The sequence below is a fragment of the Leifsonia sp. Soil_N53 genome, from assembly GCF_057655165.1.
This window is the reverse complement of record NZ_JBDGMM010000063.1, coordinates 52,104-163,106: the sequence shown is the minus strand read 5'-3', so window position 1 is coordinate 163,106 and position 111,003 is coordinate 52,104. Positions and strand designations below refer to the sequence as shown.

Here is a 111,003-nt window from a genome sequence, read left to right as displayed (position 1 = left end):
ACGTGCTGTTCAACCTGTCCCGTCAGCCCGACCGTTCCTTGCGGCTGCGCGATCTCAACAAGCACGTCCTGCTCACCCAGCCGAGCGTGAGCAGGCTGATCGACCGGCTGGTCGCCCGCGGCCTCGTGGCCAAGTGCCCCGAGCCGTCCGACGCGCGCGGAACGGTGATCAAGCTGACCGACACCGGATTCGAGATGTTCCGCCGCGTCGCCTTCGACCACATGCGCTCGATCGCGCAGCGGGTCGGCACGCGGCTCTCGCCCGAAGAGCTGGAGCAGCTGGCCGTCCTGTGCGACAAGCTGCGCGGCGAGGAGTGACACCGTCGCTCTCCTCCCCAGCTGTGTTCCTGAGGAAGTTCTCCACAACGCGGGCGCACCCTCGGGGACGCGACAGCGGGCACGCGTATCATGGCGCGCATGACGGCTGACGGACGCAGAAGGTGGAAGTGGGCGCCCGCGCTGCTCGGATTCGTGGCACTGAGCGGCATCGCCGGACTCCTCGCCGCCGCCGCCGTCACGCCGGCCGTCGCCCTCACCGGATCGGCCGCGGACTCGACCATCAACGTCTTCGACGGCCTCCCCGAGTACATCAAGGTGGAGCCGCTCGCGCAGGCCTCCACGATGTACGCGACCGCCGGCGGCAAGCCGGTGCCGATCGCCACGTTCTACTCCCAGAACCGCGTGGAGGTGGGCTGGGACGCCATCTCCCAGAACCTCAAGGACGCCGCGATCGCGACGGAGGACCCGCGGTTCTACGAGCACGGCGGCGTGGACGTCACCGGCACCATCCGCGGAGCAGTGCTGACCGCGCTGCACAAATCGGTTCAGGGCGGATCGTCGATCACGCAGCAGTACGTCAAGAACATCCTGGTGCAGCGCTGCGAGAGCAAGCAGCCCGACCCCACGGCGGCGGAAGCCGTCCAGAAGAAGCAGTACAAGGTCTATCAGGCGTGCTACGACGACGCGACCGCCGTCGACCCGGTGCGCAAGCTCAAGGAGATGCGCTACGCGATCGGGCTCGAGAAGGAGTACTCGAAGAACGACATCCTGCAGAGCTACCTGAACATCGCCCTGTTCGGCGGCCGCGTCTACGGCGTCCAGTCGGCCGCCGAGTACTACTTCGGGGTGTCGGCGAAGGACATCTCGCTGCCGCAGGCGGCGACGCTGATCGCCATCCTGAACAACCCGGACAACCTCCGCATCGACCAGCCGGACAACAAGGTCAACGGCGCGGCCGACGGATACGCCCAGACCCTCGCCCGGCGCAACTACGTGCTCGACCGCATGCTGGTGAACGGCAAGATCACCCCGGAGGAGCACGACGCGGCGAAGGCCACGAAGATCGAGCCCAAGATCAGCCAGATGCAGAACGGCTGCATGACCGCCCAGCAGTACAACGCGGCGTTCTTCTGCGACTACGTCGAGCGCACCATCGAGCAGGACGCGATCTTCGGCAAGACCTCCGACGACCGCGCCAGCTTCCTGACCCGCGGCGGCCTCCAGATCTACACGACGCTGAACCTCGACCTCCAGTCGCAGGCGCAGCAGGCGGTGTCCGCCTACATCCCGCCGACCAGTCCCAACCTCGACCTCGGCTCGTCCAACGTCTCGGTGGAGGTCGGCACCGGCCGCGTCGTCACGATGGTGCAGAACCGGCCGTACGACAACACCGCGGCGCCGGCGCCAGGGACCACGGCGGTGAACTACAACGCCGACTACGACTACGGCGGCTCCGAGGGCTTCCAGACCGGTTCGTCGTACAAGGCGTTCGACCTGCTGGAGTGGCTGCAGGAGGGCCACTCGCTGTACGAGACGGTCAACGGCTCCCAGCACGTCTTCCCGCAGACCGCGTTCCACGAGAGCGACCCGTGCAACGACATCGGCGGCGCCCCGTGGAACGTCGCCAACGACGAAGGCGAGTCGGTGACCGCCACGACGGTGATGAACGCGACCGCCGCGTCCATCAACTCGATCTTCGCGATGATGGCGACCAAGCTCGACCTCTGCGGGATCAAGGAGCGCGCCCAGGACCTCCTGGTGCACGGCGCGGACGAGGAATCCAACCCGTTCCGGGCGAACCCCTCCTCCGTGCTCGGCACCAACTACATCGCGCCGATCACGATGGCCACCGCGTACGCCGGCATCGCGAACAACGGCAAGGCGTGCAGCCCCGTCGCGATCGACAAGATCGTCACCTCCGACGGCGCAGAGCACGCCGTGCCCAAGACTCAGTGCTCGACCACGCCGATCGACCCAGGGGTCGCGGCCGCGGCGATCTACGCACTCCAGGGCGTGCTCCGTGGAGGCGGCACGGCGGCGTCCGCCAACCCGAACGACGGCGTGCCGATCTTCGGCAAGACCGGAACGACGGACAACTCGGTCGAGAACTGGCTGGTGACCTCCACGAGCAAGATCGCGCAGGCGACCTGGGTGGGCAACATCTCGGGTGGCGTGGCGCTCCGCAGCCAGAGGTTCCAGGGGGTCGGCGGCGGCGACGTCAAGTTCTCGATCGTGAAGCGCATCCAGACGGCGCTCGACGCGGCGTACGGCGGCTCGGCGTTCCCGGCCCCGCCCGCCAAGTACGTGGGCGTGCCGGCCGCTCCGAAGCCGAAGCCGGCGGCGCCGACGCAGCCGGCGCCTCCCGGTCCGCCCGCGCCGAACCCGGGACAGGGTCCCGGCGGCGGTGGTGGCAAGGGCAAGAACGGCTGATCAGGCCGGCCGGCGGGCCGCCGAGCGCTCGGCGACCTGCTTGACCCCCTGGAGCATGGCGACCCAGTTGTCCCTGGAGTGCTGCGCGGCCTCCACGGTCGGGTTGTTGTCCTGATCGAGCGTGACGTGGGTGCCTGCCGGCGTCGCGTCCAGCTCGAAGTGCAGCGCGTGGTAGTTGTCCGGCACGTCCGGCAGGCCGCTGAGCGGGCTGAAGTGCGTGAGCACGATCCGCCACGGCTCCTCGCGGTCGTCCAGCTCGATCACCCGGCCGTGATCCTCGAACGTCTTGCCCTGCCACTCGCCGCGCCAGACGATGCGCGAGCCGAGCCGCCAGTCGGAGACGACCTCCGCGCCGAACAGGATCTCGGGGTGCGACCCGCTCGAGGTCAGCAGGTTCCAGACCTCACGTCGGGGCGCGCTGATGTCCACCTCTGCTCTCGCGACGTAGTTCCCCATGGCACGCCACCCCCGCTCCCGTCGCCGCGTCCGGGCGACGTTGTCGCCCATCACACACCCCACTGCGCCGGGAGCACAACCCCGCGGATCAGGACTGTTCGAAGACCAGCGCCTCCCACGGCTCGAGCGTGCCGGAGACTCCGCGGCCGGCCGAGTCGGCCGGATTGCCGAGCACCAGGGCCGCACCGTCCCAGCCGCCGAGCTCGTCGGGGTCGTACTGCGCCGGCTCGCCCGTCAGGTTCACGAGCACGAGCAGACGTCTCCCGTCGAGCTCGCGCACGTACGCGAACACCTGCGGATGGTCGGCCAGCACGAGCGTGAAGCCGCCGTCGGCGACTACGTCCGAGCGGTGCCGGAGGTCGATCAGCCGACGGTAGTGGGCGAACACCGAGTCCGCCGCACCCGTCTCGGCGGCCGCGTTCACGAGCACGTGGTCGGGGTTGGCCTCGATCCACGGCGTGCCCGTCGTGAAGCCCGCGGCGTGGGCCGCCGACCACTGCATCGGCGTTCGCGCGTTGTCCCGGCTCGTGCGGCGCAGCGCGGCCATGACCGTGCCGGCGTCCTGGCCCTGGATGTCGACGGCCTCCGCGTAGTGGTTGAGCGTCTCGATGTCGCGGAAGTCGTCGATGGACTCGAAGGGCACGTTCGCCATCCCGAGCTCCTCGCCCTGGTAGACGTAGGGCGTCCCGCGCATCAGGTGCAGCACGGTTCCGAGCGCCTTCGCCGAGGCGACCCGGTGCTCCGGCCGGTCGTCGCCGAACCGGCTGACCACGCGGGGCTGGTCGTGGTTGTTCCAGTAGAGGCTGTTCCAGCCGATCTCGGCGAGACCCTCCTGCCACTTGGCGAGGTTGCGCTTGAGGTCGAGCACGCTCGCTGGGCGATCGTCCCACTTGCCGCCCGGCCCGTGGTCGAGGTCGACGTGCTCGAACTGGAACACCATGTCGACCTCCTCGCGCGCGGGGTCGGTGAACAGTCGCGCCTGCTCGACGGAGACGCCGGGCATCTCGCCCACAGTGAGGATACGGTCGGCGCGGCCGGCGAAGACGCGCTCGTGCATCTCGTGCAGGAACTCGTGGATGCGCGGCCCCTGGCCGAAGAACGGGTAGCCGTCCCCGTACAGCCGGCCGGGCGGCACCTCGCCGTCGGGCAGTGCCGTCACCTTGGAGATGAAGTTGATGACATCCATGCGGAAGCCGTCGACCCCGCGGTCGAGCCACCAGTTCATCATGTCGTAGACGGCCTCGCGCACCTCCGGGTTCTCCCAGTTGAGGTCCGGCTGCTTGCGCGAGAAGAGGTGGAGGTAGTACTCGCCGGTGGCGGGATCGAGCTGCCAGGCAGGACCCGAGAAGAACGACCCCCAATTGTTCGGCTCGGCGCCGTGCGCGCCTGCCTCCACGCCGTCGCGCGGCGGCCGCCACCAGTACCAGTCGCGCTTCGGGCTGTCGAGCGACGCCGCGGACTCGATGAACCACGGGTGCTCGTCCGAGGTGTGGTTGACCACCAGGTCCATCACCAGCTTGATGCCGCGCGCATGGAGGCCGGCCAGCAGCTCGTCGAAGTCCTCGAAGGTGCCGAACAGCGGGTCGATCGCACGGTAGTCGCTGATGTCGTAGCCGTTGTCATCGTGCGGTGACGCGTAAATGGGCGACAGCCACACCACGTCGACTCCGAGCTCGTGCAGGTAGTCCAGGTGCTGGATGATGCCGCGGAGGTCGCCGATGCCGTCGCCGTCGCTGTCCGCGAAGCTGCGCGGGTAGATCTGATAGACGACTGCCGACTTCCACCATGTCTCGCTCACGGGGCCACCTTACCCGCGGCTGCGGACGGCCTCCGGCCGCTTCAGCCGGGTCGGCCGTCGAGCAGCACGCGGACGCCCCGCCGCGCGGACTCCCGCGCCGCCAGGCACACGCGCAGCGCGTCGATCGCCGCGGCCACCGGCGAGCGCGCCGGCTCCGCGCCGTTCTCGACGCACTCCAGGAAGTAGCGGGCCTGGGCCGCGAACGGGTCGCCTGCGAGCTCGGCCATCGCGTCCGTGGCGCGGTCGCCGACGACCTCCAGCGTCGTGCGGAACGGCGTGCCCGCGGGGAGGTCGGCGGCGGCGAGCAGCTGGGCCACACCGCCCGAGGCGTACTCGACCGTGATCGCGGCCGGGGCCCCGAAGCCGTCGCCCGGTGCGCGGACCGCCGTGACGGCGACCGGCTCGCCGAGATACGCGTTCGCCTGGTCGACGTCGTGGATGGCGAAGTCGACGATCATCCCGCCGGAGCGGCTCTCGTCCGCCAGCCACTCCGCCCAGCTCGGCTCGGCCGACAGCCGCGACCCGAGCACGGCCCTCGGCCGTCCGACCGCACCGGCCGCGACCCGCGCGGCGAGTGCCGCGTACCCCGGGAAGAAGCGCACGACGTGAGCCACCATCAGGACTGCCGCCGACCGGCCCGCGGCCTCCGCCACCCGCTCGGCGTCGGCGAGTGTGAGCGCGATGGGCTTCTCGAGCAGCACGTTCCTGCCCGCGGCGAGCGCCGCCACCGCGAGGTCGGCGTGGCTGGGGGTGGGGGTGCAGATCGAGACGAGGTCCGCTCCCGGGTCGGCGAGCGCCTCCGCGAGCGAGGTCGCCCAGCGCGCATCGGGCGCGGCCGCCAGGTCGGGGCGCCGGCGGGGCGAGACGACCCAGCGGACCGGGACGCCGCACGCCGCCCACGCCTCCGCATGCGCCTCGCCCATCCGGCCGGCGCCGACCACGATCGCGCCGTGCCGGCGTGCGGACTCCACGTTCATCGCACCGCGCGGTCGACCTGCGCCGGGTCGAAGAGGGCGTCGAGCACGAGCCGGGCGGCGCCGCGGATGCCGGCCTCCTGCTTCGCCACGCTGACCGCGATGTCGAGCTGATCGGTGATCATCGGCAGGCAATCGGAGTAGATCGCCGAGCGCACCCCGGCGACGAAGGCCTCCGCCTCACCGAGGATGCCGCCGAGCACCAGCCGCTGCGGGTTGAAGAAGTTCATGATCGTGGCGAGCACCCCACCGGTGCGGAGGCCGGCCTCCCGCAGCATGAGCGTCGCCAGCGGATGCGCGTCGCTGGCGAGCGCGAGGACGTCGCGGGTGTCGGCGACGTCGACGCCGTCCCGGCGCAGGGCCTGAACGATCGCGGCGCCCCCGGCGACGGCGTCGAGGCAGCCGACGCGGCCGCAGGAGCAGAGCACCTCCGGCGCCCCCGGTACCGTGACGTGGCTGATGTCGCCCGCCATGCCGTGGTGGCCGCGGTAGACACCGCCGAAGGCGACGATCCCGCAGCCGATGCTCGATCCGGCTTTGACGAACACCAGCTGGCCGTCGGCGGAGAGCGCGCCGGGGGTCTGAGCGGTGGCGTCGAACTCGCCGAGCGCCATGAGGTTGGCGTCGTTGTCGACGGCGACGGTCAAGCCGGTGCGGGAGGCCAGCGCGGCAGCGACGTCCAGCCCGTTCCAGCCGGGCATCCTCGACGGCGAGACCATCCGGCCGGTGCTGGAGTCCACGGGTCCCGGCATGCCGATCCCGATGCCGCGCAGCTCCTGCGCAGGCGCCGCGTGCTGCGCGCGCAGGTCCTCGGCGCTCGCGGCGACCCAGGCGAGCACGCGGTCCGGTCCCGAGCCGATGTCCATGGCCTCGTTGCGGGAGGCCAGCAGTCGCCCGGACAGGTCGAACAGACCGAAGGTGGCGTGGTGCGAGCCGAGGTCGGCGGCGACGACCACGCCGGAGCTCGGGTCGACCTCCAGAGCGCGCGGGCGTCGGCCGCCGTGCGAGACGCCCTCTCCCGCCTCGCGGAGGAAGCCGGCGGCGAGCAGCGCGTCGACCCTCTGGGTGACCGTGGAGGGCGACAGCCCGGTGTGGCGTGCGATGTCGGCGCGCGAGCCGGCGCGTCCCGAGCGGACGAGATGGAGGATCCCGCCCGGAGTGGACGGCGTGTTCCCGGGTGCCGCGGTGTGCGTGCCGCTCATCTTCAGCGCATCCCCCTCGTTCGCACGCATCCGTCGCGTGCACGTCTTCGTTGAGAATACTGTAACGACTTTCTTCGATTTCGAATCAACCAAATTCGAAATTGCAAGAACATGAGTTACTTAGTACGCTCGTCGCATCCCGACCGATGACGATACGAGGAACCCGATGGAAACACCGAACTCTCGCCCGATGGTGAGCCTGCGCGGCGTCGACAAGCACTTCGGCGACCTGCACGTCCTCCGCTCGATCGACCTCGACGTCGCACCGAGCGAGGTGGTCGTGGTGGTCGGGCCGTCCGGCTCCGGCAAGTCCACGCTCTGCCGCTCGATCAACCGCCTGGAGACCATCGACGGCGGCGAGATCCGCGTCGACGGCGAACTGCTCCCCCAGGAGGGCGCCGACCTGGCCCGCCTGCGCGCGGAGGTCGGCATGGTGTTCCAGTCGTTCAATCTGTTCGCGCACCGCACCGTCCTCGACAACGTCGCGCTCGCGCCGGTCAAGGTGCGCAAGGTGAAGAAGGCGGAGGCCGAGCGCCAGGCCCTCGAACTGCTCGACCGGGTCGGCATCGCCGACAAGGCCGGCAGCCACCCGGCGCAGCTCTCCGGCGGTCAGCAGCAGCGCGCCGCGATCGCCCGCGCCCTCGCCATGCAGCCCAAGGTGATGCTGTTCGACGAGCCCACCAGCGCGCTCGACCCCGAGATGGTCGGCGAGGTGCTCGACGTGATGACCTCCCTGGCCCGTGAGGGGATGACGATGATCGTCGTCACGCACGAGATGGGCTTCGCCCGCCGCGCCGCCGACCGCGTCGTCTTCATGGACCACGGGCAGATCGTCGAGCAGGCGACGCCCGCCGAATTCTTCGACTCGCCCCGCACCGAGCGGGCCAAGTCGTTCCTGGCCTCCGTGCTCTCGCACTGACGCCGTCGCACCACGCTCCACAGCACCACGAACCGTCCGAACTCAGAAAGGGATGCAATGACCCGCAGCACGACCCGCACGACCCGCCGCCGGGCCGCCTTCGCCGGCGCCCTGCTCGCGGCTGTGACGCTCGCCGTCACCGCCTGCTCCTCCGGCACCACGGCCCTCCCCGGCGACGGAGCCGGCTCCACGGCCAAGACCGACCCGGTCTTCTCCGGCGCCCCCGTCGCCAAGGCCGACCTGATCATCCCCGGCTCCACGATGGAGAAGATCAAGAAGCGCGGCAAGCTCATCGTCGCCGAAGCGCTCGACGCCCCGCTGCTCTCGCAGCAGGACCCGACCGACCCGAGCTCGGTCACCGGCTTCGACGCCGACCTGGCCAAGCTGCTCGCGATCTACATCCTCGGCAAGCCGAACGTGGAGATCGTCCCGCCGGCGTCGGAGACCCGGGAGGCGATGCTGCAGAACGGCACCGTCGACGTCGTCTTCAACACGTACACGATCACCGAGCAGCGCGCGACGCAGGTCGACTTCGCCGGCCCGTACTTCGAGTCGGGGCTGTCCGTCGCCGTCAAGAGCGACAACAAGGACATCAAGAGCGAGAAGGACCTCGACGGCAAGAACGTGATCGTCGGCGCGAACACGCCGGCCGTCACCGAGGTGCCGAAGGTCGCGCCGAAGGCGACCGTCACCGCGTTCGCCACCGACCCGGCCGCCGTCCAGGCGCTCATCCAGGGCCGCGGCGACGCCTACGTGCAGGACTACACCCTGCTCGCCAGCGACGCCGCCAGCGAGAAGCAGATCAAGGTGGTCGGCCAGCCGTTCACCAAGGAGCCCTACGGCATCGGCCTCCCGCACGGCGACAGCGATTTCAAGTCGTTCGTCAACAACTGGCTGAAGACCATCCAGAAGGGCGGTCAGTGGGGCCAGGCGTGGAAGACCACGCTCGGCACCGTGACCGACTCGGCCATCCCGACCCCGCCGGAGATCGGCTCGGTCCCGGGCTCCTGAGCCCGACCCTCGAGTTCCCGGGCCCTGAGTCCGGGAGCCCCCGGGCGGAGCCGGTCCTCCGGCTCCGCCCGCCCCCTCCGACTTCCTCACGAGTGAGCGAGCGATGAACCCCCTGATCGACAACCTCGGGCCGCTGCTGCAGGCCCTCGGCACGACGCTGATGATGGCGATCATCGCCGGCGTCGGCTCGATCGTGCTCGGCGTGCTGATCACGATCGCGCGCGTGAGCCCGATCCCGGTGCTGCGCGCCGCGGCGTTCCTCTACGTGCAGTTCTTCATCAACGTGCCGCTGCTGGCGCTGCTGCTGCTCGCCGTGTTCGCCCTCCCGGACGCCGGCCTGCTGCTGCCGCTGACGCCGACCGCGATCATCGTCCTCACCGTCTACGAGGCCGCCTACGTCGCGGAAGCCGTGCGCTCGGGCGTGAACACCGTGCCGGTCGGGCAGGTGGAGGCCTCCCGTGCCCTGGGCTTCACCCTCGGCCAGTCGCTGCGGCTCGTCGTCGTGCCGCAGGCGCTGCGCGCGGTGGTGCAGCCCATCGGCAACGTGATGATCGCGCTTGCGATGAACACCGCCCTGGCCGCCGCCGTGGGCGTCGTGGAGCTGACCGCCGAGGTGAACAAGATCAACCTCGTCGCGGCGCAGCCCATCCTGATCTTCTCCAGCGCGGGCATCCTCTACATGGCCATCGCGCTGGCGATCGGCCTGGCCGCCGGCTGGGTGGAGCGGAAGGTGGCGATCACGCGATGACCGCACAACTCATCCCCGACCGTCCGGCGCCGCGCTCGTCGTCGCGCTCGTCGCGCGGCAAGCGTCCCCGCCGCGCATATGCCGCCGCGTTCATGTACGACGTCCCCGGCCCGCGCGGGCGCCGCAACATCCTGATCGGCACCGTCCTCAGCTGCCTCGCGATCGCCGGGCTGCTCGGCTATGGGCTGTGGCAGTTCGCGTCGCACGGGCAGCTCGCGCCCGAGCGCTGGGCGCCGTTCACCGAGTGGCCGATCTGGAACTACCTGCTGGTCGGACTCCTCGGGACCCTGGAAGCCGCGGCGATCGTCGCCGTCCTCGGTGGCCTCCTCGGGGTGCTCCTGGCCCTCGGGCGGATCAGCCGCCTGCGCTCGGTGCGCTGGCTGTGCGGGCTCTACATCGAGATCGCGCGCACGGTCCCGGTGCTGCTGGTCATCTACCTCATGCTCTTCGGCCTCCCGCAGCTCGGCATCAACCTGCCGGTGCTGTGGAAGCTGGTCGTGCCGCTGACGATCGCCAATTCGGCCGTGTTCGCGGAGATCGTGCGCGCCGGCATCCTGAGCCTCCCCCGCGGTCAGCGCGAGGCGGCGCTCAGCCTCGGGATGCGGCCGGGCCAGGCGATGCGGTTCGTGGTGCTCCCGCAGGCCGCGCGGAACGTGGCGCCGTCGCTGGTCACCCAGTTCGTCAGCCTCCTGAAGGACACCTCGCTCGGCTACATCGTGGCGTTCACCGAGCTGCTCTACCGCGGGCAGGTGCTCGCCTCCTACCTGCACCTGCTCATCCCCACCTACGTCGCCGTGACGGTCATCTACCTGGTCGTCAACGGCAGCCTCTCGGCGTTCGCCTCCCGCCTGCAGCGCGGACCCAGGCGACGCCCCTCCGCGCAGCCCGCGCTGCCGGCCCTGCCGGCGGCCCAGCACCAGGAAGAGACCCATGTCTAGCACCGCCTCCGCCGTCCCCGGGCTCGCCGAGCTCGCCGCCGTCCGACGCTCCGGGCTGATCGAGAGCCGGCACTTCGGCAGCCTCGTCGCGCTGGATTCGGACGGCGGCATCCTGCTCGAACTGGGCGACCCGGAGGCGGTGGTGCTGCCGCGCAGCACGGTCAAGCCGCTGCAGGCGCTGGCCTGCCTCACCGCGGCCGCCTCCCTCTCCGGACCGTCGCTGGCCATCGCGGCAGGCAGCCACACCGGGGAGGACGAGCACGTGCGTGTCGTGCGCGGCATCCTGGCTGCGGCCGGGGTCGACGAGTCGGCGCTGGGCTGCCCGGTCGACCGGCCGGAGGACGAAGGCACCTTCGAGCGGATGATCCGCGCCGGCGAGCCGCGCGCCCGCATCCGGATGAACTGCTCCGGCAAGCACGCCGCGATGCTGCTCGCCGCCGCCGCGAACGGCTGGCCGACGGACGGCTACCTCGACCCGTCGCACCCGGTCCAGCAGCACGTGCGCGACACCATGGCCGCGCTGACGGGCGTCGCCGTCGAGCACGACGCTGTCGACGGCTGCGGGGCGCCGCTGTTCGGGACGACCGTGCACGGCGTCGCCCGCGCGTTCGGCCGCCTCGTCACCGCAGCGCCTGGGACCCCGGAGCGCGCGGTCGCCGACGCGATGCGCGCGCACCCCTTCTACGTCGGCGGCAGCGGGCACCAGAACTCGACCCTGATGGAGACCGTCCCCGGCGCGCTGGCCAAGGGCGGCGCGGAGGGCGTGATCGGCGTCGCCGCGGCCGACGGGACCGCGGTCGCGATGAAGATCGTCGACGGCAGCCCGCGCGCCACGACGCTGATCGCCCTCCGGGTACTGGAGGCGCTCGGCACGGACATCTCGGGCGCGGGCGCGCTCGTGGACCTCCCGGTGCTCGGCGGCGGCGTGCCGGTCGGGCGCATCGAGGTCGGCGCCGACCTGGCTGCCGCGCTGGAGCGCGTCGCGTGAGCGGTGCCGGGGCGGTGGAGGGTGCTGGGGTGGTGGTGGAGACCGGGGTGGCCGTGGAGATCTGCCTGGAGGACCTCGCCGGCGTGCGCGTCGCGGAGTCCGCGGAGGCCGATCGCATCGAGCTGTGCAGCGCGCTGGGCGACGGCGGGCTGACCCCGTCGATCGGCACGGTGTCGGCCGCTCTGCGGATCGCGGAACGGCTGGGCGTCAACGTGCTGGTGCGCCAGCGCGCCGGTGACTTCGTGTTCGACGCGGACGAGCTCGCCGCGATGGTGGCGGACATCCACGCGGTGCGGGCGCTGCCCAATCCGCACGGTGTCCCCCTCGGCTTCGTGGTCGGCGCACTGCTGCCGGACGGCTCCGTGGACGTCGACGCCACCCGGCAGCTCGTGGACGCGTGCGGCGATGCGCCGGTCACCTTCCACAAGGCGTTCGACCAGGTCCCCGACCGCGCCGCCGCGCTCGAGACACTGGTGGACCTCGGCGTCGCGCGGGTGCTCACGTCGGGCGGGGCGTCCTCCACGCTGGAGGGTGCCGCCGAGCTCGCGGCACTCGTCACGCAGGCCGGCGACCGGATCGCGGTGCTGGCCGGGGGCGGGGTGCGCCCGTCGAACGTGGCCGAGCTGGTGCGCCGGACGGGCGTGCGCGAAGTCCACCTGCGGGCTGCGACCAAGGTTGCCAGCGGGTCGCTCGCGACGAGCGCCTACGACTCCGGCGAGCGGGTCGTGACGTCGGGGCCCGTGGTGGCTGCCGTCGTCGCGGCGGTGCGGGAGGTGGCGGCATGAGCGGCGGGACGGTGGCGCTGTCAGACGCCGCCGGCCCGGACTCCGGCTCGCGCATGGCCACCGACTTCACCGACTTCACCGACTCCTCCGTCGTCCTCGCCGTCGACCTCGGCGGCACCGCCATGAAGGGCGCGGTCGTCGCGGAAGGTGGCGCCGTGATCGCGGAGCTGACGCGTCCCACCCCCGGCAGCGACATCCTCGACGCGCTCGTGACCCTGTTCCACGACCTCCGCGGCATCGCCGGGACGGCCGGGAGCGAGGTCGTCGGCGCGGGCGTCGCCACTCCGGGGATGCTGGACGAGCAGCGCGGAATCGTGCACTACGCCTCCAACCTGGACTGGCGCGAGGTCCCGCTGCTCGACATCCTGCAACGCGAGCTGCGGCTCCCTGTCGCGGTCGGCCACGACGTCCGCGCGGCCGGCCTGGCGGAGCGCACCTATGGCGCGGCGCGGGGCTCGGACGACTTCGTGCTGGTCCCGATCGGCACCGGCGTCGCCGCGGCCCTCGTCACCGCGGGAGGGACGATCACCGGCGCGACAGGCGCAGCCGGCGAATTCGGGCACATCCCGGTGATCCCCGGCGGCGAGCCGTGCACCTGCGGCCAGCGCGGCTGCCTCGAGGTCTACATGTCCGGGGCCGGCGTCGCGCGCCGCTACCGGGAGGCCGGCGGCGACCCCCTGAGCACCCGCCGCATCGTGGCGCGCCTCGGCAGCGACCCGCTCGCCGACCGCATCTGGGGGGAGGCGGTGGACGTGCTCGCGCAGGGCCTGACCATCCTCACTCTGCTGCTCGACCCGAAGGTGGTCGTGCTGGGCGGCGGCGTCTCGCACGCGGGCGACGCGCTGTTCGACCCGCTGGAACGCGCCGTGACGGCGGGACTCGCGTGGCGGGAGCGGCCCGCGATCGTCCGCAGCGGGCTCGGCGGGGACGCGGGGCGCGCGGGGGCGGGACTGCTGGCGTTCGGGGCGGCGCGGTAGGCGGGGTACCGAGAGCTTCGCCCGTCGTCGCGCTCCAGTTCGCGTCGTCAGTGCCAGGATGTCAGCGTGACCCACCTCCGCACCGGCCTCGCGGCTCTCGTGACCACTGCGGCCGCCGCGGGCGCCTGCGCCACCGTGTGGCTGGTCGCGAGCCTCCTCGCCGGAGCGGGTTCCGGGGCGGGCGGGTCGGCTGCTGTACTCGCGACCGTCGTGGCGCTGAGCCTCGGACGTCGCGAGTTCGCCGGCCGCGCCGAGTTCGCCCGCTCGGCGCTGCTGATCCCCGTGATCGGGGTCGCCGCGGCCGGGGTCGGCTGGCTCCTCGTCGCCGCTCCCGCGATCGGCGCCGCGGTGTTCGTCGCGGGGATGAGCGTGCCGCTGTGGCTGCGCCGGTTCGGCCCTCGCGCTGCTCGGTTGGGCGCACTGGGGGCGCTCCCGCTCATGGCGATGCTCGTCGTCCCGATCGCACCGGCGGCGGATGTGCCGGCGTGGGTGTCCACGTTGCTGGCGCTGCTCAGCGGGGTGGTCGCGGTGCTGTGGGTGGGGCTGGCGCGGGAGGTGCTCGTGCTGATGGGGGCGGCGGGCGCGGCCGAAGCGGCGATCCCGCGACCCCCGTCGCCGGACAGCCTTCCGCCCGGCGATCCCACCACCTCCCCCGCAGAGGCGCCCGGCCAGCGCACCTCCCCCGCAGGTCCGCCCGCCCCGCCTCCCTCGTCCGCCGGCCCGACTCCCCCGGCCACCCCGCACCGACGCCTCCCCGCGAGCACCCGGATGGCGATCCAGCTCGCCGTCGCCCTCGCGGCCGCGTTCGTCGTCGGCTGGCTGCTGTTCCCGGCGCACGCGATGTGGGTCGTCCTCACCGCCTACATCGTGAACGCCGGCAACCGCGGCCGCGGCGACGTCCTCCACAAGAGCGCGCTCCGCGTCGTCGGAGCGCTCGGCGGCTCGCTCGCGGCCGTCGCGCTGGCGCTCGCGGTTCCGAGCGCGAGCGGATTCGCCGCGGTCGTGGTCATCTTCGTCGCGCTGTTCGTCGGGACCTGGCTGCGCACCTACAGCTACGCGTACTGGGCGCTCACCGTCACCCTCGTCCTCACCCTTCTTCAGGAGCTGCTCGGCGTCTCCCCGCTGCTCGGACCCGCCGGGCTCGCCGGGGAGGCCGGCCTGCTCGCCGAACGGATGGGCGCCATCGTCGTCGGCGCGCTGCTCGGAGTGGCATCGGCGTGGTTCATCCTCCCCGTCCGGTCGACCGACGTGCTCCGCAGACGCCTGTCCGAACTGCTCGTCGCGCTGAGCGCAGCCCTCGCCCCGGACGCCGAAGACCGCGCGACCCGAGTCGCCGCCTTCCACACCGCGCTCGCGCGAGTGGAGCAGCTGGCGCCCGCCCACCGGGCCCGCAGCCTGCTCGGCGGCCGCGGCCGGGTGCAGCCGATCAACTGCATCGAGGCGGCGATCGCGCTCGGCCCCGCGTTAGACGCGCGGCTCGGGTCGGCCCGTCGGCCCCGCGACCCGGAAGCGCGGACGAATCTCCGCGACGCGATCGGGCAGGCGAGGCGCAGCCTGGGCGCGCCGGCGGATCTCGAGCGCATCCGGTCGTCGCTGGTCGCGGTCGCGTGCGCGCTGGCGGCGTGAGGTCGGCGCTGCCAGCCGGTCCGGGGCTTCGGCCCGCCGCTCCCGATGCGACGCCCTGCTCCTCCACAGCCACCCCACTCCCTCCGCTCTCCACAGACCTCCAGACCCAGGACGCCGCGACCGCCCCCGTTCGGTAGCCTGGGGGGATGCTCACGCCGCCGATCACCGCGAAGAAGCCGACCGAGCGAAGCCACCACGGGGACGTCGTCGTCGACGACTACGAGTGGCTGCGCGACAAGGAGGATCCCGCGGTCATCGCCCACCTCCACGAGGAGAACGCGTACACCAACGCGCGCACCGAGAAGCTCGCCGTCCTGCGCGAGCAGATCTTCGACGAGATCAAGTCGCGCACCCGCGAGACCGACCTGAGCGTCCCGACCCGCGAGGGCGACTGGTGGTACTACACGCGCACCGTCGAGGGAAAGCAGTACGGCATCCACTGCCGCGCCCCCATCGCCGGCCCCGACGACTGGGAGCCGCCGGCGCTCGACGAGGAGGCGCAGCAGCGCGGCCTCCCGGGAGAGCAGATCCTGCTCGACGACAACGCGGAGGCCGAGGGGCACGACTTCTATGCGCTCGGCAGCTTCGATGTCAGCGCCGACGGCACCCGCCTGCTCTACGGCGTCGACACGGAGGGCGACGAGCGGTACACGATCCGGGTGCGGTCGCTGGCCGACAGCGGCACGGGTGCCGACAAGACCACCTTCCCCGACGAAATCGCCGGCACCGCCGCCGGCGCGCTCTTCGACCCGAGCGGCGAGTACCTTTTCTACACCACCGTGGACGACGCCTGGCGGCCGGACACCGTCTGGCGGCACCGGGTCGGCCAGGGCCCGGACGGGGAGACCGACGCGCAGGTCTTCCACGAACCGGACGAACGGTACTGGATCGGTGTCGGCCTCACCCGCAGCCGCCGGTTCCTGGTCATCGAGGCGGGCTCCAACATCACCAGCGAGAGCTGGCTGCTGGACGCGGGCGACCCGACGGGTGAGTTCCGCGTCGTGTGGCCGCGCACGGAGGGCGTCGAGTACGACATCGAGCACGTCGTCGCGGGAGGCCGCGACCGCCTCCTCATCGTCCACAACGACGGCGCCGTCAACTTCGAACTCGTGAGCGTCGCGGCCGACGACCCGCAGGGCCCGCGGCGGACCCTGCTCCCCCACGACCCGGCCGTGCGCATCGAAGGGGTGGACGCGTTCCGCGACTTCGTGGCGCTCGAGTACCGCCGCGAGGGGATGACGCGGCTCGCGGTCGCGTGCCTCCCGGACCCGACCGAGGGCAGTACGGCCGGCGACGTCGACGACATCCTCCACGAACTGCACTTCGACGAGGAGCTTTTCACCGTCGGCGCGGGCGGCAACCCGGAGTGGACGCAGCCCTTCCTGCGGCTCGGCTACGGCAGCTTCGTCACGCCGTCCAGCGTGTACGACTACGACGTGCGCACCCGCCAGCTCACGCTGCGCAAGCAGCAGCCGGTGCTCGGCGAGTTCGAGCCGGAGCTGTTCGAGCAGCGCCGGGAGTGGGCCACCGCGCCCGACGGCACACGCGTCCCGATCTCGCTCGTCTACCGCCGCGACCTGGTCACGCCGGGCGAGCCGGCGCCGCTCGTGCTCTACGGGTACGGCTCGTACGAGGCCAGCATGGACCCGTCGTTCGGCATCCCGCGGCTCAGCCTCCTCGACCGCGGCGTCGTGTTCGCGATCGCGCACGTGCGCGGCGGCGGCGAGCTCGGGAGGCTGTGGTACGAGCACGGGAAGAAGCTGCACAAGAAGAACACCTTCACCGACTTCGTGGCGGCGGCGAAGCACCTCGTCGACCAGGGCTGGACGACGCCGCCCCAGCTCGCGGCCCAGGGCGGGAGCGCCGGCGGCCTCCTGATGGGCGCCGTCGCCAACCTCGCGCCGCGGCTGTTCGCGGGCGTGCTCGCCGAGGTGCCGTTCGTGGACCCGCTGACCACCATCCTCGACCCCTCGCTGCCGTTGACGGTGATCGAGTGGGACGAGTGGGGCGACCCGCTCCACGACGAGGACGTGTACTACTACATGAAGTCGTACGCGCCCGTGGAGAACATCCATCACACCGCGTACCCGCGCATCCTCGCCGTCACCAGCCTGAACGACACCCGTGTGCTGTACGTCGAGCCGGCGAAGTGGGTGGCGAAGCTCCGGGAGGTCGGCGCCGACGCGCTGCTCAAGACCGAGATGGCGGCGGGCCACGGCGGGGTCTCGGGGCGGTACGCGGCGTGGCGCGAGCGAGCGTTCTCGCTCGCGTGGCTGCTCGATGTGGTGGGGGCGCACCCGAGCGGGGAGTGACGGGGCGGCCGCAACGGAGGAGATCCGGGCCGGCGCGCCGATCCGGGGCCCGTACCGGAGGGACTGGCGCCCCGGCGCGCCCGCGGATCCTCCGTTGGTGACGGTGTGCGCGGGTGGTACGAGCGGAGGAGGTTTGGGCCGTCAGGGGTCGGGAGTCCTCCGTTAGCTGCGGTTCGAGCGTGAGGAGGGCGGGAGTCCTCCGCTCGCGGCGGTGCGCGGGTGGCGGGGTCAGCCGAGGTCGTCGGGGTCTTTGCCGGTGCGTTCGCCAGACTCGAGGGTTGCGATCGCGGCGAGGTCTTCGGGGTCGAGGTCGAAGCCGAAGACGTCGAGGTTGGCGCGGATGCGGTCCGGGGTGGAGGACTTGGGGATGACGACGTTGCCGAGCTGGAGCTGCCAGCGGATGACGACCTGCGCCGGTGTCACGCCGTGTTTCGCGGCGAGGCCGGCGAGCAGCCGGTCATCGAGCACGCGGCCTCGGGCGAGCGGCGACCACGCCTCGGTCACGATGCCGTGCGCCGAGTCGTAAGCGCGCACCTCGCGCTGGGGCAGCCACGGGTGCAGCTCGACCTGGTTCACCGCGGGGACCGTCTCCGTCTCGGCGGCGAGCCGGTCGAGGTGGTGGGTGTGGAAGTTGGCGACGCCGATCGACCGGGTCCTGCCCTCCGCCTGCAGTCGCTCCAGCGCCCGCCACGTCTCCACGTACTTGTCGTGCTTCGGGGCCGGCCAGTGGATGAGGAACAGGTCGACCGTGTCGAAGCCGAGGCGCTCCAGGCTGGCGTCGAACGAGCGCAGCGTCGAGTCGTTGCCGTTGTCGGTCCACCACACCTTGGTGGTCACGAACACCTCGTCGCGCGGTAGCCCGCTGCGCCGCACGGCCTCGCCCACGCCACGCTCGTTCTCGTAGAAGGCGGCGGTGTCGATGTGACGGTAGCCCGCGTCCAGAGCGGTCAGCACGGCATCGACGGTCTCGGCTTCCGGGATCTTGTAGACGCCGAACCCGAGCTGCGGGATGCGGTTGCCGTCGTTGAGGGAGACCAAGGGGATGTTCGCCATGGGTTCATTCTCCCCTGCGTCCGGCGCAGAAGCGGGGGCGACGAAACGACACGGGCTGTGCTCCGCCTTCCCGCTGCGTGGATGTTTCCTGGCAATGGCGGAGGGCGGGGTTGCGTTCCGTCGCCGACCGCGGGACCGTGGGCGGCTCCTGGAGGAACAACGAAAGGAGAGCATGTGCTCACCCTGACCGAGAACGCCAGCACGATCGTCAAGACCCTCACCGACCAGGCGCCACAGGACGACGCCGGGCTGCGGATCAGCAGCAGCAACCCGCAGAACACCGCGTTCGCCGCCGCTGTCACCGACGCTCCGGAGCCCGCCGACCAGGTGGTCGAGTCCGACGGGGCGCGACTCTTCCTGGAGCCGGGCGCCGCAGTCGCCCTCGATGACAAGGTGCTCGACGCCCAGGTCGACGACCAGGGCGCGGTGAGCTTCGCGATCGGCGCCCTCGCCTAGCGAGAGTCGCCCGACGACCCGAGGCCGGCGCCCGCAGCGTCCGCCTCCCCGGCCCCGGTGCCCCGTGCACCGGGGCCGAGTCGTGTGTGGGAACGGCCGCGGCCTGCACCGCCACAGGGCTTTGTCACCGGGTCAGGTCACGGGCGGGCGCTGCGGGTCACCCGCGTCGAGGAGGAACTCGACGGCGGTCGTCCACAGCGGGACGACCTTCGTGGGCGGGATCTCCTCCTCACCCGGGAAGAGGACGGCGAAATGGACCTCCGGCTCGCCCTTGACCGGGTCCGCTGTGGCGACGATCCCGAAGTAGCCGTCGCCCTCCATCACTCGCCACCGCGTGGCGGAGTCCGGCTCCGGCACGATCTGCACGCTGTGGCCGCCGTAGTCGTAGGTCGGTCCGGGCGGGAGCGCGGCGCGGGAGTCGATCGTCATACTGACGTTCTACGACCCGCGCCCGCTCCCCTCAACTCGTTCACATTTCGAACGAATCGGAGTAAGCGTCGCGAACGCCTAGGCGGTCGGGACCTCCTCGGCCGACTCGTCGGCGCCCGACTGCCCCTCAGGCCCGCTCTCCTCCTCGATCGCGGCGCCGCGGAACTGGGTCATGTACAGCTCGTAGTACGCGCCCTTCCTCGCCAGGAGCGTCGCGTGATCGCCCTGCTCGACGATGCGGCCGTGCTCCATCACCAGGATGGTGTGCGCGTCGCGGATCGTGGAGAGCCGGTGCGCGATCACGAAGGACGTGCGGTCGCTCCGCAGCGCGGCCATCGCGTGCTGCACCAGCAGCTCGGTGCGGGTGTCCACCGACGAGGTGGCCTCGTCCAGGATGAGCAGCGACGGGTTGGCTATGAAGGCGCGCGCGATCGTCAGCAGCTGGCGCTCGCCGGCGGAGACGTTGCTGCCGTCCGCCTCGATCTTCGTGTCGTAGCCGTCGGGGAGCTGGCGGACGAACCGGTCGACCATCGTCGCCTTCGCGGCCTCCACGACCTCCTCGTCCGTCGCGTCGAGCCGGCCGTAGCGGATGTTCTCGCGGATCGTGCCGGAGAACAGCCAGGCGTCCTGCAGCACCATTCCGACCTGACCGCGCAGCTCGGCACGGGACAGGTCCGTCGTGTCGATCCCGTCGAGGCGGATGGTGCCGCCGTTCAGCTCGTAGAACCGCATGATGAGGTTGACCAGCGTGGTCTTGCCCGCGCCCGTCGGACCGACGATCGCGACCGTGTGACCGGGCGCGACCGAGAGCGAGAGGTCGCGGATCAGCTCGGTCTCGGGGTCGTACGAGAAGTCCACGCCGTCGAGCTCGACGCGGCCGTCGGCCCGCTCGGGCAGGTGCTGCGTCTCGACGTCTGCCGACTGCTCCTGCGCGTCGAGGAACTCGAACGTGCGCTCCGCCGAGGCCACGCCGGACTGCAGCATGTTGGCCATGCCCGCGATCTGGCCGATCGGCTGGGAGAACTCGCGCGAGTACTGGATGAACGCGGTCGCGTCGCCGATGGTCATCTGACCCGAGGCCACACGGAGGCCGCCGACGACCGCGATGAGCACGTACGACAGGTAGGAGACGAAGTTCATCGCCGGCATGATCATGCCGGACACGAACTGGGCGCCCACCGTCGACTTCCAGAGCTTCTCGTTGCGCTGGTCGAACTCCTCGAGCATGACGGCGTCGCGTCCGAAGGCGCGCACCAGGTCGAGCCCCGAGTAGGACTCCTCGATGTGCCCGTTGAGGGCGCCCGTCGAGTTCCACTGCTGCTTGAACAGCTTCTGCGAGCGGGTGCCGATCACGCCCGCGATCACGCCGGAGAGCGGGATCGAGATGAGCGCGATGAGGGCGAGCTGCCACGAGACGATGAACATCATGATGCCGATGCCGATGACCGTCAGCACCGACTGGATGAGCTGCGAGAACGCCTGCTGCAGCGCCGTCTGGATGTTGTCGACGTCGTTGGTCACCCGCGACATCAGGTCGCCGCGCTGCCGGGTGTCGAAGTAGCTGAGCGGGAGCCGGTTCAGCTTCTTCTCGACGTCGGCGCGCAGCCGGTACACGACCCGCATCACGAGCGCGTTCAGGATGTAGCCCTGCCACCACTGCAGCAGGGAGGCGGCGATGTACATCGCCAGCACGATCGTGAGGAGGCGGCCGAGCTCGACGAAGTCGATTCCGTGCCCCGGGACCAGGCCGTTCGGGGTGATCGTTCCGACGGCGCCCTTGAAGATGACGTCGGTGGCGTTGCCGAGGATCTTCGGCGCGATCACGATGAGCGCGACCGAGACGACCACCAGCAGGGTCACGAACGTCATCGCGACCCATTCGGGCTTCAGCAGCCCGAGCAGTCGTTTGAACGACGGCCAGAAGTGCTCGGCCTTCTTGGCGGGCGCGCCGCCGAACATGTCGCCGTCGGCCTCCGACGGCTCGTAGTCGTATTCGAGCTCGAGCTCGTCGATCGCCGTCTGGACGCCGGCCTCGGTGAGGACCCCTTCCTTCTGGTCGGCAGCGGCCGCGCCGCTCGACGCGGCGGTACGGTTCTTCTTCTGGCGCGCCATCTCAGGCCACCTCCAGGCTGAGCTGGGACTCGACGATCTCGCGATACGTCTCGCTCGTCTCCAGCAACTCGTCGTGGGTTCCGCGTCCGACGACTCTGCCGTCGTCGAGCACGATGATCTGATCGGCTTCGCGGATCGTCGAGACGCGCTGCGCGACGACGATCATGGTGGCGTTGCCGGTGGACTGCGCCAGGGCGCTCCTCAGCCGGGCGTCCGTCGCGACGTCGAGCGCGGAGAACGAGTCGTCGAACAGCAGGACCCGGGGCTCCGCCACCAGCGCGCGGGCGATGCACAACCGCTGGCGCTGGCCGCCGGAGACGTTGGTGCCGCCCTGGGCGATGCGCTCCTGGAGGCCGTGCTCCTTGGCGCGGACGAAGTCCTCCGCCTGCGCGACCCGCAGAGCCTCCCACAGCTCGTCGTCCGTGGCGTCCGGACGGCCGAAGCGCAGGTTGCTCGCGACCGTCCCGGAGAAGAGGTAGGGCTTCTGCGGCACGAGCCCGAGCACGCCGGAGAGCTGCTCGCGGTTGAGGGAGTCGACGCGGACGCCACCCACGCTCACATGCCCGCTCTGGGGCGTGAACAGGTCGGCGATGACCGAGACCAGCGTGGACTTGCCGGAGCCCGTCGAGCCGACGATCGCGGTGACCCGACCGGGCTCGGCGGTGAAGCTGACGTCGTTCAGGACCGGCTTCTCCGCCCCGGGGTAGCCGAAGGTCACGCCCGCGACCTCCACCCGGCCGTCGCGGGGGACGCTCCCGGTCCCCGCGCCGGCGCCCGTCGAGGGCACCGCGCTGAGGACCTCGTCGATGCGCTCCGCGCAGACCATCGCGCGCGGGATCATCATGGCCATGAAGACGCCCATCATGACCGCGACCAGGATCTGGAGGAGGTACTGGAGGAACGCCGTGAGCGCGCCGATCTGGATGTCGCCCGCGTCGACGCGGTGACCGCCGAACCAGAGCACGGCGACCGTCGCGGCGTTCAGGATGAGCATGATCACCGGGAACATCAGCACGAACACGTTGCCGACCTTGACCGAGATGCGGGTGAGGGCCGCGTTCGCGTCGTCGTAGCGCGCTGTCTCGAACTTCTCTCGCACGAACGCCCGGATGACGCGGATGCCGACGATCTGCTCGCGGATGACGCCGTTGACGCCGTCGATGCGGTCCTGCATCTCGCGGAACATCGGGAGCAGCACCCAGACCAGGATGCCCACCACCACGAACAGCACGGCGACCGAGACCCAGATGAGCCAGGAGAGCCCGGCGTCGACCTGCACGGCGAGGATGATGCCGGCGATGCACATGATCGGTGTGGACACCATGAAGTTGAGCGTCAGCAGCACGAGCATCTGCACCTGCTGGACGTCGTTGGTGTTGCGCGTGATGAGGGTCGGCATGCCCCAGCGCGCCAGGTCGAGCGCCGGGAGCGCGTCCACCTTGCGGTAGAAGGAGCGGCGCACGTCGCGCCCGAGCGACATCGACGCGCGCGCGCCGAAGTAGGTCGCCGTGATGGCGGCGGCGACCTGCACGAAGCAGACGACGAGCATCATGCCGCCGGTCGACCAGATGAAGCCCGTGTCGCCGGTGACCACGCCCTTGTCGATGATGTCGGCGTTGAGCGTGGGCAGATAGAGGGCGGCGATGGTCGCGATGAGCTGCAGGACGACCACGGCCGCGACCGCACCCCAGTAGGGGCGGATGAACCGCAGCGCCAATCGAAGAAGAGTCACAGTGATTCCTGGTTCTGATCTGGTGGAGTTTATGCCGGGGCGCGCGCCGCCGCCGACCCCCGCCGGCACGGCACTGTGCGATGACCCCCGTACAGTGCTTACGCTAGCGCGGACCGGCGACATCCGCCTCCCTGAGGAGACGCCGTCACCCGCCGGGTATGACGCTATCCGGCGCTGCGGTCAGCATCTGACCGCATTCGAGATCTGTGGAGATCAGGCCGGCGAGTAGAGGAGGTGGAGGACACCGTTGGCGTACGCGTCGGAGTGCCGCAGCCGGAGCTTCGCCTCCGGAGTGCCCTCCGGGAACAGCCGCGCGCCCGAGCCGCGGACGACCGGATACACGAACAGGTGGAGGGCGTCGATCAGCCCGTCCGCGAGCAGCGCACGTACGAGCGAGCCGCTGCCGCTGATGTAGAGGCCGCCGCTGATGCCCGCCTTGACCTCGCGCACCCGGTCGGCGTCGTAGCCGCCGAGCGACCGCGAGTTGGCCCAGGTCGCCTCTGCACTCGCGTCGTCGAGCGTCGAGCTGACGACGAGCTTCGGTGAGTCGTTGAAGAACGAGGCGCCGGGATCGTCCTCGATGGTGCGCGCCGACCAGGCCGGGGCGAACATCTCGAACGTGCGCCGGCCGAGCAGGATGGCCTCCGACGCGTTCGTGATGCGGGCGAGGTCCTCGCCCATCTCGGGATCGAAGCCGTACTCGAACGTCCAGCTCGGGTCTTCGAAGACTCCGTCGAGGGAGACGAACTCGTGCACTGCGATGCTGCCCATGCGGCCAGCATAGGGGTCGGGCTCAGGCCGTCGCCAGCAAGCGGTCGAGGCAGTCGGTCCAGCCCGTGACATGCTCCGCGGCCACGGTCAGGCGTCCTTCCGCAACTGCAGCAGGAGCTCGGGAGCCCTGGCGTCGAGGATGCTGCCGCCGATCCGCACGCCGACGGCCACGAGCACGCCGCCCAGCGCGACGCCCACGGCGAGCGCCGCCCAGCCCCAGATCGCCTCTCCCGTCACCAGGCCGACGACGAACAGGACGATCTCGGGCAGGCAGAGCACCGCGATCACGCCCCAGGCCAGGAACGTCGGGCCGAGCAGGGAGATGTTGGCGCCGGGCCGCGAGCGGAACGGGTTGTCGCCCGGCTCCGGCACCGGGAACACCAGGCGGGCAGACGTCACCGCGCACACCGCGGACCCGGTCAGCAGGATCCCGAGCGAGAGGCCGAGCAGTCCGGGGAGGTTGTGCCAGGCGTCGCCCACGGCAGCGCCGAAGATCGCGATGAGCACGACCGCCGGCACCGCGAACGTGAGCAGCGCCGCCGACCGGCCCCAGCGGTCCGCACGTCCCGGCACGGCCTTCGCCACGTGCAGCGCGAACGCCGTCGAGTCGTACGAGACGTCGGCGATCATCCCGATGCCGAGCGAGAACGCCACGACGGGAGCCCCGATCACGGCCAGCGCCGTCGAGTGGTTGAGGGTCGAGTAGAACCAGAACAGCACCGGCATGAGCGGGACGACCAGGAGCTGCCGCAAGTACCGCGGATCGCGGAACCAGTAGGTCAGGCAGCGCGCCGCGATGGCCCCGGAGGCCGTGCCGGGCAGGATGCCGAACCAGCCCAGCTTCCCCTGCGCCCGCACCCGGGACGATGCCCGCGCCGGCGTGACCAGCGAGCGGGCGAGCCCCCAGCGCCAGACCAGCCACAGGACCACGAACGTCGCCACGGCGATCAGGAGTCGCGCCAGCGCGCCGAGCGGATCGCCCAGCGCCAGCTGCGACGGCACCGCCCAGACCGCGCCGAGCGGCGACCAGGACAGCCCGTCCGCCACCGCCGGCAGCGCGTCGGACGACGTGCGGAGGCCCCGCGTGATGCCGATGACGATCGGCCCGGCGAGGATGAGCGGGATGAGGATGAGCAGCCCGCTGGCCTCGCGGAAGCGCCGGCCGCCGGACAGCCCGCTCGACACCGACGTGATGGCGCGCGACACGACGACGCAGGTCGCGGCGCCGAGCGCGCCGGTCAGGAGGGCGACCACGGCGACGCCCGGGAGGCGGATCCAGCTCAGGGAGGTGGCCAGCGAGGCCAGCGTGGTCGCCGCGCCCGCGACCCCGACGACCGCGCTCAGCAGCATCCCGAGCATGAGCGGACGCAGCGGGATCGGGTAGATCGCGAGGCGCGCCGGGTCGAGGGTCTGCTCGATCCCGGAGAGCAGCAGCGGGAAGACCGCCCAGCCCAGGACGGCGGCCGACCCGCCGATGACCACCACCGTGCGCGTCACCTCGGTCGGCGCGAAGCCGAGCAGCACGAGGCCGCCGAGGACGATCACGACCGCGATGAGCGCGTACACGCCGCCGAAGATGACGGCGACGAGCTGCGACGTGCTGCGGCGGAACGAGTTGCGGAGGACGAGCAGGCGCAGCCTTACGAGTGTCGCAACCACTCCGGCCCCTCCCCCACGCGACGGCCGCCGACCAGCGCGACGAAGCGGTCCTCCAGCGTGGAGCCCGCGCGCACCTCGTCGACGGTGCCCGCGGCGACCACGTGGCCGTCGGTGATCACGGCGACGTGGTCGCACATCCGCTCCACCAGGTCCATGACGTGCGACGAGACGATGACCGTGCCGCCGCTGCGGACGTAGCCGTGCAGGATGTCGCGGATGTTGGCGGCGGACACCGGGTCGACGGACTCGAACGGCTCGTCCAGCACGAGCACGCGCGGGGCGTGCACCATCGCCGCGGCGAGCGCGATCTTCTTCGTCATGCCGGCGGAGTAGTCCACCACGAGCGTCCCGCCCGCCGACGCCAGGTCGAGCAGGCTCAGGAGGTCGTGGGTGCGCTCGATCGCGGTCGGGCGGTCCATGCCGCTCAGGAGTCCGGCGTACTCGACCAGCTGCTCGCCGGTGAGCCGGTCGAACAGCCGGACGCCGTCGGAGAGCAACCCGACCAGCGCCTTGCCCGCCAGCGGGTCGCGCCACATGTCGACGCCGTGGATGAGCACCTGTCCGGCGTCGGGCCGCAGCAGGCCGGTGACCATGTTGAGCGTCGTGGTCTTGCCTGCGCCGTTCGGCCCGACGAGCCCGTAGAAGCTGCCCGAGGGCACGTCGAGGTCGATCCCGTCGACCGCCGCCTTCGCCCCGAACCGCTTGTGCAGACCTCGGATCGCCACCGCGACCGCATCGTCCTGCGTCATCGAACCTCCCCTGGGCCGCGTGCCCCACGCCCCGCGCCCCACCTCACCCTACGCGTCGCGCCGTCCCGCTCGCACGGCCCCCGTGGAGGGCGCGGACGCGGCCTCGGCGCGCTCAGACGCGCTCGAACACGGCGGCGAGGCCCTGACCTCCGCCGATGCACATGGTCTCCACCGCGAGTGTGCCGTCGAGGGCGGGGAGCTCGTGGGCGAGCGTCGCGAGCATCCGGAGGCCGGTGGCGCCGATCGGATGCCCGATCGAGATGCCGCTGCCGCGCGGGTTGAGTCGCGGGTCAGCGGCGTCGATGCCCCAGTCGGCGAGGCAGGCGAGCACCTGCACGGCGAACGCCTCGTTGAGCTCGATCACGTCGATGTCGTCCCAGGCGACGCCGGCCCGCTCCAGCGCACGGTTGGCCGCGGGGACGGGCGCGACGCCGAACACCGCCGGGTCGTTGCCGGCGACGGCCCACGACCGCAACCGCAGCACGGCGGTGAGGCCGAGTGCGGCCGCGCGCTCCGGCGTCGTGACGATGGCAGCGGCGGCAGCGTCGTTCTGGCCGCTGGAGTTGCCCGCCGTGACGGTCGCCCCGGAGTCGCCGCGACCGAGGATCGGGCGCAGGCCGGCCAGCGCCTCCAGCGTGGTGTCCGCTCGCGGATGCTCGTCCCGGTCCACGACGACGTCGACCTTGCGCCCGGGAACGGTGACGGGGACGAGCTCGGCGTCGAACGCGCCGGACTGCTGCGCGGCGACCGCGCGCTGGTGCGAGCGGAGGGCGAGTTCATCCTGCGCTTCACGCGCGATGCCGTACTCACGGCGTAGCGTCTCCGCCGAACCGACGTTGCCCTCCGGAGTCGGGAAGTTCCTGCCGCCGACCGTCTCGCGGCCGCGCGCGAGCGCGTCGTGCAGCATCAGGCCGCCGGGCGGAAGGCCGCGGCGGCCCTGCTCGGTATAGAGAGGAGCGTTCGACATCGACTCGGCGCCCAGCGCGATCAGCACGTCGCTCGCGCCGGTCTGCACCTCCATCGCCGCATTGATCACCGCCTGGAGGCCGGAGCCGCAGCGTCGGTCGAGCTGATAGCCCGTCGTGGTGACCGGGAAGCCGGCGTTCAGCGCGGCGACGCGGCCGAACGCCGGAGCCTCCATCGTCGGATAGCCCTGCGAGCCGATCACGCCCTCCACCGCGGCCGGGTCGAGACCCGTGCGGTCGAGCAGCGCGCGCAGCACGGTCTCGGCGAGCGACAGCGCGGACACCGGAGCGAGCGCACCGCCCATCCGGCCGACGGGCGTGCGGAGCGGGGAGCAGACGACGACCTCGCGCAGCTCAGGCATGCGCGGTCTCCGTTCCCGCGGTCACCGAGGCCGGGATGGCCAGCGCCGCACCCGTGGCGGCGACCACCTCGTCGACGGTGACGCCGGGAGCCACCTCGCGCAGCACGAACCCGGCGCCGGTGACGTCGATGACCGCGAGATCGGTGATGATCCGGTCGACGCAGCCGCGGCCGGTCAGCGGGAGGGTGCACTGCTCGACGAGCTTGGCCGAGCCGTCCTTGGCGACGTGCTCCATGACGACGATGACCCGTTCGGCGCCGTTGACGAGATCCATCGCACCGCCCATGCCCTTGACCATCTTGCCGGGCACCGCCCAGTTCGCGATGTCGCCGCCGGCCGAGACCTGCATCGCCCCGAGCACGGCGGTGGCGATCCGGCCGCCCCGGATCATCCCGAAGCTCGCGGCCGAGTCGAAGTAGCTGGCGCCAGGGAGGACGGTGACCGTCTCCTTGCCCGCGTTGATGAGCTTCGGGTCCTGCTCGCCCTCCCACGGGTAGGGGCCGACGCCCAATATGCCGTTCTCGGAATGCAGGACGACGTGCACGTCCTGCGGCAGGTGGTTCGGGATCAGCGTGGGGAGGCCGATGCCCAGGTTGACGTAGGAGCCGTCCTCCAGCTCCAGGGCGGCGCGGGCCGCCATCTCGTCGCGCGTGCGCGGCATGTCAGTTCCCTTCCGGGGCGGTGGGTCGGGGGCGGACGGTGACCTTCTCGATCGGCAGGTCCGACGACTGCTCGGCCGTCAGCGCGATCACGCGGTCCACATAGATCCCCGGCAGGTGGATGTCGTCCGGCCCGAGCACGCCGGGCTCCACGAGCTCGTCCACCTCGGCGATGGTGATCCGGCCGGCCATGCCCGCCAGCGGGTTGAAGTTGCGGGTCGACTTCTCGAAGCGCAGGTTGCCGTGCCGGTCGCCGACCGCGGCGCGCACCAGCCCGAAGTCCGTGCGGATCGCGGTCTCCAGCACGTACTCCCGGCTGCGGCCGAAGACGTCGAACGGCCGCAGCTCCTTCGGCGCGCTCGCCTCGGCCACCGAGCCGTCGGCGGCGTACCGGATCGGCATCCCGCCGTCGGACACCGCGGTGCCTGCGCCGGTCGCCGTGTAGAACGCCGGGATGCCGACGCCCCCGGCGCGCAGCCGCTCGGCCAGCGTGCCCTGCGGGGTCAGCTCGACCTCCACCTCGCCGCCGAGGTACTGGCGGGCGAACTCCTTGTTCTCGCCGATGTAGCTGGCGATCACCCGGCGGATGCGGCCGGCGGCCAGCAGCTCGCCCAGGCCCCAGCCGTCGACGCCGCAGTTGTTCGACACGACCTCCAGTCCGCCGACGCCCCGGGCGAGCAGGGCCCGGATGGTCACGATCGGAACCCCCGAGAGTCCGAAACCGCCGACGGCGAGCGAGGCGCCTTCCGGGATGTCCGCGACCGCGGCAGCGGCCGATGTGAACGTCTTATCCATTCGTCTCCTCCATGAAGACCTCTCTCATGATCGCGAGCGCGCCGTTGGCGGCGGGGAGGCCCGCGTACAGCGCGGTGTGCTGGATGACCTCCGCGATCTGGGTGCGGGTCAGGCCGTTGCGCAGCGCGGCGCGCACGTGCATGCGCAGTTCGTTCTCGTGGCCGCCGGTGACCAGGCTGGCGAGGGTCGCGATCGAGCGCTCCGGCCGGGTCAGCTGCGGCCGCGCCCAGACCTCGCCCCAGGCATAGCGGGTGATGAAGTCCTGGAAGTCTGCGGTCTCCGGGGTGATGGCGGCCGTGGCGCGGTCGACGTGCGCGTCGCCCAGCACCGCCCGGCGCACGGCCATGCCGCGCTCGAAGGCCGAACCCTGGTCGGCGCCTCCCCCCGCGAGCAGCGCCGAGAGCAGGGCCGCGGTCTCGGCCGGATCCTCCAGCGGGACGAGGTGGCCGGCGTGCGCCAGCTCCACGAACCGTGCGTCGGGGAGGGCGGCAGCGTCCGTCGCCATCAGCGCCGACGTGGTCACCTGGTCGTGCGCACCGGCCACGAGCAGTGATGGCACCTGCACGCCGGCGAGCGCGTCGCGGCGGTCGAATCCGGCGAGCGCCTCGCAGGACAGCGCATAGGACTCGTCATCGACGTCGAGCAGAGTGCGGAGGGCGTGGCCGCCGGGGCCGTCGGGATGCGCGTCGAGGTAACCCGGCGCAAACCAGCGCTGGGCACTCCCGGCCACCACCGAGGCGGTCCCCGACGCGCGGACCTGGGCAGCGCGGTCCGCCCAGCCGTCCGGTGTGCCGATGCGTGCGCCCGAGCAGAACAGGGCGAGGCTGCGGACCCGCTCCGGAGCCGCGATGGCCCCCTCCAGCGCGACCGCTCCGCCGAGCGAATCGCCCGCGAGGTCGAACGCCCCGCCCCCGACCTCGTCCACAAGCGCCAGCACCGCGGCGGCCAGCTCGGTCACCGTGAACGGCTCGCGCGTGGCCGGCGACGCGCCGTGGCCGGGGAGGTCGACGCGCAGGATCCGCGGCGCGTCCGGTGAGGCGGACAGCCGCGCGACCACGCCGTCCCACAGCTCGGTCGTCGTGCCGAGGGAGGGCAGCAGCACCAGGAGGCGCGGGGCGGCGGCCGACGGAGAGGCCGCGGTCATCGAGCCGCGCAGTCGCGGGATGGTCATGAGTCCGCCTCTCGGTCGGGTTCGGCATAGGCCTGATAGCGCGCGACCGCGGCGTCCACGACCGTGCCGGCGGAGGCCAGGGCAGCGGCGTCGGCATCCACGGCGAAGGCCCCGCCCTCCTCGACCACGACGAAGTCGGACACCGCGTGCGCCAGCACCTCGCCGCTCTCGACCGCGATGCGCAGCAGTCCTCGCCAGGCCTGCCATTCCGCGTGCCACTCGCCCGCCGGCCGCGCGTCCGAGCTGAGCGCGGCGGTGTGCACCGTGGTGAGTAGGCCGGGAGCACGGAGGCCGCCGGCGGCGAGCAGGACGGCGTCGACCGGGTTCTGCTTGTGCGGCATCGCGGACGAGCCTCCCCCGGTCGCGGGGACGAGGACACCGTCGCGGGCCGCGAGCCCGAGGTCGCGGCCGATCCGGCCGACCACCGCAGCCACGCGCGCCGCCGCGTCCGCGATCGCCAGCACCGGTCCGCGATCGGTGTGCCAGGAGCGCCCCGGATCGTCGAGCCCGAGCCGGCCGGCGACACCGGCGCGCAGGGCCTGGGGGGCGTCAGCGCGGGCGGCGAGACGCGCGAACGCTGCTCCGGTCCCCACGGCGCCGCCGAGCTGGACCGGGAAGTCGAGGCGGTCGATGACCTCCAGGGCCGACACCACCGCATCGAGCCACGACGCGAGAGCCGCCCCGAGCGTCGTCGGCTCCGCCCGTTGGGTCAGGGTGCGGGCGAGCAGGGGCGTCGCGCGCGACCGGAGGGCGCGGTCCGCCAGCTCGGCGGCCGCGGCAGACAGGGCGTCGCGCGCACGCGCGAGCGAATCCCGGGACACCAGCACCAGCGCCGAGTCCACGATGTCCTGACTGGTCGCGCCCCGGTGCACGCGGCCCGCCCGGTCGCCCGCCTGCTCGCGCAACTGCTCGACGAGCGCGATGACGGGCACCCCGGCCTCGCGTGCGCCCGCGACCAGCCGGGCACGGTCGATCGTCGCGGCGTCGAAGGCGAGCGGCTCGTACCGGGGCAGTGCCGCCGTGCCGTCCAGCTCGTCCCAGGCGGCGGCCAGCGCCTCCTCGACCGCGATCATGGCGGCGAGCACCCGATCGTCGCCGGCCGGAGCATCCGGTGCACCGGCGGGTTCGAGGAGACCCCAGTCGAAGGGTTCAGCCACGCCCGTCCCCCATGAAGTCGAGGAAGACGGTCTCGCCCTCGCCCTGGAGGCGGATGTCGAACCGGTAGCTGTCCTCGCCGTCCGGCACCGCCAGCAGCGTGGCGCGCCGGCCCTCCGGCACCGTGGCGAGGAACGGGTCGCCGTCCTCCAGGTAGGCGCGCGTGAAGAGGTGGTGCAGCAGACCGCGCGCGAACACGGTCACCAGGAGGTAGGGGGCGCGGCCCGGCGCGGTCGCCCCGGGCCGGACCGTCGTGAACGAGTAGTGGCCGGCCCTGTCGACCGCAGCGCGCCCGAACCCGGTTACCGTGTGACCGTCGCGCTGGAGGCTGCCCTGCCGGGCGATCGGAGCCCCGTCGGCGTCGGCGCCCCAGACCTCTAGGATCGCGTCAGGGACCGGCTGGCCGTCGCCGTCGAACACGGTGCCGTGCAGGCGGATCGCGCCGGCCCGCCACGGCGGGGCGACCTCCGGGCCGCCCTCGTACGGCAGCGCGTAGCCGAAGAACGGGCCGACCGTCTGCGACGGGGTCTGCGGGAACGGGTTCGTCAGCTCAGGCATGGTCGCCCTCCTCCGGCTCCATCCAGGTGGCCTTGGCGCCGGTCAGCACGATGTCCCACCGGTAGCCGAGCGCCCACTCCGGCTCGCTCACGTCGTGATCGTACGCGGCGATCAGCCGCTGGCGCGCGGCCGGATCGGCGATCGACTGGTAGATCGGGTCGAGCGCGAACAGCGGGTCGCTCGGGAAGTACATCTGCGTGATGAGCCGCTGCGTGAACTGCGACCCGAACAGCGAGAAGTGGATGTGCGCCGGCCGCCAGGCGTTCCGGTGATTCCGCCACGGGTACGGGCCCGGCTTGATGGTCACGAAGCGGTACGACCCGTCGTCGCCGGTGATCGCGCGCCCCACGCCGGTGAAGTTGGGGTCCAGCGGTGCGGGATGCTGATCCCGCTTGTGCACGTAACGGCCCGACGAGTTCGCCTGCCAGACCTCGATGAGCTGGTTGCGCACTGGCCTGCCGTCGCCGTCGAGCACGCGGCCGGTCACGATGATGCGCTCGCCGAGCGGCTCGCCGCTGTGCTGGATCGTCAGGTCGCTCTCCTCCGCCGCGACGTCGGAGTGGCCGAACGCGGGCGAGACGAGCTCGATCTCCTCCGGGTCGGCGCGCACCAGCTCGTGGGTGGGATGCCGCAGCAGCGAGCTGCGATAGGGGCCGAAGTCGCGCAGCGGGTGCGCGGGCAGCGGCCCGGCGGCCGCGGCTGCTGCGTGCGCGGCCGTGATCTCGGCGCTGATCTGGTTCTGCGTCGGCTCGGCGCCGACATCGGGCCGGTCGTGATCGGTGCTCATGTCGTACCTCAGAAGGGAAGGCCCGCGTACTGCTCGGCGAGGGCCGCCTGAGCGTGACGCGATCCGGTGGTGTACTCCAGCTGACCGAGCTGGCTGCGGTAGCGGAAGGCGCGGGCCGCCTCGTCGGGGACCTCGCGGTGGACGTGCAGCATCTCCGTCATCCACTGCGAGAACTGCTGCACCTTCCACTGGCGGGCGAGCGCGGCGTCGCTGTAGCGCGACAGGAGGGAGTCGTCGCCGCGGTAGTGCGCCGCGAGCGAGCGACCGAGCAGCGCCACGTCCGCGATAGCCGAGTTGAGACCCTTCGCACCCGTGGGCGGGACGATGTGCCCGGCGTCGCCGACGAGGAAGAGGCGCCCGTGCTCCAGGGTGGAGGCCACGAAACTGCGCATCGGGGTGATCGACTTCTCGGTGATGGCACCCTGCCGGAGCGTCCAGCCGGGCACGCCGAGCCGGGTCTGCAGTGCGTCCCAGATCCGGTGGTCCGACCAGTCGTCGACCGACTCGCCCGGGTCGACCTGCAGGTAGAGCCGGGAGACCTCCCGCGAGCGCATCGAGTGCATCGCGAATCCTTCGGGGTGCAGCGCGTAGATGAGGTCGTCGGTGGAGGGCGCGACGTCGGCGAGGATCCCGAGCCAGGCGTACGGGTAGCTGCGCTCGAGCGCCTGGACGCCGGGGATGGCCGGGCGGCAGACCCCGTGGTAGCCGTCGGCGCCGACGACGATGTCGCAGTCGATGCGCTCCTGGCCGCTGCCGTGTGTGAGGTAGGGCGCGCCGGTGGCCACGTCGTGCGGCGCGACGCCCTCCACCTCGAACCGGACGTCGGAGCCGGCACGGTCGTGCTCGGCGAGCAGGTGCCGCACGAGCGCCTGCTGGCCGTAGACGGTGACGGTGCGGCCGACGAGGTCGGTGAAGTCGAGGTGGTGGCGCTCGCCTTCGTATTGCAGGTAGATGCCGTGGTGCGTCAGCCCGCGGGCCGCGAGGTCGGCGTCGAGGCCGAGGTCGCGGAGGACGTCGACGGAGCCCTGCTCCAGGACGCCGGCGCGCACCCGGCCGAGCACGTACTCCCGGCTCTTCTGTTCGAGGATGACGAAGTCGACCCCCGCTCGTCGGAGGATGTGGCCGAGCAGGAGTCCTGCGGGCCCGGCCCCGATGATGGCGACCTGGGTTCGCATGTTCCGCCTTTCGCGTCAGTGGGAAGGTCGTCCCATCCTGGGCGAATCGCGGCGGCGGCCGAGCGCCATTTCCACTGAATGGAAAGGAATCGTCGGCCGATCGTGGTCGGCGGCTACTCGACGTCCGAACCGAGCGCCGCCGAGATGCCCCGCGCCGCCATCCGCACCCCGAACGCGAACTGCGGCTCGGCCGCGCGCTCGGCGTGCGCGATGATCGAGACCGCTGCCACGACCTCTCCCGTCGCGTCACGCACCGGCGCGGCGACGGAGAAGGCGCCCTCGGTGAGCTCCTCGATCGGCTGCGAGACGCCGGTCGCGCGGATGCCGGCCAGCCGCGCGCGCAGCTCCTTCTCCTCCGTCAGCGTGTTGGGCTGGAACTTGCGCGGGTGCCCGGCGAGCACCTCCGCCAGCGTGCCCTCCGGGGCGTAGGCGAGAAGGACGAGGCCGACGCCGGTGGCGTGCAGCGGGAGCCGCGACCCGACGTCGCTGATGACGCGCACAGCGCCGGGACTGGACAGCCGCTCCAGGTAGACCGCGCCGAGGCCGTCGCGCACCGCGAGGTGGACGTGCTCGCCGGTCGCCTCCAGGAGGTCGTCGAGGTAGGGGCGTGCAGCGCGCCGGAGCCTGCGCGCGGTCGGCTGCCGGACCCCCAGCCGCCAGAGCTTGATGCCGACCCGGTAGCGGCCGTCCTCCCCGCGGACCAGGCCGCCCCACGCCACCCACTCGGCGAGGAGCCGGTGCGTGGTCGACACCGGGAGGCCCGCGCGCCGGGCGATCTCGCTCAGGGTCAGCTCGTCGCCGCGCTCGAAGGCGTCCGCGATCGCGAAGACGCGCTCCGCGACGCTGCGGTCGTCGTGGGTTCCACCGGCCATGCGGTCAGCATAGGACGGCGCTCAGGCGCCGGCGGCGCGGCGGTACACGTTGACGACCACGCCGGAGGCGGTCGAGCGCGACTCCGCGAGCGCGAACCGGGTGTACGGGAATCCGTCGCCGAACAGCTTCTTGCCGACGCCGAGGACGAGCGGATGCACCAGCAGCCGGTACTCGTCGATCTGGTCGTGCTCGGCGAGCGTCCGGATCAGTTCCGTGCTCCCCCATACCCGGATCTCCCCGCCCGGCTCGCCGCGCAGCTTCTCGACCGCACCGGGCACATCCGGGCCGAGCAGGTAGGAGTTCTTCCAGCCGACGTCCGTCAGCGAGCGCGAGGCCACGTACTTGGGGATGCGGTTGTACCGCCGGGTCAATTCGCCCTGGAACCCCTCGGCGTCCTCGGGCCAGACACCCCACGAGCTCGCGAAGAGCTCGTACGTGCGCCGCCCCAGCAGCAGCGCCTCGGTCTTCTTCTCCCACTCGGCGACGGTGCCGTCGTCGTCGTAGTCGAACTGCCAGCCGCCGTGCTGGAAACCTCCCTCCGTGTCCTCCTCCGGGCCGCCCGGCCCCTGGACGACGCCGTCGAGTGTGACGAACGACTGCACCACGATCGAAGACATGCCGGATCCTCCTGTCGATTCGAGGTCTCCCCTCCCGTGTACACCCCGGGGACGGCGGAGGCAACAGGTGCGCCACCAACCGATCGGTGCCAGGGTGCAGCCGTTCGGTCGATCCGGCCGGAGCGGCCTCCGGCGAGGCTGGGGACATGACAGAGACCACCACCTCCACCTCCACCGCCGCCGTGCTCGACACGGCCCGCCGCGCGGCCCTCCGCCCGGTGCTCGTCCTCCTCGGCTGCTTCCTCGCGCTCAGCACGGCCCTGCTGGGCTTCCTCACCGTGCTCGCCGTCCTCGGCATCGGGGTCGACATCGCCATCTGGATCCGCGGCTCATTCGTGCTCGCCAGCGCCCTGGTGCTGCTCCTGCTGGGCGTCGCCGCCTCCCGCGGCTCCCGCGGCGCGCTGCTGCGGCTGCGGATCATCTCGCCGATCGTGCTGGCCGCGATCGTCGTGATCGTGTCGATCCCCGGCTTCCTCCCGGACTGGGTGCGACTGGAGCAGGCCGTTTGCGGCGCGCTCGTGCTGCCGGTCGTCATCATCGTCAACCTGCCGCGGACGCGGGCGCTGTTCCCCGCCAAAGCCGTGAGCGCGTAGGGTCTGAACGTGATCGATCCGCGCTGGAAAACCGTGCTCACGGTCACGCCGTACATCGTGCTGGCGGTGCTGGTCGCCTTCACCCTCGGCGTGGAGTGGGGGGACTGGGCGGAGCTCGCACCGACGCTCACCCTCTCCGCAGTGACGGCCGCGTGGATCCTGACGCTGCACCGCCTGCCGGCCCGGCTCCGCGAGCGCCCGCTCGTCGTCACCGTGTTCATGACCGGGCTCATCGCGCTCAACCTGGTGCTCGTCCTCCAGCACAGCTGGTTCGGGTTCCTGACGATCGCGACCTTCACCTTCGCCTACACGATCGTGCCGTGGCCGTGGGAGCTGCTCGCGGTCGGCGCCACCGCGCTGGTCGCGGGGATCGCGCAGAGCTCGTCGCTGCGGTTCGACGCCGCCGGGATCGTCGGGACCCTCGGCATCCTGCTGCTCAACGTCGTCGCCATGTGCGGCCTGTCCTGGTCGCTCCGGCTCGCCGAGCGGCAGGTGATGATCTCCGCGACGGAGGTCGAGCGGTCGCGGCTCGCGCGCGAGATCCACGACACGCTCGCCCAGGGGTTCGCCGGGATCGTCACCCAGCTCCAGGCCGCCGAGCAGGCGCCGGACGAGGCCGGCCGCACCCGGCACACCGGCGCCGCCCTCGCGCTGGCCCGGGACGGCCTCGCCGAAGCGCGGCGCTCGGTGCGCGCCCTCCGGCCGGTGGCGCTCGACGCGATGCGGCTGCCGGAGGCGATCGCGCAGCTCGCGCGCAGCTGGTCCGAGCGCACCGGCATCCAGGCCGATGTCACGACGAGCGGCGACGCGAGCGCGCTGTCCACCGACGTGGAGGTCGCGCTGCTGCGGACAGCCCAGGAGGCCCTCGCCAACGTCGAACGCCACGCGGGCGCCCACCGGGTGACGCTGACGCTGCGGACCGACGCCACCGGCACGCGCCTGGAGGTGCGCGACGACGGCCGCGGCTTCGACCCGGCCGCGCGCTCCGGCCAGCCCGGCCGCGCGGGGGACGGCGGCTACGGCCTCGTCGCCATGCGCGAGCGCATCGAGTCGGTGGCGGGCGGCCTGGTCGTCGAGTCGCGGCCCGGGCACGGCACCGCGATCCGCGCGGAGGTGCGCGCGTGAGCGGCGCGGACGCCGGTCGGTTGCGGTTGCTCGTCGTCGACGACCATCCCGTCGTCCGGGACGGGATCGTCGGGATGGTGGCCTCCGACCCGGACATGGAGGTCGTCGGCGAGGCCTCCGACGGCGCCGAGGCCGTGCGGCTCGCCCGGGCACTCGCCCCGGACGTCGTGCTGATGGACCTCCGCATGCCCGGCATGGACGGCGTGGCCGCGATCCGCGAACTGACCCGGCTCGGCCTCCCGGCCCGCGTGGTGGTGCTCACCACCTTCGACGGCGACTCGGACGTGCTGCCCGCGATCGAGGCCGGCGCCACCGGCTACCTGCTGAAGGACGCGCCGAGGGAGGACCTGCTGCGGGCGATCCGCGCCGCGGCCGTCGGGGACGCGGTGCTCGCTCCTTCCGTCGCCTCACGGCTGGTCGGCCGGGTGCGGACGCCCGAGGCGAACCTGCTGTCGCCGCGTGAGCTGGAGGTTCTCGCGCTCGTCGCCGACGGGGCGACCAACCGGGTCGCCGGGGAGCGCCTCCACCTGAGCGAGGGGACGGTGAAGACCCACCTGCTCAGCATCTACGCCAAACTCGGGGTCGGCGACCGCGCGGCGGCGGTGGCGGAGGGCTTCCGGCGCGGCCTGCTCGACCTGTAGCGGGTTCCGCCTCGGGGGTCGACGCGGACACACTCCGAGGAGGGGGTACTGCCGCCGCGCCGGAACGGGTAGGACAGAAGGCATGGAGATCGTGCTTGCCGTCCTCGAGCGCGGCGACATCGCGTACGAGATCGAGTTCGAGCGCACGAGCGAGCCACCGTTCGAGCTGCGCGTGCCCTCGCACATCGGGGGCGCGGCGGTGGTCGACGTGTTCGACCTGGTCGACGCCAGCGAGTGGCCGGTGCTGCTGCGCTATGCGTTCTCCGAGTGCGTCCCGGCCGTCATGGGCTCCCCCGACGACCTGAACGCGGACGACCCGGGCGAACTCGACTTCTGACGGAGTCCGGTTCGAGCCGGAGCCGGCGGACCGGTCAGAACAGGAAGAGCTGCCCCATCACGAGCACCAGGATGAGGAAGACGACGACCACGCCGCCGATGATGGCGAGCGTCCGCCCCGACATCTTCGCGATCCCGAACCCGACGATGAACGGCAGCGCGAGGCAGCCGAGCGCGATGATCCACCAGAACGCCTGGAAACCGGCCTGCGACGCGGACGCGAGCCGCTCCCCGAACAGCTTCTGCGTCGCCGGATGCGTGGCGAACGCGACGCTCGCCGACAGCGGGTACGCGATGAGGACCGCCGTGATCAACCCGGCGAACGCACCCCACATCCCGCGGTGGGCACCGAGGTGCAGCGTCTCCTCCTGATGCGGTGCCTGCCTGCTCTTCGTGCTCATGGCGCACATGATAGCCAGCGGGATGCGGCGCGGGGCAGCCCCGTCCTGCGCCGCACCAGAACGGGGTCTACTGTACGTTCCATTCTGTCGTTACCCTGGAGAGGTCACCGGTGCCCGCACGCAAGCAGGGGGCGTCTCGAACGCACCGGGGTCTTACCCGAAACGCCGTGTGGGAGTGGGGGAATCCACTCCCACGCGGCGAGGGCCGGCGCCCTACATCTCGAGAACCACAGTCCGCCCCGCCACCCGCTGATCCGCAGCCCGGTGCGCCGCCCATACCGCGTCGAACGGGATCACCTCCGGCTCGAACGCCGTGAGCCGTCCCTCCGCGACGTCCGCCAGCAGCCCCGTCAGCATCCGCCGGTACTCCACCCGCTTGCGCAGCACCCAGAACGGCACCGAGCAGACGACCTCGCGCGGATGGCCGAACCGGTGGAGCACGGCCGTGGTCGACCCGCGGATCGCGTCGTCGCGTTCGTGGCCGGCGCGGCCCGCGAAGGCGGTGCGGACGATGACGCCGGTCGGGGCGACGGCCTCGCGGACGAGCGGCGAGCCGGTGTGGTCGATCGCGGCCGCCGCGCCGCCTCCGGTCAGCTTCCGGACCTCGGCGGGCCAGCCGGGGTCGCGGTAGTCGACCAGGGTGAGGCCGGCCGCCGAGGCGTCCAGGCCAGGGGGCGGCGTCGTCCCCGTCCCGAGGACTATGCGTCCGTCGCGCAGGGCGAGCTGGGCCGCGAGCGATCCGACCGCGCCGGTGATGCCCTGGATGAGGACGCTCGCCGCCGGGCCGGCATAGCGGAGCGCGAGCGCCGCGGTCACGCCGTTCAGCGGAAGGACCGCGGCGGCCGCCGAGGGCAGCGTGTCCGGGAGCGCGACCAGGTACGTCGGCGACACGACGAGCCGGGTCGTGTGCGCGCCCATCCGCGGGAGCACCCCGGCGACGCGGGCGCCGGTGCGGAGGCCGAGCGCGACGGACACCGCCGACTCGGTCTCCAGCACGCCGACGAAGTCGTAGCCGGGGACGAAACCCGGGACCGGCTGGAGGACGTAGCCTCCCCGCCGGGCCAGCACGTCCGTCGAGCCGAGCGCCGCGTGCGTGACGCGCACCAGCACGTCGTTCCCGCGCGGCGGCCGCAGCACCTCCCGCGCGACGCCGATGGCGGACGGGTCGCCGAAGCGGACCACGCGTGCGGACGTGCGATCCACCGGGCCACTCATCGCCGTCAGCCGGCGCGCCGCTGCAGCAGGCCGGAGCGCTCCGGGTGCTTGTCGAACCATTCGGCCACGTACCAGCACATGGGCACGATGCTCAGCTCGGAGCTGCGCTCGATGTCGTCGACCGCGTAGGCGACCAGGTCGGCCGCATACCCCTTGCCGCGCTGCGGGGGGACCGTGAACGCCCTCGTCAGCGAGATCGACGAGCCGAGGACGCTGTAGTCGAGGACGCCGACGAGCTCGCCGTCGATCCGCATCGCGTAACGGTTCGCGTCGGTCTCGTTGCTGAACTCCGTGGCCATGCGCCCATCGTACGTCCGTCGCGCCTTCCCGTCAGGAGAGGTATCGTGAACGACGTGGGGTCCCGAACCCGCACCTTTCGGGCTCCCGCGCGCACTCCGCGATGCAGCCACAGCAGGCCAGCCGCGTGCGACGACCGTCGCCCGCGTCGCGCACCCGAACCTGGAGCCGCACCCGTGACGATCGAGACCCCGTCGCCCGCCCTCTCCCCTGCCCACGAGGCCCTGCTCGAACAGGTGCCGATCGGCGAGCACTCCGTGATCGAGGCGGAGACCGTCGCCTACGAGCACGAGGGACTCCCGCTGGAGGGCTACCTCGCCAGGGACGTCCAGGCCGACGAACGGCGCCCGGCCGTGCTGATCCTGCACGACTGGCACGGCGTCGGCGACAACGTGCGGATGCGCGCGCAGATGCTCGCCCGCCGGGGGTACGTCGCGTTCGCCGCGGACCTGTACGGGGCGGAGGTGCGGCCCAGCGGGGACGAGGCGTCCGCGGTGGCCGGGCAGTACTACCGCGACCTCCCGCTGCTGCGCTCGCGCGTCGCCGCCGGGTTCAGCTGGCTGCAGCAGCACGCCGCGGTCGACCCGGCCCGGCTCGCGGTCATCGGCTACTGCTTCGGCGGGACGGCGGCCCTGGAGTTCGCGCGCACGGGAGCGCCGGCGCGCGGGGTCGTGTCGTTCCACGGCGGCCTGATCGCCCACGACCCGTCGGACGCGGCGGCGATCGCGGCCTCCCTGCTCGTGCTGACCGGCGGCTCGGACCCTGTCGTCCCCGACACGGCGATCGCGGCGTTCGAGGACGAGCTGCGCGCTGCGCCGCACGTCGACTGGCAGCTCACCACGTACTCGGGAGCGCCGCACGCGTTCACCATCCCCGGCACCGACCGTTACCGTCCGCTGGCCGACGCGCGCAGCTGGCGGGCGATGGCCTGCTTCCTGGACGAGGTGTTCGCGTGAGCTGCTGATTGGCGGTCTGCGAGGCGGTCATGTAAGCTCTAACAGGCCCGCGCGGAGATCGCGAAACGGGTCATGCGCCACTAGCTCAACGGATAGAGCATCTGACTACGGATCAGAAGGTTGGGGGTTCGAATCCCTCGTGGCGCACACTGGTTGAGACAGTATGAAGAAGCCCCGGTCGAGTGCCGGGGCTTTTTCTTTGGGTGCGCACCCCCACCTCCAGAAGCGGGTCGGCGGGCCGCCGGCCGTTGTCGCCAGGCGCGGCCCGCCGCACTTAGGGAGAGCTTGCCACGTCGCGGCTATGACGTGCGCGCCGCAACGCGCTCTCTGCTCAAACGAGCAGGAAGCTTGCCCGGTGCCCTCACGCCACGTCGTAGGTCAGGTGGGTCGCCGTCGTGGTGACCACGACCTCCCGCTGCACAAGCTGCGTGGTCCGGGCGCCGGTGAACAGGGGCGTGCCCGCGCCGAGGATGATCGGCGACAGGTGCAGCACGAGCGTGTCGACCAGGCCCGCGGCGAGCGCCGAGCCGACCAGGGCGCCTCCGCCCATCAGGATCGCGTCGAGGTCGGCGCCGCGCTCCGCGGAGGCCGCTTCGGCGAGCGAGCGGGCCGTGGCGACCGCGTCCTCCATGCCGGTCGTCGCGAAGGTCCACTCGAGGCCGGTGAGCCGCACCGACGGCGGGACCGTGCTCGTCACGACGACGAACGACGGCTTGCCGACCTCCGTCGCTCCGTAGCCGAGCTCGTCGCTCCAGCCGTCCGGTGCGTCGATCACATCGAACAGGTTGCGGCCCATCACGACGGCGCCCGAACGCGCCGTCGCCGCGGCGAGGATGCGCTGGTCGTCGGGATCGTCCGAGAACACCCAGCGGTGCAGCGGCTCTCCCCCGGTACCGAGCCCGTTGCCGGGGCCGGCGTCCGGGCCGGTCACGAAGCCGTCCAGCGACATCGTGATGTCGGCGATGACCCTGGTCATGGCACTCAGCCCCGCTCCAGCAGCTCGTCGAGCTTCTCGTAGCCCTCGCGCATCCCGTACTCCATTCCGGAGGCGACCATGGCCTCCAGCGCCTCCTTCGACGGGAAGACCGAGTGGCCGGCCAGCCGCGAGCGCCCGCCGGGGAGGGACTCGAAGCGGAGGACGTCGAGACTGACCTCGTTCGGCGCGCCGAGGTACTCGAACGTCTGGATGATCAGTTCGTTCTCGACGACGGTGTGGATGACGCCGCGGAAGGCGTAGACGGTGCCGTCGGCGTCCTTCTGCTCGAACGCGTAGCCGCCTCCGGTGCGGAAGTCCCACTGCGTGATCGCGTTGTCGAGGCCGCGGGGTCCGATCCACTGCGCGTACTGCTCGGGGTCGGCGTGGGCGCGGAAGACCGCCTCCACCGGGGCCTCGAACTCCCGTGTGATGTCGGCGTACGAGGTGCCGGGTACGGCATCGATGACAACCGGGTTGGTCATGATTCCTTCTCCTTGATCCGTGTGCTCTGTTCTGGTGAGGATGCGCTCGGCGCCGCGAGCAGGGCGTCGAGCCTGCGGTACTGCTGCTCCGCCTCCAGGCGGTACCGGTCGATCCACGACGTCAGGCGCTCCAGCGCGACGGCGTCGAGGTGGACCGGGCGGCGCTGTGCTTCACGCGTGCGCCACACCAGCCCGGCCGACTCGAGCACGCTGATGTGCTTGGAGACGGCCTGCAGGGTGATGTCGAACGGTTCGGCCAGCTCGTTCACCGTCGCCGGTCCCCGGCTGAGCCGCGCGACCATCGCGCGCCGCACCGGGTCGGACAGGGCCGCGAAGGCCCTGTCGAGCTCGCCATCCGTCATTGTCAACCTAACTCTTTATCAATCAATCGGTTGACTAAAGGATAAAACGGATGGGGTGGGGCGTCAACCCTGTGTCTCGCGCGGGTCAGGAGGGCAGCGACGCGCTCTCGATGCCGGGCACGGCGCCGGTGTAATCGCGCAGCCGCTCCAGCCCCGCGGTCGTCGCGGACGTGTGGCCTCCGACGACCACGACCCGGCCTCCCGAAGCGGCGGCGGCGAGGAGGCCGGCTTCGGCGTCCTCGAACACGACGCAGCGCTCGATCGGCACGCCCAGGCGCTCGGCGGCGAGCAGGTAGCCCTGCGGATCGGGCTTGCCGCGCGAGACGTCCTCGGCGGCGACCAGCACGGCCGGCACGGGGACGCCCGCGGCGCGCAGCCGCACGACCGCGAGCTCGCGCGGGGCGCTCGTGACGATCGCAACGGGGATGCCGGGCTCGGCGAGCGCCGTCAGCAGCGCGGCCGCTCCCGGCACCTCCACGATGCCGTCGGTGCGCGTGACCTCCTCGGCCACGAGCCCGGCGACCAACTCGGCGCGCTTCGCGGCGGGGACCTCCGGGAGGAAGTGCGCGACCGTGTCGACGGCCTGCCTGCCGTGCGCGTACGCGAGGATCGCTGCGGGCTCCAGCCCGTGCCGTTCGCCGAACTCGCTCCAGACCGCCTCGACGACGGCGTGCGAGTCGACGAGCGTGCCGTCCATGTCGAAGAGGAATCCCGAAGCGCTGATCTCCATCGGACCAGCCTAGGCGGCGCACGCGACGGGAGCCCGTGTGCCCTGAGCGGTCAGCGCCCGGTCGACCGCGCGTCCTGTGCGGCGCGCAGGTCCGCGAGCCCACGCTCGGTCTCGCGGGTGACGCGGCCTCCGCGCGCGGCGACCGCCGCGGGGAGCCAGTCGCTCAGCACGAAGCGGCGCCGGCGCGGCGCGCTCGGCTGGCCGCCGTTGGTCCGGACCGGGCGGGCCACCCAGCCGTGTTCGATTCCCTGTGCCCATGTTCCGTTTGCCATGACATCAACGTTACGAGCGAAAATATTCGGCCACCATATGGCTTCGGGTCTATCTTCGTAAAGATACGGCCAGTACACTGGGTGACATGTTGAAGCGCGTGGCCGTGCCCGTCATCGACGAGTTCGCGATGTTCGAGTTCGGCGTCATCTGCGAGGTGTTCGGCCTCGACCGCAGCTACGCGGGCATCGAGCCGTTCGACTTCCGGGTCTGCTCCGCCACCCCCGGCGAGCCCATCCGCAACGAGACCGGCGTGCAGCTCATCGCGCCGTACGGGCTCGAGGCCATGGAGGACGCCGACCTCATCGCCGTGCCCGCCGCCACCATCCGCGACGAGTACCCGCCGGAGCTGATCGACGGCCTCCGCCGCGCCCACGCCCGCGGCGCCATCCTGCTCAGCGTCTGCTCCGGCGCCTTCGTGCTCGGCGCCGCCGGCCTGCTCGACGGCCGCGAGTGCACGACGCACTGGCGGTACGCCGACGCGCTGCAGCGCCGCTTCCCGCTCGCGAAGGTGGACCCGGACGTGCTGTTCATCGACGACGGCACGGTCATCACGAGCGCGGGGACCTCCGCCGGCATCGACGCCTGCCTCCACCTGGTGCGGCGCGAGCTCGGCAGCGCGGTCGCCAACACGATCGCGCGCAACATGGTCGTGCCCCCGCAGCGCGACGGCGGCCAGCGTCAGTACATCGAGAAGCCGGTCTCCGACTGCGAGGACGACACGTTCAGCGAGCTGCTGGACCACCTCACCACCACTCTCGACGAGAACCACACCGTCTCCGGCCTCGCCGCCCGCACCCACATGTCGACCAGGAGCTTCTCGCGGCGCTTCGTCGCCGAGACCGGGGTGCCGCCGATGCAGTGGCTCACGACGCAGCGTGTCCTCCACGCGCGGCTGCTGCTGGAGACCACCGAGCTGCCCGTCGAGGAGGTCGCCCGCCGCAGCGGGTTCGCGAGCGCGACGCTGCTGCGGCACCACTTCGACGCGGAGGTCGGTGTGCCGCCGACGCGTTACCGGGCGGCGTTCGCGTCGAACTGACCGGCCGGCGGCCGGAGTGGCCCACGCCGACAGCGATCTCCGCGGGAACAATCCGCCCGCCCGCCGGTTGACTCGAAGGACAGTCACACCGACGCGACGGAAGGACCTCCGCACATGGCCACCCAGATCCAGTACGACCGACTCGGCGGTCCCGACGTGCTCGAGGTGGTGACGGTCCCCGATCCCGTGGCGCCCGAGGACGGCGTGGTCGTGGCGGTGCGCGCCGCCGGGGTGAACCCGATCGACGGCAAGCTGCGCAGCGGCGATCGCCCCACACCGCCGATCACCGCGCCGCGCGTGCCGGGCACCGATGCGGCAGGGGTCGTGCTCTCGGTCGGGTCGGGTGTGGGCGACTGGGCGCCGGGTGACGAGGTCATCGTCCGCGGCGCGCACGGCGCGTACACGACGCACCTGGTCGCGCCGGCCTCGCGACTGGTGCGCAAGCCGGCCGGCGTGAGCTGGGAGCAGGCAGCTGCGATCGGCGTCCCCGTAGGCACCGCGCACCAGGTGCTGGTCTCGATGGGCGTCGGTCCCGGCACCACGCTGCTCGTCCACGGCGGCTCCGGCAGCGTTGGACGCGCGGCGATCCAGCTCGCCCGGCGGATGGGCGCCACTGTCGTGGCGACGGCGTCGCCGGAGAACCATGCGCGCCTGCGCGAGCTGGGCGCGGTCCCCGTCGCGTACGGCCCCGGGCTACTCGACCGGCTGCGGGCCGCAGCGCCGGACGGCTACGACCTCATCCTCGACGCGATCGGCTCGGACGAGGCGCTGGAGGCCTCCTTCGCGCTGGTCGACGACCGCTCCCGGATCGGCACCATCGTGGTCGGCCCGCGCGCGGCCGAGCTGGGCATCCGGGCGTGGGGCGGCGGCAATCCGGTGCCGCTCACCGAGGAGGAACTCCGGCTGCGCGACGACGCCTACGCACTCGCGCTCGACCTCATCGGAGCGGGCGAGTTCGAGCTGGATATCGCACGGACCTTCCCCCTGGTCGAGGCGGCCGACGCGGCGCGGCTGGTGGAGGCGGGGCATCCGGGCGGGAAGGTGATCCTGCTGCCGTAGGCCTCAGTGGTGCAGCAGGCCTCAGTGGTGCAGCAGGCGGCGGTGGACGGCGTGCGCGACGGGGAGGTCGTCGCCGCGGTAGTGCTTGAGCAGCCTCCAGTTGCGCAGAGCGAGCTGCGTGAACACCAGCACCGTCACGGCGCCGCACACGACGATCCCCCACGCCCGCGGGTTCTCCCCCTGGGTGGGGATGAGCACGGCGAGCACGACGGTGGCGATCATGGCGAGGACGGCGAACACCGCTCCCACCCCGACGCGACGCCACGCCCGGGCGCGCTCCACCTGGTCGCCCATGGAGCGCAAGCTACTCCGCGCGACGGGCGTGCGCCAGGTCGGACACGCGGCTCCGACCGAGTTCGAAGCCGACCTCGCGCGCGCTGTCACTCACTCGTCGTCGACGTGCCACCGAAGCGCTCCTGCCACTCGGGGTAGGTGTGATCGCGTCCCAGCGGGCATTCGCAGCGGATGAGGATCGGCTGGCCGGTCACCACACTGGTGGCGTGCTCGACGTGCGGCACGGCCTGATCGGTGTCGACGACGGTCTGAGTCTTGGTGTTCATGGATGCGAGTATCGGACCTCCGTTGCAGCGTCCCGCGGCCGTATGCGCGTGAACATGCTGGATTTCACCTGCGCATTCGCGCCGGCGCGACCTCCCTTTCACGTGAACCGGGCAGGGCTGCCCGGCCGTCGGTGGTGGCTGCCAGGATGTCGGCATGGCCGTCACCTTCTTCCAGCCGGACGGGCTCGTCCGCAGCCCCGCCTTCAGCCATGTCGCCGTCGTCCCGCCCGGGTCCGCCACCGTCTATCTCGGCGGCCAGAACGGCGTCGACGAGACCGGCGCGATCGTGTCGCCCGAGGTCGGCGCGCAGGCTGCGCGCGCCCTCGACAACGCGCGGGTCGCCCTCGCCGCGGCGGGAGCCGGGCTCGACGACGTCGTGCAGTGGTTCGTCCTCATCGACGTGGGAGCCGACGTCGGCGCCGCCTACGGCGCGATCGCGGGGCAGCTCGCCCGAGACGGTGCACCCCCGCTGGTGACGGCGTCGCTCGTCGCCGGACTGGGAGTGCCAGGGGCGCTGATCGAGATCGGCGCGATCGCGGCGCTTCCGGGTTAGGGAAGTAGACCGCGTTACGACGCGGAAAGCCCCCGCCCACGTTGTCGGGGCGGGGGCCGGCACGGCTCGGAGGCGCGGCTCCGTCAGTGCTTGAAGGCGTCCTTCACCTTCTCGCCGGCGTTCTTGAGGTCCGCCTTGGCCTGATCCCCCTTGCCTTCGGCTTCGAGGCGCTCGTTGCCCGTGGCCTTTCCGGTCGCCTCTTTGGCCTTGCCGCCCGCGTTCTCCGCGGCGTTCTCGATCTTGTCGTCGAGTCCCATCGTGTTCCCCTTTCGCTCGGGTCGCCGCCGACGTTCCCACGCAGTCGGGGACGGGTCCAGGGTGCACAGCCGACCCGGTTTTTCAATCCCCTCACTCCTCCACAGGAAGCTCCCGGCCACGGTTTCTCCACGGGAATGTCCACCCCCTTCCAGCGCGGTGCGCCGCGCGAAAGAATCCATGGTGTGAACCACGACGTACCGACCAGCACCTACCGCCTCCAGATAACCCCCGACTTCACGCTGCGCGACGCCGCACAGGTTCTCGATCACGTGCACCGCCTCGGCGCGGGCGCCGTCTACCTGTCGCCGCTGCTCCAGTCGGCCGCCGGCTCCGCGCACGGGTACGACGTGGTCGACCCGACCCGGGTGGACGAGGCGCGGGGCGGCCCGGAGGCTTTGCGCGAGTTCGCGGAGGCGGCCCACCTGCGCGGCCTCCAGGTCATCGTCGACATCGTGCCGAACCACCTCGGCGTCGCCGTGCCGCGGGAGAACCCGTGGTGGTGGGATGTCCTCCGCCTGGGCCAGGACTCCGCGTACGCGGACCACTTCGACATCGACTGGGCGTTCGGCGGCGGCCGGCTGCGCATACCCGTCCTCGGCGACGAGCCGGGCGAGGAGGATGCGCTGCGCGTCGTGGACGGCGAGCTCGTGTATTACGAGCACCGCTTCCCGATCGCGCCCGGCACGGAATTCGCGTCGCCGCGCGATGTGCACGGCCGACAGCACTACGAGCTGATCTCGTGGCGCCGGGCCGACGCCGAGCTGAACTACCGCCGGTTCTTCGCGGTGAACACGCTGGCCGGGGTGCGCGTGGAGGATCCGCGGGTCTTCGAGGACACGCACGCCGAGATCGGCCGCTGGCTGCGCGACGGCATCGTGGACGGGCTCCGCGTGGACCATCCGGACGGTCTGCGCGATCCCGGCGACTACCTGCGCCGACTGGCGGAGCTGACGGACGGGCGGCCGATCTGGGTGGAGAAGATCCTGGAGGGCGACGAGCGCATCCCGAGCTGGCCGATCGCGGGCACGACGGGGTATGACGCGCTCGGGATCGTCGACCGGGTGTTCGTCGATCCCGCGGGCGAGGAACCGCTGACGGCTCTGGCGGAGGAGCACGACGCCCGCGAGGAGAGCCGGGACTGGCCGGGGCTGGTGCACCGCCGCAAGCGTGCCGCGGCGGACGGGATCCTGCGCTCGGAGGTGCTGCGGGTGGTGCGCGAACTCGGCGAGGACGCTGCGGGCGAAGCCGCGGACACCCTGGCCGATGCCGTTGCCGAGCTGGCGGCGAGCTTCCCGGTCTACCGCAGCTACCTCCCGTTCGGCGCCGACCACCTGCGGGCGGCGCTCGACGCCGCGTCCGAGGCACGGCCGGACCTCGCGGACGCGCTCCGGACACTCGGCACGGCGTTCGCGCCCGGCCCAGACGGAGCCCTCTCCCCCGCTTCCGCTCGCTTCCAGCAGACCAGCGGCGCGATCATGGCCAAGGGTGTGGAGGACAACGCGTTCTACCGGTTCAGCCGGCTGACATCGTTGACCGAGGTCGGTGGCGACCCGGCCGAGTTCGCGCTCCCGGCGGAAGGCTTCCACCGCCTGCAGCAGCGGAGGGCGGACGACCTCCCGCTCTCGCTGACGACACTCGGCACCCACGACACCAAGCGCAGCGAAGACACCCGGGCGCGGATCGCAGTGCTGGCCGAGCTGCCCGAGCGTTGGGCGCGGTTCCTCGCGGCCGTGCGGCAGCGCGTGTCGACCGGCGACGGGTCGCTCGAGAACCTGCTCTGGCAGTCGATCGTCGGCGCGTGGCCGGCCTCCAGGGACCGACTCCACGCGTACGCGCTCAAGGCCGCGCGGGAGGCCGGCGCGAGCACCAGCTGGACGGATCCGGACCCGGCGTTCGAGGGCGCGCTCGGCGAACTGGTGGACGCGGCGTTCGACGATCGGCGGGTGGCCGCGGAGGTGGCCGCGATCTCTGCGATCGTGGACGCCCCCGGCGCGAGCAACGGGCTGGGCGCGAAGCTCGTCCAGCTCACGATGCCGGGCGTCCCCGACGTCTACCAGGGCTCGGAGCGCTGGGACCGGTCGCTCGTCGACCCCGACAACCGGCGTCCGGTCGAGTTCGACGCCGCGGCCGGGCTGCTCGCTCACCTCGACGAGGGCTGGCTGCCGCCGCTCGACTCGTCGGGGGCGGCGAAAGTGCTCGTGACCTCCCGGGCGCTGCGGCTGCGCCGCGACCGACCCGAGCTCTTCGCGGAGTACCGCCCGGTGACGGCGTCGGGGCCGCACGAACGGCACCTCCTGGCGTTCGACCGCGGCGGGGCGATCACCCTCGCCACCCGGTTGCCGTACGGGCTGGCCGAGGCGGGCGGCTGGGGCGAGACGAACGTGGAAGTCGGGCCCGAAACCTACCGGGACGAGCTGACCGGGCGCGAGGTGAGCGGCACGGCTCGGCTCGCGGAGGTCCTCGATCGGTTCCCCGTCGCACTGCTGGCGGTGGTCCGATGACCGCGGAGGGCACCTCTCCCGCGCGCACCTTCCCGGTCTGGGCGCCGGATGCGAACACCGTGGAGGTGGAGGTCGCCGGACACGGGCGGCATCCGGCGCGCAGGGCCGCCGACGGGTGGTGGCGGCTGCCGACGCCGTTCGAGGGCGGCCGGTCGGGCGACTCGGCCGGCCCAGCCCACGGCCCGCTCGACTACGGATTCGTCGTCGACGGCGCCGGCCCTTATCCCGACCCGCGCTCGCAGCGCCAGCCGGACGGCGTCCACGGGCTGAGCCGCGAGTGGGATCCGGGCGCGTTCGCCTGGACCGACCACGACTGGCGGCCCCGCCCACTGACCGGCCGCGTCAGCTACGAGCTCCACGTCGGCACCTTCACCCCGGAGGGGACACTCGACGCGGCGGCCGCGCGGCTCGATCACCTCGTCGGGCTCGGCGTCGACGCGGTCGAACTGCTGCCGGTCAACGCCTTCAACGGGCCGCACGGCTGGGGCTACGACGGTGTGCTCTGGTTCGCCGTGCACGAGCCGTACGGCGGGCCCGACGCGTACCAGCGATTCGTGGAAGCCTGCCACCGCCGCGGCATCGCCGTCATCCAGGATGTCGTCTACAACCACCTCGGGCCGAGCGGCAACTACCTCCCGGTGTTCGGCCCATACCTGAGCGAGGGTCGCAACACCTGGGGTTCCTCCGTCAATCTGGACGGTCCGAAGTCCGGCGAGGTGCGCCGGCTCATCCTCGACAACGCGGCGTTCTGGCTGCGCGACATGCACGTCGACGGCCTGCGGCTGGATGCGGTGCACGCGCTCCAGGACAGCAGCGCCGAGCACATCCTCGAAGCGCTCGCACGGGAGGCCGCCACCGTCGGCGAGACGACCGGACGGCAGGCGACGCTGATCGCCGAGAGCGACCTCAACGACCCGAAGCTGATCCGCGAACGGCGCCGGCACGGCTACGGCCTCGACGCGCAGTGGGACGACGACGTGCATCACGCCGTCCACGTCAACCTCACCGGGGAGACGAGCGGCTACTACGCGGACTTCGCCGGGCCCGGTTCGCTGGTCAAGGTCTTCGAGCGCGGCTTCTTCCATGACGGCACCTGGTCGAGCTTCCGCGAACGGCGGCACGGCAGACCGCTCGATGCCGGGATGCCGTTCACCCGCCTCGTCGCCTTCAGCCAGAACCACGACCAGATCGGCAACCGCGCGATCGGCGACCGCCTGACCGCCACCCTCGACGAAGGGCGGCTCGCGGCCGCGGCGGCGCTGGTCCTGCTGGGTCCGTTCACGCCCATGCTGTTCATGGGCGAGGAGTGGGGGGCGAGCACGCCGTGGCCGTTCTTCAGCTCCCACCCGGAGCCCGAACTGGCGGAGGCGACCCGCACCGGGCGCATCGCCGAGTTCTCGCGGATGGGCTGGGACCCGGCCGTGGTCCCCGACCCGCAGGACCCGGCCACGTTCGCGAGCGCGAAGCTGGACTGGTCCGAGCTGGCCGACCCGGACCACGCGCGACTGCTCGCCTGGTATCGGCGGCTCATCGAGCTGCGCCGCGCGGTGCCGGCGGACGCACGTGCCACGCATGTCCGGTACTCGGACGGCGTGTTCGCCTTCACCCGCGGGCGCCTCCGGGTGGAGGTCGCGCTGGACGGCCCGCTACCGGATGACGACGCCGAAGGCGGGGTGCTCGCCGCCTTCGGGGACACGGTGCGCGTGACCCCGGCGTCCCGCGCGGCCGACGCGGAAGGGGGTGACTGACCGATCCGCTGCTGCTCAGCGCGTCCCGACGCCTCCGGCGATGCCGCTGATCAGGCGGCGTTGGAGGACCAGGTACAGGATGATGATCGGCAGCGCGATGAGCACGCCGGCCGCGGAGAGCAGCGAATAGTTCGTCATGTGCTGGCCCTGGAAGAACGCCAGGCCGAGCGGCGCGGTCCTGAGCTGATCCTGCGTGATCATCACCAGCGGGATGAGGAACTCGTTCCACGTCCACATGCCCACCAGGACCGCCATCGTCGCGATCGACGGCCAGGACGCCGGGACGAGCACCCGCCAGAGCAGGCGGCGGTCCGTCGCGCCGTCGAGCCGGGCGGCCTCGATGATCTCGCCGGGGAACGCGCGGAAGTGGTTGCGCATCCAGAACGCGGCGAAGCCCAGCGACTGCGCCGTCTGCGGCAGGATCAGCGCCCAGTACGTGTCGGTGAGTCCTGCCGTGCGCAGGTTGAAGTAGAGCGGGATGATGAACGCCTCCTCGGGGAGCATCAGCCCCACGAGCAGGACGAAGAACAGGACGCCCGAGCCCGGGAACGTCATCCGTGCGAACGCGAAGCCGGCGAGCGTCGCCAGCACGAACGTGAGGACGACGACGGCGACGGCGACCAGGACGCTGGAGGCCATGTAGGACGAGAAGTGGCCCTCCGTCCAGGCATCGGTGTAGTTCTGCAGCCGGACGGTCCGGGGCAGCTGGAATCCGCCGGTGTTGTCGGCCGCGGGGATGACCGACGAGAACAGCACGCCGACCAGCGGCAGCAGAGCGAACAGCGCGAAGACGCTCAGGATGATGTAGTCGACGGTCTTCTCGACCCTGCCGATTCTCATGCGGTCTCCTTCGGCTGCAGGCGGGTGATCAGCCACGAGATCACCATGATGAGGACGGTCAGGGCGATCGCGACAGCGGCCGCCGATCCCACCTGGCCGGTGTTGAAGGCGCGGTTGAACGCCTCGAAGGCGGGGACGGTGGTGCTGGTGCCCGGGCCGCCCTGTGTGGTGATGTAGACGATGTCGAACGACTTGAGGGTCGCCGTCACCGTCAGCGTCAGCGCGATCGCGAGTTGGCCGCGCAGCGCGGGGAGCGTCACGCCGAAGAACTCGCGCAACGGCCCGGCGCCGTCGATCCGGGCGGCCTCGAACACGGACGGCTCGATGTTCTGCACGCCGCCGAGGAAGAGCACCAGGCACAGGCCGGTGTTCACCCAGGTCCCGATGAAGCCGATCGCGACCAGCGCGAAGGTGTAGTCGCCGAGCCACGCCCGGGACAGGTCCCCGAGCCCGATCATCCCGAGCGCCTGGTTCAGGAGGCCGTGCGGTGCGTAGATCGACACCCAGATGGTGCCGACCACCACCGAGGCGATCACCTGCGGGAGGAACAGCACCGTGCGGAAGAAACCCACGCCGCGGAGCCGGTTGGCGTGCGAGAGCACGATCGTCAGGCCGAGGCCGAGGATCACCGGGATGGCCGCATAGAAGAGGAGCAGCACGGACACGTGCAGGAACGCGTCCCGCAGGTGGACGTCGGTGAAGACGGCCGCGTAGTTCTTCAGCCCGGCCCAGGTCGACGCCCCGATGCCGTTCCAGTCGTAGAACGAGTACTGGAAGGTCTGCAGGAGCGGGACCACGATGAACGCGGCCAGCACCAGCACGGACGGCGCGACGTACAGGTAGGCGGCCGGCTGCCACCGGCGCCGCGCGCGGGTGCGCGGGGCGTCGGTGGCAGTCGCGATAAGGGTCTGGGCCATCACTTGTTTCCGGAGACGAAGCCCGAGTAGTCGGCCTGCAGCGTCTGGGAGAACTGCTGCGGGGTGGTCTTCTGGGCGGTGAGGTCCTGCATGGCCGCGGTCAGCGTCGTGTAGAACGTCGGCGTCGAGTAGTCGAGGTAGGGCACGATGCTCTTGCCGGCGGTCAGCGAGGCGTACTGGTCGTAGACGCTGGCGTTCAGCGTCCCGGCCTGGGACGTGTGGCCGGCCGGCAGCACGGTCGGCAGGCTGTTCGCGTCGATCATCGTCTGGGCGCTGTCGCGGCCGGAGATGAAGTCGATGTAGGCCGCCGCCGCGTTCGGGTGGGCGGACTTGGACGTCATCGCCCAGGCCAGGCCCTCGCCGCCCTGCGTCACCGGCGCGGAGGCGCCGGCGGGCGTGAGCGCGACCATGCCGGCGTTCGACTGGCCGAGGGCCGAGCCGATCGTGGACATGTCCCACGTGCCGTCGATGATGAACGCGGCCTTGCCCTTGCCGAAGTCGGCGACCGCGGCGTCCTGGGAGACACCGTTCGCGTCGGCCGGCAGGTAGCCCTTCTGCGCCCAGCTCTGGATGGTCGCGGCGGCGTCGACGTTCGCCGTGTCCGTCCACGCGCCGGCCTTGCCCGCGACGAGGTCCTGGACCGCCTTGGCCCCGGCCGTCGCGGCCTGGACCACGCCGTAGAGCTGGATGCCGCGCACCTTCTCGAGGTCGCCGTACGCCATCGGCTCGACACCGGCGGCCTTCGCCTTCGCGAGGTCGGCGGTCAGGTCGTCGAGGGTCTTGGGCGCCTCCACCCCGAGGCTGCTCAGGATCTTCTTGTTGTAGTAGACCCCGACGAACTCGCCGGTGTTCGAGACCCCGTAGAGGTTGCCGGTCTGCCAGTGCTTGCCGTCGGAGCTGAAGGTGTTGAGCGCGAGCAGGTTGGAGGGGAAGTAGTGGGCCCAGCCGTACAGCGACGAGTAGTCGTCGAGCGGGGCGAGCATCCCTCCGGAGACGAACGCGCCCATGTCGGGGTAACCCTGGTTGGCCTGCACGACGTCCGGCGGGTTGTTGCCGGACAGGGCGAGCTTCAGTGTCGTCTTCAGGTCGGAGAACGACTGGCTGTTGCGCTTGATCGTGACGTTCGGGTACTTCTTCTCGAACTCCGCGTTGAGCTTCTTCTGCGCCGTGTCGATGTCGCCGGTGTTGTTCTGATCCCAGACGGTCAGCGTGTACTTCCCGGACTCCACGGTCTTGGAGGCCGTGACCTTCGACGTGTCGGAGCCGGTCCCCGACGTCCCCGGCGCGCAGCCTGCCAGGAGCAGCGCTGTCGCCGCGGTGAGCGCGCCGACCGCTAGGGCGGTGAACTGCTTCTTCATGGATTACCTTTCTGTTGCCGTGGTCTGCTGGAGCGGCGCTCGCCGGCTCCAAGCGTGGAGGAAGCCCCAGTCGGAGTCCGCGGCGTGTCGTTCGACGAAGCCGATGAGCTCTCCAGGAGTCGGTGCGCTCGCGCCCCCGCCCAGCCCGGTCACCGAGTAGGCGGCCGTCGCTGTCGCGAAGCGGAGTCGTTCGGCGAGGGTCCATTCCTCGCCGAAGGACGTCATGAGGGCGGCGGTGAACACGTCACCGGCGCCGGTCGGGTCGACGGCCGCGACGCGGATGCCGCGCACCTCGGCCTCTTCGCCGTTGGCCGAGTCGACGGCGACCACGCCGTCCGCTCCGCGCGTGACGACGGCGAGCCCGACGTGCTCGGCCAGGGCGCGGGCGGCGGCGACGGGATCGCCGGTGCGGGTGTACGCCATCGCCTCGTCGTGGTTCGGGACGAAGACGTCGACGTTGCCGAGCTGGGCGAGCAGCCCGCTGGACCATTCGCCGCTCGCGTCCCAGCCGACCCCGCCGACGAGCACCGTCCCGGCCTCGCGCAGCTCGCGGCCCCACGCGCTGGCCGCGTCGGCCACGTCGACGTGTGCGGCGGCGACATCGTCGCGCCGCTGCGGGACCGCGACCGGGTGCTCCTCCACGTAGGTGAGGAAGCCGCGGTCGTGCGGGCCGGAGATCGCCACGCTGATCGGGGTCTGGTAGCCCGCGACCGTCGCCAGTTCCTCGACGTCGAGGTTCGGCTCTGCGCGGAGGAGCGCGTGGATGTGCGACCCGATGACGTCGTCGCCCATCGTGGCCACCAGCCGGGAGTCCGCGCCGAGCCGCGCCGCCGCCATCGCCCGGATGGCCGCGCCGCCGGCGGCGATGCCGAACCGGTCGGCGTAGGTCTCCTGTCCGAGGACCGGCACGTCGGCGCCCGTGAAGACCAGGTCGCAGAACACGTCCCCGGTGAAGAGCAGGGCCCCGGGTCGGGACAGACGGTGATGCAAGAGTTCACTCCTTCGCACTTCTCCGGACGGATGCGGGACACCGTAACACCCTTGCGCAGGTTTGACCAAGTTTGCGCATGTTTGCGTATTTCGCGCATGTTTCGGCTATCGTGATGAGCATGATCGTGAGTGAACGGCGCCAGCGCATCCTGAACGAGCTGCGGGCCAGCGGGACCGCCAGCGTCCCCGAACTGGCCGAGACGCTCGGTGTCAGCGCCTCCACGATCCGCAGGGACCTCGAGATCCTCGACCGCAACGGCGAGCTCACGCGCAGCTACGGCGGCGCCGTCCTGCTCCGCTCGGGCATGACGGTCCAGGAGGGCGCAGAGTCGCCCGAGACCCCTTATGACGACAGTGCCGACATCGACCTCAAGGTGCGCGTGGCGAAGGCCGCGCTCGAGTTCGTGGAGGACGGCAGCGTCGTCCTCCTCGACATCGGCACGACGACGCCGTTCCTGGCGCGGATGCTGCGCGGCAGGGACATCACGGTCGTCACCTCGAACCTCGCCGTCTTCGACGAGCTCCGCAACGACAGCGCCGTGCGGGTCGTGCTGCTCGGCGGCGTCCTCCGCCGCAACATGCGCACCCTGGTCGGATCGCTCACCGTGTCGTCGCTGCAGCAGATCAGCGCCGACGTGATGTTCCTCTCCTGCACCGGCGTCCGGGCGGGCGGAGCGATCGTCGACGACATGGCGGTGGAGACCCCCCTCAAGCAAGCGATGATCGCGGCGAGCGACAAGGTCGTCCTGCTCGCCAGCGAAGCCAAGTTCCCCGGGACGGGTGCGCTCCGTGTGTGCGCGCTCTCCGACGTCGACGTGCTCGTCACGACCGACGGCGCCCCGGCCGAAGCCATCGAATTGTGCCGCGCGAGCGGCGGAGAGGTCGTGATCGCATGAAATTGAGCATCCTCGGCGGCGGTGGATTCCGTACGCCCTACGTCTGGCAGGCCATGCTCCGGGACACGGGCAGCCCCCGCGTCGATGAGGTGTGCCTCTACGACGTGGATGCCGACAAGCTCGCGACGATGGCGGCCCTGCTGACGCAGCTGGCCGCCGGCACGCCCGGTGCGCCGCGACTGACCACCACGACCTCGCTCGACGAGGCCATCGCCGGCAGCGACTTCGTCTTCTCCGCCATCCGCGTCGGCGGGCTGGAGGGCCGGCGCTGCGACGAGCACGTCGCGCTCGACCTCGGCGTGCTCGGCCAGGAGACCACCGGTCCGGGCGGGATCGCCTACGCGCTCCGCACGGTCCCCGTGATGGTCGGCGTCGCCGAGACGATCAAGCGGCTCGCGCCGAACGCCTTCGTGATGAACTTCACAAACCCCGCGGGCATCATCACCGAGGCCATGCAGGGCGTCCTGGGCGACCGCGTGGTCGGCATCTGCGACACGCCCTCCGGGCTGGGCCGGCGGGTGGCGGCGGCGCTCGGCGTCGACCAGAGCCGCATCCACATGGACTACGTCGGGCTCAACCACCTCGGCTGGATGCGCGGGGTGTACTACGACGGCCGCGACATCCTGCCCGAGTTCCTCGCCGACGACCGGCTGCTCGGAGAGCTCGAGGAGGGTCAGGTCTTCGGCACCGAGTGGATCCGCGAACTCGGCGTGATCCCCAACGAGTACCTCTACTACTACTACTACAACCGCGACGCGGTCCGGGCGATGATCGAGGCGGGCACGACCCGCGGCGACTTCCTCGCCCGCACGCAGTCCGAGTTCTGGGAGCTCTCCCGCGACGCCGGCGACAAGGCCGGGCTGTGGCGGCGCACCGTCGAGCGGCGGAGCGCCTCCTACATGGCGGAGGCGACCGGCGGCACGCAGGACGAGCCGGCGCACCACCACGAGGCGTCCTTCGACCCGGCCGACCAGGGCTACGCGGGCGTCGCGCTCGGCGTGATGAACGCGATCACGCGCAACGAGCAGGCGACCATGATCCTCAACGTGCGCAACCGCGGCACGATCGCCGGCCTTCCGGACGACGCGGTCATCGAGGTGCCGACGCTCGTCGACGCCAACGGGGCCCACCCGCTCTCGGTCCCGGCCCCCAGCCTGCACCAGCTCGGTCTGATGTCGCAGGTGAAAGAGGTCGAGCGTCACGCGATCGCCGCCGCCCTCACCGGGTCGGAGACGGAGGCGCTCCTCGCCTTCGCGCTGCACCCGCTGGTCGAGAGCGTCCCGACCGCGCGCGAGCTGCTCCGCGGCTACACCGCGGCGCACCCGCAGCTGGCCGAGCTCTTCGGCGGCGCGCCGGTCGGCGCAGGTCTCGCTCCGGCGGGACGCTGATGCGGGTCGTCGTCCTGCCGACCCCCGCCGAGGTCGGCGAGTCGGCGGCGGCGGAGCTCGCCGCGGTCGTGGCCGAGCGCCCGGACGCGGTGCTCGGCCTCGCCACCGGGGACTCGCCGCTCGGCGCCTACACGGCGCTGGCCCGGCGGGTGGAGCGCGGCGAGCTGGACCTGTCGCGGGCGAGCGGCTTCGCGCTCGACGAGTACGTCGGTCTCGACCCGGCCGATCCGCGGAGCTACCGCACGGTCATCGACCGCACGGTCACCGCACCGCTGCGGATGCGCCCGGCCGCCGTGCGCGTCCCCGACGGCGCAGCCGCCGACCTCGCAGCGGCCGCCGAGCAGTACGAGCGGGCCATCGAGGAGTCGGGCGTCGACATCCAGGTGCTCGGCATCGGCGCGAACGGGCACATCGGGTTCAACGAGCCCGGCTCGGCGTTCGCGACGCACACCCGCGTCGTCGAGCTCAGCGAGCGCACCAGGCGGGACAACGCCCGGTTCTTCCCCGCTCTCGCCGACGTGCCGACGCACGCCGTGACTCAGGGGCTCGGCACGATCATGCGGGCGCGCCGCATCGTGCTCGTCGCGCTCGGGGAGCGGAAGGCGGAGGCCGTCCGGGCCGCGGTCGAAGGGCCGCTCTCGGTGGAGTGCCCGGCGTCGGTCCTGCAGACGCATCCGGACACCGTGCTCGTCCTGGACGAGGCCGCGGCAGCGCGGCTCGACCGGGCCGGCCTGCAGAGCCGCGACCTCGCGTCGGCAGCGCAGGCGTAAGCGCGTGAGCGGGTTAGCGGTCGGCACGGCCCGTGTCAACCGCTTCCCGCCTCCGGTCGTGCGCAGGTAGCCTTTCGGTCTGACGATCATCGGAGGCACCGTGTCCCAGCTCTGCCCCCTTCCGCGCACCCTGCGCGCCCGAGCCCTCTGGGCGGCCCGGTGAGCGGCGACGGCTCCCTCCCGTATCCGCTCGGCCTCACGCTCGTCGAGGGCGGCGCCAACGCGGCCGTCTACAGCGAGAACGCGACCAGCGTCAGCGTCTCGATCTTCGACGCACGCGGCCGCGAGCGGCGCACCGAGCTCCCGAACCGCACCGGTCACGTGTTCCACGGCTTCGTCGCCGGCCTCGTCCCCGGAACGCGCTACGGGCTCCGGGTCGCCGGCCCGTGGGACCCGGCGAACGGGCTGCGCTTCTCGCCCGCGAAGGTGCTGCTGCCGACGCGCGCCCGCGCCGTCACCGGCTCCTGGGACAACTCGCAGGCCGTCTTCGGCCACCAGCTCGGCCGGCCCAAGCGGCGCAGCGATACGAACGGCGCGCGGCACGTCGCGCTCGGCGTCGTCATCGACCGCCAGGAGTTCGACTGGGGCGATCACGAGCGCCCGTCGACCCCGCTCAGCGAGACCATCATCTACGAGACCCACGTCAAGGGATTCACCCGGCTGATGGAGTGGGTGCCCGAGGAGTTCCGCGGCACCTACGCCGGACTCGCCCACCCCGCGGCCGTCGAGTACCTGAAGAACCTCGGCGTCACCGCGGTCGAGCTGATGCCGGTGCACCAGTTCGTGCAGGACCCGCACCTGCAGGAGAAGGGCCTCCGCAACTACTGGGGCTACAACTCCATCGGCTTCTTCGCGCCGCACAACGAGTACGCCGCGACCGGCGACACCGGGCACCAGGTCGACGAGTTCAAGGGCATGGTCAAGGCGCTGCACGCGGCCGGGCTGGAGGTCATCCTCGACGTCGTCTACAACCACACCGCCGAGGGCAACGACCTCGGGCCGACGTACAGCTTCAAGGGCATCGACAACCCCTCCTACTACCGGCTGGTGGAGGGCGACCGGGCGCACTACTTCGACACCACCGGCACCGGGAACAGCGTCAACGTGAGCCACCCCGCCGGCCTCCGGCTCATCATGGACTCGCTGCGCTACTGGGTGGAGGACTACCACATCGACGGATTCCGGTTCGACCTCGCCACCACGCTCACCCGGCAGGGCGGCGACGCCAGCCTGCACAGCGCCTTCCTCACGCTCATCCAGCAGGACCCGGTCCTCGCGCGGGTCAAGATGATCGCCGAGCCGTGGGACACCGCCGGGTACCAGCTCGGCGGGTTCCCTGCCGACTGGTCGGAATGGAATGGGAAGTTCCGCGACGACGTCCGCGACTTCTGGCGCGGCACCTCCGGCGTGCTCGGGACGCTGTCACAGCGCGTGCTGGGCAGCCCGGACATCTACGAGGACTCCCGCCGGGCGCCGCTCTCGAGCGTCAACTTCGTCACCGCGCACGACGGCTTCACGCTCGCCGACCTCACGAGCTACGACGAGAAGCACAACGAGGCGAACGGCGAGGACAACCGCGACGGGGAATCCGACAACCGCTCGCGCAACTACGGAGTGGAGGGGCCGACCGACGACCCCGCCATCAACGCCGTGCGCGTCCGGCAGCGCAAGAACCTCCTCGCGACGGTGCTGCTGTCGGCCGGCGTGCCGATGATCCTCGGCGGCGACGAGATCGGCCGCACCCAGCACGGCAACAACAACGCGTACTGCCAGGACAACGAGCTCTCCTGGTTCGACTGGGCGAACGCGGACTGGGAGCTGCATGAGTTCACGGCAGCGCTCATCCGCCTGCGCCGCGCCGAGCCCGCCCTCCGGCCCGAGTGGTACCGGCAGGCCCCCGAGGTCGGCGGGTCCGACACGGTGCGCATCGTGCGGGCGGACGGCGAGCCGTTCGCCGATGACGACTGGTCCGATCCGGAGGCGCGCACGATCGCGTTCGTGCTCATGCACGAGGGCTCGGACTCGTTCCTCCTGCTGCTCAACGCGGCCGAGAACGGGGTGGACTTCGTGCTGCCGCAGCCGCCGGGCGCGCACTGGGAGCTGGAGCTCTCCAGCGATCCGGAGCTCGCCCTCCACGACGGCGAGAGCGTGATCCTCGGCGAGACCTCGTTCGCCCTGCTGCGATCGGCCGCCGGACGATGAGCGACACCCCGATCCCGGCCCTGCTCGGCCGCTACCGCCCGCAGACGCTGATCGGCCGCGGCGGGGAGGCGAGCGTCTTCCGCGCGACCGACGAGATCCTCGGCCGCGAGGTCGCCATCAAGCTCTACCGCTCCGCGACAGAGGAGCAGATGGCGCAGTACCGCACCGAGCAGACCGCGCTCGCCCGGCTGAGCCACCACGGCATCGTCTCGCTGATCGACGCGGGCATCGACTACTCGGCCCCGAAGGATCCGCGCCCCTTCCTGGTCATGGAACTGGTGGCCGGCAGCGACCTGGCCGCGACTCTGAGCGAACGCGCGCTCAGCACCGAGGAGATCGCCGAGGTGGCGTACGACCTGGCCGAGGCGCTGGAGTACGTGCACGCGAACGGCGTCGTGCACCGCGACATCAAGCCGTCGAACATCATGCTGGTGACCTACGGCACCACGACCTTCCGGGCCCGCGCGCGCCTGACCGACTTCGGCATCGCCGGGGGCGTCCTGGCGGCGCCGACGACGGAGGAGGACGGCACGGCCACGACGGGCACGGCGGCCTACCTGAGCCCGGAGCAGGCGTCCCACACGGCGGCGACGCCGGCGAGCGACGTGTACTCGCTCGGGCTGGTGCTGCTGGAGTGCTTCACGCGCACGGTGACGTACCCGGGCGACGCGGTGGAGTCCGCGCTGGCGCGGCTCCGGGCGGACCCGCCGGTGCCCGACGACCTCCCCGACGCGTGGACGCCGCTGCTGCGCGCGATGACGGCCCGCGAACCGGAGGCGCGGCCGACGGCGGCGGAGCTGGCGCAGGCGTTCCGGGAGGCGATCATCGCGGCGACGCCGGTGCCCGCCGGGCGCTGAGCTCGGAGCCTCAGCGCGCCGCCAGCACCTCCGCGATGCGGCCCGGCACCGTCTCGTCCTGCAGCGAGGTGGTGTCGCCGAGCGGCCTCCCGTCGAAGAGGTCGACCAGCAGGCGGCGCATGATCTTGCCCGAGCGCGTCTTCGGGAGGTCGTCCACCACCACGACGTGACGCGGTTTGGCGATCGCTCCGATCGCGCGCGCCACCTGGTCGCGCAGGCCGGACGGATCGGGCGCCTCGCCGGCCGCGATGACGAACGCCGCCACCGCCTGGCCGGTCGTCGCATCGCCGACGCCGACCACGGCGGCCTCCGCGACCGACGGATGCGCGACCAGCGCCGACTCGATCTCGATGGTCGAGAGGCGGTGGCCGGAGACGTTGATCACGTCGTCGAGCCTCCCGAGCAGCCACAGGTAGCCGTCGTCGTCCACGGCCGCGCCGTCGCCGGCGAGGAAGTAGCCGCGGTCGGCGAACGCCCGCCAGTACGAGTCGCGGTAGCGCTCCGGGTCGCCCCACACGGTGCGCGACATCGCCGGCCAGGTGCCGTCGATGACGATGGAGCCGCCGGAGCCGCGCGGCACGTCCTCCCCGTGCTCGTCGACGACCCGTACGCTGACGCCCGGGACCGCGACGGTCGCCGAACCGGGCTTCAGCGCGGTGACGCCGGGGAGCGGGGCGACGATGGCCGCGCCGGACTCCGACTGCCACCAGGTGTCGACCACGGGCGCGCGGCCGGCGCCGAGCTGCTCGCGGAACCACACCCAGACCTCCGGGTTGATGGCCTCCCCCACGGTGCCCAGCAGGCGGATGCTGGAGAGGTCCCAGTCGCCCGCCGCGCTCAGCCCCTGCGGGAACCAGCTCATGAACGTGCGGATCAGCGTCGGCGCCGTATAGTACGTCGTCACGCCGCAGCGCTCGATGATCTCGAAGTGCCTGGCGGTGGTCGGGGTGTTCGGCGTCCCCTCGTAGATGACGGAGGTCGCGCCGTTGGAGAGCGGCCCGTACAGCACATAGGTGTGCGCCGTCACCCAGGCGAGGTCGGCGGTGCACCAGTAGACGTCGGAGTCCTTCGCGTCGAACAGCGCCCAGTGGCTCCACGACGCCTGCGTGAGATAGCCGCCGGTGGTGTGGACGACGCCCTTCGGCCGCCCGGTGGTGCCCGACGTGTAGATGATGAAGAGCGGGGTCTCCGCGTCGAAGAACTCGGGCTCGTGCTCGGCGGGGGCGGTCTCGACGGCCTCGTGCCACCAGACGTCGCGGCCGGGGGTCCACGGGATGTCCGGGGTGAGGTCCCCGGTGCGGCGCACGACGAGCACGTGCTCGATCGCGTTGACGCCCGCGACGGCGGCGTCGGCCTGCGCCTTCACCGGCACGGCGGCGCCGCGGCGGAACTGCCCGTCGGAGGTCACCAGGAGTTTCGCGCCGGTGTCCTCCACCCGGAACCGCAGCGCCTCGGCGGAGAAGCCGCCGAACACGAGCGAGTGGATGGCGCCGACGCGGGCGATCGCGAGGGTGACGACGACGGTCTCCACGAGCACCGGGAGGTAGACCACGACCCGGTCGCCCCTCCCGACGCCGAGGGCGGTGAGGGCGTTGGCGGCGTGGGCGACGCGGCGCTGCAGCTCGGCGTACGTGACGGTCTCCCGGTCGCCCGGCTCGCCTTCGAAGTGCAGGGCGACGCGGTCGCCGCGCCCGGCGGCGACGTGCCGGTCGACGCAGTTGACTGCGGCGTTCAGCCGGCCGCCGGCGAACCACTCGGCGCGCGGGACGCTGAGCTCCCCGTCCGGGCCGGCGGTGGCGGGCTCCCAGGTGTGCGCGGTGTGCCAGGGCTCTGCCCAGTCGAGGCGCGCGGCCTGCTTCTCCCAGAAGGCGACCGGATCGGCGGCGGCCTCCGCGAACACGTCGGCGCCGACGTTCGCCTGCGCCGCGAACTCGGCGCTCGGCTCGTACAGGCGGGACTCGCGGCCCAGGTTCTCGATCGCGCTGCTCACCCTCCGACGCTAGCGGCGCGCGCCCCCGACGCCCGCCTCCCCCCGTAACCCCCCGTAACCCCTCGGCGAGTAGAAGGGGTGGGTGGGAGCATAGGGGCATGGAACCGGTTGCGGCGTTGAACGAGATCGCCTTCTGGCTCGAGCGCGAGCTCGCCCCGTCGTTCAAGGTCCAGGCGTTCCGGAAGGCGGCCGCGATCATCGCGCCGCTCGGGACGGACGAGGTCGCGGCGCGGGTCGCCGACGGCCGGCTCAAGCGCACGAAGGGGATCGGCGACCGCACCTTCCAGGTGATCTCGCAGGCGGTCGACGGGGAGGTCCCCGCCTACCTCGCCGACCTGCGCGAACGCAACGCCGAGCCGCTGGACTCCGGCGGCGCGGAGCTGCGCGCCCAGCTGCGCGGCGACCTCCACAGCCACACCGAGTGGTCGGACGGCACGGTGCCCATCGAGGTGATGGCCGCGGCGGCGGCCACGCTGGGCCGCGAATACCAGGCGATCACCGACCACTCCCCCACGCTCACGGTCGCGAGCGGCCTCAGCGCCGAGCGGCTGACGGAGCAGCTCGACGTCATCGCCGGGCTCGACACCGGCAGCGTGACCCTGCTGACCGGCATCGAGGTCGACATCCTCGAGGACGGCACGCTCGACCAGACGCCCGCCCTGCTCGATCGGCTGGACGTCGTGGTCGCGAGCGTGCACTCCAAGCTGCGCGCGGACAGCCGCACGATGACCGCGCGGATGCTCGGCGGCATCCGCGCCCCGCACACGAACGTGCTGGGCCACTGCACGGGACGGCTCGTGCAGGGCTCGCGCGGCACCCGGCCGCCGAGCGAGTTCGACGCCGACGCGGTGTTCGCGGCGTGCGCCGAGAACGGCGTCGCGGTCGAGATCAACTCGCGCCCGGAGCGGCAGGACCCGCCGGACGAGCTCATCCAGCGCGCCCTCGACGCGGGCTGCCTGTTCTCGATCGACACCGACGCGCACGCGCCGGGGCAGCTCGACTTCCTCGCCTACGGCGCGGCGCGGGCGGCGGCCAATGGCGTGCCGGCGGAGCGCATCGTGACGACGTGGCCGCTGCCCCGCCTGCGGGAGTGGCTGGCGAAGTAGCCGGGCCCGCGAGGCCCGTGCAGGCCCACGGCTGAGATCGGTGTACAAAACACGATTTCGCCACGTATTCCGTGGTGAAATCGCCCGTATGGCTATGTGATCCGTCGTCTCCGATTCGGAATTCGTCGCGATGTGCGTTTACTATGGCACGTCCCCGACTGCAGCGAAGGAGCTCGCGTGTCCACCAACCCCGCACCCACCGCACTGCGACGGTCCCTCGGCCTCTGGGCGATCGTCGGGCTCGGCCTCGGCTACATGACCCCGATGACCGTGTTCGACACCTTCGGGATCGTGACCGGGGAGACCAACGGCGTGGTCCCGGCCGCGTACCTCTTCGCGCTCGTGGCGATGGTGTTCACCGCGGTGAGCTACGGCCGGATGACGCGGGTCTTCCCGTCGGCGGGCTCCGCCTACACCTACGCGTCGGAGACCATCCACCCGAACGTCGGCTTCCTCGTCGGCTGGTCGTCGCTGCTCGACTACCTGCTGCTGCCGCTGGTCAACGCGCTCATCGTGCGGCTCTACCTGGAGTCGTTCTTCCCGCAGGTGCCCGGCTGGATCTGGGTGGTCGGCTACGTGGCGGTGATCACGGCGATGAACCTGTTCAGCATGTCGTCCACCTCCAAGGTCAACGGCGTCCTGGTGGCGTTCCAGATCGTGCTGATCGCGGTGTTCGTGGCGCTGACCTGGGCGTCGCTGAACACCGGCTCCGGCAACGGGACGGCCTTCAGCCTCGCGCCGCTGTTCCACGAGGGCGTCCACCTCGGCGCGGTGATCGGCGGCGCGACCGTCGTCTGCTTCTCGTTCATCGGCTTCGACGCGATCACGATGTACACCGAGGAGGCCAAGGACGCCCGCACGGTGCCGAAGGCGATCGTGCTCGCGCTGATGATCGGCGGCGCGATCTTCTTCGTGGCCGCCTGGTTCGCGCAGTCGCGCTTCCCGACCCTGGCCGGCTTCCACTTCACCGACGACACCCTTCCGGAGATCGCGCTCAAGACCGGCGGCCTGCTCTTCCAGATCCTCTTCATCTCGGCGGCGGTCGCGGCGGCGGTGGCCTCCAGCCTCGCCTCGCACGCGAGCGTCTCGCGCATGATCTACGTGATGGCGCGGAACGGCGACGGACGCCTCTCGCGCACGCTCTCGTTCATCCACCCGAGGTTCCGCACGCCGGCCGTGGCCGTGCTGCTGGTCGGCGCGGTGTCGCTGCTCGCTGCGGCCTTCACGCTGGAGTTCGTGTCGTCGATGATCAACTTCGGCGCGCTCATCGCGTTCACCGTGGTGAACGCGACGGTCATCATCCACTTCGCGATCCGCAAGCGGCAGGTGCACGGCGCGAAGCAGATCGTGCGCAACATCGGGCTGCCGGCCATCGGGATGCTGCTGACGGGCGTGCTGTGGGCGAACCTCCACTTCGACGCGCTCACCTACGGCCTGATCTGGCTGGCGATCGGCATCGTGACCCTGCTGGTGCTCACCCGCGCCTTCCGCACGCGCCTCGGCGTGAAGCTGGACGAGGACGGGAACGCCGCGATCATCACCCGCGAGGGCGCACCCTCCGAGGCTGCGCGCTAACCCATGGCCGAGGGGCACGTAATGGGGGTGGGGGTTAGTCGCCCCAGGCGGAGGCGGGGGCCTGCACGATCTGGACCGGGGCCGTGCTCCAGTGCGAGCCGTAGCCGTAGTGGCTGCTCGCCCACGGGGAGGCCCAGATCGCGGCGGCCGTCACGTCGGCGCTCGTGCCCGCGGTGAGTCCGGCGGTCACGCCGGGATAGCCGCGCTGGAGGTTCTCGGCGCAGTACTTGGCCGCGGTCACGAGGTCGGGGTAGCTGCCGAAGCCCGCACCGCCTCCCGAGCCGTAGCCGTTGTTGAGCGGGTTGTTGCGGTTCCACCAGTCCGGCGGGCCGTTCTCCTGGCGCATCCAGCGCAGCATGAAGTCCACGTTGGGTTTGGTCGTCGGCCAGCCGCCGAACATCAGCACGAGCTGCGCCCAGGACTCGTTCGTCCCGATGCGGGCGAGGCTCTCGATGCTGTCCGTCGCGCCGAGGGAGTCGCGGTTGACGACCGGCGCGCCGATCGTGGCGTCCACCAGGAGGTGCTGGGCAGGCGCGGGCGCGGGGGCACCGGGCGCAAGTGTCGTGGCCTCCGGGCCGATCACCGTCGCGGCGAGCGCGGCGTCCGTCGGCACGATCGAGAAGCCGCAGACCAGCGCGATGACCGCGAGCGAGACGCCGAGGCGGTGATGGAGCGGGAGCCGGAGCGGACGGCGCAGCGCCCGCCTGCGCGCGGGCGCCGCGACGGCTGCGGCACCCGGGCCGGACGCAGTGCGCGATGCCGTCGGCGCACCCCTTCGCCTCGCCGCGGGTGCGGCGGCGCGACGGCCCGCCGAGCGGCGGCCGCGGGAGCGAGAGGGGTCTGCGGGCTGCATACCCGATCGAGGGTACCAGCGGCTCGCTCGAAGGGAACCCGGAGGATCCGCTAGTCGGCGGGGATGGACGCGCTCACGCGCCCCTCCGCCGCCGGCGTCCCCGGGGCACCCGGACGGCGCACGCTCAGCACCACGACGCACGCCACGATCCCCGCGAACAGCGCCAGACTGACCGGCCCGGCGCCCAGGCCGAGGCCGCCGCGGGCGTGCGAGACGGCGAGCCAGTCCGAGATCGAGGCCCCGAACGGGCGGGTCAGAACATATGAGGTCCAGAAGGCTGCGGTCGCGCCGAAGCCCCACCAGCGGTACGCGACGCCCGGGACGGCGAACAGCACGCCGAACAGGATCCCGGACACCAGATAGCCGAGCCCGAAGGTCGTGGCGGTCAGGTCCCCGGCCGCGGTGCCCAGCGCGAACGTCGCCAGCACGGCGCACCAGTAGAAGAACTCCCGGGCGTGCGTGTCGATGCGGTGCACGGACAGCGTCCGCTGCGTGCGGTGCCAGACGACGAACACCGCGGCCAGGACGACCGCGAACACCGCCGTCGACGCCAGGTACGGGACGCCGATGACGATGTGGAGGACATCGGCGGCCATCGTGCCGAACACCGCGACCATCAGCACCGCCAGCCAGTAGACCCACGGGATGTACCGGCGCACCGCGAACTGCAGCGCGAGGGCGGCGGCGAAGACCACGAACACGGCGATCACGGCGACGACGGGGTCGAAATTCTTGACCAGGAAGTCGGAGGTCGTCTCGCCCATCGCGGTGGTGAGCAGCTTGGTCACCCAGAACAGCGCGGTGACGGCCGGGACCTTGTTGCGCAGCATCCCGTCAGCATCGCGCAGCGGACCCCAGAATCCTCTGAGAGGCCGATTCTGGGCGGCATCTGGGGAGGAGGCGCGCAGGCTTGCTGGTCGAGGAGGACGCCATGACCGCCACGACACCACCGCTCGTGCGGACGGGGCCGCGCTAAGTTGAACGACATGGAAGCCGCCCGGCCGCGTGTGCTGCTCGTCGAGGACGACGCGCGGCTCGGCTCGCTCATCGAGCAGGTGCTCTCGGAGGTGTACGACGTGACGCGGGTGGTCGACGGGGAGACCGGTCTGTCGGTCGGCCTCGGCGAGCGCTTCGACGCGATGGTGGTCGACCGCCGGCTGCCCGGCATCGACGGGGTGACCCTGGTCGGGAAGCTGCGGGACGGCCGCGTCGTCGCGCCGATCATCATGCTCACCGCGCTGGGCGCCCTCCGCGACCGGGTGGACGGCCTGGACGCCGGGGCGAACGACTACCTCGTCAAACCGTTCGAGTTCGACGAGCTGCTGGCGCGGCTGCGGGCGCTCACCCGCACCTTCACCGGCGAGGGACGTGAGCTGCCGGTCGGCGAGTGGCGGTTCTACCCGGAGAGCCGCAGCATCTACTCGCCCTACGAGGGCCGCATCCAGCTCACCGAACGGGAGTCCGACCTGCTGCGGCTGCTGGCGGAGAGCCCGTTGCGCACCTTCTCGCGCGCGCACATCCTGGAGGCCGTGTTCGAGGCGGACGAGCAGCCCGGCACCGTGGACACCTACGTTCACTACCTGCGGCGCAAGACCGACCCCGAGATCATCGCGACCGTTCGCGGCGAGGGCTACCGGCTGGGGCAGCTGTGAGGAAGGCGGCCCCGAAGGCGGCGACGCGGCGCGACGACGTGGACTACCGGGAGGTTCGGCGCGCCTCCCGGACGGTCGGCCTCCAGCTCACCATCGCCTCCGGTGCGCTAGTCGTCGCCGCGATCGGCGTCGCCTTCTTCTTCGTGCTCGACCAGCTCCAGCCGTCTGAGCTGCAGGAGGCCCCGCGCCCGGGCGAGCACAAGATCTACATCGACACGGTCGACGCGATGCTCGCCTTCATCATCGTGGGCGTGCTGGCGGTCGCGGTGGCCGGCGTGCTCGCCGTGGTCGTCACGCGGCGGGCGGTGCGGCCGCTCGGGGAGGCGCTGCGCCGGCAGCGGGACTTCGTGGCGGACGCCAGCCACGAGCTCCGCACACCGCTGGCGGTGCTCGACGCGCGCCTGCAGGTGCTCCAGCGCGGCCTGCCGGACGGCGACCCCTCGGCCGCGACGGTGGCCGAGCTGCGCGACGACACCCGGACGCTGATCGAGGTGGTCAACGACCTGCTGCTCGCCGCCGACCCGGAACGGGAGCGCTCCGCCGCGTCGGACGGCCCGGTGCCGCTGGTCGACCCGGTGCGCCGCGCGGTCGACTCGCTGCAGGTGCTCGCCGGGGAGGCGGACGTGCGGGTGCTGCTGGAGGTGCGGGACGCGGTGGCGTGCGACGTCCCCGCCACGACGCTGCAGCGCTGCGCGACAGCGCTGCTGGACAACGCGGTCGCGCACTCCCCCGCCGGCGGCGTTGTGACGGCGACGATCCGGCGGGACGGGCGTTCGGCGTACCTGACGGTCGCGGATCAGGGGCCCGGCATCCAGGGGATCGATCCCGCCCGGATCTTCGACCGGTTCGCGCGCGCGGCGCCCGTCGCCGCCGCGACCGACGCCCGCTCCCGGTCGGGATTCGGGATCGGGCTCGCGCTGGTCCGCGAGGTCGCGGTGCGGCACGGCGGCGAGGTGCGCGTGGCCTCCACCGGCCCGGACGGCACCGCCCTCGAGCTGCGGCTGCCAGCCGCCGCGTAGCTGCGCGTAGCTCCGGAGATTCGCGGCTCCACTCGCGGAATGTCCGCCAGTCACGGACTCCCGGGCGGTGTGTCGCGCCGAACCTCCGGAGTCGCCGGCGCACGACGCAGCTCGGCAAGGAGGACGCGGTCGTCGCCGTGCGTCCACCACGCGTGCCGCGCGACGACGAGGCCGGCCGGGGCGACAGCCTCGGCCACGAGCTTCGGCGTGCGGAAGCGCTCGTGGTGGGTGGGGTAGGGCGGCGGCTCGGCGCCGTGCGGGCCCGCGCCGGCGTGCCCGGCCACCGCCGCGCCCGGCCGGCCACCGTGCTGGGACAGGTCGACGTCGCCGAAGGTCGCGGTGACGACCCGGCCTCCCGGTCGGAGCACGCGCGCCCACTCCATGACCGCGGCGTCCGCGTCCGGGAACAGGTGCAGCCCCGTCGCGCACGTGACCAGGTCGAACGTGTCGTCCCCGAAGGGGAGCACGGTGGCGTCGCCCTCGGTCAGCGTGGCGTCCGGGAGTTCGGCGCGGGCAACCTTCAGCATCCCGCCGGAGAGGTCGATGCCGGTCAGCCGCAGTGCGGGGTCGCGAGCGCGGAGGGCCCTCAGCACGAGGCCGGTCCCGGTTGCGACGTCGAGCACGTCTCCCACGGCGTCGAGGTCGGCGAAGTCCGCGACCGCCGCAGCCAGCTCGCGGTGCATCGCGCTCCGGTCGTACTCCGCCGCCCGGCCGTCGAAGCGTGCACGGACTGCGGCGAGGAGGTCGTCCGTCATGGCCGGAGCCTACGCCCCTCTACACTTGCTCCATGACAGCCCCCGCCCTGCTCGCCTTCGCGGGCCTCTGCGCGATCCTGGCGGTGACGCCCGGCCCCGACACCTTCCTCGTGCTCCGCTACAGCCTGGCTCGCCAGGGCGCCGGCCTCGCGGCGTCGGCGGGCTCCGCGGTGGGTTCGATGCTGTGGGCGCTCGCCGTCGCGTTCGGGCTGGCCGCGCTGCTGGAGCAGTCCGCCGAGGTCTACCGCGTCGTCAAGATCGCCGGCGGCCTCTACCTCATCTACCTCGGCGTCGCCGCGCTGATCGCCAGCCGCCGCCGGGCCGCGCACGGCCCCGACGTGCAGGTGCGGACGACGACGCTGCGCTCCGGCTTCCTCGCCGGGATGCTGTCGACGGTGATGAACCCGAAAGTCGGTCTGTTCTTCCTCGCCATCGCGCCGCAGTTCGTGCCGCACGACGGCTCCGCGATCGGCAACACGCTGCTGCTGGGCGCGATCGACGCCGCCGTCGCGGCCGCCTACCTCACGGGGGTGACCCTGCTGGCGTCGCGCGCCATGGCCTGGCTCAAGCGGCCGACGGTGGCCAAGATGCTGGAGCGCATCTCGGCCGCGATCCTCGCCGCTCTCGGCATCGGGACCATCGCGCTGAGCGCCACGGAGTGAACGTCCGGCTGTCCTGACGAGCTGACATCATCCACAAGGTGTACGGTTGTTCTGACATTTAGCGATACCTGTGGAGGACACGGATGCAAGCCGAGTACCCGTTGCCCGTGGACCTGTTCGACAGCCTCGACAAGGCCAGCCCGGTGCCGCTCTACTACCAGCTCGCCACGGCGCTGGAGGCGGCGATCCGCTCCGAGACGGTGCCCCCGGGCTCGCGCCTCGAGAACGAGATCTCGCTCGGCAACCGGCTCGGGCTGTCCCGCCCGACCATCCGGCGCGCGCTGCAGGAGCTCGTCGACAAGGGCCTCCTCGTCCGCCGCCGCGGCATCGGGACGCAGGTGGTCCACGGCCGTGTGACCCGCAACGTGGAGCTGACCAGCCTCTACGAGGACCTCGGGCAGGCGGGCCAGACCCCGACGACCCGGGTCATCTCGTACGAGATCGGCATCGCGGACGAGACCGCGGCGAAGGAGCTGGGCGTCCCGGTCGGCGACCCGGTGCTGCAGCTCACCCGGCTGCGGTCGGCGGACGGCGTGCCGCTCGCGATCCTCGAGAACACGCTCCCGGAGGACTTCACCGACATCACCCGGGAGGACCTGGAGACCCGCGGCCTCTACCAGCTCTTGAAGGCGCGCGGGGTGTCCATCCGCGTCGCCAACCAGCGGATCGGCGCGCGCGCCGCGACCGCCAACGAGGCGGACCTGTTGGAGATCCGCCGAGGGTCGGCGCTGCTCACGATGTCGCGCACCGCGTTCGACAACTCCGGCCGGGCGGTGGAGTTCGGCCAGCACGTCTACCGGCCCGACCTCTACTCCTTCGAGCTCACGCTCGTCGACCGCTGACACGGCCGACGAGCGTGGCTCGGGCCCTCAGGCGTAGAACGCGGGGCGGGCGGGCGACTCGACCGGGATGGGGCCGGACTCGTCGAGCGCCCGGACCCCGGCCTCGCAGGCGAGCGCCACGAGATAGCCGTCCCACGCGCTGGGTCCGGCGACCAGGGAGCCGTCGCGCACCGCGTTCACCCAGGCCTGCACCTGGGCGTCGTACGCCCGCGCGAACCGGGTCGTGAACGTGGTGTGCTCGGCGATCGAGAACTGTGCGTCCGACCAGCGCTGCAGCCCGGACGGCTCGCCGATGCGGGCGATCCCGGTCTGGAACACGGCCTCCGTGCCGACCTGGTAGCCGAAACGCGCGCTGACGTTCATCTCCACGTCCACCAGCACCCCGTTCGCCAGTTCGATGAGGACCAGGATCGGTTCCCGGAGCCGCTCGGGCGCGAGGGCGTTGCGCCGGGCGTGCTTGACCTCGACGCTGCGGACCGTCGAGCCGGCGAGCCACGGCATGATGTCGAGCTCGTGCACGACCGAGTCGGTGATCAGCATCGACTGGGTGTAGCTCTCGGGCACGGACGGGTTGCGGTGGACTCCGCGGAGCATGAGCAGCTCCCCCGCGTCCCCGCCGGCGATGAGCTCGCGCAGCGCGCGGTACTCGTCGTCGAAGCGGCGCATGAAGCCGAGCTGGATGTGCGGTCGGTCGAGCTTCTGCTCCCGCTCCACGATGCGCAGCGCCGACACGCTGTCCGGCGTGAGCGGCTTCTCGCACAGGATCGGCAGCCCGGCCTCCAGCGCGGGCACCAGCACGGGCTCGTGGAACGGGCCGGGCGTCGCGATGATCACGGCGTCGAGGGCCGAGGCCGCGAGCGCGTCCTCGATGCTCGCGAAGGCCTGCGCGCCGGGAGCCGTCGCCGCCGCGGCCTCGGCCCGGCCGGCATCGGGCTCGACGATGGCGGAGACCGTCGCCCCGCTGATCGTGCGGGCGATGCGCTGGATGTGGTCGGCGCCCATCAGTCCGGCGCCGACGACGCCGACGCAGAGGTCCTGGTTGCTGGTGGTCATTCGGTCTGGCTCGATTCTGTGCGTGGTGGAGGGGGCGGTCAGCGGTCCGGGTCAGCGGGTCCGGGTCAGCGGCGAGCACCCGAGGATGTGCTGCCGGGTGCGGGTGGCGATCGCCAGCGGGACGTCGATGTCGACACCGGGCATGTCCTGCTCGACGATCGCGAAGATCTCCGGGTCGATGGCCGCGACGGCCTCGATGATCGGCGCGAAGTCCGGGATGCCCGCCGGTGGCTCCACCATGATGGCGGTGGCGGTGTCGGCGAACGCGATGTCGTTCTTCAGCACCTCGAAGCGCAGCTCCGGGTCGATCTGCTTGAGGTGCAGGTAGCCGATCCGGTCCGGGTGGTCGCGGATGAGTCTGAGGTTGTCGCCGCCGTAGTAGGCGAAGTGACCGGTGTCGAGGCACAGGTTCACGTAGCGCGGATCGGTCTGCGCGAGCAACCGCTCGACCTCGCGATGCGTGCCGACATGGGAGTCGGCGTGCGAGTGGAACTGCTGGCGCAGACCATATTCCTCCAGCAGCATACGACCGAGCCGGTCGTGTCCTGCCGCGAGTGACTCCCACTGCTCGTCGGTCAGGGTGCGCGACTCGAGCGTCTCGCCGGTTGCGTCCGACCGCCAGAGGTCGGGGATGACCACGATGTGCTCGCCGCCGACCGCGCGGGTCAGGGCCGCGACCCTCTCGACCTGTTCAGCGACGAGGTCCCACTGGTCGGCGCCCTTGTGGAAGCCCGTGAACACGGTGCCGCCGCTGATCCGCAGGTCGCGCGCGGCGAGCTCGTCGAGGAGCTGCCGAGGGTCGGTCGGGAGGTACCCGTACGGACCGAGCTCGATCCAGTGGTACCCGGCGGCCTGCGCCTCGTCGAGGAAGCGGTCCCACGGGGTCTGCCGAGGGTCGTCCGCGAACCAGACGCCCCACGAGTCGGGCGCGGTGCCGATGCGGAGGCCGGAGGTGTGGGCGTCGGCGGGGCGGCGGTGGATGGCGGTGTCGGTCATCGTCGTCCTTCGATGGTCGGGGCGGTGGAGCGGTGCAGCGGGCTCAGCCGAGCAGGGGCCGCTGCCGCTTCTGCTGCTCGAGGTAGGCGGCGCGGGCGGTCTGGGTGCTCTCCAGTTCGGAGACCTCCGCGACCGGCACGTCCCACCAGCCCTCGCCGTCCGGGCCGTACACGAACGGATCGGAGTCGACGTGGATGAGCGTCGACGTAGTGCTCGCCTTGGCCGCCTTCACGGCCTCCTCCAGCCGGGCCGCCGCGTCCGGGCCGGGCGCGAGCTCGATGACGTCGATGCCGAAGCTGCGGGCGTTGGCGGCGAGGTCGACGGGCAGGAAGTCCCCGCGCTCGAAGTTCAGCTCGGCCTCGTCGCGATACCGGTAACGGGTGCCGTAGCGCTGGGAGCCGACCGTCTCGGAGAGGTGGCCGATGGAGGCGTACCCGTGGTTCTGGATGAGCACGACGACGATCTTGATGCCCTCGGCGACCGCCGTGGCCAGCTCGGTGTGCAGCATCAGGTAGGAGCCGTCGCCGACCAGCACGATGACGTCGCGATCGTCGCCGGCCGCCTCCAGCCCGCGCTTGACGCCCAGGCCGCCGGCGATCTCGTAGCCCATCGTCGAGAACGCGTACTCGACGTGATAGCCGAGCGGGTCGCGCACGCGCCAGAGCTTGTGGAGGTCGCCGGGGAGGGAGCCCGCCGCCTGCACGACGACGTCGCGCGGGTCGGACGCGCGCTGCACCGCGCCGATGATCTGCGGCTGTCCGATCAGTGCGGCCGGGTCGGTCGCAGCGGAGCCGTCGGTCGCAACGGGCGCGAGCGCCGCGTCCGCCACCGCGTCCCACTCCGCCTTCTCCTCGGCGATCCACGTCGCGTAGCCGGCGTGCATGCTGTGCCCGGCGAGCGCGCTGGTCAACGCGGTGAGCGCCTCGCGCGCGTCGGCGATCAGCGGGAGCTGCGTCCCGTGCTTGTAGGCGTCGAAGGGAGCGACATTGAGGTTCACGAATCGCACCGCGGGGTTCCGGAAGACGGTGCGGCTGCCGGTGGTGAAGTCGCTGTACCGGGTGCCGATGCCGATCACGAGGTCGGCCTCCCCCGTGATCCGGTTCGCGGCGGTGGTGCCGGTCGCGCCGACGCCGCCCAGGTACTGCGGGTGGTCCCAGCTCAGCGAGCCGCCGCCGGCCTGCGTCGTCCCGGCGGGGATGCCGGTGGCCTCCACGAACGCGCGCAGCGCGTCCTCCGCGCCCGAGTAGAGGACCCCGCCGCCGGCGACGATCACCGGACGCTGCGCGCCCCGGATCGCCTCGACCGCCGCTGCCAGGGCCCAGCCCTCCGGCACGGGACGGCGGACATGCCACTCCCGCGGCGCCAGGAACTCCTCCGGCACGTCGAGTGCCTCGGCCTGGACGTCCTCCGGCAGCGCGATGGTCACCGCACCCGTCTCGGCCGGGTCGGTGAGGACGCGCATGGCCGCGAGAGCGATCGAGAAGAGCTGTTCGGGCCGCTGCACGCGGTCGAAGAACCGCGACAGCGGGCGGAACGAGTCGGTGACCTGGATGCCGAGGTCGTGCGGGTGCTCGAGCTGCTGCAGCACCGGGTCCGCGACGCGGGTCGCGAATGTGTCGGAGGGCAGCAGCAGGGCGGGGAGGCGGTTCGCGGTCGCGAGCGCCGCGCCGGTGAGCATATTCGCCGCGCCCGGGCCGACCGACGCGGTGGAGGCGAGCGTGGCACGGCGGCGGTGGATGCGCGCATATCCGACCGCCTGGTGGACCATCGCCTGCTCGTTGCGCGCCTGGTAGTACGGCATCAGCGTCGGGTCCTGTACATTCGCCTGCTTGAGCGCCTGCCCGAGTCCGGCCACGTTGCCGTGCCCGAAGATCCCGACGACGCCCGGGATGGTGCGCTCGCGGACGTCGCCGTCGACCGTCCACTGGTTGGCGAGGAACTCGACGAGGGCCTGGGCCACCGTCATTCTGCGGGTCGTCATCGAACGGCTCCTTCGGTGTCCGGGGTGGTCTCTGGCGCGCCGCCGGCGGTGGTGGCGTTCGTCCCGTAGGGGAGGCGCGGGTCCTGCTGCGCGCCCTCCCACGTGCTCCGCAGCCACGCCTGGCGCGGGTCGTCGCTGATCAGCCAGGCGCGCTCGTCGCCCGGGCCGGCCATGACGTTCAGGTAGTAGAGGTCGTACTCCGGCGCCGCGACGGCGGGGCCGTGGTAGCCGAACGGCACCAGGGCGATGTCGCCGGTGCGCACGAGCGCGTTCGTCTCGATGTCGCCTGCCGCCGAGCGGTAGGTGGCGAAGCTGCCGAACGCGTCGGCGGTGGGCGGCGCGCTCGCGCCGCGCACGGGAGCGGACTCGAAGTAGTAGATCTCCTCGAGCTGGGACTCGTGCCCCGGAACGTCCTCGTCGTGCTTGTGCGCGGGATGCGACGACCAGTTGCCGGCGGGGGTGATGACCTCGCAGACGATGAGCGCCGCGACGTCGAGCGCTCCCGGGTCGCCGGAGGCGCCGGGGGTGCCGAAGTTGTGCACCTGGCGGCTGTCGCGGCCCGCGCCGCGCAGCTCGACGGGCACGCCGGCCTTGGCGAGGTACGCCGACGGCTTGCGGACGCGCGTCGGCGCCTCGGCCACGGCGACCCGGCCGAAGCCGCTGATCGTCAGCGCGTTGCCGGCGCCGACGTAGAGCACGTCGGTCGGCCCGTCGAAGACGCTGGACCGCCCGGCCAGGTGGGTCGTCTCCCCCTCGTGCTCGACCGCGAACGACCCGGCGAGCGGGACCACGATGCGCTCGACGTCACCGGCGGGCAGCTCGACCGCGTTGCCGGCGAGCTCCGCGACCCGCAGGCCGGTGTGCTGCCAGCCGTCGAGGGAGTCGTCCACCACGGACTCCCACCAGCGGTCGCCGAGCGCGCCGCGCGGGAAAAACCATTCGTTGTGCTCTGCCATCCCCGGGGCCTCAGCTGTTCTGGGGGAAGCCGAGGTTGATGCCGCTGTTGCCGGAGTCGTGCCGCGTCGCGGGGTCGAGCCAGCGGCTGGTGATCGCCTTCTCGCGGGTGAAGAAGTCGAAGCCGTGCACGCCGTACGCCTTGGCGTCCCCGAACAGCGACGCCTTCCAGCCGCCGAACGAGTGGTAGGCGACCGGGACGGGGATCGGCACGTTGATGCCGATCATTCCGACCTGCACCTCGTTCTGGAACCGCCGCGCCGCGCCGCCGTCGTTGGTGAAGATCGCGGTGCCGTTGCCGAACTGCCCGGAGTTGATCAGGTCGAGTCCCTCCTGGAACGTCTGCACCCGCACGACCGACAGCACCGGTCCGAAGATCTCCTCGCGGTACGCGGCGGAGGTCAGCGGGACGTTGTCGAGCAGGGTCGGGCCGAAGAAGAAGCCGTCCTCGTGGCCGTCGACCGTGAACCCACGGCCGTCGACCACAATGTCCGCGCCGTCCCGCTCGGCGATGTCGACGTAGCCGGAGACCTTGTCGCGGTGCGCCCCGGTGATCAGGGGGCCCATGTCCGGCTCGCCCTGCGCGTCCCCCGCGCCGTTGCCGATCCGCAGCCGGCCGATGCGCTCGGTGATCTTGGCGATCAGGTCGTCGGCGACCGGCTCGACCGCCAGCACGACCGAGACCGCCATGCAGCGCTCCCCCGCGGCGCCGTACCCGGCGTTGACCGCCTGGTCGGCGACCAGGTCGAGATCGGCGTCGGGCAGCACCAGCATGTGGTTCTTCGCACCGCCGAGCGCCTGGACGCGCTTGCCGTTCTTGGAGGCCGTCTCGTAGATGTACTGCGCGATCGGGGTGGAGCCCACGAACGAGATGGACTGCACGACCGGGCTGTTGAGGAGGCCGTCGACGGCGAGCTTGTCGCCTTGCAGCACGGTGAAGACGCCGTCCGGGAGGCCGGCCTCCTTCCACAGCGCGGCCAGCCAGAGCGCGGCCGACGGGTCCTTCTCGCTCGGCTTGAGGACCACGGCATTGCCCGCCGCGATCGCGACAGGGAAGAACCACATCGGCACCATCGCCGGGAAGTTGAACGGCGAGATGATCCCCACCACGCCCAGCGGCTGCTTGAGGGAGTACACGTCGATGCCGGTCGACGCGTTCTCGGAGAACGCGCCCTTGATCAGGTGCGGGAAGCCGGTCGCCAGCTCCACGACCTCCTGCCCGCGCAGGATCTCGCCCATCGCGTCGGAGAGCACCTTGCCGTGCTCGGCCGTGATGATCGCGGCGAGCTCGCCCTTGCGCGCGTTCAGCAGCTCGCGGAACGCGAACAGCACCGACTGCCGCTTGGCGATCGAGTACTGGCCCCACACCTCGAAGCCGCGCTGCGCCGACGCGATCGCCGCATCGACCTCGGCCTGGTCGGCGAGGGCGACGTTCGCCGTGGCGACGCCGAGGGCCGGGTTGAAGACCGGAGCGGTGCGCCCGCTCGTGGAGGGTCGCTCGGCCCCGTCGATCCAATGCGGGATCGTCGGCAGGTCGCCGGCGACGACGGAGGCGGTGGTGGTGGTCTCGGTGCTGGTCATGGTGTTCCTTCGTGCTACTGCGTGCGGTGGGGGGCCGGATCAGCGGCCGTGGACGAGGGAGGCGGCGATGTCGACCGCGCGGCCGACGTCCCCGTCCTTCGGATAGAGGAGCGTGCGCCCGACGACGAGGCCGTGCACGCCGGGGAGCGCGAGCGCGGCCTCCCACGACGCGAAGGTCTCCTCCGGCGCGGCGTCGGTGTCGCCTCCGAGCAGGAGCGTCGGCATCGTGGTCGCCGCCATCACCCGCTCCATCTGCGGCACGACGGGGAGCTTGAGCCAGGTGTAGGCGGACGAGGCGCCCAGGCCCGAGGCGATGGCCACCGACTGGATGACCGCCTCCGGCGTGAGGTCGTTGACGATCCGGCCGTCGCTCCAGCGGCTCAGGAACGGCTCGAGGAGGATCGGGAGCTTCGCCTGCGCTGCGGCCGTGACCGCGTGCGCCGTCGCCTCCAGCGTGCGTGCGGTGCCGGCGTCCTCCAGGTTGACGCGGACGAGCAGCTTGCCCGCGTCGACGCCGTCGCGCACCATCGCGTCGACGTCGTAGCCGGTGTAGCGGTCGTCCATCTCGAAGACGGCGCCGCGCAGACCTCCCCGGTTCATCGAGCCGACGGCGATCTTGTCGTCCAGGACGCCGAGCAGCGCGAGGTCTTCGATGATGTCGGGGGTGCCGAGCACGCCGTCGACGCCGGGCCGGGACAGCGCGAGAGCCAGCCGCTGCAGGAGGTCGTACCGGTCGGCCATCGCGATCGGGTCGTCCCCGACGCCGAGGGCGCCGCGGGCCGGGTGGTCGGCGGCGACGATGAAGAGCCGGCCGTCGTCGCGGACCAGCGGGCGGCGGGTGCGCGCGGCGAGCACCGTCGCGACATCGCCGGGGCTGGCGTGGCGGCGGGCGCGGAGGCGCTCGAACGCGGCGTCGTCGAGGATCGGGGCGGCGCCGGCGATCAGGTCAGCTGCGGACATTCTGGAGCTCCTTCAGCACGGATTCGACCTCGGCGGTCGTCGGCATGGCGGTCGAGCACTCGCGGCGCGTGGCCACGATCGCTCCGGCGATGTTGGCGAAGCGGATCACGCGCTCCAGCGACCAGCCCTGCAGGAGGCCGTGGCAGAGCGCTCCGCCGAAGCCGTCGCCCGCGCCCAGGCCGTTGACGACCTCCACGAAGTACGGCGGGACCTCCACGGCCTCGTCGCGCGTCTTGGCGAGCACCCCGCGCGGGCCCTGCTTGACGACCGCGAGCTCCACGCCGCGCTCGAGGAGGGCGTCCGCCGCGCGGTGCGGATCGGTCTCGCCGACCGCGATCTCGCACTCCTCCCGGTTGCCCACCGCGACCGTGACGTGGCCGAGCGCGCGCTCCACCTCGGCGGTCGCCGCCGCGCCGCTCGACCAGAACATCGGGCGGTAGTCGAGGTCGAGGATCGTGAGGGGCTTGCGTCCCCGCGCCTCCCACGCCACGTGGTGCGCGGTGCGGCTCGGGTCGCGGGAGAGCCCGGTGACCGTCGACCAGTAGATGCGCGCCCGGCTGATCGCGTCGAGGTCGAGGTCTTTGGCCGTGATGGCCAGGTCGGGCGCGATCGGGTCGCGGTAGAAGTAGAGCGGGAAGTCGTCCGGCGGGAAGATCTCGCAGAACGTCACCGGCGTCTTGAGCGCGCCGACGGTGCCGACGAACCGGTCGTCGACGCCGAGGCGGCGCAGCTCGCGGTGCGCGTAGCGCCCGAACGGGTCGTCGCCGGTGGCCGTGACCACGGCGGAGCGGAGGCCGTGCCGCGCGGCGGCGATCGCCACGTTGGTCGCGCTGCCGCCGAGGAACTTGCCGAACGTCTCGACGTCCTCCAGGCCGACGCCGTCCTGCAGCGGGTAGAGGTCGACACCGATGCGCCCGATCGTGATCAGGTCGAACTGCGCACCGTGCTCGGGCTGCGGCAGCGCTGCGCTCTCGCTCGTCATGTCGTGGTACTCCTTCGCTGCGGCGATGATGTGCTCGCCTGTCAAGCCTACACCTTATGTTCTATCAAACTGACAAGCTTTTCTGACAGAATGAGGGCACTCGTTCGTCCTGGACCATCGGAGGACCCCATGCCACTCGTCCGCATCGACCTGCAGGAAGGCCGGGGGCCGGCCGCCGTCCGCGCCATCGCCGACGCCGTCCACGACGCCATCGTCGGGGAGTACGGCATCCCCGTCCGCGATCGCTTCCAGATCGTCACCGAGCGCCCGTCCGGGTCGATCATCGCGGAGGACGCCGGCCTCGGCTTCGACCGCACCGACGGCGTCGTCGTCATCCAGGTCTTCACGCAGCGCGGCCGGTCGGCCGCCGCCAAGCAGCGCCTGTTCGCCGAGATCGCGCGGCGGCTCGGGGAGGTCGGCGTCGCCGGCGAGGACGTCTTCATCGGCTACGTCGAGAACGGGCCGGAGGACTGGTCCTTCGGCTTCGGACGGTCCCAGTACCTGACCGGCGAGCTCGCCGTGCCGGGCGCGGCCGTCGCCTGACCGCGGCTCACGGCGAGGCGACGCTCGCCTGCAGCGCCCGGATGAGCGACTGCGCGTCGTACGGGCCGACGTGGCGGCGGCCGTTGATGAAGAAGGTCGGCACGGCCGTGATGTCCATCGCCTCCGCGTCGAGCATGTCGTCACGGACGCGCGTCGTGACCTCCGGCGAGCCCAGGTCGTCCTCGAATCGCTCCAGGTCGAGGCCGAGGTCCACCGCGCGGCGCATGATGTCCGACGGGAGCTGGTGCTCCTGGTCGGCGAACAGGCTGCGCTCGAACTCGAAGAACTTGCCCTGGCGCGCCGCGGCCTCCGACGCCTCCGCCGCGGCGAGCGCGTTCGGATGGAAGCGTGTCAGCGGGGCGTGCCGCCAGACGTATCGGAGTTGGTCGCCGAGTTCCCTGTGCACCTCCTCCACCGATCCGGTCGCCTTGAGGCAGAAGCCGCACTGGAAGTCCCCGTACTCGACGATCGTGAACGGCGCGTCCGGGGCGCCGAAGACGTGGTCGCGCTTGGGGTCGACCGGCCGCACGAGGGTGAGCCCCATCTCCTCCTTGGGCCGGTAGGCGTCGGAGATGCGGAAGAGGATCGTCGCGACGACGAACGCGATCACGGTCGCCGCCAGGACGCCGACGCGCGCGGCGTTCTGGGCGTCAGGCTCCGGGACGGCCAGGTCGACGATGAACAGCGAGATGGTGAAGCCGATCCCGCAGAGCGCCGCGCCGCCGGCCAGCCGGTCCACCGTCAGGCCGGGGCCGAACTCGCCGATCCGAAGGGCGCGCAGCAGCACGGTCGAACCGAACACCCCGACGAACTTGCCGACCACGAGCCCGGCCACCACGCCCCAGGCCAGCGGCGAGACCACGGCGCCGAGCAGGATGTCGCCGTTGAGCCGCACGCCCGCGTTGGCGAGCGCAAAGAGCGGGAGGACGACATACGCGACGTAGGGCGACCAGGCCGACTGCAGCCGCTCGTTGATCGAGATGGACTCCCGAAGGCTGTTCGCCGCCGCGCGGGCGTACTCGGTGTTCGGCGACTGCCGGAACGTCCGCGCCAGGTCGAGCGCGTGCTCCACATCGCGGCGGTTGGGCCGGTACACCGGGACGAGCAGGGCGATGGCGACGCCCGCGAGCGTCGGGTGCACCCCCGAGGCCAGGAACGCCAGCCAGACGACGACGGCGAGCGTCGCGTAGACCGGACCGCGCCCGTTGCGGAGGTACCGGGTGAAGTACACGCCGACGAGCCCGACCGCCGCCACGATCAGCGGGATGGGGTTGAAGTCCTTCGTGTAGACCAGCGCGATGATGCTCAGGGCGCCGATGTCGTCCACCACGGCGAGCGCGAGCAGGAACACCCGCAGTCGGCCGACCGCGTGCGGCCCGATCAGGGCGAGACCGCCGACCAGGAACGCCGTGTCGGTCGAGATGACGACCCCCCACGCGTTCGCGTGCCCCGTCCCCAGGGTGAACAGCACGAAGATGACCGCGGGCACCGCCAGCCCGAAGACCGCGGCGACCACCGGGACGACCGCGCGCGACCAGCTGGTCAGCTCGCCGATCGCGAACTCGCGCCGCACCTCCAGCCCGACCGTGAAGAAGAAGATCGCCATCAGGGCGTCGTTGACGAGCGCGTGCAGCGTGAAGTCGAGATGGAAGTCGCCCAGCCCGAAGGTGAGGTGCGTGTCCCAGAACTGCTCGTATCCGGCGAAGGTGACGTTGGCCCAGACGATGGCGACCACTGTCGCGAGCAGCAGGAGGAGCGCACCGATGCGGCTGCGCCCCATCGCCCTGAACCGTTCGGCCAGGGTGGGCCGGCGATCTCGGGAGGCGCCGACGGCCTCCGGATCCGGCGAACGCTGGATCAGGGTCAGGTTGGTGGTCATGGTCCATCTCAGCGCGTTCCGCGTGAGAACACCAGAGGATTTCCCGGGCGGGCGTGGACTCCGCTCAGCCGTCCTTGCGGATCCAGCGGAAGGTCAGCCGGCACGCGACCAGCCCGGCGACGAGCCAAATCAGCAGCACGAGGGCGATCCAGCCGAGCTGCCAGCTCCCGCTCGGCTCGGCGGCCTCGAAGCTCGCGGGCAGGAAGACGCTGCGCATGCCCTGCGCGATCCACTTCAGCGGGAACAGGCTGGCGATGTTCTGCAGCCAGGTCGGCAGCAGGTTGAACGCCAGGTACACCCCCGAGATGAACTGCAGGATCAGCACGATCGGGATGATCACCGCCGTCGCGCTCTTGCCCGTGCGCGGCACCGCGGACAGTGCGATGCCCAGCACAGCCGAGGTGACGATGCCGAGCGCGTAGATCCAGGCGAACCGCAGCCACGCCTCCGGTTCGGTCGGCAGCGCCACACCGAACACCACCCGGGCGACGAGCAGCAGCAGCGCGATCTGCAGGATGCTGGTCGCGATGACCTGCCCCATCTTGCCGAGGAAGTAGGAGACCACGGGGAGCGGCGTCCCGCCCAGGCGCTTCAGCGTCCCGTCGCTCTTCTCCACGGCGATGTCCACGGCGAGGTTCTGCACACCGCTCAGCAGGATGCCCGCCGCGATCATCCCCGGCAGGTAGTAGGCGGCCTGCGTGATGCCGCCGCTGCCGTCCGGGGCGGCGCCGACCTTGCCCAGGCCCTGGAACGCGACCGAGAAGATCCCGAGCATCACCACCGGGAAGAGGAAGGTGAAGAAGATCGTGTCCGCCTGCCGGAAGTACACCAGCACTTCGTAACGGATGCGGGCCCAGCCCAGCGCGACCGAGGTCACGCGGCCACCTCCTCGCCGGAGGTCTTCGCGGCCCGCTCGTCGGCCTCCCTGACCAGTCCGAGGTAGATGTCCTCCAGGCTCGGCCGGATGACCTCCAGGTCCCGCGGCTCGCCGCCGGCCTCCGCGGTCAGCCGGGCGACGAGGGCGCCCGGCGTGTGGGTGCGCTCCTCGCGCGGCGCGCCGGCGACGTCCCGCCAGCGGACGATCGGGATGCGCGCCACCGCGCCGCCGATGGCGTCCACCGCGCCGATGTCGAGCAGCACGCCGTGCGCGATCACGGCGGCCCGGTCGCTGAGCTGGGCGGCCTCGTCCAGGTAGTGCGTGGTCAGCAGGATGGTCGTCCCCTCCCGCTTGAGCGTGCGGACCAGCTCCCAGAACTGCCGCCGCGCCTCGGGGTCGAACCCGGTCGTCGGCTCGTCGAGGAAGAGGAGTTCGGGACGCCCGATCACGCCGAGCGCGACGTCCAGCCGCCGCCGCTGGCCCCCGGACAGATTGCGGATGCGCACCTTCGCCTTCTCTTCGAGCCCGACAGCGGCGATGACCTCCTCGACGTCGCGACTGCGCGGGTAGTACCGCGCGAACTGCGTGAGCTGCTCGAGCACCGTGACGTTCGCCGCCTCGGCGCCGGACTGCAGCACGATCCCGAGCCGAGCCTTCCACGCGGTGCCCGCCCTGCCGGGGTCGACGCCGAGCACGCTCGCCTCGCCTCCCGACCGGTCGCGGTACCCCTCCAGGATCTCGATCGTCGTGCTCTTGCCCGCGCCGTTGGGGCCGAGCAACGCGAACGTCTCACCGTCGGCGATCTCGAAGTCGACGCCGCGCAGCGCCTCGAACGACCCGTACGACTTGCGGAGGCCGCGCACGACCACGGCGGGAGGACGTGAGCTCATGCGCCCATCATGCCGTCCCCTACCGCCGGCCGCAGCACCCATTCGGTGAAATTTGCCACTGATGTTGCAGGGTGTAACATGCCTTCTACCCGTGGTGATGGCGACAGGAGAGGCGGCTGCGACCCGGATGACCGAGAACGAAGCCCTTCGAGTGTCGGCGGTGGTGATGAGCCATCCGCGCCGCCGTCGCCTTGCGGAGCAGCTCTGCGCCGCCCACCCTGAACTGGACCTCTCGATCGTGAGCGACCCCGACCCGACCGGTGCACCCTCGGCGTGGCGTACAGCCCGGCTTGCCTGGAGTGCCGCCGCCCCGGATGCGACGCACCATCTGGTGCTCCAGGACGATCTCGTCTTGGCCTCCGGCTTCGCTGAGACGCTGGCCGCGGCCGTCGCAGAACGGCCTCGGGACGCTCTCTCCCTCTTCGCGGAATGGGGCTCGAGAACCGCCTCCGCCATCCGCGTGGCATCGGCCCATGGCCGGTCGTGGGCTCCCGTCGTCGACGATTACCTCCCGTGCGCGGCCCTCGTGCTTCCGGCACACGTCGCTCGCGGTTTCGATCGTTTCGCTTCGGAGACGAGCACCGAAAGGGACCCGGACGATGTCGTCCTCCTCGATTACCTCCGGTCGATCGGGGTGCGGTCCGCAGCTGTCGTCGCCAACCCCGTCGAGCACGATCTGGTCGAGAGCGTGGTCGGCAACACGATCATGGGCCTGCGGCGCTCCGTCAACTTCGTCGACCCCTCCAATCCGCCGACCGACTCGACTCTCGACGAGCTGGAGGCCATCCCCTACTACGACTGGTGGGATCAGCAGGCCGCGATGTTCGTGGCCGACCCGTCGGCGAGCGACGGCTGGCGGCGCATCCGGTCAGGTCCCGCGCTCGAGCGCTGGGGTCTCGATCCCGCGTCCGTTCGCGCCTCCGTCGACGGCCTGCTGGCCGCGATTCCCACGGTGGAACAGCTTCTCGACAGGGTGAGCCGGATCGTCGCCGTCGAGCTGTGCATCGCCGGAATCCTCCTCGGCCTCGTCGCCCGCGACATCGGTCCCGTGCCGCCGGTCGCGAACGGCGGGCCGCTCGAGCGGACACTGGCGACGCTGACGCCCGGTGCCCTTCGGCGCATCGTCCCCGAGCACCGGCTCCCTCTCGTCGGCGAGCTCGCCGAGCCCGTTGTCAGGCGTGGCTTCGAGGCGGGTATCGGTCTTCATCCTTCGTCCTCCTGATCGACACTTCACACCGGGGAAATCAATGCAGTCCATCGCAGACCAGATCGACACGCCTTTCGTCCAGGCGGCCCTCACTCAACTGCGCGAAGCGCGTCTTGCGCCGATCGTGGCCGCCGGAGTCCTGCCGTCTCGGCGAGCGATGACCACGTGGGTGGGTGACCTCCAGCAGGGGGACGGGGGCAAAGGCGCGATGGCCGATCGCCTCGCCGCCCACCACCAGATCGTCGTGCGGGTGCAAGGTGGCGACAACGCAGGACACACGACCGTGTTCCGCAGCGAGTCGGGGCGCGACATCGTCGTGAAGAATCACATCCTGCCGTCGGGGATGCGGCAGCCGGAGACCATCGGCGTGCTCGCGAACGGGGTGCTCATCAACGCCGAGCGTCTGGCCGACGAGCTGGAAACGTTCTCCGCGGCCGTACCGGACGTTCGCGATCGTCTCGTTGTAAGCACCAGGGCGCACCTGATCCTTCCTCTGCACATCGACGTCGATCGAAAGCAGGAACGCCTTCGGTCCGACAAAGCGATCGGAACCACGAAACGAGGAATCGGTCCCGCCAACGTGTGCAAGATCAACCGCATCGGACTTCGGGTCGCGGATCTGCGCGATCCCGACATCGTCCGCGAGCGCATCAGCGCTGCAGTCGATTTCTTCGGACTCGACGAAAGTGAGATCGACAGGAACATCGAGTGGATCGAGCGCCATCGTCCCCTGCTCCTAGAGCGGGCGGTGGACACGTCGCGGCTCATCGACGACCTCGTCGCAACGGGACACTCTGTTCTTTTCGAAGGCGCGCAAGGTCCGCTGATCGACTTCGAGCAGGGGATCTACCCCTTCGTCACGACCTCGCCTACGACTGTGCACTCCGTGGGAAGCGGGAGCGGGCTCGATGTGAGCCGAGTGCAGAATCGCATCGGCGTGCTGAAGGTCTACCAGACCATGGTCGGCAGCGGCGCGTTCGTCTCCGAAGACCATGGCGCGGTCGGCGATCGGCTGCGCGCCCTCGGCGAGGAGGTCGGGACGACGACGGGCCGGGATCGCCGGTGCGGCTGGCTGGACCTCGTTCAAGCACGGTGGGCTGTCGGCGTCAACCGATTCACCAGCGTCGTCCTCACCAAGCTCGACGTCCTGGACACCTTCGACTCGATCGGGCTGTGCGTCGGGTACGAGCGCAACGGAGAGCTCCTCATCGAGTTCGACGCCGAGCACGCCTCGCTTCAGACGTGCACCCCTGTCTACCGGTACTTCGACGGCTGGCTGACCTCGACAGCCGCGTGCACATCGTTCGAGGACCTGCCCCTCGAAGCCCGACGGTTCATCGAGTTCATCGGCGGTCAACTGAACGTCGAGATCGGCGCCGTCACGGTAGGCCCGCGCGACACGGATATCCTCAGTCGGCCAGGGACCCGCTTCTCCTCGGTGGTCGCCGCATGACCGCGTCGGCGCGGCAGCACGCAGGCGTCGCCCTGTTCGATGTCGACGGCACGCTCACCGGCGTCCGCTCGATCTGGCAATACCTTCTGGAGAAGTCGGGCAAATGGCTGGAGGGCGAACGAAATCTCCTCCGATTCCTCAACGGCGAGACGACCTACGAAGCCTTCTGCCATGCCGATGCCGCCCTGTTGGAAGGCCAGTCCTGCGACCGCCTCGCTCAGCTCGCCGCGGGTATCCCGCTCAATGAGGGCGCTGCCGAGGTGTTCCAAGACCTGCGGCTTCGGGGATACCGAATCGCTCTGGTCTCCACGGGCCTGCGGCTGATGACCGACGTCGTCGAGGCGCGGCTTCCGGTCGACCACGCCATCGCGAACGACCTGGAGACTCTGAACGGCGTGTGCACCGGGCGCGCCCTCGTCTCGATCGACGAACAGGCGAAGGGAGACGTCGCGGCCCGGATCATCGAGCGGCTCGGCGGCGGCCACACGATTGCGGTGGGCGACGGTCGAGGCGATATCCCGATGTTCCGAGAGGTCGACTTCTCGATCGCCGTCGGCTCTGCGGACGACGCGGTCGTCAGCGAAGCAACCGCTCATTCTCCAGGCCTGCGACTGACGGACCTCCTCCCGATCATCGCGCGTGAAGCGAATTCCCGGATGACGGGCACACGATGAACGACCAGACACCGCTCCGCGTCGAAGCGCTTTTCGTGACACCGTTCGAAGTCGCCCGGTCTCACGAGTACGACGTCATCATCGTCGGGGGCGGGGGCACTTCAGCCACGTTGTTGGAGAGAGTCCTCCAGTCGCGTCCGAGCGCGAAAGTGCTCGTCCTCGAGCAGGGTCCGTACCTCCTTCCCGACCACGCGCAGAACCTCGGTCGCGGCTTCCAACCGCTGATGATGACCGCATCGGCAACGCCGTGGCGATCGGACGGCGACCTCGACGTCGTCGCCCAGGTCCCATACCTTGGCGGGCGAACCCTGGTCTGGAGTGGCTCGACGCCGCAGCCGAGCCGCGACCAGCTGTCCCGCTGGCCGAGTCGTCTCATCGACGAGCTTGAGCTCTATTGGCCACGCGCCGCGGCCGCGCTCGGTGTGCATACTGCCCCGCAGCTCGGAAGGGAATACGGTCACCTGCATCGAAGCCTGCGCGAGATCGTCTTCGCTGCAACGCGATCGGACGCCGGTCTGATCGAACCTGAAACACACATCCGCCTCGACGCACCACTCGCTCACGGGCCTTCACGGGGCGGCGCCGTCACCAAGTACAGCGCGGTCCGACCGCTCATCGAGCACGCAGCCGATCACCCCGACACCGTGCACATCGTCACCGGATGCCACGTTGACGGCCTCGAGTACGACGGCGATCGAGTCGTCACGATCGCGACCGCGCTCGGATCCATCCAGTCCGGAGGCGCCGACGTGGTTCTCGCAATGGGCACCGTCGAAGCGACGACCGTCCTGCTGAAGTCGCCCCCGCCCGGCGACTCATCGTTGATCGGCCAGAACTTCGCGGCCAACACGGCGAGCTTCCTCACCTGTCGCATTCCCCGAGCCCGCTTCGACGGGCTCGGCCGCGAACATGCCGAACTCTCGGCGCTGTATGTGGATGGCGCCACAGCCGAACGAGAGTTCCACCTGCACGTGACGGCATGCGCCACCAGTGATCCCGATCGGGACATCGACCGGATCTATCGCCTGCTTCCCGACATGTTCGGCGATGGCACCCCTCGACGTGTCAGCGATGCCGATCATGTCGTGCTCCTCGTGCACGGACTCGCGGAGCTGTCGGCGTCAGGGAGAGGCGACTCGGGCAACTCGGTGAGGATCGGCGCCGACGGGATTGCCGTAGGAACTCTGAGACTCGGCGAAGCCGACGAAGCGGTGTGGGCGGCGATGGACGCTGCCATCGACCGTGTGGTTCAGAACATCGCGGCCGGCCACCCGATCGAGTACTGGTCCCACGAAGACGGCGAGTGGTCGGTGAACCCTCCCCGCCGCAGGATGCCGTTCGCGTTCCACGAGACCGGCACGCTGTGGATGGGCACGTCCGCTGCTTCTTCTGTCACTGATCTGCACGGACGCCTTCACGGGACGGCCAACCTCTTCGTTCTCGGAGGCGCCACGTTCCCGACCAGAGGCTCATGGAATCCGTTTCTGACGATGAGCGCACTCGCACTCCGGTTGGCAGACCACCTCGCGTCCCGATGACCTCGCGGTCAACACCGTTCGGGCCGAGAGTTCGAACGAACCTGATCGGTCGCGTACTGATCCTGACGGGCCTCGTCGCAGTGGCGGACTTCGTGTTCGGCGCGACGTTCGTCACCTTCATGCAGGATCGCGGACTCTCGGCGTCGATCATCGGAGGGCTCCTCTCGCTGACGGCCGTCACAGCCGTGCTCTTCGAGGCTCCAAGCGGCGCGTGGGGCGATCGTTACGGCCACAAGCGGCTCGTCACAGCCGGGCTCGCGCTGTGGGGCATCGGCTTCGGGACGTTTGCGTTCTCGACGACACCCCTGTCGTTCGGAATCGCCATCCTCATCTGGGCCGCGGGGCTTGCTCTGTATTCCGGCGCGGCGACAGCGCTGATGGTCAATTCGCTCAATTCCATGGGCCTGAGTGACCGCACGGCGGGCGCGATCCGTGGAACGGAGACGGTTCGCTGGGCCGCCGCCGCGCTCGGGGCCTGCGTCGTCGCGCTGAGCGCGATCGTCGTCGACGCTCCGACGATGATTCTCGCAGCCGGAGCAGTATTGCTCGTCGGCTCGATCTGGGTCGCCAGGTGCTGGCCGGAGTCACCGCGACTCGATGCGCCGTCCATGCTCCGATCTCTCGCGGCCGGGGTGACGTTCGTATTCCACCCCACGCAGCGCATGCTCCTCGTTCTCAGCGTCATCGCGAGCATCGATCTCAGCATCGTGATACTGACCTGGCAGCCCGCCGCCCTCAGCCTGCCGATCATCCAGCCGGGGATGCTCGGAGGCGTGCTCCTGGTCCTTTCGCTTGCAAGCGCAGCGGGAGCGGCTCTCTCGAAGCTATTACGACGACTGCCGCCCCGAGTCGGCGTCGCCGGCATCCTGATCTGCCTGAACGCGTCACTGCTCGCGTCCTTCCTCGGGCCGTGGGGGCTCATCGCAGCGTTCATCGGGGCCGAGTTCTTCATCGGAATGGGATTGACGGCACTGACCGTTTGGGGGCACTCGGTGTTCCCCGACGCACTCCGGGCAACGGGCTCTTCCGTCCTCGGCACGGTCACAGGCTTGACGATCGCGGGGACCAATGCGGTCGTCGGACCGCTGTGGGATCGGCTGGGGCTCGTGCCGACGATCGGGTGGTCCGGCGCCGTCCTCGCCGTGCTGTCATTCGCGCTTCTGGTCGTCGGTGTTTCGGGAGGAAGAAGAGTCAGATGACATTCGAGGGGATCGTCGCCGCCATCGCGGGGAGCATGCTCGTCGCTACCGCTCTGCGTTACGGGGCCTACTGGATCAGGATGTGGCGCCAGCCGAAGGTGCTCACTGCGGAGCGCGACGAGGTCCGTTCGTCCGCCCGCCGTGCCGCTCCGGAGGCCATCGATGGACTCGAGTTGCACTACGTGATTCCCGCGTTCCACGAGGTCGAAACGCTGCCAGGCGCTTTCGCGTCGCTTCGTCGTGCGATCAGTCTCTCTCCGTATCGCGCGACCGTCACGATCGTCACGTCCGTCCACGAAAGACCCGGCGCCGGCGGGCGGACGACTGCCGACGTGGCCTCGACCATGATCGCAGGCCTGCCCTGGGCTTCGGTCGTCGTCGACCAGAGCGATGTTCCCAGCATGGCCGCGTCGTTCAACACCGGTATGCGATCGGTTGCATCGCGGACGAGGGCCCACGAGCGCGGCTATGTCATCGCGTACAACGCCGACTCGACGGCGACAGCCGACTCCGTCCGCGCGCTCGGCGACACGTTGATCGCACGATCGCTACCGCGCGTGGCACAGATCAACTTCTTCTCGCTGCACAATCTGTCCGAGATGACCGGTCCCGGTGGCTGGTACACGAGAGGGGCGGCGTACTACCAGACACGATGGGCGCTCGGATTCGAAGTCGACCTCCATCGAAGGAACAGCCGCCAGAGACGTCGCGGTCCACTCGGCCACTCGTACCACCTCAAAGGTCACGGCCTTGCCCTTCGCGTTGACACAGCCCTCGACGCGGGCGGATTCTCAACGCAAACTCCGTGCGAGGATCTCGAACTCGGCTTTCGCCTCTCGCTGGCGGACGTCCCTGTGCACGCCGTCCCCCTTCTCGAAGACACAGAGCATCCGGCGCGTGTCGCCGCTGTGATCGCCCAGAAGCGCTATTGGTACTCGGGAATGGTCGATGTCTTCCACTTCCACAGGCTGCTCGCCGACCAGCGGGCTCGGCAACCCCTTCGATTCGAGCTTCAACGGCTCGCGTCGCTCTATCGGAGCGCAGCGTGTTTCCTGCTTGCTCCGCTGCCGTCCTGGATTCTCGTGGCGTCGGCATTCATCCTCGGCCAGCCGCTCCTGGCACTGCCTCCGGTCGTGAACGCGATCGTCAGCGCCTGGCTGATCCGGCGAACGATGCGTTCATCGGATCCAGCGGTCGGACGACTTCCCCTTGTCGAATTCGTCCTGCTGCCGGCAGGGATCCTCGCCTGGTCGATGACGCGAAACATCGGACCCATCGCCTACCTCTGGTCGATGCTGACGACCACCGACCGCGTGCGTCGGCAGCGCGAAGCGCATCTCGGTCATCTCGACTGAGGCGACAGTCGAGGCGTTTCCTGCAAATCAGGCGGCGACCATCGACTTTCCGCGCGGAAACGATCACAATTTCTCTAACGCGACCCAGAGGAGGTTCCCATGGGCACGCTCATCTACGATTCGACGATCATCGAGTTCGACGACCGGCTTCTTCTCCACCTGCAGATCGTGATCGTCAACAAACTGCGACGGCACGAGAGCTTCGCCATGACCTGGCGGGACGCGCCCGAGATCGGTGACGGCCGGTCCACGATCTGGCTGGACCCGTCCATCCCGCTCTACTTCAAGTTCTCCGGATCGCGGACCCCGTCGGTCAACCGTGACTGGCTCGAGATTCTCGCCGAGTCGGCGTCCAGCGCGAACGGGCTCATCGTGGTCGACGAGGACGGCCATCACGAGACAGCGGGGCGGGGTACAGGATCACCGCCGGCGGTGCAGCATCTGATGGAAGGCGCGTTGCGCCGCTGACGTCCGGTCCCCGGCCTCGGCCGGGTGACGCGGGTCGGACGGCGGGGGCGAGTGTTCGGGACCTCGTCTCCGCCTTCGCTGGTCGATGCAGTCGCTGGTCGCCGCTCATGAACGCTGTCGCACCCGGTCGTGATCGTGCTCGACATCTCAGTCGTCGATCTGCTCGAGCAGCTTCGCGGCAGCGCGCGCGATGTCGTCGTGGTCGTTCGTCCCGGCACCTCACGCCGGATGCCTGACCGCCCGTGCGGGAACGCAAGGGGTTGCGGATTCGGAAGGAGCGCGGACCATCGGCGCTGAACCGGACCACGAAACACGAGGAGCAGGTATGAGCCGCATCGAGACGCTGGAGGGCGCCGTCGTCGTCGTCACGGGCGCGAGTGGAGGGGTGGGCCGCGCCGCCGCCGTCGAATTCGCGCGGCACGGCGCGAGCGTCGCACTGCTGGCGCGCGGCGAGGCCGGGCTGGAGGCCGCCGCCGAGGAGGTGCGCAGGGCGGGCGGGCGGGCGCTCACGGTCCCGGTCGACGTCGCCGACGCGGACGCCGTGGAGGCCGCGGCCGAGCGCGTCACGACCGAGTGGGGCCGCCTCGACGTCTGGGTGAACTGTGCGTTCTCCTCCGTCTTCGCCGAATTCGGGCAGATCACGCCGGAGGCGCACTGGGTACGCCTCGCAGCAAACCGACGAGCCGCGGCCCTCCGACCAGCCGGCCAACCTGTGGGAGGCGGCGGACCGGACCGTGGACCACGGCACGCACGGGCCGTTCGACGACCGCGCCAAGACGACGAGCGCCCAGGCCTGGGCGTCGCGGAACCGGCGGGCCCTCGGCGTCACGGGGGCGGCCCTCGTGGGCGCGGCGCTCGTCGCCGCCGGGAGCGCATCGGGACGCCGCTGACCCACCCGCATACGTCCAGACTTCCGTCAGGCAGGGCTCAGCGACCGCAGAGCGGGCGCCCATAGGGTGGGCACCTCCGCGGGTGGTCCGCGGCGGCGGGAGGTACAGGATGCGCAGAGCCGTCGTCACCCTCCTGGTCGCGAGCCTCGTCGTCGCCGGCGGCCTGTTCGTGGCCTCTCGTGTCGCCGTCGAGCCCGCGACGTCCGCGGCGCAGCCGTGCTCGGACGCGACCGCCACCACGGTGGCGGGACGCGCCGTCCCGCAGGGACCGGTTGCCGGCTTCTGTGCGCCGGAGCTGGCGATGGCCGCCACGATCCTGTCCGCCGCGCGCGACCTCGGGGTGGGCCCGTACGGCGAGACGATCGGCGTGATGACCGCGATCGGCGAGTCGGGCCTCCGCAACCTCGACTACGGCGACGCCGCAGGACCGGACAGCCGCGGGCTCTTCCAGCAACGCGACAACGGCGCGTGGGGCACGCTGGCCGATCGGATGGACCCGCACACCGCCGCCACGAACTTCTTCCGCAGACTGGTGCGCCTGCCCGGCTGGCAGTCGATGACACCGACCCAGGCGGCGCACGCGGTACAGGTCAACGCCGACCCGGACTACTACGCCCAGTACTGGGGCGAGGCGCAGGCCGTCGTAGCCGCGCTCGGCGGCTGACGGCCGCCCTGCGGATGTAAGACCAGTCAGCGGATGTAGGAGGAGTCCGGCCCGGTCTCCCCCGAGCTCTCCAGCGGCGGATCGCGCAGCTCGCTCAGCTCGGCGACGGCACTCTCGATCGCGTCGAGCGCGAGCTGCAGCGACTCGACCCAGGCGGTGGGAGCCGCACCCCCGGCACCGGACGCCGCCGCCATCAGCTTCGCCCGAGCCGCGCGGATGGCCTCCTCGGCGGTCTGCAGATTGTCCATGCCGCCCATCGTGCCACCGGCTGACTCCGCCCGGGCAGCCTGAGAGTCCTGACAGACGCGCCTCCGGCGGCTCAGCCCCCGTTCACTTTCGCAAACCGCCTCCCGCCTGGGCTTTTCGCCGTCGACACGCCCACCGGCGCCCGGCCGCCGTAACCCCGCGTTCATAGACCGTTTGGTTGACCCCCCGAAGAGGGGCACGCCAGGGTCATGTCTGTGACCTCGCTATGAGGTCCCTCAACCGGTCGGGGCGTCGTCTCGCATGCCTCGCCGATCCGTGTTCTCCACTCCTCCAAGCTCGGGAAAGGTCTCTCCCATGCACGGCAACACCCCTCGGCGCCAGAAATCCGGCCGGCGCCGATTCTCGTCACTCACCCCACGGCAGCGGGTCCTCGCGGTCACCGCGACCACCTGCGCGCTCGTCCTGCTGGGCGGCGGCATCGCCACCGCCTCCACCATCGCCTTCGGGAACCAGAAGGTCGGGGGCGACTACCCCGGCGGCGAGCAGATCTCGTCCAACCAGCTGATCCAGCCCGTCGGCACCCGCCTGATGACGCCGTTCGGCAAGCTGATGGGGTCGACGGTCAGCCCCGACGGCCACTACCTCGTGGGCACGAGCACCGACCGCTCGGTCGACCTGCAGGTCTTCGACCTCAACAGCTACAAGCCGGTCGCCGCGGCGGGCACGCTCGCCGCGACGTCGTTCGCGACGGCGGCCTCCAACGCAGGCTACGGGTCGATGAAGTACTCCAAGATCGCCGACGGCACCGTGGGCCAGGAGGGCCCGGTCTTCTCGCCGGACGGCAAGTTCCTGTTCGAGCCGGTCGCGACCGGCATCGTGCGCTTCCCGTTCAACCCCGACGGCTCGCTCGGCGCCGGCACCACGATCGCCATCCCGAACTCGGCCGCGGGCCAGGAGGCGCTGACCGCCGGGATGGCGTTCTCGCCCGACGGCTCCACGCTCTACGCCGCCGTGAACGGCCAGAACACCGTGGTCGCCATCGACCCGGTGGCCGGCACGATCATGCAGACGTTCCCCGTCGGCATCGCTCCCCGCCAGCTGACGTTCGTCGGCTCGCACCTCTACGTGTCGAACGAGGGCGGCCGCGAGGCTGTCGCCGGCGACACCACGATGGGCTCGTACGGCACCCAGGTGCCGGCCGACACCAACCTCGGCACCTCGACGACCGGCACCGTCAGCGTCATCGACACGGCCAACCCGGCGGAGCCGGCCACGACGATCCCGGTGCAGCTGCACCCGACCGCGATGCACCTGGACGGCGCCACGCTGTACGTGGCCAACACGAACAGCGACACCGTCTCGGTCATCGACACGCGCTCGGGCAAGGTCGTGCAGACCTTCGCAACGCAGCCGTGGGCGTCGTCGACGACCGGCTACGAGCCGACCGCGATCACCCAGCAGGGCGACCACCTGCTGGTCTCGCTCGGCCGCGCGAACGCGATCGCCGTCTACACGATCGACCGGAAGGACCCGCGCGACCCGGCCGCGTTCATCGGCCTGCTGCCCACGGACTACTTCCCGGAGAACGTCACCGCGGTGAAGGGCTCGATCGTGGTCACCAACACGCGCGGCATCGACGCGCGCGGCCCGGCGCTGACCTTCAACAAGGGCCAGGGCACCACGGCCGCCACCGGCCACGCGACGCACGCGACCACGGCCTCCCTCACCAAGTTCACCCTGCCGTCGGACGCGGCGATCCAGAAGTACACGGCCACGGTGTTCACGCAGAACGGCTGGACCGGCGACTCGGTCAAGCAGGCGTCGGCCGCACAGGCGGACGGCGCGCCGACCAACGCCATCCCGAAGCGGATCGGCGAGCCCTCCCCGATCAAGCACGTGTTCCTGCTGGTCAAGGAGAACCGCAGCTACGACCAGCTGTACGGCGACATGAAGCAGGGCGACGGCGACCCGACGCTGGCGCAGTTCGGCGCGAAGGCCACGCCGAACCAGCACGCGCTCGCCACCCAGTTCGGCCTGTACGACAACACGTACGACATCGGCACGAACTCCGCGGAGGGCCACAACTGGCTGATGCAGGGCGACAACCCGGCCTACACCGAGACCAGCGCCGGCGAGTACACCCGCTCGTACGACACCGAGGAGGACGTGCTCGGCCATCAGCGCTCCGGGTTCCTCTGGACGTCGGTGCAGTCCGCGGGCAAGACGGCGAAGAACTTCGGCGAGTTCGAGTACGGCGAGGGCAAGCCGGCCAGCGCGACCTGGCAGCAGTACTACTGCACGGCCAAGGACGTCATGGCCGGAGGCGACCCGTCGACCCTGTTCGACCCGTCGATCCAGCTGCACGCGAGCTCGGCCATCCCGTCGCTGAACGCCATCACCGACCCGAACGCCGCGCCGTTCGACCTGGCGGTGCCGGACATCTACCGCTACGAGACCTGGAAGCAGGACTTCGAGAAGAACGGCCCCTCGAACCTGAACATGGTCTGGCTCTCCAGCGACCACACCGGCGGCACGGCCGACCCGGAGGCGCAGGTCGCCGATAACGACGTCGCCGTGGGCAAGATCGTGGACGAGATCTCGCACTCGCAGTACTGGAAGGACTCGGCCATCTTCGTGGCGGAGGACGACACCCAGGACGGCGCCGACCACGTCGACGGCCACCGCGCCCCGATCCAGGTGATCAGCCCGTACGCGGCGCACGGCAAGACCGTGAGCACGTTCTACTCGCAGATCAACCTGGTCCGGACCATCGAGCAGATCCTCGGCGCCCAGCCGATGAACCAGAAGCTCGCCGCGGCGACCCCGATGACCGACGCGTTCACGAACAATCCCGACCTCACCCCCTACAACGCGGTGGCCAACCAGGTGCCGCTGACCGAGGGCGTCGTCACCGCCCCGGCGTGCGGCTACGACACGATGGGCGCGACCGGAGACGCCGCGAAAGCCGTGAACGCGGCAGCGGCGAAGGCGGAGGAGGTCCCGGCGGCCGAGAAGTCGACGGCGGCGCAGTGGCAGAAGTGGGCGGGCAAGCAGCACTTCACGGGCACGGCCGGCCACCCGGCCATCCCGGACTACGACAACCCGCAGCTGATGAACCGCTGGACCTGGTACCAGGCGCACCACTGGACCTCGGCGTACCCGGGCGACGCGAAGATCTACGGCCCGGATGACGTGCCGGGCATCGCGCCGGGGTCGGTCGACCACGACGACGAGTAGCAGCCACCGTCAGGCACGCCGGCGCCCCCATCCCGTGTGGATGAGGGCGCCGGCGTTTTGACGGCCTAGGTGTCGCGTCCCGGGATCGAGACCCAGCTCCCCGGCGCCCTGTGCTGCAGCAGTTCGCTCGCCCCGTCGGCCTCGAAGGCGGCGATGAACTCCTCCGTGCCCTCCGTGAAGTGAGCCCACCCCTCGGTGTGGGCCGGGAGGACGCGCGGGCTTCCGAGGATGCGCGCGGCCTGCGCCGCCTCGGCGCTCGTCAGGGTGAGGAAGCCGTCGACCAGCGGTGTCCGCGCGGCACCGGCGAACAGCACGGCGAGGCCGATCGAGGGGAAGCGCTCCGCGATGGCGGTCACGACCGCGAGGGAGGCGTTGTCCCCGGAGATGTACACCGTCGGCGAATCGTCCGCCTCCAGGACGAACCCGATGACGGGTCCGGTCGCGCCCTCGGTGCCGTCCGGGCCGTGCTGGGCGGGCACCGCCGTGACGGTGACGTCCTTGACGACGACGGAGTCCCACGGCTCGAGGCCGCGGCACGACGCGTCGACGCGGCCGGCGGCGACGGTCGTGGTCAGCACGAGCGGGGTCGTGCGCAGATAGGCCCGGCCGCCGTGATCCAGGTTGTCCGGATGCTGGTCGTGCGACAGGAGCACGGCGTCGACAGGTCCGAGGTCGTCGGGCCGGACGCGCGCGTCCGTGGTCTTGGTGAGCGTCCGGGTCCCGATCGGGTAGTCGCCGGCGCTGTCGAAGGTCGGGTCGACGACGAACCGCGCGTCGCCGAGCTCGAGCAGGAGACTCGGCCCGCCGAGGGACATGACACGGAGCCGGTCGGGTGCGCTCGAGCCCATGGGCGAGACCTCCTGCGGTGAAAACGGTGAACGCTTCATCGTAGGAGAGCCCCGCGCTCCCCCTCCGCGGCCTCCGGCTCCCGCCGCTCCCGCCGACGCTGCCGCACCAGCCAGATCACGTCCCGCCCGAACGACTCCACCAGCAGCGCCAGCGCACCCGCGACCAGCACGATGGCGACGCCAGGGACCAGCCCGCTGCACGCCACCGCGAGCGCGACCCCCGCGTACGCCGTCACCACCTTGCGCCAGTACCGGTACGGCAGCGGCGCGCGCAGCCAGGGCAGCAGCCATCCCGCGGCGACGAACGCGTAGCGGAGGGCGCCGATCGCCAGCACCCAGACGCCGAGCGCTGGGGCGACGTAGACGCTGAGGACCAGCAGCAGGAACGCGTCGACCTCCATGTCGAACCGCGCGCCGAGCTCGCTCGCCGTCCGGGTGCGCCGGGCCACCCAGCCGTCGACCGCGTCGAGCGCGAGGGCCGGGATCACGAGTCCGACGAGCAGCGGGACGGGCACCGGGCCGGTGAAGGACGCCACCACCAGCCCCGTGATCAGCCCCACCAGGGTCGAGCGCATGGAGGTGACGATGTTGGCGGGGCCGAAGCGGTCCGACCGGCGGCGCTGGAGGCCGCGGACCAGCAGGGCGTTGGAGACCACCAGGTAGGCGGCGGCCGCCACCCAGCCCGTCGCGGGCAGCGGGGTCGTCGACCACTCCACGTCGAGCAGGCCGATGAGGAGGACGAGCGCGACGCCTGCGCCGGCCCAGCCGACCGCTGCGAGTTGAACCCTTTTCACGTGAGCCTCGTGTCTCTGGGGAACGGCGCCCTGCGCTGCCGCATCTTGCCTTAACACGCAGACTGTGCGCGGATGGTTCACAGGGATGGATCCACGGAGAGGAACTGGACGTGCTCGAAGCCACCGCTTTCTGGGTCGTGGAGCCCGGCGTCGGCGAACTGCGCACCGAGCCGTTGCGCCCACCCGGCGACGGCGAGGTGCTCGTCCGCACGCTGCGCACCGGGGTGAGCCGCGGCACCGAGTCGACGGTGTTCGGCGGCAGGGTGCCCCAGAGCCAGCGCGAGCGGATGCGCGCGCCGTTCCAGGAGGGCGACTTCCCCGGCCCGGTCAAGTACGGCTACCTCAACGTCGGCGTCGTCGAGCAGGGACCTTCCGAGCTGGCCGGGCGCACCGTGTTCTCGCTGTTCCCGCACCAGTCGGCGTTCGTGGTCCCGGCCGAGGCGGTCGTCCCGGTGCCGGAGGGCGTGTCGGCCGAGCGCGCGGTGCTCGCGGGCGCCGTGGAGACCGCGGTCAACGTGCTGTGGGATGCCGCACCGCTCGTCGGCGACCGGATCACGGTCGTCGGCGCCGGGATGATCGGCTGCTGCGTCGCGCGGCTGGCGCAGGGCATCCCGGGGGCGGAGGTCGTCCTGGTCGACGTCGATCCCACCCGGCAGGAGGTCGCGCGGCGGCTCGGCGTGGGCTTCGCGGAGCCGGGCACGGCGCCGCACGATCGCGATCTCGTCATCCACACCAGCGGCTCGGAGGCCGGGCTGCGGCTGGCGCTGGAGACTGTCGTCACGGAGGGCGAGGTGATCGAGGCGAGCTGGTTCGGCGACCGTCCCGTCGCCCTGCTGCTCGGGGAGGACTTCCACTCCCGTCGGCTGACCATCCGGTCGAGCCAGGTGGGCGCCGTCTCGCCCCGCCGCCGCGACCGGCGCGGCACGACCGCACGGCTGGCGCTGGCGCTCGACCTGCTGCGTGACCCGGCGTTCGACGCCCTGCTGACCGGGGAGTCGTCCTGGCGCGATCTGCCCGAGGTGATCGCGCGGCTGGCTGCCGCGCCCGGCGCGGAGCTCTGCCACAGCATCGATTGGAAGGACGCCTGATGCCGTTCACCGTCACGGTCCGCGACCACCTCATGGTCGCCCACAGCTTCACCGGCGAGGCGTTCGGGCCCGCACAGCGCCTGCACGGCGCGACCTTCGTGGTCGACGCGACCTTCGGCGCCGACGAGCTCGACGAGGACGGCGTGGTGGTCGACATCGGTCGTGCGACGGCCGTGCTCGCGGAGATCACCGGCTCCCTGACCTACCGCAATCTGGACGACGAGCCCGCCTTCGCCGGCGTGAACACCACGACGGAGGTGCTCTGCCGGGCGATCGCCGACCGGCTCGCGGACGCGGCTGCTGCGGGCTCCCTCGGCCGCGCGACCGGCCTGACCTCCGTCTCCGTCACCCTGCACGAGTCGCACATCGCGTGGGCGAGCTATTCGAGGCCGCTGTGAACGAGGTCTTCTTCGTCGTCCCGGACGGCATCGACGACCCGGAGCGGGTGAGCGGCGGGAACCGGTACGACCGCCGCGTCCGCGACGGGCTCCGCGCGCAGGGATGGACCGTGCGCATGCTCCTGGTGACCGGGCGCGGCACGGGCTGGACCGGCCGGGCGCTCGCCGGGCTGCCGGAGGGCGCGCTCGCGCTGGTCGACGGCCTGCTCGTCGCTCGCGAGCCGGAGGCGATCGTGGCGCACCGCTCGCGGCTCCGAATCGTGGTGCTCGCCCATATGGCGGCGTCGCACGCCGGAGACGGAGCGCATGGAGACGGCGCCCCCGCGGATGCCGCCCTCGCCGCCCTGCGCTCCGCCCGCCGCATCGTCGCGACGAGCGCCTGGACCCGCTCCCAGCTCCTCGAACAGGACGCCGGCGACCCGCACCGCATCGTCGTCGCGCACCCGGGAGTCGATCCGGCGCCCGCGACGACGGCCTCCGAGAGCGGCGGCCGGCTGCTCTGCGTCGCCGCCATCGCGCCGCACAAGGGCCAGGACCTGCTGGTGCGCGCCCTCGCCGGTTTCGCCGACCGCGACGACTGGACCTGCACGCTCGCGGGGTCGACCGCGGTCGCGCCCGATTTCGTCGAGGCGCTGACGGCCGTGATCGACGCGGCCGGCCTCGCCGGGCGGATCCGGTTCGCCGGCGTTCTCACGGGCGCTGCGCTCGCGGAGGCGTACGCGGACGCGGACCTCGTCGTGCTGCCGTCGCGCACCGAGAGCTACGGGATGGCCGTGGCCGAGTCGCTCGCGCACGGCGTCCCGGTGCTGGCGGCCGGGGTCGGCGGCATCCCGGAGGCGATCGCGCGGCAGGACGCGGCGATGATCGTTCCGCCCGACGACCCGTGGGCGCTGCGGGTCGTGCTGCAGCAGTGGTGGTCGAGCGCCGCCCGCCGCGACGCGCTGAAGGCGGCAGCGCTGGCGGCGCGGGACGCCGGCCGCCGCTGGGAGGACACGACCACGATCCTCGCCTCCGCCCTGGGCGAGGCCGCCCTCGAGGGGCTGCGCACCGAGGCGGTGCCGTCGTGAGCGAGGTTCTGGAGGTCAGCGCGGACTGGCTCGCGCTGCGGGAGCGGGAGGACGCCGGGGCCCGGTCGCGGCGGCTCGCGCGGCTGGCGGCGGGGCTCGTCGCCGGTCCGTTCACCGTTCACGACCTGGGCAGCGGCACCGGCTCGATGATGCGCTGGCTCGCGCCGCAGCTCCCTGGACCGCAGACCTGGGTGCTCCACGACTGGAACGCCGAGCTCACCGCGCACGCGACGGAGGCCGAGCCGCCTCGCGACCGCACCGGGCGGCCGATCGCGGTCAGCTCGCGCGTCACGCCGCTCGACCGGCTCGCGCCCGCCGACCTGGCCGGCGCGGGCCTCGTGACCGCCTCCGCGCTGCTCGACGTCGTGACCGCTCAGGAGGTGCACGCCATCGTGGACGCGTGCGTCGCCGTCGGCGCGCCCGCCTTCCTGTCCCTGAGCGTGACCGGCGACGTGGAGCTGCGGCCGTGGGATCCGCGCGACATCCGCTTCGCCCGCGCCTTCAACGAGCACCAGCGCCGCGAGGTGGATGGCCGCCGCCTGCTCGGCCGGTTCGGCGCGCCGATCGTGCGCGGGCTCTTCGGACGCGCGGGCTGGCACGTCCGCACGGCGCTGACGACCTGGCGTCTCGACGCTCGCGAGCCGCGACTGCTGGCGGAGTGGTTCGACGGCTGGGCCGACGCGGCGCTGGAGCAGGCGGAGGTCGACGGCGACCGCGCGCTGCTCGCCGAGGCCGGCGACTACCGGGGACTGCGCCGGGACCAGCAGCAGCGCGGCCGGCTCTCCGCCGTCGTGTACCACCTCGACGTGCTGGCGTGGCCGCGATGACCGTCCGGCTCGGCGTGGCGGATGAGGTGGCGGCGCCCGAGGTCGCGCAGGCCCCGCCCCACCCCCGCCTCCAGCGCCTCCGCGACCTTCTCGCCCGCCCGTGGCTCCGCGCCGCCCTGCGCGCCCTCGTCGGCGCCGTCGTGCTCCTCGCGATCGCGGCCCGGGTCGGCGCCGGCCCGTTCGTCCACGGCCTCCTGAGCGTCGACGGCCCGACCGTCGCCGCTGCCATCGCGCTGACCGCGGTCGCGACGGCGGCCGCCGCCTGGCGCTGGCGGCTGATCGCCGGGCGTCTCGGCGTCGGCCTGCGCTGGTCGACCGCCGTCGGGATGTACTACCGCTCTCAGTTCGTGAACACGGTGCTGCCCGGCGGCGTGGTCGGGGACGTGCAGCGCGCGGTCGACCACGGCCGTCGCGCGGACCGGCTCGTCGCCGCGGCGCGGGCGGTCGCGCTGGAGCGGGTGGTCGGCCAGGCCGTGCAGCTGGCGCTCGCGGTCGTCGTGCTCGCGGTCGTCGGGATGGAGTTCGAGGGCGTGCTGCTGCCCGTGCTCGGCGTCGCGCTCGTCGCCGTCGCCGTCGCCGTCGCGGTGGCGGCGCTCGCGAGCCGCCGGGTGCGGGCCGCGCTGGCGCACGAGCTCCACGAGGTCCGGGAGGGCCTCGGCTCCGCGGCTGTGTGCGTCCAGGCCGTGCTCACGTCCGTGATCGTCTGCGGATGCCACCTCGCACTGTTCGCGATCGCCGCCGTCGCCGTCGGCGCGCCCGTGCCGCCGCTGCGCATGCTCGCGCTCGGGATGGTCGTGCTGCTCGCGGCCTCCATCCCCGCCAACCTCGGCGGCTGGGGTCCGCGGGAGGGCGCGGCCGGGTGGGCGTTCGCGATGGCGGGCTTCGGTGCGGCTGCCGGCGTCTCCGCGGCCACGCTGTACGGCGTGCTGGCGTTCGTCGCCATCGCACCGGGCGCCGTGATCGCCCAGTCCGCCGCCCTGGTGCGCAGGAGGAGGATGCCGTCATGACCGAGCGACCGTACGTCACCGTGAGCTGCGCCATCTCCCTCGACGGCTATCTGGACACCGCGCGCCCGCCCAAGCTCGCGCTCTCGAACGCCGCCGACTTCGACCGGGTGGACGAGGTCCGCGCCCGGCACGACGTCATCCTCGTCGGCGCGCGAACAGTGCGACGCGACAACCCCCGGCTGCTCGTCCGCAGCGCCGAACGCCAGGACCGGCGGGCGGCCTCCGGCAAGTGCCGCACGCCGTGGAAGGCGACCGTGACCTCCACGGGCGAGCTCGACCCCGGCGCGAACTTCTTCACGCTCGGCGACACCGTGAAGCTCGTGTACTGCCCGCGCGACCAGCACGGCCGGCTCTCCGACCGGCTGGGCGACGCCGCCACGGTCGTTCCGCTCGGCGACGATGTGCGGATGGCCGACCTGCTGGCCGACCTCGGCGAGCGCGGCGTGCGCCGGCTGATGGTCGAGGGCGGCGGGAGGACGCTGACCCAGTTCCTCGCGGAGGGCCTGGTGGATGAGCTGCAACTCGCCGTCGCGCCGTTCTTCGTCGGCGATCCTGACGCGCCGCGCTTTGTCGGGGCCGGGGCGTTCCCCTGGACGAGCGACCGCCGCGCCGCGCTCGTGGAGGCCCGGCCGATCGGCGAGATCGTGCTGCTGCGCTACGCCCTGTCGGACCGCTACGGAGGCTATTCGTGACCCGCACCCCCACCACCCGCCGCGTCTGGTCCACGGTCGCGACGGTGCTCTCCGCGCTCACCCTGTTCGTCGCCGCCCTCGCCCCCGGCCTGATCGGCTCCGGCTCGGCGCTGGCTCTCGTGCGCGTACCGCTGGAGTGCGTGCTCGCCCTCGCCGCGCTGATCGTGATCCCGTGGCGCTGGGTGCGCCGGACGGTGGCGATCGTCGTCGCCGTGCTGCTCGTGCTCGCGACGGTCGTCGCCGCGCTCGACCGGGCGTTCGAGGCGACGGTCGGCCGGCCGTTCGACGTGGTGAGCGGCTGGCCGGAGGTGGTCGACGGCTACGGGGTGGTCCGCGACTCGGCGGGCACGGCCGGAGCCCTCGGCATCCTGGCGCTCGTCGCCCTGGCCGCGGTCGCCGCCGTCGCAGCCGTCGCCGCCTCGCTGCTGCACCTTGCGCGCGTCCTGGCGGCGCGGCGCAGGCGGAGCCTGATCGCGGCGTCGGCCGTGACGGCCGGCTGGCTGGTCCTCGCGCTCGTCGGCGCACAGCTCGTGCCCGGCGATCCGGTCGCCGCAGCGGACACCCTCTCGGCCGCGGCGACCACCGTCGACCAGGTGGAGGCTGCGGCCCGCGACCAGGCCGCCTTCCGCCGCGCGGCGGTCACCGACCCGTACGCCGCGCTCCCGGCGTCCGACCTCCTCACCGGGCTGAAGGGCAAGGACGTCATCATCGCCTTCGTGGAGAGCTACGGGCAGGTGGCCGTGCAGGGCACCTCCTTCTCGCCGGGGGTGGATGACGTCCTCCGCAGCGGCAACGCCGCCCTCGCCGCGCACGGCTACTCCGAGCGCAGCGCCTTCCTGACCTCGTCCACGTTCGGCGGGATCAGCTGGCTCGCGCACTCCACCCTGCAGAGCGGCCTGTGGATCGACTCCCAGCAGCGCTACAACCAGGTCACCTCCGGCACGCGCTTCACCCTCAGCGCGGCTTTCCGCAAGGCCGGGTGGCGGACCGTCAGCGACATCCCCTCGGACTCGAAGCCGTGGGCCGTCGGGAGCTCGTTCTACCACTACGAGCAGGAGCTCAACGCGAAGAACGTCGGCTACCAGGGGCCGTCGTTCAGCTACGCGAAGGTGCCGGACCAGTACACGCTGTCCTACTTCCAGCAGCACGAGCTGGCCGGGCCGCACCAGCCGGTGATGGCGGAGATCGACCTGGTCTCATCGCACACCCCGTGGACGCCGCTGCCGAAGCTGCTGCCGTGGGACCAGATCGGCGACGGCTCGGTCTACGACCCGCAGCCGGCCGAGGGCCTCCCGCCGAGCGTCGTCTGGCAGGACCCCCACCACGTCCAGCAGCTCTACGGTCAATCGATCGAGTATTCGATGGGCGCGCTGACCTCCTTCCTGACGACGTTCGACGACCCGAACCTCGTGCTCGTCGTCCTCGGCGACCACCAGCCCGCGACGGTCGTCAGCGGCCCCGGCGCCAACCACGACGTCCCGATCAGCATCATCGCGAAGGACCCGGCCGTCACCGAACGGATCGCCTCGTGGGGCTGGGAGCCCGGACTGCTGCCGTCGCCGACCGCGCCGGTGTGGCGGATGGACACCTTCCGCGACCGGTTCCTGACGGCGTACGGTCCCTGACCGGCGCCTCAGCCCTCCGGGGTGTCAGCCCTCCGGCGACGCCGGGAACGAGCGCCGCGCGACCAGGACGACCACGAGCCCTGCGACCACCAGCGCAGCGCCCGCGAACGGCAGCCACCCCAGCCCGGCCCCGGCGAGCACCGCCGCGCCGACCGCCGCGCCTCCCCCGATCCCGATGTTCGCCGTCGAGTTCACGAGCGCCCCGATGACCTCCGGGGTGGCGCCGCGGGTGCGGATGGCCGCCGTCTGGAACACCGACGCCACCCCGCCGAAGCCCGCGCCCCAGAGCGCAGCGGCCGTCAGCACGCCGGCGAGAACCGGGAACGCGATCCCCACCCCGACCAGCCCGGCCGTGACCGCGATGAGCAGGGTCAGCACGGCCGCCCGCGGGCGACGGTCGAGCGTCGCCGCGGCGAACCAGGTGCCGAGCAGCCCGACCGCGCCGATCCCGAGCAGCACCGGCCCGACCCCCGCGGCCGGGAGCCCGGTCGCGAGCAGGATCACCGACACGAACGTGTAGACCGTGAACTGCCCGAGGTAGACGACGGCGTTCGTCGCCGAGACGACCGCCAGCCGCGTTCGCCGGGCGCCCACGCCCTCCCCCAGGTGGCCGGTGCCGCCTCCCGGCACAGCGGGCAGCAGCACCGCGACGACCACGACCATGAGCGCGCACACGCCCGCGAGCACACCGAACGCGGCGCGCCAGCCCAGGCCCGTGCCGAGGGAGGTCGACAGCGGCACCCCGAGCACGAACCCCGCTGCGGCCCCGGCTGTGACGAGGGCCAGCGCCCGTCCGGTGAACGCGGGGGCGACCAGTCGGGAGGCGTACCCGATGCTGACCGAGAAGAAAAGTGCGTGCGCGATGCCGCCGAACGCCCGACCCGCCGCGAGCACGCCGAAGCCCGGAGCCACCGCGACGACGAGGTTGCTGACCGTGTACGCGACGAGAGTCGCCTGCAGCAGGCCCTTGCGCGAGAACCGGGCGGTCGACAGTGTCAGCGGCACGGCGAGCACGGCGACCATGAACGCGTAGACCGTGACCAGCAGCCCGGCGACCGAGTAGGACACCCGCACGTCGTGCCCGATCGCGGGCAGCAGCCCCACCGGCAGCATCTCGGTCGTCACCGCGAGGAAGGTCGCGCCCGTCAGCGCGACGAGACCGCCCGCCGCCTCGCGCACCGTTCCGGGACTCCAGTCCGACGCGTGAGACATGGTTGCGATGCTAGCCCCCTCGCGCACCCCGCCCGGTTGAACCGATACTGTCGCTCGTTCGTGTACCCCTTGAGGCCTTCAGCCGTGGAGGCCCGGACCGGAAGCGGGTAAGTCCATGACCAAAAGCAGCCAGGGCCCCTTGTGGCTCATGCGCATCCTGAGCGCGATCGTGCTGGTGCTGATCGCCGGAATCCATCTCTTCCTCGTGTTCGACGGCGTCGGCGGCCTGCTGGGCACCATGTTCGTCCTGAACGCGATCGCGGGCGTCGTCCTGGCGGTCGGGATGCTGGTGCTCCGCGGCTCCTGGCTGCGGCTCGCCACCCTCCTCAGCTTGCTGTTCGTCATCGCCAGCCTGGCCGCGCTCCTGCTCGCCCTCACGGTCGGCCTCTTCGGCATCACCGAGGTCTGGACGTTCACGCTCGTCCCGGAGACCGTCATCCTCGAGGCGATCGGCATCGTGGTGCTGGCCATCACCTCGGGGGTCGCGTTCCGGAGGCCGCGGGTGGCGTGAGCGCCACCTACCAGAGCAGCTTGAGTGCCTGAAGCCCCTGTCCGGTCACACTGACGATGTATGGGCCGGGATGCGAGCCGGCGCGCTTGAAAATTGCACGCTCGTGACCCAACAGCCGTCCGGCCTTGGCTGCGCCTGTGAGTTGGCTGCTGCCTAGCGCGAAGACACGTGCTTCGGCCGCGAGGACAGCCCTCGCTTCCAGGGGTCGCTTCGCGATGGCCTTATCGCCGGTGAGAAGCACCTCGCCCTTATCGGTCGCTTCGTGGATCCAATCGATGTCGGCCAGTTGTTGCGCAGCTATGGGACCGTAGCGCTCGCGCATGCTCACTACCGCCCATCCGGCGGCGCGGAGCGCTCCGGGCACGTGATGATCGCCGAGGCTCCGATCGGTAAAGAAGCGAAGCTCTGACACTTCTGTCGCCTAAGCGGCCGCGAGCGCAAGCCGCTCGACTGTCGCGTTGGGCAGGTCGAAGTCGGCAGCGACTTCTTCCATGGTCTCGCCGGCAGCGATCCGATCCAGGATGTCGTGCACACGGATCCCGTATTGCGTGAGCGTGGGCTGGCCGAAGTTGATCTGAGGGTCAACAGTGATGTCTGCGCCGTCGACTCGTGGGATCCGGAGCTGACCGACGAACCCATCCCGATAGTCGACGCGTTTCAGGTGCTCGCGCACGATCTCACCGAAGGTCGCGTCACCATTGCGGACGACGACGAGACGATTGTCGTCGAATGCTGCATCCCGCTGTCGCAGGTCCCAGAGGATCTCTGCGCCGTCCGTCTTCAACCGATCGCTTGCAAGAGCGTGCTCGACACCGATCTGACTGCGGAGCTGCTCGAGCGCCGGCCTGATTCGACCCATGGGCACGCCCGCTTGGGCGAATGCCTTGACAATCCAGGCCTCAGCTAGGCCGATGAACGGCACGGTGTAACCACGCCCCGGGCGGTCAACTGTGATAAACGCTGGCTTGCGGTTTCCCGATGTCGTCGTATAGCCGGTTGCCCAGTGATTGAATGTGGACCGCGGCATCCTGATGATGTCGGCGGCCTCCGCCTGCGCGTAAATGGGAGTCATCAACAACTCGTCCATGATGGCTCCCTTCGCCAATGTCCTCGCAAAAATACTAGCGACGTCGAAAGTGAAAGCTGCGTTATCCACACCGCCTCACGTGAGCGCCACCCCCGCGATCTGCGTGTTGAACGGCAGGAACGGCGTGTGCACGCGGTAGCGCTCCACGTCCACGCGCGCGAACCCCGCGGCGCGGAGCGCGCCCTCCAGGTCGCGCTCGCAGGAGCAGCCCTCGAACGTCCACGCCCACGGACGGCGCAGCACGCGCTGGGCGAGCCGGGTCGGCGTCCCGTCCGGTGCGGCGACGTGCTCCACGAACCGGAACGTTCCGCCGGGGCGGAGGATGCGGCGCACCTCGGCGAGCACCGCGGCCGGGTCGTGCACGGTGCAGAGCACCAGCGATGAGATGACCGTCTCGGCGCTGCGGTCCGGCAGGCCGGTGCTCTCGGCCAGGCGCTCCCGGAGGTCGAGCGCGACGCCGGCGCGGGCGGCCGCGGCGCGCAGGCGGGCGTGCATGTGGCGGTTGGGCTCGACGGCGATGAGCGTGGCGCCGCGCGGCAGATAGGGAAGGTTGGCCCCGACGCCGGAGCCGAGCTCCACGACCTCGTGCGGGAGGCCGGCGAACGCCCGCTGCTTGTGCGGGCGCAGGTGGTGCTCGATGTACGGGTCCATGATGCGGAAGAACGCCGCGTTGAACGGGCCGCGGAAGGGATGCTGCTCGAAGGCGGGGGCGAACGCGGGCGCGGAGACGAGATTGGTGGTTCGGGTCATGGAGGTCAGCCTCCCCGACCTCCGTCCCCGACGCAGGCGGGGAACTACCCCACTTCAGCGGATGCCCTCCCGCTGCGCCGCGTACCACGCCGCCACCTGCGCCCTGGACCGGAACCCCAGCCGGAGCCGGATGCGCTCCACGTGGCCCTCGGCCGACCGCTCGTCGATGCCGAGCCGGTCCGCGATCTCGCGGTTGGTGCGGCCGTCCGCGATCAGCGCCGCGACCTCCAGCTGCCGGTCGGTCAGGCCTCCGGCCCGGTGCCGCGCCGCCCGCAGGCCGAGGAAGCGGCGCACCGTCGCCACCAGCTCGCGGGCGTCGCCCACGTAGGGCAGGTGCGACCTCCCGCTGAGGACCACCAGCTCCGCCCCCGGGATGCCGTCGGCCAGCGCACGCGCCTGCGCGATCGGCGCCGCGCGGTCGCGGTCGCGGTGGACGACGAGCGTCGGCGCGCGCACCCCGGCGAGGAGGTCGCCGACGTCGAGGTGGTAGCTGAGCTCCAGCAGCGCCCGGGCGGTCGCGGGGTCCGAGGACGCCCGCTGGTAGCGGCCGAACTCCTCCCGCGTCGTCGCGTGCGCGTCGGGCGCGAAGATGTCGGTGAGGACGTCCGACCCGAGGCCCCAGTGCGACTCCACCAGGGCGAGGATGTGGTTCCGCGCGCTGGGCGGGGACAGCTCGGCACCGGACCGCCAGCCGCCGTAGAGCACCAGCCTCCGCACCCGGTCCGGATGCGCCGCCGCCCACACGGCCGCGATCGGCGACCCCATCGACACGCCCATCAGGTCGAACGGCGCGGGACCGACGCCCGCGGCCACGGCGTCCAGCTCCTCGAGCTCGAACGCCAGCGACGGCGGCCGCCCGGCCGGCGCGGACAGCCCGCAGCCCGCACGGTCGTAGCGCACGAGCAGGCAGCCCTGGGCGAGGCTCTCGAGGTAGGCGCGCTCCTCCGGGACCTCCCAGCTCAGCTGCAGGTGGCTCACCCACCCCGACACGTAGAGCAGCGGGCGGCCCGAGCCGACCGTCGCGAACGCCAGCTCGACGCCGGACTCCGTCGTCAGCCTGCTGATGCGCTGCTGCATGCGTACATTGTGCGCGTGCGGGGCCGGTGGGGCACCAGCCGGGGTTGACCAGCGGGCCGCGGGCCGATACCGTCTCACGTCGTGAGCCGTCCACCCGTGACCCGCACCGCCCTCTGGGTGCGAGAGCGTGCCTGCCTG

At 71.5% G+C, this 111,003-nt stretch carries 111 protein-coding genes, 1 tRNA gene and 1 pseudogene (2 of these 113 running past the window's edge); 55 read left to right on the top strand and 58 right to left on the bottom strand.

Features of this window, described 5'->3' with window-relative positions:
* Positions 1-317 carry the 3' portion of a MarR family winged helix-turn-helix transcriptional regulator gene (locus AC3A3H_RS12900; protein ID WP_487614949.1) on the top strand. The gene continues 151 nt to the left of window position 1, outside the view, so only the last 317 of its 468 coding nucleotides appear in the window; its start codon lies beyond the left edge, outside the window; its stop codon occupies positions 315-317.
* 99 nt (positions 318-416) lie between these two features.
* Positions 417-2,708 carry a transglycosylase domain-containing protein gene (locus AC3A3H_RS12895; protein WP_487614948.1) on the top strand — a complete coding sequence of 764 codons (2,292 nt, stop codon included), beginning with the start codon at positions 417-419 and terminating at the stop codon, positions 2,706-2,708.
* On the opposite strand, the gene AC3A3H_RS12890 is transcribed toward AC3A3H_RS12895, so the two are convergent.
* The 4 genes from AC3A3H_RS12890 to AC3A3H_RS12875 form a co-directional block, all read right to left on the bottom strand.
* A complete protein-coding gene (locus AC3A3H_RS12890) occupies positions 2,709-3,164 on the bottom strand; it encodes an SRPBCC domain-containing protein (RefSeq protein ID WP_487614947.1) in 456 nt (151 codons plus the stop codon).
* A gap of 88 nt (positions 3,165-3,252) precedes the next feature.
* Entirely contained in the window at positions 3,253-4,962 is a 1,710-nt protein-coding gene (locus tag AC3A3H_RS12885; protein WP_487614946.1) for a glycoside hydrolase family 13 protein, read from the bottom strand.
* 41 nt (positions 4,963-5,003) lie between these two features.
* A complete protein-coding gene (locus tag AC3A3H_RS12880; RefSeq protein ID WP_487614945.1) occupies positions 5,004-5,933 on the bottom strand; it encodes a Gfo/Idh/MocA family protein in 930 nt (309 codons plus the stop codon).
* Positions 5,934-5,935: 2 nt separating this feature from the next.
* On the bottom strand, positions 5,936-7,138 hold the full coding sequence (locus AC3A3H_RS12875; RefSeq protein ID WP_487614944.1) for an ROK family protein: 1,203 nt from the start codon (positions 7,136-7,138) through the stop codon (positions 5,936-5,938).
* Positions 7,139-7,328: 190 nt separating this feature from the next.
* On the opposite strand from AC3A3H_RS12875, the gene AC3A3H_RS12870 reads away from it, so the two are divergent.
* From AC3A3H_RS12870 to AC3A3H_RS12830, 9 genes are all read left to right on the top strand, one after another.
* Complete coding sequence (locus tag AC3A3H_RS12870; RefSeq protein ID WP_487614943.1) at positions 7,329-8,057, top strand: amino acid ABC transporter ATP-binding protein; 729 nt, start codon at positions 7,329-7,331, stop codon at positions 8,055-8,057.
* Positions 8,058-8,114: 57 nt separating this feature from the next.
* Positions 8,115-9,068: a glutamate ABC transporter substrate-binding protein gene (locus AC3A3H_RS12865; RefSeq protein WP_487614942.1), complete on the top strand. Its 954-nt coding sequence runs from the start codon at positions 8,115-8,117 to the stop codon at positions 9,066-9,068.
* Positions 9,069-9,171: 103 nt separating this feature from the next.
* Positions 9,172-9,816, top strand: coding sequence for an amino acid ABC transporter permease (locus AC3A3H_RS12860; RefSeq protein ID WP_487614941.1), 645 nt, complete (start codon positions 9,172-9,174; stop codon positions 9,814-9,816).
* A complete protein-coding gene (locus AC3A3H_RS12855; protein WP_487614940.1) occupies positions 9,813-10,754 on the top strand; it encodes an amino acid ABC transporter permease in 942 nt (313 codons plus the stop codon). Before AC3A3H_RS12860 ends, AC3A3H_RS12855 begins: the two co-directional genes overlap by 4 nt.
* Complete coding sequence (locus AC3A3H_RS12850; protein ID WP_487614939.1) at positions 10,747-11,742, top strand: asparaginase; 996 nt, start codon at positions 10,747-10,749, stop codon at positions 11,740-11,742. Before AC3A3H_RS12855 ends, AC3A3H_RS12850 begins: the two co-directional genes overlap by 8 nt.
* A complete protein-coding gene (locus tag AC3A3H_RS12845) occupies positions 11,739-12,527 on the top strand; it encodes a copper homeostasis protein CutC (RefSeq protein WP_487614938.1) in 789 nt (262 codons plus the stop codon). Before AC3A3H_RS12850 ends, AC3A3H_RS12845 begins: the two co-directional genes overlap by 4 nt.
* Positions 12,524-13,504, top strand: coding sequence for an ROK family protein (locus AC3A3H_RS12840; protein ID WP_487614937.1), 981 nt, complete (start codon positions 12,524-12,526; stop codon positions 13,502-13,504). Before AC3A3H_RS12845 ends, AC3A3H_RS12840 begins: the two co-directional genes overlap by 4 nt.
* A 66-nt stretch (positions 13,505-13,570) precedes the next feature.
* Positions 13,571-15,130, top strand: a complete 1,560-nt coding sequence (locus AC3A3H_RS12835) for an FUSC family protein (RefSeq protein ID WP_487614936.1) — start codon at positions 13,571-13,573, stop codon at positions 15,128-15,130.
* Positions 15,131-15,276: 146 nt separating this feature from the next.
* The gene (locus AC3A3H_RS12830; protein WP_487614935.1) at positions 15,277-17,442 is read left to right on the top strand and encodes a S9 family peptidase; all 2,166 of its coding nucleotides are present in this window, start codon (positions 15,277-15,279) and stop codon (positions 17,440-17,442) included.
* Between the two features lie 228 nt (positions 17,443-17,670).
* On the opposite strand, the gene AC3A3H_RS12825 is transcribed toward AC3A3H_RS12830, so the two are convergent.
* Positions 17,671-18,495 carry an aldo/keto reductase gene (locus AC3A3H_RS12825; RefSeq protein ID WP_487614934.1) on the bottom strand — a complete coding sequence of 275 codons (825 nt, stop codon included), beginning with the start codon at positions 18,493-18,495 and terminating at the stop codon, positions 17,671-17,673.
* 174 nt (positions 18,496-18,669) lie between these two features.
* Between AC3A3H_RS12825 and AC3A3H_RS12820 the strand changes: the two genes are divergently transcribed.
* On the top strand, positions 18,670-18,951 hold the full coding sequence (locus AC3A3H_RS12820; RefSeq protein ID WP_487614933.1) for a Fe-S cluster assembly protein HesB: 282 nt from the start codon (positions 18,670-18,672) through the stop codon (positions 18,949-18,951).
* A 132-nt stretch (positions 18,952-19,083) separates the two neighbouring features.
* Here the strand turns inward: AC3A3H_RS12820 and AC3A3H_RS12815 are convergent, their stop codons facing one another.
* The 16 genes from AC3A3H_RS12815 to AC3A3H_RS12740 form a co-directional block, all read right to left on the bottom strand.
* Positions 19,084-19,380 (bottom strand): hypothetical protein, encoded by a 297-nt coding sequence (locus AC3A3H_RS12815; protein WP_487614932.1) that lies wholly within the window; start codon positions 19,378-19,380, stop codon positions 19,084-19,086.
* Positions 19,381-19,458: 78 nt separating this feature from the next.
* Positions 19,459-21,492: an ABC transporter ATP-binding protein gene (locus AC3A3H_RS12810; RefSeq protein WP_487614931.1), complete on the bottom strand. Its 2,034-nt coding sequence runs from the start codon at positions 21,490-21,492 to the stop codon at positions 19,459-19,461.
* 1 nt (position 21,493) lies between these two features.
* Positions 21,494-23,224, bottom strand: coding sequence for an ABC transporter ATP-binding protein (locus tag AC3A3H_RS12805; RefSeq protein WP_487614930.1), 1,731 nt, complete (start codon positions 23,222-23,224; stop codon positions 21,494-21,496).
* A gap of 213 nt (positions 23,225-23,437) precedes the next feature.
* Complete coding sequence (locus AC3A3H_RS12800) at positions 23,438-23,995, bottom strand: dihydrofolate reductase family protein (RefSeq protein ID WP_487614929.1); 558 nt, start codon at positions 23,993-23,995, stop codon at positions 23,438-23,440.
* A gap of 87 nt (positions 23,996-24,082) precedes the next feature.
* Entirely contained in the window at positions 24,083-25,654 is a 1,572-nt protein-coding gene (locus AC3A3H_RS12795) for a transporter (RefSeq protein WP_487614928.1), read from the bottom strand.
* Positions 25,636-26,403 (bottom strand): ABC transporter ATP-binding protein, encoded by a 768-nt coding sequence (locus tag AC3A3H_RS12790; RefSeq protein WP_487614927.1) that lies wholly within the window; start codon positions 26,401-26,403, stop codon positions 25,636-25,638. The genes AC3A3H_RS12795 and AC3A3H_RS12790 overlap by 19 nt, the downstream gene beginning before the upstream one ends.
* Before the next feature lie 112 nt (positions 26,404-26,515).
* The gene (locus AC3A3H_RS12785) at positions 26,516-27,730 is read right to left on the bottom strand and encodes an acetyl-CoA C-acetyltransferase (protein WP_487614926.1); all 1,215 of its coding nucleotides are present in this window, start codon (positions 27,728-27,730) and stop codon (positions 26,516-26,518) included.
* Entirely contained in the window at positions 27,723-28,391 is a 669-nt protein-coding gene (locus AC3A3H_RS12780) for a CoA transferase subunit B (protein WP_487614925.1), read from the bottom strand. The genes AC3A3H_RS12785 and AC3A3H_RS12780 overlap by 8 nt, the downstream gene beginning before the upstream one ends.
* Position 28,392: 1 nt before the next feature.
* Positions 28,393-29,184, bottom strand: coding sequence for a CoA transferase subunit A (locus AC3A3H_RS12775; RefSeq protein ID WP_487614924.1), 792 nt, complete (start codon positions 29,182-29,184; stop codon positions 28,393-28,395).
* Entirely contained in the window at positions 29,177-30,355 is a 1,179-nt protein-coding gene (gene pcaDC / locus AC3A3H_RS12770; protein ID WP_487614923.1) for a bifunctional 3-oxoadipate enol-lactonase/4-carboxymuconolactone decarboxylase PcaDC, read from the bottom strand. The genes AC3A3H_RS12775 and pcaDC overlap by 8 nt, the downstream gene beginning before the upstream one ends.
* Entirely contained in the window at positions 30,352-31,512 is a 1,161-nt protein-coding gene (locus AC3A3H_RS12765) for a lyase family protein (RefSeq protein WP_487614922.1), read from the bottom strand. The genes pcaDC and AC3A3H_RS12765 overlap by 4 nt, the downstream gene beginning before the upstream one ends.
* On the bottom strand, positions 31,505-32,068 hold the full coding sequence (pcaG, locus tag AC3A3H_RS12760) for a protocatechuate 3,4-dioxygenase subunit alpha (protein WP_487614921.1): 564 nt from the start codon (positions 32,066-32,068) through the stop codon (positions 31,505-31,507). The genes AC3A3H_RS12765 and pcaG overlap by 8 nt, the downstream gene beginning before the upstream one ends.
* Positions 32,061-32,855, bottom strand: coding sequence for a protocatechuate 3,4-dioxygenase subunit beta (pcaH, locus tag AC3A3H_RS12755; protein WP_487614920.1), 795 nt, complete (start codon positions 32,853-32,855; stop codon positions 32,061-32,063). Before pcaH ends, pcaG begins: the two co-directional genes overlap by 8 nt.
* An 8-nt stretch (positions 32,856-32,863) precedes the next feature.
* Positions 32,864-34,030 carry a 4-hydroxybenzoate 3-monooxygenase gene (locus tag AC3A3H_RS12750; protein WP_487614919.1) on the bottom strand — a complete coding sequence of 389 codons (1,167 nt, stop codon included), beginning with the start codon at positions 34,028-34,030 and terminating at the stop codon, positions 32,864-32,866.
* Between the two features lie 113 nt (positions 34,031-34,143).
* Positions 34,144-34,902 carry an IclR family transcriptional regulator gene (locus AC3A3H_RS12745; protein WP_487614918.1) on the bottom strand — a complete coding sequence of 253 codons (759 nt, stop codon included), beginning with the start codon at positions 34,900-34,902 and terminating at the stop codon, positions 34,144-34,146.
* Positions 34,903-34,923: 21 nt separating this feature from the next.
* Positions 34,924-35,520, bottom strand: a complete 597-nt coding sequence (locus AC3A3H_RS12740) for a dihydrofolate reductase family protein (RefSeq protein WP_487614917.1) — start codon at positions 35,518-35,520, stop codon at positions 34,924-34,926.
* 146 nt (positions 35,521-35,666) lie between these two features.
* Here AC3A3H_RS12740 and AC3A3H_RS12735 point away from each other — a divergent pair, with 146 nt between their 5' ends.
* The 4 genes from AC3A3H_RS12735 to AC3A3H_RS12720 all read left to right on the top strand — a co-directional run bounded on the left by AC3A3H_RS12735 (position 35,667) and on the right by AC3A3H_RS12720 (position 38,216).
* Complete coding sequence (locus AC3A3H_RS12735; protein WP_487614916.1) at positions 35,667-36,113, top strand: hypothetical protein; 447 nt, start codon at positions 35,667-35,669, stop codon at positions 36,111-36,113.
* Positions 36,114-36,122: 9 nt separating this feature from the next.
* Entirely contained in the window at positions 36,123-37,238 is a 1,116-nt protein-coding gene (locus tag AC3A3H_RS12730; protein WP_487614915.1) for a sensor histidine kinase, read from the top strand.
* Entirely contained in the window at positions 37,235-37,879 is a 645-nt protein-coding gene (locus AC3A3H_RS12725) for a response regulator (RefSeq protein ID WP_487614914.1), read from the top strand. The genes AC3A3H_RS12730 and AC3A3H_RS12725 overlap by 4 nt, the downstream gene beginning before the upstream one ends.
* Before the next feature lie 82 nt (positions 37,880-37,961).
* Positions 37,962-38,216 carry a hypothetical protein gene (locus AC3A3H_RS12720; protein ID WP_487614913.1) on the top strand — a complete coding sequence of 85 codons (255 nt, stop codon included), beginning with the start codon at positions 37,962-37,964 and terminating at the stop codon, positions 38,214-38,216.
* A 34-nt stretch (positions 38,217-38,250) separates the two neighbouring features.
* Here AC3A3H_RS12720 and AC3A3H_RS12715 read toward each other — a convergent pair whose 3' ends face one another.
* The 3 genes from AC3A3H_RS12715 to AC3A3H_RS12705 all read right to left on the bottom strand — a co-directional run bounded on the left by AC3A3H_RS12715 (position 38,251) and on the right by AC3A3H_RS12705 (position 40,130).
* Entirely contained in the window at positions 38,251-38,616 is a 366-nt protein-coding gene (locus tag AC3A3H_RS12715; protein ID WP_431347543.1) for a hypothetical protein, read from the bottom strand.
* A gap of 213 nt (positions 38,617-38,829) precedes the next feature.
* Entirely contained in the window at positions 38,830-39,819 is a 990-nt protein-coding gene (locus tag AC3A3H_RS12710; RefSeq protein WP_487614912.1) for a quinone oxidoreductase family protein, read from the bottom strand.
* Between the two features lie 17 nt (positions 39,820-39,836).
* On the bottom strand, positions 39,837-40,130 hold the full coding sequence (locus tag AC3A3H_RS12705) for a GNAT family N-acetyltransferase (protein ID WP_487614911.1): 294 nt from the start codon (positions 40,128-40,130) through the stop codon (positions 39,837-39,839).
* A gap of 174 nt (positions 40,131-40,304) precedes the next feature.
* Here AC3A3H_RS12705 and AC3A3H_RS12700 point away from each other — a divergent pair, with 174 nt between their 5' ends.
* Together AC3A3H_RS12700 and AC3A3H_RS12695 are read left to right on the top strand one after the other, a co-directional pair.
* Entirely contained in the window at positions 40,305-41,084 is a 780-nt protein-coding gene (locus tag AC3A3H_RS12700; RefSeq protein ID WP_487614910.1) for a dienelactone hydrolase family protein, read from the top strand.
* A gap of 74 nt (positions 41,085-41,158) precedes the next feature.
* Positions 41,159-41,231, top strand: a tRNA-Arg gene (locus tag AC3A3H_RS12695).
* A gap of 214 nt (positions 41,232-41,445) precedes the next feature.
* On the opposite strand, the gene AC3A3H_RS12690 is transcribed toward AC3A3H_RS12695, so the two are convergent.
* The 5 genes from AC3A3H_RS12690 to AC3A3H_RS12670 all read right to left on the bottom strand — a co-directional run bounded on the left by AC3A3H_RS12690 (position 41,446) and on the right by AC3A3H_RS12670 (position 43,906).
* Complete coding sequence (locus AC3A3H_RS12690; protein WP_487614909.1) at positions 41,446-42,060, bottom strand: dihydrofolate reductase family protein; 615 nt, start codon at positions 42,058-42,060, stop codon at positions 41,446-41,448.
* A 5-nt stretch (positions 42,061-42,065) separates the two neighbouring features.
* Positions 42,066-42,542 carry an SRPBCC family protein gene (locus tag AC3A3H_RS12685; protein ID WP_487614908.1) on the bottom strand — a complete coding sequence of 159 codons (477 nt, stop codon included), beginning with the start codon at positions 42,540-42,542 and terminating at the stop codon, positions 42,066-42,068.
* On the bottom strand, positions 42,539-42,904 hold the full coding sequence (locus tag AC3A3H_RS12680) for an ArsR/SmtB family transcription factor (protein WP_487614907.1): 366 nt from the start codon (positions 42,902-42,904) through the stop codon (positions 42,539-42,541). The genes AC3A3H_RS12685 and AC3A3H_RS12680 overlap by 4 nt, the downstream gene beginning before the upstream one ends.
* An 85-nt stretch (positions 42,905-42,989) precedes the next feature.
* Positions 42,990-43,634, bottom strand: a complete 645-nt coding sequence (locus AC3A3H_RS12675; RefSeq protein WP_487614906.1) for an HAD-IA family hydrolase — start codon at positions 43,632-43,634, stop codon at positions 42,990-42,992.
* Between the two features lie 50 nt (positions 43,635-43,684).
* Positions 43,685-43,906, bottom strand: coding sequence for a hypothetical protein (locus tag AC3A3H_RS12670; RefSeq protein WP_487614905.1), 222 nt, complete (start codon positions 43,904-43,906; stop codon positions 43,685-43,687).
* 86 nt (positions 43,907-43,992) lie between these two features.
* On the opposite strand from AC3A3H_RS12670, the gene AC3A3H_RS12665 reads away from it, so the two are divergent.
* Together AC3A3H_RS12665 and AC3A3H_RS12660 are read left to right on the top strand one after the other, a co-directional pair.
* Positions 43,993-44,943 (top strand): helix-turn-helix domain-containing protein, encoded by a 951-nt coding sequence (locus tag AC3A3H_RS12665; protein WP_487614904.1) that lies wholly within the window; start codon positions 43,993-43,995, stop codon positions 44,941-44,943.
* 114 nt (positions 44,944-45,057) lie between these two features.
* Positions 45,058-46,002, top strand: a complete 945-nt coding sequence (locus AC3A3H_RS12660; RefSeq protein ID WP_487614903.1) for an NADP-dependent oxidoreductase — start codon at positions 45,058-45,060, stop codon at positions 46,000-46,002.
* 21 nt (positions 46,003-46,023) lie between these two features.
* Here AC3A3H_RS12660 and AC3A3H_RS12655 read toward each other — a convergent pair whose 3' ends face one another.
* Both AC3A3H_RS12655 and AC3A3H_RS12650 read right to left on the bottom strand, forming a co-directional pair.
* The gene (locus AC3A3H_RS12655) at positions 46,024-46,296 is read right to left on the bottom strand and encodes a hypothetical protein (RefSeq protein WP_487614902.1); all 273 of its coding nucleotides are present in this window, start codon (positions 46,294-46,296) and stop codon (positions 46,024-46,026) included.
* A gap of 86 nt (positions 46,297-46,382) precedes the next feature.
* The gene (locus AC3A3H_RS12650) at positions 46,383-46,562 is read right to left on the bottom strand and encodes a hypothetical protein (RefSeq protein ID WP_487614901.1); all 180 of its coding nucleotides are present in this window, start codon (positions 46,560-46,562) and stop codon (positions 46,383-46,385) included.
* Positions 46,563-46,716: 154 nt separating this feature from the next.
* Here AC3A3H_RS12650 and AC3A3H_RS12645 point away from each other — a divergent pair, with 154 nt between their 5' ends.
* Positions 46,717-47,115: a Rid family hydrolase gene (locus tag AC3A3H_RS12645; protein WP_487614900.1), complete on the top strand. Its 399-nt coding sequence runs from the start codon at positions 46,717-46,719 to the stop codon at positions 47,113-47,115.
* Between the two features lie 83 nt (positions 47,116-47,198).
* Here the strand turns inward: AC3A3H_RS12645 and AC3A3H_RS12640 are convergent, their stop codons facing one another.
* The gene (locus AC3A3H_RS12640; protein ID WP_434316282.1) at positions 47,199-47,372 is read right to left on the bottom strand and encodes a CsbD family protein; all 174 of its coding nucleotides are present in this window, start codon (positions 47,370-47,372) and stop codon (positions 47,199-47,201) included.
* Between the two features lie 183 nt (positions 47,373-47,555).
* Between AC3A3H_RS12640 and treY the strand changes: the two genes are divergently transcribed.
* Positions 47,556-49,874: a malto-oligosyltrehalose synthase gene (gene treY, locus AC3A3H_RS12635; RefSeq protein WP_487614899.1), complete on the top strand. Its 2,319-nt coding sequence runs from the start codon at positions 47,556-47,558 to the stop codon at positions 49,872-49,874.
* Positions 49,871-51,622, top strand: a complete 1,752-nt coding sequence (treZ, locus tag AC3A3H_RS12630; protein ID WP_487614898.1) for a malto-oligosyltrehalose trehalohydrolase — start codon at positions 49,871-49,873, stop codon at positions 51,620-51,622. Before treY ends, treZ begins: the two co-directional genes overlap by 4 nt.
* A 15-nt stretch (positions 51,623-51,637) precedes the next feature.
* Here treZ and AC3A3H_RS12625 read toward each other — a convergent pair whose 3' ends face one another.
* Genes AC3A3H_RS12625 through AC3A3H_RS12610 form a run of 4 tightly spaced genes read right to left on the bottom strand, consistent with a single transcriptional unit; the run spans position 51,638 to position 55,727 of the window.
* Entirely contained in the window at positions 51,638-52,462 is an 825-nt protein-coding gene (locus tag AC3A3H_RS12625) for a carbohydrate ABC transporter permease (RefSeq protein WP_487614897.1), read from the bottom strand.
* Positions 52,459-53,379, bottom strand: a complete 921-nt coding sequence (locus AC3A3H_RS12620) for a carbohydrate ABC transporter permease (protein WP_487614896.1) — start codon at positions 53,377-53,379, stop codon at positions 52,459-52,461. Before AC3A3H_RS12620 ends, AC3A3H_RS12625 begins: the two co-directional genes overlap by 4 nt.
* Positions 53,379-54,737 (bottom strand): extracellular solute-binding protein, encoded by a 1,359-nt coding sequence (locus AC3A3H_RS12615; protein WP_487614895.1) that lies wholly within the window; start codon positions 54,735-54,737, stop codon positions 53,379-53,381. Before AC3A3H_RS12615 ends, AC3A3H_RS12620 begins: the two co-directional genes overlap by 1 nt.
* A gap of 3 nt (positions 54,738-54,740) precedes the next feature.
* A complete protein-coding gene (locus AC3A3H_RS12610; RefSeq protein ID WP_487614894.1) occupies positions 54,741-55,727 on the bottom strand; it encodes a carbohydrate kinase family protein in 987 nt (328 codons plus the stop codon).
* A 119-nt stretch (positions 55,728-55,846) separates the two neighbouring features.
* Between AC3A3H_RS12610 and AC3A3H_RS12605 the strand changes: the two genes are divergently transcribed.
* The 5 genes from AC3A3H_RS12605 to AC3A3H_RS12585 all read left to right on the top strand — a co-directional run bounded on the left by AC3A3H_RS12605 (position 55,847) and on the right by AC3A3H_RS12585 (position 61,840).
* Positions 55,847-56,623 (top strand): DeoR/GlpR family DNA-binding transcription regulator, encoded by a 777-nt coding sequence (locus AC3A3H_RS12605; protein ID WP_487614893.1) that lies wholly within the window; start codon positions 55,847-55,849, stop codon positions 56,621-56,623.
* Positions 56,620-58,011, top strand: a complete 1,392-nt coding sequence (locus tag AC3A3H_RS12600; RefSeq protein WP_487614892.1) for a 6-phospho-beta-glucosidase — start codon at positions 56,620-56,622, stop codon at positions 58,009-58,011. The genes AC3A3H_RS12605 and AC3A3H_RS12600 overlap by 4 nt, the downstream gene beginning before the upstream one ends.
* Complete coding sequence (locus AC3A3H_RS12595; protein ID WP_487614891.1) at positions 58,011-58,781, top strand: glucosamine-6-phosphate deaminase; 771 nt, start codon at positions 58,011-58,013, stop codon at positions 58,779-58,781. The genes AC3A3H_RS12600 and AC3A3H_RS12595 overlap by 1 nt, the downstream gene beginning before the upstream one ends.
* A 159-nt stretch (positions 58,782-58,940) precedes the next feature.
* A complete protein-coding gene (glgX, locus tag AC3A3H_RS12590) occupies positions 58,941-60,983 on the top strand; it encodes a glycogen debranching protein GlgX (protein ID WP_487614890.1) in 2,043 nt (680 codons plus the stop codon).
* A complete protein-coding gene (locus AC3A3H_RS12585) occupies positions 60,980-61,840 on the top strand; it encodes a serine/threonine-protein kinase (protein WP_487614889.1) in 861 nt (286 codons plus the stop codon). Before glgX ends, AC3A3H_RS12585 begins: the two co-directional genes overlap by 4 nt.
* A 10-nt stretch (positions 61,841-61,850) precedes the next feature.
* Here the strand turns inward: AC3A3H_RS12585 and acs are convergent, their stop codons facing one another.
* Positions 61,851-63,830 carry an acetate--CoA ligase gene (gene acs / locus AC3A3H_RS12580; RefSeq protein ID WP_487614888.1) on the bottom strand — a complete coding sequence of 660 codons (1,980 nt, stop codon included), beginning with the start codon at positions 63,828-63,830 and terminating at the stop codon, positions 61,851-61,853.
* A 98-nt stretch (positions 63,831-63,928) separates the two neighbouring features.
* On the opposite strand from acs, the gene AC3A3H_RS12575 reads away from it, so the two are divergent.
* Positions 63,929-64,936, top strand: a complete 1,008-nt coding sequence (locus AC3A3H_RS12575) for a PHP domain-containing protein (protein WP_487614887.1) — start codon at positions 63,929-63,931, stop codon at positions 64,934-64,936.
* Between the two features lie 177 nt (positions 64,937-65,113).
* Complete coding sequence (locus AC3A3H_RS12570; protein ID WP_487614886.1) at positions 65,114-66,511, top strand: APC family permease; 1,398 nt, start codon at positions 65,114-65,116, stop codon at positions 66,509-66,511.
* A gap of 34 nt (positions 66,512-66,545) precedes the next feature.
* On the opposite strand, the gene AC3A3H_RS12565 is transcribed toward AC3A3H_RS12570, so the two are convergent.
* Complete coding sequence (locus AC3A3H_RS12565) at positions 66,546-67,364, bottom strand: hypothetical protein (protein WP_487614885.1); 819 nt, start codon at positions 67,362-67,364, stop codon at positions 66,546-66,548.
* 50 nt (positions 67,365-67,414) lie between these two features.
* Complete coding sequence (locus tag AC3A3H_RS12560; protein WP_487614884.1) at positions 67,415-68,194, bottom strand: COG4705 family protein; 780 nt, start codon at positions 68,192-68,194, stop codon at positions 67,415-67,417.
* A 156-nt stretch (positions 68,195-68,350) separates the two neighbouring features.
* Between AC3A3H_RS12560 and AC3A3H_RS12555 the strand changes: the two genes are divergently transcribed.
* The gene (locus AC3A3H_RS12555; protein ID WP_487614883.1) at positions 68,351-69,016 is read left to right on the top strand and encodes a response regulator transcription factor; all 666 of its coding nucleotides are present in this window, start codon (positions 68,351-68,353) and stop codon (positions 69,014-69,016) included.
* Positions 69,013-70,035 carry a sensor histidine kinase gene (locus AC3A3H_RS12550; RefSeq protein ID WP_487614882.1) on the top strand — a complete coding sequence of 341 codons (1,023 nt, stop codon included), beginning with the start codon at positions 69,013-69,015 and terminating at the stop codon, positions 70,033-70,035. The genes AC3A3H_RS12555 and AC3A3H_RS12550 overlap by 4 nt, the downstream gene beginning before the upstream one ends.
* A 50-nt stretch (positions 70,036-70,085) precedes the next feature.
* Here the strand turns inward: AC3A3H_RS12550 and AC3A3H_RS12545 are convergent, their stop codons facing one another.
* Entirely contained in the window at positions 70,086-70,790 is a 705-nt protein-coding gene (locus AC3A3H_RS12545) for a class I SAM-dependent methyltransferase (RefSeq protein ID WP_487614881.1), read from the bottom strand.
* A 32-nt stretch (positions 70,791-70,822) separates the two neighbouring features.
* On the opposite strand from AC3A3H_RS12545, the gene AC3A3H_RS12540 reads away from it, so the two are divergent.
* Together AC3A3H_RS12540 and AC3A3H_RS12535 are read left to right on the top strand one after the other, a co-directional pair.
* Positions 70,823-71,452 (top strand): LysE family translocator, encoded by a 630-nt coding sequence (locus AC3A3H_RS12540; protein WP_487614880.1) that lies wholly within the window; start codon positions 70,823-70,825, stop codon positions 71,450-71,452.
* Between the two features lie 83 nt (positions 71,453-71,535).
* The gene (locus AC3A3H_RS12535; RefSeq protein WP_487614879.1) at positions 71,536-72,294 is read left to right on the top strand and encodes a GntR family transcriptional regulator; all 759 of its coding nucleotides are present in this window, start codon (positions 71,536-71,538) and stop codon (positions 72,292-72,294) included.
* A 27-nt stretch (positions 72,295-72,321) separates the two neighbouring features.
* Here the strand turns inward: AC3A3H_RS12535 and AC3A3H_RS12530 are convergent, their stop codons facing one another.
* Genes AC3A3H_RS12530 through iolC form a run of 7 tightly spaced genes read right to left on the bottom strand, consistent with a single transcriptional unit; the run spans position 72,322 to position 80,801 of the window.
* Entirely contained in the window at positions 72,322-73,347 is a 1,026-nt protein-coding gene (locus AC3A3H_RS12530; RefSeq protein ID WP_487614878.1) for a Gfo/Idh/MocA family protein, read from the bottom strand.
* A 51-nt stretch (positions 73,348-73,398) separates the two neighbouring features.
* Positions 73,399-74,343 (bottom strand): sugar phosphate isomerase/epimerase family protein, encoded by a 945-nt coding sequence (locus AC3A3H_RS12525; RefSeq protein ID WP_487614877.1) that lies wholly within the window; start codon positions 74,341-74,343, stop codon positions 73,399-73,401.
* Positions 74,344-74,386: 43 nt separating this feature from the next.
* Positions 74,387-76,324: a 3D-(3,5/4)-trihydroxycyclohexane-1,2-dione acylhydrolase (decyclizing) gene (iolD, locus tag AC3A3H_RS12520; protein ID WP_487614876.1), complete on the bottom strand. Its 1,938-nt coding sequence runs from the start codon at positions 76,322-76,324 to the stop codon at positions 74,387-74,389.
* The gene (gene iolB / locus AC3A3H_RS12515) at positions 76,321-77,280 is read right to left on the bottom strand and encodes a 5-deoxy-glucuronate isomerase (RefSeq protein WP_487614875.1); all 960 of its coding nucleotides are present in this window, start codon (positions 77,278-77,280) and stop codon (positions 76,321-76,323) included. The genes iolD and iolB overlap by 4 nt, the downstream gene beginning before the upstream one ends.
* 10 nt (positions 77,281-77,290) lie before the next feature.
* Complete coding sequence (locus tag AC3A3H_RS12510) at positions 77,291-78,859, bottom strand: CoA-acylating methylmalonate-semialdehyde dehydrogenase (RefSeq protein ID WP_487614874.1); 1,569 nt, start codon at positions 78,857-78,859, stop codon at positions 77,291-77,293.
* A gap of 39 nt (positions 78,860-78,898) precedes the next feature.
* Positions 78,899-79,819 (bottom strand): class I fructose-bisphosphate aldolase, encoded by a 921-nt coding sequence (locus AC3A3H_RS12505; protein WP_487614873.1) that lies wholly within the window; start codon positions 79,817-79,819, stop codon positions 78,899-78,901.
* On the bottom strand, positions 79,806-80,801 hold the full coding sequence (gene iolC, locus AC3A3H_RS12500; RefSeq protein WP_487615072.1) for a 5-dehydro-2-deoxygluconokinase: 996 nt from the start codon (positions 80,799-80,801) through the stop codon (positions 79,806-79,808). Before iolC ends, AC3A3H_RS12505 begins: the two co-directional genes overlap by 14 nt.
* A 129-nt stretch (positions 80,802-80,930) precedes the next feature.
* Between iolC and AC3A3H_RS12495 the strand changes: the two genes are divergently transcribed.
* Positions 80,931-81,344, top strand: a complete 414-nt coding sequence (locus AC3A3H_RS12495) for a tautomerase family protein (RefSeq protein ID WP_487614872.1) — start codon at positions 80,931-80,933, stop codon at positions 81,342-81,344.
* Positions 81,345-81,351: 7 nt separating this feature from the next.
* Here the strand turns inward: AC3A3H_RS12495 and nhaA are convergent, their stop codons facing one another.
* The 3 genes from nhaA to AC3A3H_RS12480 all read right to left on the bottom strand — a co-directional run bounded on the left by nhaA (position 81,352) and on the right by AC3A3H_RS12480 (position 84,990).
* Entirely contained in the window at positions 81,352-83,223 is a 1,872-nt protein-coding gene (nhaA, locus tag AC3A3H_RS12490) for a Na+/H+ antiporter NhaA (RefSeq protein ID WP_487614871.1), read from the bottom strand.
* Positions 83,224-83,287: 64 nt separating this feature from the next.
* The gene (locus AC3A3H_RS12485; protein WP_487614870.1) at positions 83,288-84,100 is read right to left on the bottom strand and encodes an ABC transporter permease; all 813 of its coding nucleotides are present in this window, start codon (positions 84,098-84,100) and stop codon (positions 83,288-83,290) included.
* Positions 84,097-84,990, bottom strand: coding sequence for an ABC transporter ATP-binding protein (locus tag AC3A3H_RS12480; RefSeq protein WP_487614869.1), 894 nt, complete (start codon positions 84,988-84,990; stop codon positions 84,097-84,099). Before AC3A3H_RS12480 ends, AC3A3H_RS12485 begins: the two co-directional genes overlap by 4 nt.
* A 91-nt stretch (positions 84,991-85,081) precedes the next feature.
* Here AC3A3H_RS12480 and AC3A3H_RS12475 point away from each other — a divergent pair, with 91 nt between their 5' ends.
* From AC3A3H_RS12475 to AC3A3H_RS12430, 10 genes and pseudogenes are all read left to right on the top strand, one after another.
* On the top strand, positions 85,082-86,212 hold the full coding sequence (locus AC3A3H_RS12475) for a hypothetical protein (RefSeq protein ID WP_487614868.1): 1,131 nt from the start codon (positions 85,082-85,084) through the stop codon (positions 86,210-86,212).
* 25 nt (positions 86,213-86,237) lie between these two features.
* Positions 86,238-87,650, top strand: coding sequence for an adenylosuccinate synthase (locus tag AC3A3H_RS12470; protein ID WP_487614867.1), 1,413 nt, complete (start codon positions 86,238-86,240; stop codon positions 87,648-87,650).
* Positions 87,647-88,324, top strand: coding sequence for an HAD family hydrolase (locus tag AC3A3H_RS12465; protein ID WP_487614866.1), 678 nt, complete (start codon positions 87,647-87,649; stop codon positions 88,322-88,324). The genes AC3A3H_RS12470 and AC3A3H_RS12465 overlap by 4 nt, the downstream gene beginning before the upstream one ends.
* Positions 88,321-89,862: a GMC oxidoreductase gene (locus AC3A3H_RS12460; protein WP_487614865.1), complete on the top strand. Its 1,542-nt coding sequence runs from the start codon at positions 88,321-88,323 to the stop codon at positions 89,860-89,862. The genes AC3A3H_RS12465 and AC3A3H_RS12460 overlap by 4 nt, the downstream gene beginning before the upstream one ends.
* On the top strand, positions 89,859-91,061 hold the full coding sequence (locus tag AC3A3H_RS12455) for an MFS transporter (RefSeq protein ID WP_487614864.1): 1,203 nt from the start codon (positions 89,859-89,861) through the stop codon (positions 91,059-91,061). The genes AC3A3H_RS12460 and AC3A3H_RS12455 overlap by 4 nt, the downstream gene beginning before the upstream one ends.
* The gene (locus tag AC3A3H_RS12450; protein WP_487614863.1) at positions 91,058-92,416 is read left to right on the top strand and encodes a glycosyltransferase family 2 protein; all 1,359 of its coding nucleotides are present in this window, start codon (positions 91,058-91,060) and stop codon (positions 92,414-92,416) included. The genes AC3A3H_RS12455 and AC3A3H_RS12450 overlap by 4 nt, the downstream gene beginning before the upstream one ends.
* 99 nt (positions 92,417-92,515) lie before the next feature.
* A complete protein-coding gene (locus AC3A3H_RS12445) occupies positions 92,516-92,884 on the top strand; it encodes a DUF7882 family protein (RefSeq protein ID WP_487614862.1) in 369 nt (122 codons plus the stop codon).
* A gap of 190 nt (positions 92,885-93,074) precedes the next feature.
* A pseudogene (locus AC3A3H_RS12440) lies at positions 93,075-93,536 on the top strand (SDR family NAD(P)-dependent oxidoreductase); the annotation flags it as partial.
* An 82-nt stretch (positions 93,537-93,618) separates the two neighbouring features.
* Complete coding sequence (locus tag AC3A3H_RS12435) at positions 93,619-93,774, top strand: hypothetical protein (RefSeq protein WP_487615074.1); 156 nt, start codon at positions 93,619-93,621, stop codon at positions 93,772-93,774.
* 109 nt (positions 93,775-93,883) lie between these two features.
* Complete coding sequence (locus AC3A3H_RS12430) at positions 93,884-94,438, top strand: hypothetical protein (protein WP_487614861.1); 555 nt, start codon at positions 93,884-93,886, stop codon at positions 94,436-94,438.
* Between the two features lie 26 nt (positions 94,439-94,464).
* Here the strand turns inward: AC3A3H_RS12430 and AC3A3H_RS12425 are convergent, their stop codons facing one another.
* Complete coding sequence (locus AC3A3H_RS12425) at positions 94,465-94,686, bottom strand: hypothetical protein (protein ID WP_487614860.1); 222 nt, start codon at positions 94,684-94,686, stop codon at positions 94,465-94,467.
* Between the two features lie 313 nt (positions 94,687-94,999).
* Between AC3A3H_RS12425 and AC3A3H_RS12420 the strand changes: the two genes are divergently transcribed.
* Positions 95,000-97,882: a bifunctional YncE family protein/alkaline phosphatase family protein gene (locus tag AC3A3H_RS12420; RefSeq protein ID WP_487614859.1), complete on the top strand. Its 2,883-nt coding sequence runs from the start codon at positions 95,000-95,002 to the stop codon at positions 97,880-97,882.
* A gap of 65 nt (positions 97,883-97,947) precedes the next feature.
* Here AC3A3H_RS12420 and AC3A3H_RS12415 read toward each other — a convergent pair whose 3' ends face one another.
* Positions 97,948-98,730: an MBL fold metallo-hydrolase gene (locus AC3A3H_RS12415; protein ID WP_487614858.1), complete on the bottom strand. Its 783-nt coding sequence runs from the start codon at positions 98,728-98,730 to the stop codon at positions 97,948-97,950.
* Between the two features lie 35 nt (positions 98,731-98,765).
* Positions 98,766-99,524: a CDP-alcohol phosphatidyltransferase family protein gene (locus tag AC3A3H_RS12410; RefSeq protein ID WP_487614857.1), complete on the bottom strand. Its 759-nt coding sequence runs from the start codon at positions 99,522-99,524 to the stop codon at positions 98,766-98,768.
* Positions 99,525-99,634: 110 nt separating this feature from the next.
* Here AC3A3H_RS12410 and AC3A3H_RS12405 point away from each other — a divergent pair, with 110 nt between their 5' ends.
* The 7 genes from AC3A3H_RS12405 to AC3A3H_RS12375 are packed head-to-tail and all read left to right on the top strand — an operon-like array spanning position 99,635 to position 106,228.
* Positions 99,635-100,612 (top strand): zinc-dependent alcohol dehydrogenase, encoded by a 978-nt coding sequence (locus AC3A3H_RS12405; protein WP_487614856.1) that lies wholly within the window; start codon positions 99,635-99,637, stop codon positions 100,610-100,612.
* Positions 100,612-101,010 (top strand): 6-pyruvoyl trahydropterin synthase family protein, encoded by a 399-nt coding sequence (locus AC3A3H_RS12400; RefSeq protein ID WP_487614855.1) that lies wholly within the window; start codon positions 100,612-100,614, stop codon positions 101,008-101,010. The genes AC3A3H_RS12405 and AC3A3H_RS12400 overlap by 1 nt, the downstream gene beginning before the upstream one ends.
* The gene (locus AC3A3H_RS12395; protein ID WP_487614854.1) at positions 100,983-102,077 is read left to right on the top strand and encodes a glycosyltransferase family 4 protein; all 1,095 of its coding nucleotides are present in this window, start codon (positions 100,983-100,985) and stop codon (positions 102,075-102,077) included. The genes AC3A3H_RS12400 and AC3A3H_RS12395 overlap by 28 nt, the downstream gene beginning before the upstream one ends.
* A complete protein-coding gene (locus AC3A3H_RS12390) occupies positions 102,074-102,904 on the top strand; it encodes an SAM-dependent methyltransferase (protein WP_487614853.1) in 831 nt (276 codons plus the stop codon). Before AC3A3H_RS12395 ends, AC3A3H_RS12390 begins: the two co-directional genes overlap by 4 nt.
* Positions 102,901-103,911 (top strand): lysylphosphatidylglycerol synthase transmembrane domain-containing protein, encoded by a 1,011-nt coding sequence (locus tag AC3A3H_RS12385; RefSeq protein WP_487615071.1) that lies wholly within the window; start codon positions 102,901-102,903, stop codon positions 103,909-103,911. The genes AC3A3H_RS12390 and AC3A3H_RS12385 overlap by 4 nt, the downstream gene beginning before the upstream one ends.
* A complete protein-coding gene (locus AC3A3H_RS12380) occupies positions 103,908-104,603 on the top strand; it encodes a RibD family protein (RefSeq protein ID WP_487614852.1) in 696 nt (231 codons plus the stop codon). Before AC3A3H_RS12385 ends, AC3A3H_RS12380 begins: the two co-directional genes overlap by 4 nt.
* Positions 104,600-106,228 carry an alkaline phosphatase family protein gene (locus AC3A3H_RS12375; protein WP_487614851.1) on the top strand — a complete coding sequence of 543 codons (1,629 nt, stop codon included), beginning with the start codon at positions 104,600-104,602 and terminating at the stop codon, positions 106,226-106,228. The genes AC3A3H_RS12380 and AC3A3H_RS12375 overlap by 4 nt, the downstream gene beginning before the upstream one ends.
* A 24-nt stretch (positions 106,229-106,252) precedes the next feature.
* On the opposite strand, the gene AC3A3H_RS12370 is transcribed toward AC3A3H_RS12375, so the two are convergent.
* Positions 106,253-107,440 (bottom strand): MFS transporter, encoded by a 1,188-nt coding sequence (locus AC3A3H_RS12370; protein WP_487614850.1) that lies wholly within the window; start codon positions 107,438-107,440, stop codon positions 106,253-106,255.
* A gap of 115 nt (positions 107,441-107,555) precedes the next feature.
* Between AC3A3H_RS12370 and AC3A3H_RS12365 the strand changes: the two genes are divergently transcribed.
* Positions 107,556-107,951 carry a hypothetical protein gene (locus tag AC3A3H_RS12365; RefSeq protein WP_487614849.1) on the top strand — a complete coding sequence of 132 codons (396 nt, stop codon included), beginning with the start codon at positions 107,556-107,558 and terminating at the stop codon, positions 107,949-107,951.
* 7 nt (positions 107,952-107,958) lie between these two features.
* On the opposite strand, the gene AC3A3H_RS12360 is transcribed toward AC3A3H_RS12365, so the two are convergent.
* The 4 genes from AC3A3H_RS12360 to AC3A3H_RS12345 all read right to left on the bottom strand — a co-directional run bounded on the left by AC3A3H_RS12360 (position 107,959) and on the right by AC3A3H_RS12345 (position 110,865).
* Complete coding sequence (locus tag AC3A3H_RS12360) at positions 107,959-108,363, bottom strand: PIN-like domain-containing protein (RefSeq protein ID WP_487614848.1); 405 nt, start codon at positions 108,361-108,363, stop codon at positions 107,959-107,961.
* A 9-nt stretch (positions 108,364-108,372) separates the two neighbouring features.
* Entirely contained in the window at positions 108,373-109,038 is a 666-nt protein-coding gene (locus AC3A3H_RS12355) for a DUF433 domain-containing protein (protein ID WP_487614847.1), read from the bottom strand.
* A 75-nt stretch (positions 109,039-109,113) separates the two neighbouring features.
* On the bottom strand, positions 109,114-109,788 hold the full coding sequence (locus tag AC3A3H_RS12350) for a class I SAM-dependent methyltransferase (protein WP_487614846.1): 675 nt from the start codon (positions 109,786-109,788) through the stop codon (positions 109,114-109,116).
* A gap of 54 nt (positions 109,789-109,842) precedes the next feature.
* Positions 109,843-110,865, bottom strand: coding sequence for an alpha/beta fold hydrolase (locus AC3A3H_RS12345; protein WP_487614845.1), 1,023 nt, complete (start codon positions 110,863-110,865; stop codon positions 109,843-109,845).
* An 81-nt stretch (positions 110,866-110,946) separates the two neighbouring features.
* Here AC3A3H_RS12345 and AC3A3H_RS12340 point away from each other — a divergent pair, with 81 nt between their 5' ends.
* Positions 110,947-111,003 carry the beginning of a hypothetical protein gene (locus AC3A3H_RS12340; RefSeq protein WP_487614844.1) on the top strand. It continues 126 nt past the right edge of the window, so the window shows 57 of its 183 coding nt (coding positions 1-57); the start codon lies at positions 110,947-110,949; its stop codon lies off the right edge, out of view.

Coding starts and splice junctions, on each gene's coding strand:
- AC3A3H_RS12895 (WP_487614948.1), top strand. CDS start 417: ATGACGGCTGACGGACGCAGAAGGTGGAAGTGGGCGCCCGCGCTGCTC.
- AC3A3H_RS12890 (WP_487614947.1), bottom strand. CDS start 3,164: ATGGGGAACTACGTCGCGAGAGCAGAGGTGGACATCAGCGCGCCCCGA.
- AC3A3H_RS12875 (WP_487614944.1), bottom strand. CDS start 7,138: ATGAGCGGCACGCACACCGCGGCACCCGGGAACACGCCGTCCACTCCG.
- AC3A3H_RS12870 (WP_487614943.1), top strand. CDS start 7,329: ATGGTGAGCCTGCGCGGCGTCGACAAGCACTTCGGCGACCTGCACGTC.
- AC3A3H_RS12865 (WP_487614942.1), top strand. CDS start 8,115: ATGACCCGCAGCACGACCCGCACGACCCGCCGCCGGGCCGCCTTCGCC.
- AC3A3H_RS12860 (WP_487614941.1), top strand. CDS start 9,172: ATGAACCCCCTGATCGACAACCTCGGGCCGCTGCTGCAGGCCCTCGGC.
- AC3A3H_RS12855 (WP_487614940.1), top strand. CDS start 9,813: ATGACCGCACAACTCATCCCCGACCGTCCGGCGCCGCGCTCGTCGTCG.
- AC3A3H_RS12850 (WP_487614939.1), top strand. CDS start 10,747: ATGTCTAGCACCGCCTCCGCCGTCCCCGGGCTCGCCGAGCTCGCCGCC.
- AC3A3H_RS12840 (WP_487614937.1), top strand. CDS start 12,524: ATGAGCGGCGGGACGGTGGCGCTGTCAGACGCCGCCGGCCCGGACTCC.
- AC3A3H_RS12830 (WP_487614935.1), top strand. CDS start 15,277: ATGCTCACGCCGCCGATCACCGCGAAGAAGCCGACCGAGCGAAGCCAC.
- AC3A3H_RS12825 (WP_487614934.1), bottom strand. CDS start 18,495: ATGGCGAACATCCCCTTGGTCTCCCTCAACGACGGCAACCGCATCCCG.
- AC3A3H_RS12815 (WP_487614932.1), bottom strand. CDS start 19,380: ATGACGATCGACTCCCGCGCCGCGCTCCCGCCCGGACCGACCTACGAC.
- AC3A3H_RS12810 (WP_487614931.1), bottom strand. CDS start 21,492: ATGGCGCGCCAGAAGAAGAACCGTACCGCCGCGTCGAGCGGCGCGGCC.
- AC3A3H_RS12800 (WP_487614929.1), bottom strand. CDS start 23,995: ATGGGCAGCATCGCAGTGCACGAGTTCGTCTCCCTCGACGGAGTCTTC.
- AC3A3H_RS12790 (WP_487614927.1), bottom strand. CDS start 26,403: ATGACGCAGGACGATGCGGTCGCGGTGGCGATCCGAGGTCTGCACAAG.
- AC3A3H_RS12785 (WP_487614926.1), bottom strand. CDS start 27,730: ATGCCTGAGCTGCGCGAGGTCGTCGTCTGCTCCCCGCTCCGCACGCCC.
- AC3A3H_RS12780 (WP_487614925.1), bottom strand. CDS start 28,391: ATGCCGCGCACGCGCGACGAGATGGCGGCCCGCGCCGCCCTGGAGCTG.
- AC3A3H_RS12775 (WP_487614924.1), bottom strand. CDS start 29,184: ATGGATAAGACGTTCACATCGGCCGCTGCCGCGGTCGCGGACATCCCG.
- pcaDC (WP_487614923.1), bottom strand. CDS start 30,355: ATGACCATCCCGCGACTGCGCGGCTCGATGACCGCGGCCTCTCCGTCG.
- pcaG (WP_487614921.1), bottom strand. CDS start 32,068: ATGCCTGAGCTGACGAACCCGTTCCCGCAGACCCCGTCGCAGACGGTC.
- pcaH (WP_487614920.1), bottom strand. CDS start 32,855: ATGAGCACCGATCACGACCGGCCCGATGTCGGCGCCGAGCCGACGCAG.
- AC3A3H_RS12750 (WP_487614919.1), bottom strand. CDS start 34,030: ATGCGAACCCAGGTCGCCATCATCGGGGCCGGGCCCGCAGGACTCCTG.
- AC3A3H_RS12745 (WP_487614918.1), bottom strand. CDS start 34,902: ATGGCCGGTGGAACCCACGACGACCGCAGCGTCGCGGAGCGCGTCTTC.
- AC3A3H_RS12740 (WP_487614917.1), bottom strand. CDS start 35,520: ATGTCTTCGATCGTGGTGCAGTCGTTCGTCACACTCGACGGCGTCGTC.
- AC3A3H_RS12735 (WP_487614916.1), top strand. CDS start 35,667: ATGACAGAGACCACCACCTCCACCTCCACCGCCGCCGTGCTCGACACG.
- AC3A3H_RS12720 (WP_487614913.1), top strand. CDS start 37,962: ATGGAGATCGTGCTTGCCGTCCTCGAGCGCGGCGACATCGCGTACGAG.
- AC3A3H_RS12715 (WP_431347543.1), bottom strand. CDS start 38,616: ATGAGCACGAAGAGCAGGCAGGCACCGCATCAGGAGGAGACGCTGCAC.
- AC3A3H_RS12705 (WP_487614911.1), bottom strand. CDS start 40,130: ATGGCCACGGAGTTCAGCAACGAGACCGACGCGAACCGTTACGCGATG.
- AC3A3H_RS12690 (WP_487614909.1), bottom strand. CDS start 42,060: ATGACCAGGGTCATCGCCGACATCACGATGTCGCTGGACGGCTTCGTG.
- AC3A3H_RS12685 (WP_487614908.1), bottom strand. CDS start 42,542: ATGACCAACCCGGTTGTCATCGATGCCGTACCCGGCACCTCGTACGCC.
- AC3A3H_RS12680 (WP_487614907.1), bottom strand. CDS start 42,904: ATGACGGATGGCGAGCTCGACAGGGCCTTCGCGGCCCTGTCCGACCCG.
- AC3A3H_RS12675 (WP_487614906.1), bottom strand. CDS start 43,634: ATGGAGATCAGCGCTTCGGGATTCCTCTTCGACATGGACGGCACGCTC.
- AC3A3H_RS12670 (WP_487614905.1), bottom strand. CDS start 43,906: ATGGCAAACGGAACATGGGCACAGGGAATCGAACACGGCTGGGTGGCC.
- AC3A3H_RS12665 (WP_487614904.1), top strand. CDS start 43,993: ATGTTGAAGCGCGTGGCCGTGCCCGTCATCGACGAGTTCGCGATGTTC.
- AC3A3H_RS12660 (WP_487614903.1), top strand. CDS start 45,058: ATGGCCACCCAGATCCAGTACGACCGACTCGGCGGTCCCGACGTGCTC.
- AC3A3H_RS12655 (WP_487614902.1), bottom strand. CDS start 46,296: ATGGGCGACCAGGTGGAGCGCGCCCGGGCGTGGCGTCGCGTCGGGGTG.
- AC3A3H_RS12650 (WP_487614901.1), bottom strand. CDS start 46,562: ATGAACACCAAGACTCAGACCGTCGTCGACACCGATCAGGCCGTGCCG.
- AC3A3H_RS12645 (WP_487614900.1), top strand. CDS start 46,717: ATGGCCGTCACCTTCTTCCAGCCGGACGGGCTCGTCCGCAGCCCCGCC.
- AC3A3H_RS12640 (WP_434316282.1), bottom strand. CDS start 47,372: ATGGGACTCGACGACAAGATCGAGAACGCCGCGGAGAACGCGGGCGGC.
- treZ (WP_487614898.1), top strand. CDS start 49,871: ATGACCGCGGAGGGCACCTCTCCCGCGCGCACCTTCCCGGTCTGGGCG.
- AC3A3H_RS12625 (WP_487614897.1), bottom strand. CDS start 52,462: ATGAGAATCGGCAGGGTCGAGAAGACCGTCGACTACATCATCCTGAGC.
- AC3A3H_RS12620 (WP_487614896.1), bottom strand. CDS start 53,379: ATGGCCCAGACCCTTATCGCGACTGCCACCGACGCCCCGCGCACCCGC.
- AC3A3H_RS12615 (WP_487614895.1), bottom strand. CDS start 54,737: ATGAAGAAGCAGTTCACCGCCCTAGCGGTCGGCGCGCTCACCGCGGCG.
- AC3A3H_RS12605 (WP_487614893.1), top strand. CDS start 55,847: ATGATCGTGAGTGAACGGCGCCAGCGCATCCTGAACGAGCTGCGGGCC.
- AC3A3H_RS12600 (WP_487614892.1), top strand. CDS start 56,620: ATGAAATTGAGCATCCTCGGCGGCGGTGGATTCCGTACGCCCTACGTC.
- AC3A3H_RS12595 (WP_487614891.1), top strand. CDS start 58,011: ATGCGGGTCGTCGTCCTGCCGACCCCCGCCGAGGTCGGCGAGTCGGCG.
- AC3A3H_RS12585 (WP_487614889.1), top strand. CDS start 60,980: ATGAGCGACACCCCGATCCCGGCCCTGCTCGGCCGCTACCGCCCGCAG.
- AC3A3H_RS12575 (WP_487614887.1), top strand. CDS start 63,929: ATGGAACCGGTTGCGGCGTTGAACGAGATCGCCTTCTGGCTCGAGCGC.
- AC3A3H_RS12565 (WP_487614885.1), bottom strand. CDS start 67,364: ATGCAGCCCGCAGACCCCTCTCGCTCCCGCGGCCGCCGCTCGGCGGGC.
- AC3A3H_RS12560 (WP_487614884.1), bottom strand. CDS start 68,194: ATGCTGCGCAACAAGGTCCCGGCCGTCACCGCGCTGTTCTGGGTGACC.
- AC3A3H_RS12555 (WP_487614883.1), top strand. CDS start 68,351: ATGGAAGCCGCCCGGCCGCGTGTGCTGCTCGTCGAGGACGACGCGCGG.
- AC3A3H_RS12545 (WP_487614881.1), bottom strand. CDS start 70,790: ATGACGGACGACCTCCTCGCCGCAGTCCGTGCACGCTTCGACGGCCGG.
- AC3A3H_RS12540 (WP_487614880.1), top strand. CDS start 70,823: ATGACAGCCCCCGCCCTGCTCGCCTTCGCGGGCCTCTGCGCGATCCTG.
- AC3A3H_RS12535 (WP_487614879.1), top strand. CDS start 71,536: ATGCAAGCCGAGTACCCGTTGCCCGTGGACCTGTTCGACAGCCTCGAC.
- AC3A3H_RS12530 (WP_487614878.1), bottom strand. CDS start 73,347: ATGACCACCAGCAACCAGGACCTCTGCGTCGGCGTCGTCGGCGCCGGA.
- AC3A3H_RS12525 (WP_487614877.1), bottom strand. CDS start 74,343: ATGACCGACACCGCCATCCACCGCCGCCCCGCCGACGCCCACACCTCC.
- iolD (WP_487614876.1), bottom strand. CDS start 76,324: ATGACGACCCGCAGAATGACGGTGGCCCAGGCCCTCGTCGAGTTCCTC.
- iolB (WP_487614875.1), bottom strand. CDS start 77,280: ATGGCAGAGCACAACGAATGGTTTTTCCCGCGCGGCGCGCTCGGCGAC.
- AC3A3H_RS12510 (WP_487614874.1), bottom strand. CDS start 78,859: ATGACCAGCACCGAGACCACCACCACCGCCTCCGTCGTCGCCGGCGAC.
- AC3A3H_RS12505 (WP_487614873.1), bottom strand. CDS start 79,819: ATGTCCGCAGCTGACCTGATCGCCGGCGCCGCCCCGATCCTCGACGAC.
- iolC (WP_487615072.1), bottom strand. CDS start 80,801: ATGACGAGCGAGAGCGCAGCGCTGCCGCAGCCCGAGCACGGTGCGCAG.
- AC3A3H_RS12495 (WP_487614872.1), top strand. CDS start 80,931: ATGCCACTCGTCCGCATCGACCTGCAGGAAGGCCGGGGGCCGGCCGCC.
- nhaA (WP_487614871.1), bottom strand. CDS start 83,223: ATGACCACCAACCTGACCCTGATCCAGCGTTCGCCGGATCCGGAGGCC.
- AC3A3H_RS12480 (WP_487614869.1), bottom strand. CDS start 84,990: ATGAGCTCACGTCCTCCCGCCGTGGTCGTGCGCGGCCTCCGCAAGTCG.
- AC3A3H_RS12470 (WP_487614867.1), top strand. CDS start 86,238: ATGCAGTCCATCGCAGACCAGATCGACACGCCTTTCGTCCAGGCGGCC.
- AC3A3H_RS12465 (WP_487614866.1), top strand. CDS start 87,647: ATGACCGCGTCGGCGCGGCAGCACGCAGGCGTCGCCCTGTTCGATGTC.
- AC3A3H_RS12460 (WP_487614865.1), top strand. CDS start 88,321: ATGAACGACCAGACACCGCTCCGCGTCGAAGCGCTTTTCGTGACACCG.
- AC3A3H_RS12455 (WP_487614864.1), top strand. CDS start 89,859: ATGACCTCGCGGTCAACACCGTTCGGGCCGAGAGTTCGAACGAACCTG.
- AC3A3H_RS12450 (WP_487614863.1), top strand. CDS start 91,058: ATGACATTCGAGGGGATCGTCGCCGCCATCGCGGGGAGCATGCTCGTC.
- AC3A3H_RS12445 (WP_487614862.1), top strand. CDS start 92,516: ATGGGCACGCTCATCTACGATTCGACGATCATCGAGTTCGACGACCGG.
- AC3A3H_RS12430 (WP_487614861.1), top strand. CDS start 93,884: ATGCGCAGAGCCGTCGTCACCCTCCTGGTCGCGAGCCTCGTCGTCGCC.
- AC3A3H_RS12425 (WP_487614860.1), bottom strand. CDS start 94,686: ATGGACAATCTGCAGACCGCCGAGGAGGCCATCCGCGCGGCTCGGGCG.
- AC3A3H_RS12420 (WP_487614859.1), top strand. CDS start 95,000: ATGCACGGCAACACCCCTCGGCGCCAGAAATCCGGCCGGCGCCGATTC.
- AC3A3H_RS12415 (WP_487614858.1), bottom strand. CDS start 98,730: ATGGGCTCGAGCGCACCCGACCGGCTCCGTGTCATGTCCCTCGGCGGG.
- AC3A3H_RS12400 (WP_487614855.1), top strand. CDS start 100,612: ATGCCGTTCACCGTCACGGTCCGCGACCACCTCATGGTCGCCCACAGC.
- AC3A3H_RS12385 (WP_487615071.1), top strand. CDS start 102,901: ATGACCGTCCGGCTCGGCGTGGCGGATGAGGTGGCGGCGCCCGAGGTC.
- AC3A3H_RS12380 (WP_487614852.1), top strand. CDS start 103,908: ATGACCGAGCGACCGTACGTCACCGTGAGCTGCGCCATCTCCCTCGAC.
- AC3A3H_RS12370 (WP_487614850.1), bottom strand. CDS start 107,440: ATGTCTCACGCGTCGGACTGGAGTCCCGGAACGGTGCGCGAGGCGGCG.
- AC3A3H_RS12365 (WP_487614849.1), top strand. CDS start 107,556: ATGACCAAAAGCAGCCAGGGCCCCTTGTGGCTCATGCGCATCCTGAGC.
- AC3A3H_RS12355 (WP_487614847.1), bottom strand. CDS start 109,038: ATGGACGAGTTGTTGATGACTCCCATTTACGCGCAGGCGGAGGCCGCC.
- AC3A3H_RS12350 (WP_487614846.1), bottom strand. CDS start 109,788: ATGACCCGAACCACCAATCTCGTCTCCGCGCCCGCGTTCGCCCCCGCC.
- AC3A3H_RS12345 (WP_487614845.1), bottom strand. CDS start 110,865: ATGCAGCAGCGCATCAGCAGGCTGACGACGGAGTCCGGCGTCGAGCTG.